General features: G+C 57.0%; 95 protein-coding genes, 1 tRNA gene, 1 pseudogene and 1 riboswitch (1 of these 98 running past the window's edge). Of the genes and pseudogenes, 50 read left to right on the forward strand and 47 right to left on the reverse strand.

All coding sequences use genetic code 11. The features are described from left to right. A partial coding sequence (locus KO1_RS00005; RefSeq protein ID WP_148719758.1) for a hypothetical protein occupies positions 1 to 180 on the forward strand: 180 nt, incomplete at its 5' end. Between the two features lie 359 nt (positions 181 to 539). On the opposite strand, the gene KO1_RS00010 is transcribed toward KO1_RS00005, so the two are convergent. From KO1_RS00010 to KO1_RS00020, 3 genes are all read right to left on the reverse strand, one after another. Then, positions 540 to 616, reverse strand: a tRNA-Pro gene (locus KO1_RS00010). 77 nt (positions 617 to 693) lie between these two features. Next, positions 694 to 2454: an LPS biosynthesis-modulating metalloenzyme YejM gene (yejM, locus tag KO1_RS00015; RefSeq protein ID WP_004114147.1), complete on the reverse strand. Its 1761-nt coding sequence runs from the start codon at positions 2452 to 2454 to the stop codon at positions 694 to 696. Positions 2455 to 2473: 19 nt separating this feature from the next. Further along, complete coding sequence (locus KO1_RS00020) at positions 2474 to 2701, reverse strand: YejL family protein (protein WP_004133900.1); 228 nt, start codon at positions 2699 to 2701, stop codon at positions 2474 to 2476. A 178-nt stretch (positions 2702 to 2879) separates the two neighbouring features. Between KO1_RS00020 and yejK the strand changes: the two genes are divergently transcribed. Continuing rightward, the gene (yejK, locus tag KO1_RS00025; RefSeq protein ID WP_004114145.1) at positions 2880 to 3887 is read left to right on the forward strand and encodes a nucleoid-associated protein YejK; all 1008 of its coding nucleotides are present in this window, start codon (positions 2880 to 2882) and stop codon (positions 3885 to 3887) included. A gap of 49 nt (positions 3888 to 3936) precedes the next feature. On the opposite strand, the gene KO1_RS00030 is transcribed toward yejK, so the two are convergent. Next, positions 3937 to 4695, reverse strand: coding sequence for a DeoR/GlpR family DNA-binding transcription regulator (locus KO1_RS00030; protein ID WP_004103958.1), 759 nt, complete (start codon positions 4693 to 4695; stop codon positions 3937 to 3939). A gap of 80 nt (positions 4696 to 4775) precedes the next feature. Between KO1_RS00030 and KO1_RS00035 the strand changes: the two genes are divergently transcribed. Beyond that, the gene (locus KO1_RS00035) at positions 4776 to 5369 is read left to right on the forward strand and encodes an NUDIX domain-containing protein (protein ID WP_004103956.1); all 594 of its coding nucleotides are present in this window, start codon (positions 4776 to 4778) and stop codon (positions 5367 to 5369) included. A gap of 61 nt (positions 5370 to 5430) precedes the next feature. On the opposite strand, the gene rplY is transcribed toward KO1_RS00035, so the two are convergent. Both rplY and radD read right to left on the reverse strand, forming a co-directional pair. Further along, positions 5431 to 5715 (reverse strand): 50S ribosomal protein L25, encoded by a 285-nt coding sequence (gene rplY, locus KO1_RS00040; RefSeq protein WP_004114143.1) that lies wholly within the window; start codon positions 5713 to 5715, stop codon positions 5431 to 5433. A gap of 137 nt (positions 5716 to 5852) precedes the next feature. Next, complete coding sequence (gene radD, locus KO1_RS00045) at positions 5853 to 7610, reverse strand: DNA repair helicase RadD (protein ID WP_004103954.1); 1758 nt, start codon at positions 7608 to 7610, stop codon at positions 5853 to 5855. Positions 7611 to 7758: 148 nt separating this feature from the next. Here radD and rsuA point away from each other — a divergent pair, with 148 nt between their 5' ends. The 3 genes from rsuA to KO1_RS00060 all read left to right on the forward strand — a co-directional run bounded on the left by rsuA (position 7759) and on the right by KO1_RS00060 (position 10346). Then, positions 7759 to 8478 (forward strand): 16S rRNA pseudouridine(516) synthase RsuA, encoded by a 720-nt coding sequence (rsuA, locus tag KO1_RS00050; RefSeq protein ID WP_004103953.1) that lies wholly within the window; start codon positions 7759 to 7761, stop codon positions 8476 to 8478. Beyond that, on the forward strand, positions 8475 to 9671 hold the full coding sequence (locus tag KO1_RS00055) for a Bcr/CflA family multidrug efflux MFS transporter (protein ID WP_004103952.1): 1197 nt from the start codon (positions 8475 to 8477) through the stop codon (positions 9669 to 9671). Before rsuA ends, KO1_RS00055 begins: the two co-directional genes overlap by 4 nt. Before the next feature lie 330 nt (positions 9672 to 10001). After that, positions 10002 to 10346, forward strand: a complete 345-nt coding sequence (locus KO1_RS00060) for a YejG family protein (protein WP_004103951.1) — start codon at positions 10002 to 10004, stop codon at positions 10344 to 10346. 3 nt (positions 10347 to 10349) lie between these two features. Here the strand turns inward: KO1_RS00060 and yejF are convergent, their stop codons facing one another. The 10 genes from yejF to yeiP form a co-directional block, all read right to left on the reverse strand. Next, on the reverse strand, positions 10350 to 11939 hold the full coding sequence (gene yejF, locus KO1_RS00065; protein WP_032728560.1) for a microcin C ABC transporter ATP-binding protein YejF: 1590 nt from the start codon (positions 11937 to 11939) through the stop codon (positions 10350 to 10352). Between the two features lies 1 nt (position 11940). Continuing rightward, the gene (locus KO1_RS00070) at positions 11941 to 12966 is read right to left on the reverse strand and encodes a microcin C ABC transporter permease (protein ID WP_004103948.1); all 1026 of its coding nucleotides are present in this window, start codon (positions 12964 to 12966) and stop codon (positions 11941 to 11943) included. Then, on the reverse strand, positions 12966 to 14060 hold the full coding sequence (locus tag KO1_RS00075) for a microcin C ABC transporter permease YejB (RefSeq protein ID WP_049592917.1): 1095 nt from the start codon (positions 14058 to 14060) through the stop codon (positions 12966 to 12968). Before KO1_RS00075 ends, KO1_RS00070 begins: the two co-directional genes overlap by 1 nt. Positions 14061 to 14069: 9 nt before the next feature. Further along, the gene (locus tag KO1_RS00080; protein WP_049593495.1) at positions 14070 to 15875 is read right to left on the reverse strand and encodes an extracellular solute-binding protein; all 1806 of its coding nucleotides are present in this window, start codon (positions 15873 to 15875) and stop codon (positions 14070 to 14072) included. Positions 15876 to 15945: 70 nt separating this feature from the next. Continuing rightward, positions 15946 to 17508 carry a cyclic di-3',5'-guanosine monophosphate phosphodiesterase PdeN gene (pdeN, locus tag KO1_RS00085; RefSeq protein WP_004103944.1) on the reverse strand — a complete coding sequence of 521 codons (1563 nt, stop codon included), beginning with the start codon at positions 17506 to 17508 and terminating at the stop codon, positions 15946 to 15948. 183 nt (positions 17509 to 17691) lie between these two features. Next, positions 17692 to 18261: a bifunctional murein DD-endopeptidase/murein LD-carboxypeptidase gene (gene mepS / locus KO1_RS00090; protein WP_004103943.1), complete on the reverse strand. Its 570-nt coding sequence runs from the start codon at positions 18259 to 18261 to the stop codon at positions 17692 to 17694. 426 nt (positions 18262 to 18687) lie between these two features. Next, a complete protein-coding gene (locus tag KO1_RS00095; protein ID WP_024274498.1) occupies positions 18688 to 19401 on the reverse strand; it encodes a phosphatase PAP2 family protein in 714 nt (237 codons plus the stop codon). Between the two features lie 36 nt (positions 19402 to 19437). Next, positions 19438 to 20415, reverse strand: coding sequence for a CobW family GTP-binding protein (locus KO1_RS00100; RefSeq protein WP_023321339.1), 978 nt, complete (start codon positions 20413 to 20415; stop codon positions 19438 to 19440). Positions 20416 to 20534: 119 nt separating this feature from the next. Continuing rightward, positions 20535 to 22001: a mannitol dehydrogenase family protein gene (locus KO1_RS00105; protein ID WP_064406797.1), complete on the reverse strand. Its 1467-nt coding sequence runs from the start codon at positions 21999 to 22001 to the stop codon at positions 20535 to 20537. Positions 22002 to 22316: 315 nt separating this feature from the next. Further along, a complete protein-coding gene (gene yeiP, locus KO1_RS00110; protein WP_004103935.1) occupies positions 22317 to 22889 on the reverse strand; it encodes an elongation factor P-like protein YeiP in 573 nt (190 codons plus the stop codon). Between the two features lie 146 nt (positions 22890 to 23035). Here yeiP and KO1_RS00115 point away from each other — a divergent pair, with 146 nt between their 5' ends. Next, positions 23036 to 23287, forward strand: a complete 252-nt coding sequence (locus KO1_RS00115) for a YkgJ family cysteine cluster protein (protein WP_004103933.1) — start codon at positions 23036 to 23038, stop codon at positions 23285 to 23287. A gap of 25 nt (positions 23288 to 23312) precedes the next feature. Here the strand turns inward: KO1_RS00115 and setB are convergent, their stop codons facing one another. Next, entirely contained in the window at positions 23313 to 24494 is a 1182-nt protein-coding gene (gene setB, locus KO1_RS00120; RefSeq protein WP_032704880.1) for a sugar efflux transporter SetB, read from the reverse strand. 330 nt (positions 24495 to 24824) lie between these two features. Here setB and fruB point away from each other — a divergent pair, with 330 nt between their 5' ends. The 6 genes from fruB (at position 24825) to KO1_RS00150 (ending at position 32135) form a co-directional block, all read left to right on the forward strand. Then, entirely contained in the window at positions 24825 to 25955 is a 1131-nt protein-coding gene (fruB, locus tag KO1_RS00125) for a fused PTS fructose transporter subunit IIA/HPr protein (protein WP_004114118.1), read from the forward strand. Continuing rightward, on the forward strand, positions 25956 to 26894 hold the full coding sequence (fruK, locus tag KO1_RS00130) for a 1-phosphofructokinase (RefSeq protein ID WP_004103928.1): 939 nt from the start codon (positions 25956 to 25958) through the stop codon (positions 26892 to 26894). Between the two features lie 16 nt (positions 26895 to 26910). After that, positions 26911 to 28599 carry a PTS fructose transporter subunit IIBC gene (gene fruA, locus KO1_RS00135; RefSeq protein ID WP_004114117.1) on the forward strand — a complete coding sequence of 563 codons (1689 nt, stop codon included), beginning with the start codon at positions 26911 to 26913 and terminating at the stop codon, positions 28597 to 28599. Positions 28600 to 28924: 325 nt separating this feature from the next. After that, entirely contained in the window at positions 28925 to 29860 is a 936-nt protein-coding gene (locus KO1_RS00140; RefSeq protein WP_047721156.1) for a pseudouridine kinase, read from the forward strand. Then, positions 29853 to 30788 (forward strand): pseudouridine-5'-phosphate glycosidase, encoded by a 936-nt coding sequence (locus KO1_RS00145; protein ID WP_004103922.1) that lies wholly within the window; start codon positions 29853 to 29855, stop codon positions 30786 to 30788. Before KO1_RS00140 ends, KO1_RS00145 begins: the two co-directional genes overlap by 8 nt. A 96-nt stretch (positions 30789 to 30884) precedes the next feature. After that, positions 30885 to 32135 (forward strand): NupC/NupG family nucleoside CNT transporter, encoded by a 1251-nt coding sequence (locus KO1_RS00150; RefSeq protein WP_004103919.1) that lies wholly within the window; start codon positions 30885 to 30887, stop codon positions 32133 to 32135. A 34-nt stretch (positions 32136 to 32169) separates the two neighbouring features. On the opposite strand, the gene KO1_RS00155 is transcribed toward KO1_RS00150, so the two are convergent. The 3 genes from KO1_RS00155 to KO1_RS00165 form a co-directional block, all read right to left on the reverse strand. Beyond that, entirely contained in the window at positions 32170 to 33258 is a 1089-nt protein-coding gene (locus tag KO1_RS00155; RefSeq protein WP_004103916.1) for a sugar kinase, read from the reverse strand. 1 nt (position 33259) lies between these two features. Continuing rightward, the gene (gene nfo / locus KO1_RS00160) at positions 33260 to 34117 is read right to left on the reverse strand and encodes a deoxyribonuclease IV (protein WP_004103914.1); all 858 of its coding nucleotides are present in this window, start codon (positions 34115 to 34117) and stop codon (positions 33260 to 33262) included. Between the two features lie 96 nt (positions 34118 to 34213). Then, positions 34214 to 35263 carry a YeiH family protein gene (locus KO1_RS00165; protein WP_004103912.1) on the reverse strand — a complete coding sequence of 350 codons (1050 nt, stop codon included), beginning with the start codon at positions 35261 to 35263 and terminating at the stop codon, positions 34214 to 34216. A 172-nt stretch (positions 35264 to 35435) separates the two neighbouring features. Here KO1_RS00165 and yieE point away from each other — a divergent pair, with 172 nt between their 5' ends. After that, positions 35436 to 36308, forward strand: coding sequence for a DNA-binding transcriptional regulator YeiE (yieE, locus tag KO1_RS00170; RefSeq protein WP_004103910.1), 873 nt, complete (start codon positions 35436 to 35438; stop codon positions 36306 to 36308). On the opposite strand, the gene KO1_RS00175 is transcribed toward yieE, so the two are convergent. Beyond that, positions 36287 to 36775 (reverse strand): hypothetical protein, encoded by a 489-nt coding sequence (locus KO1_RS00175; protein WP_016809573.1) that lies wholly within the window; start codon positions 36773 to 36775, stop codon positions 36287 to 36289. The two genes, yieE and KO1_RS00175, sit on opposite strands and share 22 nt — an antisense overlap. After that, a complete protein-coding gene (locus KO1_RS00180; protein ID WP_047720863.1) occupies positions 36775 to 37257 on the reverse strand; it encodes a hypothetical protein in 483 nt (160 codons plus the stop codon). Before KO1_RS00180 ends, KO1_RS00175 begins: the two co-directional genes overlap by 1 nt. Positions 37258 to 37462: 205 nt before the next feature. On the opposite strand from KO1_RS00180, the gene KO1_RS00185 reads away from it, so the two are divergent. Further along, the gene (locus KO1_RS00185) at positions 37463 to 38932 is read left to right on the forward strand and encodes an amino acid permease (protein WP_004103903.1); all 1470 of its coding nucleotides are present in this window, start codon (positions 37463 to 37465) and stop codon (positions 38930 to 38932) included. A 304-nt stretch (positions 38933 to 39236) separates the two neighbouring features. Continuing rightward, positions 39237 to 41210, forward strand: a complete 1974-nt coding sequence (gene cirA / locus KO1_RS00190; RefSeq protein WP_004114107.1) for a catecholate siderophore receptor CirA — start codon at positions 39237 to 39239, stop codon at positions 41208 to 41210. A gap of 578 nt (positions 41211 to 41788) precedes the next feature. On the opposite strand, the gene fghA is transcribed toward cirA, so the two are convergent. Beyond that, positions 41789 to 42625 carry an S-formylglutathione hydrolase gene (gene fghA / locus KO1_RS00195; RefSeq protein ID WP_004103897.1) on the reverse strand — a complete coding sequence of 279 codons (837 nt, stop codon included), beginning with the start codon at positions 42623 to 42625 and terminating at the stop codon, positions 41789 to 41791. A 366-nt stretch (positions 42626 to 42991) separates the two neighbouring features. On the opposite strand from fghA, the gene folE reads away from it, so the two are divergent. The 6 genes from folE (at position 42992) to mglC (ending at position 49964) form a co-directional block, all read left to right on the forward strand. Beyond that, positions 42992 to 43660 carry a GTP cyclohydrolase I FolE gene (gene folE, locus KO1_RS00200; RefSeq protein ID WP_004103895.1) on the forward strand — a complete coding sequence of 223 codons (669 nt, stop codon included), beginning with the start codon at positions 42992 to 42994 and terminating at the stop codon, positions 43658 to 43660. Between the two features lie 15 nt (positions 43661 to 43675). Beyond that, a complete protein-coding gene (gene yeiB, locus KO1_RS00205) occupies positions 43676 to 44833 on the forward strand; it encodes a DUF418 domain-containing protein YeiB (RefSeq protein ID WP_004103893.1) in 1158 nt (385 codons plus the stop codon). Positions 44834 to 44988: 155 nt separating this feature from the next. Then, complete coding sequence (galS, locus tag KO1_RS00210; RefSeq protein ID WP_004103891.1) at positions 44989 to 46011, forward strand: HTH-type transcriptional regulator GalS; 1023 nt, start codon at positions 44989 to 44991, stop codon at positions 46009 to 46011. A 289-nt stretch (positions 46012 to 46300) separates the two neighbouring features. Then, positions 46301 to 47299, forward strand: a complete 999-nt coding sequence (gene mglB / locus KO1_RS00215) for a galactose/glucose ABC transporter substrate-binding protein MglB (RefSeq protein ID WP_004103888.1) — start codon at positions 46301 to 46303, stop codon at positions 47297 to 47299. Positions 47300 to 47417: 118 nt separating this feature from the next. After that, on the forward strand, positions 47418 to 48938 hold the full coding sequence (mglA, locus tag KO1_RS00220) for a galactose/methyl galactoside ABC transporter ATP-binding protein MglA (RefSeq protein ID WP_004103886.1): 1521 nt from the start codon (positions 47418 to 47420) through the stop codon (positions 48936 to 48938). Positions 48939 to 48953: 15 nt separating this feature from the next. Further along, positions 48954 to 49964, forward strand: coding sequence for a galactose/methyl galactoside ABC transporter permease MglC (gene mglC / locus KO1_RS00225; RefSeq protein WP_004114089.1), 1011 nt, complete (start codon positions 48954 to 48956; stop codon positions 49962 to 49964). Between the two features lie 189 nt (positions 49965 to 50153). On the opposite strand, the gene sanA is transcribed toward mglC, so the two are convergent. The 5 genes from sanA to KO1_RS00250 all read right to left on the reverse strand — a co-directional run bounded on the left by sanA (position 50154) and on the right by KO1_RS00250 (position 54136). Further along, positions 50154 to 50870 carry an outer membrane permeability protein SanA gene (sanA, locus tag KO1_RS00230; protein WP_004103884.1) on the reverse strand — a complete coding sequence of 239 codons (717 nt, stop codon included), beginning with the start codon at positions 50868 to 50870 and terminating at the stop codon, positions 50154 to 50156. Between the two features lie 124 nt (positions 50871 to 50994). Continuing rightward, complete coding sequence (gene cdd / locus KO1_RS00235) at positions 50995 to 51879, reverse strand: cytidine deaminase (RefSeq protein WP_004103882.1); 885 nt, start codon at positions 51877 to 51879, stop codon at positions 50995 to 50997. A 127-nt stretch (positions 51880 to 52006) separates the two neighbouring features. Then, positions 52007 to 52702, reverse strand: a complete 696-nt coding sequence (locus tag KO1_RS00240) for a CidB/LrgB family autolysis modulator (protein WP_004103877.1) — start codon at positions 52700 to 52702, stop codon at positions 52007 to 52009. Further along, positions 52699 to 53097 (reverse strand): CidA/LrgA family protein, encoded by a 399-nt coding sequence (locus KO1_RS00245; RefSeq protein WP_004103875.1) that lies wholly within the window; start codon positions 53095 to 53097, stop codon positions 52699 to 52701. Before KO1_RS00245 ends, KO1_RS00240 begins: the two co-directional genes overlap by 4 nt. A 121-nt stretch (positions 53098 to 53218) precedes the next feature. Then, positions 53219 to 54136 (reverse strand): LysR substrate-binding domain-containing protein, encoded by a 918-nt coding sequence (locus KO1_RS00250; protein WP_016809260.1) that lies wholly within the window; start codon positions 54134 to 54136, stop codon positions 53219 to 53221. Between the two features lie 126 nt (positions 54137 to 54262). Between KO1_RS00250 and mhbT the strand changes: the two genes are divergently transcribed. The 9 genes and pseudogenes from mhbT (at position 54263) to KO1_RS00295 (ending at position 64778) form a co-directional block, all read left to right on the forward strand. Continuing rightward, positions 54263 to 55621: a 3-hydroxybenzoate transporter MhbT gene (gene mhbT / locus KO1_RS00255; protein ID WP_023329875.1), complete on the forward strand. Its 1359-nt coding sequence runs from the start codon at positions 54263 to 54265 to the stop codon at positions 55619 to 55621. Positions 55622 to 55632: 11 nt separating this feature from the next. Further along, positions 55633 to 56670 carry a gentisate 1,2-dioxygenase gene (gene gtdA, locus KO1_RS00260; protein WP_004103869.1) on the forward strand — a complete coding sequence of 346 codons (1038 nt, stop codon included), beginning with the start codon at positions 55633 to 55635 and terminating at the stop codon, positions 56668 to 56670. Positions 56671 to 56693: 23 nt separating this feature from the next. Continuing rightward, entirely contained in the window at positions 56694 to 57392 is a 699-nt protein-coding gene (locus tag KO1_RS00265) for a fumarylacetoacetate hydrolase family protein (protein ID WP_016809258.1), read from the forward strand. Between the two features lie 8 nt (positions 57393 to 57400). Beyond that, entirely contained in the window at positions 57401 to 58045 is a 645-nt protein-coding gene (gene maiA / locus KO1_RS00270) for a maleylacetoacetate isomerase (protein ID WP_016809257.1), read from the forward strand. An 8-nt stretch (positions 58046 to 58053) separates the two neighbouring features. Beyond that, positions 58054 to 59247: a 3-hydroxybenzoate 6-monooxygenase gene (locus tag KO1_RS00275; RefSeq protein WP_032728552.1), complete on the forward strand. Its 1194-nt coding sequence runs from the start codon at positions 58054 to 58056 to the stop codon at positions 59245 to 59247. 169 nt (positions 59248 to 59416) lie between these two features. Next, entirely contained in the window at positions 59417 to 60355 is a 939-nt protein-coding gene (gene dusC / locus KO1_RS00280; RefSeq protein WP_004114085.1) for a tRNA dihydrouridine(16) synthase DusC, read from the forward strand. A gap of 152 nt (positions 60356 to 60507) precedes the next feature. Further along, a complete protein-coding gene (bglG, locus tag KO1_RS00285) occupies positions 60508 to 61341 on the forward strand; it encodes a transcriptional antiterminator BglG (RefSeq protein ID WP_004103859.1) in 834 nt (277 codons plus the stop codon). A 53-nt stretch (positions 61342 to 61394) separates the two neighbouring features. Further along, positions 61395 to 63366: pseudogene (bglF, locus tag KO1_RS00290) on the forward strand (PTS beta-glucoside transporter subunit IIABC). A 17-nt stretch (positions 63367 to 63383) separates the two neighbouring features. Beyond that, on the forward strand, positions 63384 to 64778 hold the full coding sequence (locus KO1_RS00295) for a glycoside hydrolase family 1 protein (RefSeq protein ID WP_004114081.1): 1395 nt from the start codon (positions 63384 to 63386) through the stop codon (positions 64776 to 64778). A 63-nt stretch (positions 64779 to 64841) separates the two neighbouring features. Here the strand turns inward: KO1_RS00295 and KO1_RS00300 are convergent, their stop codons facing one another. After that, complete coding sequence (locus KO1_RS00300) at positions 64842 to 65576, reverse strand: class I SAM-dependent methyltransferase (RefSeq protein ID WP_016809253.1); 735 nt, start codon at positions 65574 to 65576, stop codon at positions 64842 to 64844. A gap of 119 nt (positions 65577 to 65695) precedes the next feature. Here KO1_RS00300 and mdtQ point away from each other — a divergent pair, with 119 nt between their 5' ends. Continuing rightward, positions 65696 to 67135, forward strand: a complete 1440-nt coding sequence (mdtQ, locus tag KO1_RS00305) for a multidrug resistance outer membrane protein MdtQ (protein WP_004103852.1) — start codon at positions 65696 to 65698, stop codon at positions 67133 to 67135. Positions 67136 to 67239: 104 nt separating this feature from the next. Here mdtQ and KO1_RS00310 read toward each other — a convergent pair whose 3' ends face one another. After that, positions 67240 to 67809, reverse strand: a complete 570-nt coding sequence (locus KO1_RS00310) for a DedA family protein (protein ID WP_004103851.1) — start codon at positions 67807 to 67809, stop codon at positions 67240 to 67242. Between the two features lie 155 nt (positions 67810 to 67964). On the opposite strand from KO1_RS00310, the gene KO1_RS00315 reads away from it, so the two are divergent. Together KO1_RS00315 and pbpG are read left to right on the forward strand one after the other, a co-directional pair. Further along, positions 67965 to 68552 carry a Yip1 family protein gene (locus KO1_RS00315; protein ID WP_004103850.1) on the forward strand — a complete coding sequence of 196 codons (588 nt, stop codon included), beginning with the start codon at positions 67965 to 67967 and terminating at the stop codon, positions 68550 to 68552. Positions 68553 to 68725: 173 nt separating this feature from the next. After that, the gene (gene pbpG / locus KO1_RS00320; RefSeq protein ID WP_004103849.1) at positions 68726 to 69673 is read left to right on the forward strand and encodes a D-alanyl-D-alanine endopeptidase; all 948 of its coding nucleotides are present in this window, start codon (positions 68726 to 68728) and stop codon (positions 69671 to 69673) included. A 156-nt stretch (positions 69674 to 69829) separates the two neighbouring features. On the opposite strand, the gene KO1_RS00325 is transcribed toward pbpG, so the two are convergent. Further along, positions 69830 to 70384: a GNAT family N-acetyltransferase gene (locus tag KO1_RS00325; protein WP_004103848.1), complete on the reverse strand. Its 555-nt coding sequence runs from the start codon at positions 70382 to 70384 to the stop codon at positions 69830 to 69832. A gap of 93 nt (positions 70385 to 70477) precedes the next feature. Then, positions 70478 to 72220, reverse strand: a complete 1743-nt coding sequence (gene dld / locus KO1_RS00330) for a D-lactate dehydrogenase (RefSeq protein ID WP_032728550.1) — start codon at positions 72218 to 72220, stop codon at positions 70478 to 70480. Between the two features lie 194 nt (positions 72221 to 72414). On the opposite strand from dld, the gene bglX reads away from it, so the two are divergent. The 5 genes from bglX (at position 72415) to KO1_RS00355 (ending at position 78622) form a co-directional block, all read left to right on the forward strand. After that, on the forward strand, positions 72415 to 74712 hold the full coding sequence (bglX, locus tag KO1_RS00335; protein ID WP_032728549.1) for a beta-glucosidase BglX: 2298 nt from the start codon (positions 72415 to 72417) through the stop codon (positions 74710 to 74712). A 166-nt stretch (positions 74713 to 74878) separates the two neighbouring features. Beyond that, positions 74879 to 75796 (forward strand): glycine betaine ABC transporter substrate-binding protein OsmF, encoded by a 918-nt coding sequence (osmF, locus tag KO1_RS00340; protein ID WP_004114076.1) that lies wholly within the window; start codon positions 74879 to 74881, stop codon positions 75794 to 75796. A 7-nt stretch (positions 75797 to 75803) separates the two neighbouring features. Beyond that, positions 75804 to 76961, forward strand: a complete 1158-nt coding sequence (locus KO1_RS00345; protein WP_024274486.1) for an ABC transporter permease — start codon at positions 75804 to 75806, stop codon at positions 76959 to 76961. Further along, positions 76954 to 77901: an ABC transporter ATP-binding protein gene (locus KO1_RS00350; RefSeq protein ID WP_023321327.1), complete on the forward strand. Its 948-nt coding sequence runs from the start codon at positions 76954 to 76956 to the stop codon at positions 77899 to 77901. Before KO1_RS00345 ends, KO1_RS00350 begins: the two co-directional genes overlap by 8 nt. Further along, positions 77885 to 78622: an ABC transporter permease gene (locus KO1_RS00355; RefSeq protein ID WP_023321326.1), complete on the forward strand. Its 738-nt coding sequence runs from the start codon at positions 77885 to 77887 to the stop codon at positions 78620 to 78622. The genes KO1_RS00350 and KO1_RS00355 overlap by 17 nt, the downstream gene beginning before the upstream one ends. On the opposite strand, the gene KO1_RS26700 is transcribed toward KO1_RS00355, so the two are convergent. Continuing rightward, complete coding sequence (locus KO1_RS26700) at positions 78597 to 78710, reverse strand: protein YohO (protein WP_004103838.1); 114 nt, start codon at positions 78708 to 78710, stop codon at positions 78597 to 78599. The genes KO1_RS00355 and KO1_RS26700 overlap by 26 nt on opposite strands. Positions 78711 to 78992: 282 nt before the next feature. Continuing rightward, a complete protein-coding gene (locus tag KO1_RS00360; RefSeq protein WP_047720864.1) occupies positions 78993 to 79751 on the reverse strand; it encodes a MerR family transcriptional regulator in 759 nt (252 codons plus the stop codon). A 210-nt stretch (positions 79752 to 79961) separates the two neighbouring features. On the opposite strand from KO1_RS00360, the gene KO1_RS00365 reads away from it, so the two are divergent. The 3 genes from KO1_RS00365 to KO1_RS00375 are packed head-to-tail and all read left to right on the forward strand — an operon-like array spanning position 79962 to position 82884. Next, positions 79962 to 81650: a sensor histidine kinase gene (locus KO1_RS00365; protein ID WP_004103831.1), complete on the forward strand. Its 1689-nt coding sequence runs from the start codon at positions 79962 to 79964 to the stop codon at positions 81648 to 81650. Further along, a complete protein-coding gene (gene btsR / locus KO1_RS00370; protein ID WP_004103829.1) occupies positions 81644 to 82363 on the forward strand; it encodes a two-component system response regulator BtsR in 720 nt (239 codons plus the stop codon). Before KO1_RS00365 ends, btsR begins: the two co-directional genes overlap by 7 nt. A 53-nt stretch (positions 82364 to 82416) precedes the next feature. Next, positions 82417 to 82884: a YehS family protein gene (locus KO1_RS00375; protein ID WP_004103827.1), complete on the forward strand. Its 468-nt coding sequence runs from the start codon at positions 82417 to 82419 to the stop codon at positions 82882 to 82884. A gap of 124 nt (positions 82885 to 83008) precedes the next feature. Here KO1_RS00375 and KO1_RS00380 read toward each other — a convergent pair whose 3' ends face one another. From KO1_RS00380 to metG, 9 genes are all read right to left on the reverse strand, one after another. Beyond that, on the reverse strand, positions 83009 to 83470 hold the full coding sequence (locus KO1_RS00380; protein ID WP_004103825.1) for a YehR family lipoprotein: 462 nt from the start codon (positions 83468 to 83470) through the stop codon (positions 83009 to 83011). Between the two features lie 12 nt (positions 83471 to 83482). Continuing rightward, positions 83483 to 85489, reverse strand: coding sequence for a YehQ family protein (locus tag KO1_RS00385; protein WP_064406798.1), 2007 nt, complete (start codon positions 85487 to 85489; stop codon positions 83483 to 83485). Next, positions 85486 to 86622 carry a vWA domain-containing protein gene (locus KO1_RS00390; RefSeq protein ID WP_016809247.1) on the reverse strand — a complete coding sequence of 379 codons (1137 nt, stop codon included), beginning with the start codon at positions 86620 to 86622 and terminating at the stop codon, positions 85486 to 85488. The genes KO1_RS00385 and KO1_RS00390 overlap by 4 nt, the downstream gene beginning before the upstream one ends. Then, positions 86622 to 88907: a DUF5682 family protein gene (locus tag KO1_RS00395; RefSeq protein WP_064406799.1), complete on the reverse strand. Its 2286-nt coding sequence runs from the start codon at positions 88905 to 88907 to the stop codon at positions 86622 to 86624. The genes KO1_RS00390 and KO1_RS00395 overlap by 1 nt, the downstream gene beginning before the upstream one ends. A 10-nt stretch (positions 88908 to 88917) precedes the next feature. Continuing rightward, positions 88918 to 90006, reverse strand: coding sequence for an ATP-binding protein (locus KO1_RS00400; RefSeq protein WP_047720868.1), 1089 nt, complete (start codon positions 90004 to 90006; stop codon positions 88918 to 88920). Positions 90007 to 90236: 230 nt separating this feature from the next. Next, complete coding sequence (locus KO1_RS00405) at positions 90237 to 93830, reverse strand: DUF4132 domain-containing protein (protein ID WP_064406800.1); 3594 nt, start codon at positions 93828 to 93830, stop codon at positions 90237 to 90239. Positions 93831 to 93844: 14 nt separating this feature from the next. Beyond that, the gene (locus tag KO1_RS00410) at positions 93845 to 97582 is read right to left on the reverse strand and encodes a WGR and DUF4132 domain-containing protein (protein WP_047720870.1); all 3738 of its coding nucleotides are present in this window, start codon (positions 97580 to 97582) and stop codon (positions 93845 to 93847) included. Positions 97583 to 97594: 12 nt separating this feature from the next. Further along, on the reverse strand, positions 97595 to 101332 hold the full coding sequence (locus tag KO1_RS00415; protein WP_047720871.1) for a WGR and DUF4132 domain-containing protein: 3738 nt from the start codon (positions 101330 to 101332) through the stop codon (positions 97595 to 97597). Between the two features lie 136 nt (positions 101333 to 101468). Beyond that, entirely contained in the window at positions 101469 to 103502 is a 2034-nt protein-coding gene (gene metG, locus KO1_RS00420; protein WP_016809243.1) for a methionine--tRNA ligase, read from the reverse strand. Positions 103503 to 103653: 151 nt separating this feature from the next. Here metG and apbC point away from each other — a divergent pair, with 151 nt between their 5' ends. Both apbC and KO1_RS00430 read left to right on the forward strand, forming a co-directional pair. Beyond that, positions 103654 to 104763, forward strand: a complete 1110-nt coding sequence (gene apbC / locus KO1_RS00425; RefSeq protein WP_004103811.1) for an iron-sulfur cluster carrier protein ApbC — start codon at positions 103654 to 103656, stop codon at positions 104761 to 104763. Positions 104764 to 105114: 351 nt separating this feature from the next. After that, positions 105115 to 105444 (forward strand): hypothetical protein, encoded by a 330-nt coding sequence (locus tag KO1_RS00430; RefSeq protein ID WP_004114049.1) that lies wholly within the window; start codon positions 105115 to 105117, stop codon positions 105442 to 105444. 59 nt (positions 105445 to 105503) lie between these two features. Here KO1_RS00430 and KO1_RS00435 read toward each other — a convergent pair whose 3' ends face one another. Then, positions 105504 to 105821, reverse strand: a complete 318-nt coding sequence (locus KO1_RS00435; RefSeq protein ID WP_004103807.1) for an RcnB family protein — start codon at positions 105819 to 105821, stop codon at positions 105504 to 105506. A gap of 169 nt (positions 105822 to 105990) precedes the next feature. On the opposite strand from KO1_RS00435, the gene KO1_RS00440 reads away from it, so the two are divergent. Both KO1_RS00440 and KO1_RS28390 read left to right on the forward strand, forming a co-directional pair. Next, on the forward strand, positions 105991 to 106911 hold the full coding sequence (locus tag KO1_RS00440; protein WP_004103805.1) for a LysR family transcriptional regulator: 921 nt from the start codon (positions 105991 to 105993) through the stop codon (positions 106909 to 106911). An 83-nt stretch (positions 106912 to 106994) separates the two neighbouring features. Next, complete coding sequence (locus tag KO1_RS28390; protein WP_158414353.1) at positions 106995 to 107144, forward strand: hypothetical protein; 150 nt, start codon at positions 106995 to 106997, stop codon at positions 107142 to 107144. A gap of 88 nt (positions 107145 to 107232) precedes the next feature. Here KO1_RS28390 and KO1_RS00445 read toward each other — a convergent pair whose 3' ends face one another. Together KO1_RS00445 and KO1_RS00450 are read right to left on the reverse strand one after the other, a co-directional pair. Continuing rightward, positions 107233 to 108576: an NCS2 family permease gene (locus KO1_RS00445; protein WP_004103803.1), complete on the reverse strand. Its 1344-nt coding sequence runs from the start codon at positions 108574 to 108576 to the stop codon at positions 107233 to 107235. A 2-nt stretch (positions 108577 to 108578) separates the two neighbouring features. Further along, the gene (locus tag KO1_RS00450) at positions 108579 to 110390 is read right to left on the reverse strand and encodes an adenine deaminase (protein ID WP_024274478.1); all 1812 of its coding nucleotides are present in this window, start codon (positions 110388 to 110390) and stop codon (positions 108579 to 108581) included. A gap of 120 nt (positions 110391 to 110510) precedes the next feature. On the opposite strand from KO1_RS00450, the gene KO1_RS00455 reads away from it, so the two are divergent. The 4 genes from KO1_RS00455 (at position 110511) to fbaB (ending at position 114698) form a co-directional block, all read left to right on the forward strand. Further along, positions 110511 to 111437, forward strand: a complete 927-nt coding sequence (locus tag KO1_RS00455) for a LysR family transcriptional regulator (RefSeq protein WP_162556179.1) — start codon at positions 110511 to 110513, stop codon at positions 111435 to 111437. A 358-nt stretch (positions 111438 to 111795) separates the two neighbouring features. Next, a riboswitch (TPP riboswitch) is annotated at positions 111796 to 111892 on the forward strand. A gap of 34 nt (positions 111893 to 111926) precedes the next feature. Next, the gene (gene thiM, locus KO1_RS00460) at positions 111927 to 112700 is read left to right on the forward strand and encodes a hydroxyethylthiazole kinase (RefSeq protein WP_047720873.1); all 774 of its coding nucleotides are present in this window, start codon (positions 111927 to 111929) and stop codon (positions 112698 to 112700) included. After that, complete coding sequence (thiD, locus tag KO1_RS00465; protein ID WP_016809241.1) at positions 112697 to 113497, forward strand: bifunctional hydroxymethylpyrimidine kinase/phosphomethylpyrimidine kinase; 801 nt, start codon at positions 112697 to 112699, stop codon at positions 113495 to 113497. The genes thiM and thiD overlap by 4 nt, the downstream gene beginning before the upstream one ends. Before the next feature lie 148 nt (positions 113498 to 113645). Then, the gene (fbaB, locus tag KO1_RS00470; protein WP_004103793.1) at positions 113646 to 114698 is read left to right on the forward strand and encodes a class I fructose-bisphosphate aldolase; all 1053 of its coding nucleotides are present in this window, start codon (positions 113646 to 113648) and stop codon (positions 114696 to 114698) included. Between the two features lie 186 nt (positions 114699 to 114884). Here fbaB and KO1_RS00475 read toward each other — a convergent pair whose 3' ends face one another. Beyond that, on the reverse strand, positions 114885 to 115343 hold the 3' portion of the coding sequence (locus KO1_RS00475; protein ID WP_064406801.1) for an FGGY-family carbohydrate kinase. The gene runs 1149 nt beyond the window's last position; only the last 459 of its 1608 coding nucleotides appear in the window; its start codon lies beyond the right edge, outside the window; its stop codon occupies positions 114885 to 114887.

The following is a 115343-nucleotide window of genomic DNA, read 5'->3' on the forward strand; positions in this document are numbered from 1 at the left end:
GTCACCGCGCCGGACAGGCGGCAGCTGCAGTGGCTGCTGCGCACGGAGCTGGGCGACGGTCCGCTGGCGCTGCTGAAACTGCGCAACTTCAGGCTGCCGGCGCAGATATTCAGCGCCGGTGTCCCGGCAGCCGGCCGCACGGATGAAGAGGAATACGACGCGGGGAAGGTGAGTGAATAATGAACCCGGCGGCGGCCACGATCGTAGCGCCTGACGCTGGACAGAAATAAAAAAGAAAGAAGAAGTCATCAGCCAGGTCTGCCGATACTGGACAACGTGCAGCGCATTCTCTCAACTGGCGCGTCACTGCATTTACATCCTGACGGGAAACGATCGGCTTGATATGTCGAAAATCTTTCAGCAGATGCCCGGAGCGCGATGCCACGAATGTATGTCCGGTAGCAGGGGGCTTGTTCGCTATCTGAAACGGCGGCAGTATCTGTAAGCCTCTGCGCTGAACGAAACACCCCAATTTCACCCCGCTCGAAAAACAGGCATAAAAAAACCAGCCTTAAAAGGCTGGTTTTACTGGGATTATTTGGTCGGCACGAGAGGATTTGAACCTCCGACCCCCGACACCCCATGACGGTGCGCTACCAGGCTGCGCTACGTGCCGATTTGTGGGGAACAATATTACCCGTTCCCCGGGCGAATGCAAGCCGGGAAATGACTGATTGATTTATAAATAATCAATCAGTTAGCGATAAAGCGTTTTTCATCGGTCAGCACCTGCAGCAGCAAGCTGAGCTGCGGTTTTTGATCTTTAATTTTCTCGCCGTCGCTGTTCCATGTTCTGTAGGTACCGTTGTGATTGAGCACGACGGTAACCTTCGGCGTGGTAATAGCCAGCGTATCGCTATTGGCTGCGGTAACCCAGGCGCGGCGGCGGGCGGCGCTAAACAGGTCTTCACCTTGCGAATACTCATTCGCCGGTGTGGAGACGTGAAGTAAGCGCTGCATCAGCGTCGTCATCACGTCTTTATTATCGGTCAGCGTAGCGATCTCCTGGGCCGGGGTGCCAGGCCAATGGATCACCAACGGAACCTGAAGCTCTTCGCGCGACCAGCCAAACGCGTCATGCTGTGGGTTCAGCGGCATACCGTGGCCCGCCGTCACGATAACTACCGTGTTGTCCAGCTTGCCCGCTTCGCGCAGCGCATTCAGCACGCGACCAATTTGCGTATCGACCGCGCCAGCGGCGCTGGCGTAGCGCCGGACAAAGTTTTGCTGCTGCCCGTTATCCAGAGCGGTGCCGTTGAGCGCAACCCATGAGAACCAGCGGTTTTCGTCCTGGGCGTAGCGGTCCAGCCAGTTTATCCACTGGTTTGCCGTCTGCTCGTCGCTTTGCGCTTTCGCCGCCGGCAGCGAGAAATCGGACAGCAGCGCCTGGCGGTACAGCGGGCTGCTAAAACCGTCAGAAGAGAACAGGCCCAACTGGTAGCCCTGCTGATTCAGCGACGTAATCAGCGCTGCGGGGATACGCGCTGACAGGACGCCGTCCATATAGCTCGGCGAAATACCATAGAACAGGCCAAACATGCCGCTGTCGGCAGTGTTACCGGAGCTCATATGCTGGGTAAAGTTAACGTTTTCTTTCGCGAAGCCGGTCAGCGCTGGCATGTTTTGCTCAAAGCGCGAGTAGTTAAGATTATCGACGGTAATCAGCAGCACGTTATAACCGGTACCGAGATCGCGGTAACGCAGTTCGCTAAGCGGGTACTGCACCGAAACGGCTTCCGGCGCGCCTTGTTCTACCAGACGGCGCTGATAGTCCTGCGCGTCGAGCAGGCCGTGTTTTTCCAGAAAACGGCGCGCCGTCATTGGATAGGAAAGCGGCAGATTGGCCCGCTGCATGGTTATCGGGCGATAGAAATTGGCATCCGCCCAGATATAGACCAGGTGGCTACTGATAAAAGAAATAAAGAAGAACCACGCAACGGGCCGGGCATAGTGGCGGCGGCGCGTCAGGCTGCGCAGTTTCTGCCAGCTCCAGGTCGCAAAGAGCATTTCCAGAAGGAAGATGATCGGGACGCTGATAAACATCAGCTGCCAGTCGCGCGCCATCTCGTTCTGATCGGGGTTAATGACCAGTTCCCAGACAAAGGGATTAAGATGCAGGTGGAAACGGGTGAATACTTCGCTGTCGATCAACAGCAGCGTCATGCCGATGGTCGCGAGAACCACCGAGATAAAGCGCATTAAGCGCTGAGAGACAACGATAAACGTTAGCGGGAAAAGAATCAGCACATAGCTGGTAAAGACCAGGAAGCTGAAGTGACCAACGAGGCTGACGTACGAAAAAAGGCGCCCGGCAAGCGTCGTTGGCCAGTCGGCGACAAACAGATAGCGACTGCCGAGCGCCATAGCCAACAACATGTTGAAAAGGGCGAACCAGTGTCCCCAGCTGACCATCTGGGAGACTTTTTCTCGGTAGGGCTGACGAAGAGTCACCATATACTGTTGTTCGTTATCCTTAGTGCGCTGGATCGTCGTTGATAGATGACTGCAGCGCCTGGGCAAAAGAACGGGCGATGGCCTGACGCTGCGCCGGCGCGACGCTACTGTTAATCAGGTTAGTCACCATATTGCCCAATACCATCAGTGAAAGGTCAACGGGCGCTTTATGTGTTTCCAGAACGCTCGTCAGCTCGCTGAGCAGCTGTTCGACGTGTTCATCGCTATAGCGGGATAATTGCGGCATAAACTCAAAATCTGTTTGTTCGTGAAAGGGCAACATATTACCGTAGCAGAAGCTTTTTTTCCGCATTTTTTCGCCACGACGCAAAAGCGCGCGGCTTCGCTCGCAAAGAGTCACGCGGCGGTTGCGTCGTCGCCCCGGCGGTGGTTGAATACCGCCCGGTCTAAAAGGAGAGTTTAACATGAGTCTGGATATCGACCAGATTGCCCTGCATCAGTTAATCAAACGTGATGAACAAAATCTGGAACTGGTGCTGCGCGAATCGTTGCTGGAGCCGACGGCGACGGTTGTTGAGATGATGGCTGAGCTGCATCGTGTCTACAGCGCAAAAAATAAAGCCTATGGCCTGTTTACTGAAGAGAGCGAGCTGGCGCAGGCGCTGCGCGGGCAGCGTAAAGGCGAAGAAGAGTTCCTGCCGTTCAGCCGCGCCGCTACCGGGCGCCTGCGTGACGAACTGGCAAAATACCCTTTTGCTGAAGGCGGGATCGTGCTGTTTTGCCAGTATCGCTATCTGGCGGTGGAATACCTGATGGTGGCGGTGCTGAATAACTTAAGCAGCATGCGCGTCAACGAAGAGCTGGATATCAGCTCTACCCATTATCTGGATATCAATCACGCTGACATCGTGGCGCGTATTGATTTAACCGAATGGGAAACCAACCCGGAGTCAACGCGCTATTTGACCTTCCTGAAGGGGCGGGTAGGGCGCAAAGTGGCGGATTTCTTCATGGACTTCCTCGGCGCCAGCGAAGGGCTGAATGCGAAAGCGCAAAATCGCGGCCTGCTGCAGGCGCTGGATGATTTCGCCGCCGATGCGCAGCTGGACAAATCTGAACGTCAGAACGTACGTCAGCAGGTATACAGCTACTGCAACGAACAGCTGCAGGCCGGTGAGGAAATCGAACTGGAATCGCTGTCCAAAGAGCTGGCTGGCGTCAGCGAGAAGACCTTCCAGGAATTTACCGCCGAGCAAGGTTACGAGCTGGAAGAGAGCTTCCCGGCGGATCGCAGCACTTTGCGTCAGTTAACCAAGTTTGCCGGCAGCGGCGGCGGGTTAACTATCAACTTTGACGCTATGCTGCTGGGCGAGCGGGTGTTCTGGGATCCGGCTACGGATACCTTAACCATTAAAGGCACGCCGCCGAATCTGCGCGATCAGCTGCAGCGCCGCACTTCTGGCGGAAATTAAAATGCAAAATCCCGACGTGAGTCGGGATTTTTTTAGCGTCAGACCTGCCCTACAGCGCGTAGAGGATTTCCACCCCATTCAGGGTTAGCTGCTGTCGCAGCGCCTCGTCGAGAGTCGTATCCACGATCAGCGTACTGACGCCCCCCAGCTCGCCGATAGCAAAGGCCGAAGCGGAGTTCAGCTTTTCTTGCGACGCCATCACCACCGTTTCGGCTGCCCGTGCCGCAAGCGCGCGCTTGATGCCCGCTTCTTCATAATCACCGGTGGTTAATCCCGCCCGCGGGTGCACGCCGGTAACGCCCATGAAAAACAGATCGGCATTGATGCGGGAAATGCTTTCCAGGGCCGCAGCCCCGACGCTGACCACCGAATGCTTAAACAACCGGCCGCCGATCAAAATCACCTCGATAAGCGGTTTCTCCACCAGCGCGACGGCAATTCCCGGGCTATGGGTGACCACGGTACACGCGAGGTTATCGGGCAGCAGGCGCACCATCTCTCCGGTAGTCGTGCCTCCGTCGATAATCACCACCTGACCGGGCTGAATAAGCTCAACCGCGCGCTGGGCAATAGTTAGCTTTGAGGCCATCTGCACGTTCTTTCTTGTTTCAATAGGCGCGATGGCTTCGGATACCGGCAGCGCCCCGCCGTGCACGCGCTGCAGTTTGCCTTCCGCTGCCAGCTCCCGCAGATCCCGGCGAATAGAGTCTTCTGAGACGCTGAAGCGCTGGCTAAGATCGCCTGACATCACCTGTTTTTCCTCAGCGAGGATCTGCAAAATCTGCTGTTTTCTCTGGCTGGCAAGCATCAAAATACCTTCATGAGTGATCTTGTTTGTGCACGATTATGCATGTTATGTTGCTCGCTGTCACCTAAAAGGGGAAAAACATGCACGCTGACGCACCGCGCGTTCGCCATATCCGCGAAACGCTATTATCGGACAACTGGTACACGCTCAAGAAATATACCTTTGAACTACTGCGCCGTGACGGGCGCTGGCAGGAGCAGAGTCGGGAAGCTTACGATCGCGGCAACGGCGCGGTGATCCTGCTCTACAATCGTGAAAAGCAAACGGTAGTGCTGGTCCGTCAGTTTCGCTTTCCGGTATGGATTAACGGTCATGATGGGTTTTTGATCGAAGCCGCCGCAGGACTGCTGGATGACGCTTCTCCGGAAGAACGCATCGTTGCCGAGGCCGAAGAAGAGACCGGTTTTCGCGTCACCCGGATCGAGCCGGTATTTACCGCTTACATGAGTCCCGGTTCGGTGACGGAGAAGCTTTACTTTTTCATCGCTGAATACTCTGCCGACGATCGGCACAGCGACGGTGGCGGCCTGGCGACGGAGGGAGAAGATATCGAAGTGCTGGAGTGGCCGCTGGAAAAAGCGCTGCAGGCTATTCGCGAAGGAGAAATCGTCGATGCGAAAACGATTATGCTGTTGCAGCATCTCGAGCTGAATGCCTCAACGCTACTCGCCTAATAAACAAAACGCCCCGAACCTTGCGGAGCGGGGCGTTTGCCATACAACTTTCAGCGAGCGATTAAGCGCGAACGAAGTCGATGTGGGTCAGCTTCGGCTTGAACGGGTGACGCTGAACAGCCTGAGCTTTAACTTTCTCTTCTTTGCCATCAACAACGATGGTCAGAACTTCGTTGTAGAACTCTGCATTGGTCTGCATGTTCCACACTTTGTCGTGATCCAGTTCGATTGCTACTGGCGCAGCTTCGCCGCCATAGATGATGGCCGGGAATTTGTTAGCTGCACGCAGGCGGCGGCTCGCACCCTTACCCTGCTCTTTACGTACTTCTGCGTTGATAGTAAACATTGATGTCTCTCTATATATAAATCCTGCTACAGGCGACCCAGCAGCAGGCAGATTATCTGCTTCGCGAATGCAAAAGCGGGCGGCATTATAGCCGCCCTGCGTTTTTGCAGCAACCAAAACCTCAGTCCTGAGGACGATTAGCGCAGTTCGTTGGCCCGGCGGAATCGCCCCTGATAATCAAACACTTTCTCCCGGACCTGCCAGTATTGCCCCTTCATGCGGGCAACGACAAAGTCCGGGTGGCGCAGAAGCGCCTGCTGGGCGAGGATATCGGCAGGCGTTATCCAGCGCAGCGGCACGCCCGGCGTTCGGGTATGCGGTCGGATAAAGAGCTGCTCAAAGGCGGTACGCTGGGCGGGCGTATGCAGGCGGAAGCGCTCACTAACATCCGCGCCATCTTCATCGTAATAGGTGATTTTTAACCAGGCGCCTTTGTCATCCGCACCGTGCTGAAGAACCATACCGCTACAGCGCAGCACCAGCGCATCTTTGAGCTTCAGCGCGGCTTTCAGCATATCATCGGGGTCGACCAGAATGGTATCGCACTCGCGGCAGCGGCGGGCGGCGATATCGTTTTCCGCGTTACACTGCGGGCAGTTTTTAAAGCGAAAACGAAAATCGCACTGTTCACGATGGCCTTCGTCATCCTCAAACCAGCCCTGGCAGCGGCGGCCAAAGTGTTCAATCAGCGTGCCGTCAGCGGTAGTTTTTCCCCAGAAGGTATTGGCGAAACCGCATGCCGGACAAAAAACCTGGACCGGTACGTTGTCGCTTTTTCCTTTCGGCGTTCCCACTTCAGGGGCATACAGGTCGTGCGGATTGCCGGCGTAATCGAGAATCAGGCAGTCAGTTTTACCCGGCGCCAGGCGCAGGCCACGGCCGACGATCTGTTGGTAAAGGCTCACCGACTCGGTCGGGCGCAGGATGGCGATCAGATCGACATGCGGCGCATCAAAGCCGGTCGTCAACACCGCGACGTTAACCAGATAGCGGTACTGCTGCGCTTTAAACGCTTCGATGATGCGATCGCGCTCCGGCCCCGGCGTTTCACCGGTGATAAGAGCCGCCTCGCCCTGCGGAAGCAACCCGGTCACTTCACGGGCGTGTTCAACGGTGGCGGCGAAAATCATCACCCCTTTGCGCGTTTCGGCGAATTCAACGATTTGGCTGACGATATGCGGCGTGACGCGCTGCTGCTTTTTCAGCTCGTGATTCAGATCGGCTTCGCTGAACAGGCCGTTACTTTGCGCCTGTAAACGGCTGAAGTCGTATTGAACCACCGGCATGTCCAGCCGCTCCGGCGGCGTCAGGTAGCCATTCTTAATCATATAGCGCAGCGGCAGTTCATAAATGCAGTCGCGAAACAGCGCTTTTTCATCACCGCGCACCATGCCGTGATAGTGAAACTGATAAATCCAACCTTTACCCAGGCGAAACGGCGTTGCGGTCAGCCCCAGCAGGCGCAGATGCGGATTGACCTGCTGAAGGTGGCTGATAATCTGCTGATACTGGCTGTCATTATCGTCGCCGATGCGGTGACACTCGTCGACGATCAGCAGCGAGAACTCCCCCTGAAACTGGTCAAGGTTACGGGCTACCGACTGCACGCTGCCAAAGACCACTTTACCGTGGCTCTCTTTCCGTTTAAGGCCCGCGGCGAAAATATCCGCTTCCAGACCGAGCGCGCAATACTTGGCGTGGTTCTGCGCCACCAGCTCTTTTACGTGCGCCAGCACCAGCACGCGACCGCGCGCCAGGCGTGCGAGTTCAGCAATGACCAGGCTTTTACCTGCGCCTGTTGGCAGGACAATCGCGGCAGGTTCATGATGGCGGCGAAACCAGGCGAGCGTGGCGTCGACCGCCTCTTTTTGGTAGGGACGTAATGTAAATGTCATGAATTTATGGCGGTTAATTAACTCGCGAATAGTATGCCACGAATCTTTTCCCTTGAGTGGTGTTAATAGCCCGTTATACTACCCCATGAAATTCTTCTTTTTCGGGCGCGTTGCCCGCTCCAGCACTTGTACAGGCTAAAAAAATCTCATGCGACTTGATAAGTTTATCGCTCAGCAACTTGGCGTTAGTCGGGCTATTGCCGGGCGTGAAATCCGCGGCAGCCGCGTTACCGTGGACGGCGAAATTGTAAAAGACTCCTCCTTCAAGCTTCAGCCGGAGCATGACGTCGAGTATGACGGCAATACGCTGGTTCAGCAGAACGGCCCGCGCTACTTTATGCTCAACAAGCCGCAGGGTTACGTTTGTTCTACCGACGATCCGGATCATCCGACGGTACTCTATTTCCTCGATGAGCCGGTGGCGCACAAGCTGCATGCTGCCGGTCGTCTGGATATCGACACCACCGGTCTGGTGCTGATGACCGACGATGGTCAGTGGTCGCACCGCATTACGTCTCCGCGCCACCATTGCGAAAAAACCTATCTGGTGACGCTGGAAAATCCGGTTGATGACTCCACTGCCGGGCAGTTTGCTAAAGGCGTTCAGCTGCATAATGAGAAAGAGCTGACCAGGCCTGCGGTGCTGGAAGTGGTGACACCGACCGAAGTCCGCCTGACCATTAGCGAAGGGCGTTACCATCAGGTTAAGCGGATGTTTGCCGCCGTGGGGAATCATGTGGTTGGCCTGCATCGCGAACGCATTGGCGACATTGCGCTGGATGCTTCGCTGGCGCCGGGTGAATATCGTCCGCTGACGGCAGAAGAAGTCGCCAGCGTCGGTGGCCAACATGCGCGGAGTAAAACGTGACGGCAAAGCAGAATTCTTCATTAGGGATTGTGTTTATTCTTGGCCTGCTGGCCATGTTAATGCCGCTGTCGATTGATATGTATCTTCCGGCGCTGCCGGTGATTGCGGCCCAGTTTAATGTGCCGGACGGCAGCGCGCAGATGACGCTCAGTACCTATATTCTGGGCTTTGCGCTGGGCCAGCTTTTATATGGCCCGATGGCGGATAGTCTTGGCCGTAAACCGGTGATACTAGGCGGGACGCTCATTTTTGCCGCGGCGGCGGTGGCCTGCGCGCTGTCGCAGACTATCGATATGCTGATTACCATGCGCTTTTTCCACGGCCTGGCAGCCGCAGCGGCAAGCGTGGTGATTAACGCCCTGATGCGCGATATCTATCCCAAGGAAGAGTTCTCGCGGATGATGTCGTTCGTCATGCTGGTCACCACCGTTGCGCCGCTGGTGGCGCCGATGGTCGGCGGAGCGGTGCTGGTATGGTTTAGCTGGCATGCGATCTTCTGGATCCTCGCGCTGGCGGCCCTGTTAGCGTCGGCGATGATCGCATTTTTCATTAGCGAAACCCTGCCGCCGGAACGGCGACAGAAATTTCATATTCGCACTACGCTTGGCAACTTCGCCACCCTGTTTCGCCATAAGCGCGTGCTGAGTTATATGCTGGCAAGCGGATTTAGCTTTGCCGGGATGTTCTCGTTTCTGAGCGCTGGCCCGTTTGTCTATATCAATATCAACCACGTTTCACCGCAGCACTTTGGCTACTATTTTGCGCTGAACGTGGTTTTCCTGTTTGTCATGACTATGATCAACAGCCGGTTTGTGCGGCGGGTTGGGGCGCTGAATATGTTCCGCGCGGGGCTGTGGATCCAGTTTGCGATGGCGGTATGGATGGTGGTGTGCGCGCTGTTTGACGTCGGCTTCTGGGCGCTGGTGTTTGGCGTGGCGGCTTTCATCGGCTGCGTTTCGATGGTCTCCTCCAACGCGATGGCGGTTATTCTCGATGAGTTTCCGCATATGGCCGGGACGGCCTCCTCGCTGGCTGGGACGTTCCGCTTTGGGATTGGCGCTATTGTCGGCGCGCTGCTGTCGATGGCGACCTTTACCACGGCCTGGCCAATGCTGATTTCCATCGCCTTCTGCGCCAGCAGCTCTATTCTGTTCTACCTCTATGCCAGTCGGCGGCGAAAAGCCGCACGATAAGCGACTTCCAGGGGGCGATATCGCCCCCTTTTTTGATACATATCAACCGAAACCGGCTTCTCTGTTCAGCAATTTGTTTCTTTTATGTAAAATCAAATCGCTCAATTAGTCGCATTATTGCGATAAAAAAGTTGTTTTAGATCACAGAAACGGGTACATATAGCCCGAAGATGTTCACTCTGCACAATTATAAACTTTTATATTACAAACCACTAACACGGCTATGCCGCTGGTGTAAGCGTTTTCGGTGCAGGAACAGGACTAATTGTCAATAATGTGTTAGTATTGTTGTAAAATTATTGTGAAGTATTTTGCTTCCGGGGAAAACACGTGAATACACTGCAACTCTCTATCGTACACCGTCTGCCGCAGAGCTATCGCTGGCTGGCCGGTTTTGCAGGTTCAAGAGTTGAACCGATTCCGCAAAACGGCGCTCAGAGCGAAAATAGCCTTGTGGCGTTGAAATTACTTAGCCCCGATGGCGATAAGGCCTGGCCGGTTATGCATAAACTCAGCCAGGCGCTGAGCGACATCGAAGTCGACAGTTCCGTTGTTGAATGCGAGGGCGAACCGTGCCTGTTTGTTAATCGTCAGGACGAATTCGCGGCAACCTGCCGGCTGAAAAATTTCGGCGTGGCGATTGCAGAACCGTTCTCCGGCAACAACCCATTCTGACCGTCAGCTTAACGCCAGCAGCTGACGGGTATACTCCTGTTGCGGAGCGGTAAACACGCGTTCGCACTCACCCTGCTCGACGACCTCTCCCTGCCGCAGCACCATTACCTGATGACAAAGCGCACGCACGACGCGCAAATCATGGCTGATGAAAATATAGGCCAGCTGATGCTTTTGCTGTAGCGCCTTCAGCAGCGCCAGAATTTGCGCCTGCACGGTTTTATCCAGCGAAGAGGTGGGCTCATCCAGCACGATTAGCTGCGGTTTGACGACCAGCGCCCTGGCGATAGCGATGCGCTGGCGCTGTCCGCCGGAGAAAGCGGCAGGGTAGCGATGCCGGGATTGCGGATCGAGACCGACCTCCTGCATCGCCTGAATCACCGCCTGCTCTCGCTCGGCCGGCGTGAGCGTTGGCTGATGGACGCGCAATCCTTCTTCAATAATTTGCAGAACGTTAAGCCGTGGGTTTAGCGATGAGTTGGGATCCTGAAAGACTACCTGCATGCGTCGACGCAGCGGCAGCATCTGCCGACGGCTGCGCCCCTGAAGCGTCTCGCCGTCAAAGACGATTGCGCCTTCAGAATGAATCAGGCGCAGCAGCGCCAGCCCTGTAGTACTCTTGCCCGATCCGGATTCGCCGACCAGACCCAGCGTTTCTCCCGCGCGCAATTGAAAGCTGAGGGCGTTAACCACGCGATTATGATCGACCACCCGCCGCAGAAGCCCTTTGCGGATCGGAAAGGCGATACTTAAGTTTTCCGCCCGCAGTAATTCTGGCGCATCCGGCGCGAGGGGCACGGGATCGCCCGACGGCTCGCTGTCCAGCAGGCGGCGGGTGTAAGGGTGTTCGGCAGCGGAGAATAGTGCCCGGCAGCCGTTTTGCTCCACGCAGCGGCCGTTCTGCATCACCGCGACGCGATCGGCAAGCTGACGAACGATGCTCAGGTTATGGGTGATAAACAGCAGCCCCATATTTAACTCTTGCTTGAGTTCGCGCAGCAGCGCGAGGATTTGCGCCTGTACCGACACGTCCAGCGCGGTCGTGGGTTCGTCGGCGATGAGCAGCTCCGGACGAGTCAACAGCGCCATGGCGATCATTACCCGCTGGCGTTCGCCGCCGGAGAGCTGGTGCGGGTAGTCGGCCAGACGCCGCAGCGCATTGCGGATCCCAACGCGATCCAGACAGTCGAGGATCTCTCCGCGCGCCGCTTCTTTACGCATCCCGCGATGCAAAGAGAGCACTTCGTAGAGCTGTTTTTCGAGGGTATGCAGCGGATTGAGTGAAACCATCGGCTCCTGAAAAATCATCGCGATGCGGTTGCCGCGCACGCCGCGCAGCGTATGTTCATCGGCGTGTAGCAGCGACTGGCCGTGAAAGCGGATATCCCCTGCGGGGTAGCTGACCGGCGGCGAGGGCAGCAGCCGCAGTATCGACAGCGCGGAAACGCTCTTACCGGAGCCGGATTCGCCCACCAGCGCCAGGGTTTCACCGACCGCAATGCGGAGCGACAGCTCGCTGACCACGGTGGTGGTTTCCCCCTGCTGGCGAAAGGCGATGGAAAGGTTGTCGATATCTAACAGAGGTTGCGTCATGCTACACCGCCTTGCTTGGGTCAAAAGCGTCGCGAACCGCTTCACCGATAAAAATCAATAACGTCAGCAGGAGCGCTACCGACAGAAAGGCGGCGATGCCCAGCCACGGCGCCTGAAGATTATTTTTACCCTGCAACAGCAGCTCGCCCAGCGAAGGAGAGCCCAGCGGCAGGCCGAAGCCGAGGAAGTCCAGCGAGGTCAGAGTCGTAATCGAACTGCACAGAATAAACGGCAGGAAGGTCAGGGTGGCGACCATAGCGTTAGGCAGCATATGGCGCAGAATAATGGCGCGATCGCTAACGCCGAGCGCCTGCGCGGCGCGGATATAATCATAGTTGCGGGTGCGCAGAAACTCGGCGCGGACGACCCCGACCAGCGTCATCCAGCCGAACAGCACGGTAATGGCCAGCAGCCACCAGAAATTGGCCTGCACGACGCTCGAAAGCAGGATAATCAGAAACAGGGTCGGCATCCCCGACCAGACCTCGATAAAGCGCTGTCCCCAGAGATCAATCTTTCCGCCGTAATATCCCTGAACGGCGCCGGCCATCACCCCCAGCACGCTGGAGAAGAAGGTCAGCAGCAGGCCAAAGAGAATGGAAATGCGCGTGCCGTACAGAATACGCGCCAGCACGTCGCCGCCGTTGGCATCGGTGCCCAGCCAGTTCAGCCTTGACGGCGGCGAAGGGAAGGGGGTTTCGGTGGCGAAATTAATGGTCGTTGCGCCGAAGCGAACCGGCGCCCACAGGGCCCAGCCGTTATCGTCCAGCCGTTTTTGCAGCCACGGGTCCTGATAGTCGGCGGCAGTAGCAAAGCGGCCGCCGAAGGTGCTCTCGCTATAGTTTTTTAATAACGGTACGTAGAGACTGCCGCGGTACTGCACCAGCAGCGGTTTATCGTTAGCAATCAGCTCGGCGCACAGGCTGCAGGCGAAAATGACTAAGAATAACCAAAGCGACCAGTAGCCGCGGCGGTTGTGGCGAAAGCGCGCCCAGCGGGCCTGATTGACGGGACTGAAAAATGACATTAGCGGCCCTCAAAATCGATACGCGGATCGACCAGCGTATAGCTGATGTCGCTGATGATATTCAGCAGCAGGCCAATCAGGGTAAAAATATACAGCGTGCCGAACATGACCGGGTAATCACGAGATACCGTAGCTTCATAGCCCAGCAGCCCCAGTCCGTTCAGCGAGAACATCACTTCAATCAGCAGCGAGCCGGTAAAAAACATGCTGATAAAGGTGGCCGGGAAACCGGCGATCACCAGCAGCATCGCGTTGCGAAATACGTGGCCCCACAGGATCTGCTTTTCGCTAACGCCCTTTGCGCGAGCGGTGACGACGTACTGCTTGCGAATTTCGTCGAGAAAGCTGTTTTTGGTGAGCATGGTGAGGGCGGCAAAACCGCCGATCACCGTGGCCAGCACCGGTAGGGTGATATGCCAGAGATAGTCGAGGATTTTTTGATACCACGGCAGGCTGTCGAAGTTGGCTGACACCAGCCCGCGCAGCGGAAAGAGATCGAAATAGCTGCCGCCGGCAAAGATAACGATCAACAAAATGGCGAACAGAAAGGCCGGGATCGCATAGCCGATAATAATCAGCGTACTGCTCCAGACGTCAAAATGGCTGCCGTTGCTGACCGCTTTGCGGATCCCCAGCGGGATCGACACCAGATAGATGATGAGCGTGCTCCACAAGCCCAGCGAGATAGAGACCGGCAGGCTGTCCCCGATCAGCTGCACGACCGATGAGCTGCGAAACAGGCTGTCGCCAAAATCAAAGCGCAGGTAGTCGCCGATCATTTTAAAATAGCGCTCGTGGAGAGGCTTATCAAAGCCGTAGCGGTGGGTTATCTCGGCGATGACTTCCGGGTCCAGCCCGCGCCCACCTCGATAGTGGCCGTCGCTGATGTTGCTGACGCCGGTACGCGCATGGCTGGCGGCCATCCCGCCGTCTCCGGCTCCGGGCAGACCGCCGCGATCGCCGAACTCTATCGCCGCAATCGCTTGATCGACCGGGCCGCCGGGAGCGATTTGCACAATGAAAAAGTTAATGGTGATAATCGCCCACAGGGTGGGGACGATGAGCAGTAGTCGGCGGAGCAGATATGCACCCATCTTAATTCCTTAACGTCTGTCCGCGGGAAGTCTGGCCGCTTTGTTGGCGTCGTACCACCAGTTTTCGAAACCGGATGAGTAAATCGCGCGAGTCTTCGGGAAGGAGAATTTATCCCAGTAGGCGGTGCGATCCTGCGCCATATACCACATCGGCAGCATGTAATAGTTCCAGGTCAGCACGCGGTCGAGGGCCCGGCCCAGCGGCAGCAGTTTTTCCTTGTTGCCCTGCCAGCGAATGATCTGCGCAATAAGCTGGTCGACGGCCGGGCTTTGAACCCCTGAGGCGTTATAGCTGGAATTAATATATTCCGAATCCCAGGAGATTTGCAGGCCGGTGTCGGGCCAGGGCGACGCGCGCCAGACGTTTGGCATCATGTCGTAATCCCGGCTGCGCTTGCGGTTACTGTACTGGGAGTTATCGACCTGGCGAATGTCCATAACGATGCCGAGCCGCTGAAGATTGTGCTGAAAGGGCAGTACCCAGCGATCGCTGCTGCCGGAGGGGAGCAGCAGCTCAAAGCGTAACGGTTTGCCGCTCTGCGCGTTTACCCGCCGCTGGTTTTTCACTATCCATCCCGCCTGGTTGAGGATGGCATCCGCTTTGAGTAAATTCTCCCGCGCAAAACCATCGCCGCTGGAAACCGGCGGCCGGTAAATCTGCGTGAAGACTTCGGCCGGGATCTCTTTTTTCAGCGGCGTCAGCAGGGCGAGCTCGTCGGCATCAGGATAATCGCGCGCCGCGTATTCGGTATTCTGAAAGAAGCTGTTGGCGCGGCTGTAGGAGTGATAGAACAGCGCCTTATTCATCCATTCAAAATCAAAGGCGAGGGTGATGGCCTCGCGAATCCGGCGGTCGGCAAATATCGGGCGCTGAATATTAAAGGCCAGCCACTGGGTATTTTGCGCCGAGGTATTGGTGTATTCGTCTTTAACGATATAGCCGTGGCTAAAGTTGCGCCCGACGTAGCGGGTCGCCCAGTTTTTGGCGACGTTCTCTTCCCGACGATCGACGGCGCCGGCCTTAAAGGCTTCGAAGGCGACATTGTCATCAAGGTAATAATCGTAGCGTAGCGTATCGAAATTCCAGCGCCCGCGGTTGACCGGTAAATCGGCGGCCCAGTAGTCCTTCACGCGGGAATAGGTGATGTACTGGCCCATGCGCCAGGCGGTAATGCGGTAGGGGCCGCTGGCCAGCGGTGGAGCGGAGAGCGGGTCGCTGAGTTTATGGTTTTTCCAGAATTTTTCCGGCATCACCGGTAGCGTCATCAGGCTAAGCATGTTCTCTTTGCCTGGTTTGGCTAACTCAATGCGAACGGTTAGCGGGGCGATAGCTTTAACGGTAGTGCCTTTATAATAGAGACGAAACTGCGGCACCCCTTCGGTCATAAACTTCTGGAAGGTAAAAGCGACATCGCTGGCGGTGATGGGACTGCCGTCGTGATAGCGGGCGTGCGGATTGAGCGTAATCTCCATCCATGAAAAATCATCGGCATAGCGCGTATGCTCGGCAATCAGCGGGTAGTAACTGCCGGGCTCATCGTCAGAGGTGGTGAACAGCGTATCGTATAGCGCTTCGGTTCGAATACCCGGATTACCGCGCAGGGCGTAGCGGTTGAAATTATCAAAGGTACCGATAGCCGCAAGGGTAATCGCGCCGCCTTTAGGCGCGGCGGGATTCACATAATCGTAGTGGTCAAAACCCGCGGCGTACTTCGGCTGGCCGATAATCGCGAACGTATCGCTCGTCAGAATAGTTTGCGCCCGGCTGTGCAGGCTAAATAAGGTCAGCAGTATCAGGCTGATGCGGGCAAACATAACCAGGGTATCGTCCTCCAATGACAGGCCTGAAGTGGCCTGACCTCTGATAGCAAATAATAAAGGACACTTAGCGGGTTGGGAAATATTTCGCCGGCTGCGCGTGGGCGGCGATCAGCGCTTCCAGCGTCAGCGGGCGACTTAACCAGTAGCCCTGCAAAAAGTTTACGCCATGATCGCGCAGCCATTCCGCCTGTTCCTGCGTTTCCACGCCTTCGGCAACGGTAGCGAGCTTCAGGCGGCGGCTTAGAGTGATGACGGCATCGAGCACCGGCGAGGTCACGGTCTCCGTCCCGATAGCCTGTACGAAGCCGCGATCAATCTTCAGGTAATCAAAGCTAAAGCGCTCCAGATAGATGAGCGCGCTATGGCCGGTACCAAAATCATCAATCGCGATTTCAAAACCCTGCTCGTGCAGCCAGTCGAAGTTCTCTAATGAACGATTTTTATCGATCATCGCGCGCTCGGTGATCTCCAGTACCAGCTTAAAGTGGTCGGCTGGCATGGCGGCGGCGAAGTGCTTAAGGTCCTGCTGAAAGCTCTCTGCGTGCAGATGAAGGGGGGAAATATTGATCCCAAGCTTGATCCCTGCGGGCAGGAGCGTCTGCAAAACAGGCGCATCGTGCGCAATCAGTTTTAAGAGGTGGCGAGTAAGCGGAATGATGATCTGCTGGGTTTCCGCAAGATTAATAAAGACGTCAGGGGGGATCTCTCCGGCCACCGGATGTTTCCAGCGCATCAGTACCTCAACGCCGCTGATCTGCAACGTTTCTGATTTCACCACCGGCTGATAGACCAGGTAAAACTGATCGTTTTTGATCGCCAGCAGCAGCTCCTTTCGCGGGTCTGATTTTATCGTGAGAATGTAATAGCTTAACAGTCCGGCCAGCAGCCCGCACACCACCCCCAGCAGCAGGGCAAACTGCGTATTCTCCGCCAGCCAGCTGTTAGCATAGAGATAGATTTTCAACGGTAAACCCTCAATCTGCGTCTGGCGAATAGGCGGCGAGAGCAGGGTCTGCGGGTCGATAAGCTTGTTGCTGAAGGTCGAGATCGCGGTGTGCTTAATGGACAGCGCCAGGCCGCTGAAATCATTCTGCCGTGAGGAGTAGAGTATATAGGGTGTCAGATTCGCATTGATCGAGACAAAAACGCCGTCTTTACCGCCGTGCGGGCTACGAACCCACATCGCCAGCGCCGCGCTTTTCGGCATCATGGGCGTACCGGGAAGGATCGCCATATCCACCGCTTGAGTGATATCCAGCTGTGGAATGAGCTGGTTAAAAGGTGTGTTCATTGCACCGGTGGCGGAGGAGCAAAACGCAATACCATTTTTAACCAGCAGGAAAGCGCGTACGTTTGGGCTGAATGCCGCATGGGCGGTTAATCCGGAATCGATATTTTCGCAGGGCTGACTCACCAGCGGCTGTAGTCCCGCAATCGTCTGGTCTAAATCGTGAAAATAGCCCGTCAGATAAGCATGAACATTGTTGATGATAACGTCGAAACGCTCCGCGCGGTTGTGATAGATCACCATAAACTGGATGCTACCGGCCAGCAGGGCGACGGCTATGCCAACGCATATGCTGGTTAGCCAGATTTTTCGCCGGGGAGAGAGGTGACGGGTAGGCATAGGCTCCAGGCAGTCCGTGTGGTTGATTCGCGCAATGCGCTAACAGAAACATGCTTTTTCTGTCGTCGCTTCAAGAGATAGCCTATTTTACGAAGTTTATTGGCTGGCGAGCAAAAAAAAACACTGCTTCAGCAGTGTTTTGTTTCTTCCGTTGGCCAAGGGAATAACCAACGGCAGAAGAGATTACGAGCGGCTCAGAACGCGTCGCGCTTCGTTATAGCGCTTTTTCCAGTACGGCTCATCCATGCTGGAAATCGTCACACCGCTGCTGGTGGAAGCATGAACAAACTGGTTGTTGCCGATGTAGATGCCTACATGACGGCCCGTTGAACCCGCACGGAACAGTACTAAATCACCGGTACGCAGCTGTGAACGGCTAATGGATTTTCCGGAATCCTGCTGCTCAGAAGTCGAACGCGGCAGCTCCAGGCCAAACTGTTCACGGAAAGTACGCTGCACAAAGGCGGAACAATCAATGCCTTTGCGAGTGCTGCCGCCGAGGCGGTAACGCACGCCCTTCCAGCTGGCATATTGATCCATCAAACGGGACTTAACGTCCAGGTTGCGGACCATGGTTTCAAATTCATCCTGAGAGGCTTGCAGTGATGATAAATCGCCACTACCCACAGCAAGCGTCTCAGAATGCATATTTCTGGCGGTACTATTTGAACTACACGCGGAAAGCAGAACCGCAACTGCAATCGCGGGGGCGACCCGCAAGATATATCTCAAAATCGGCTGAGATTTGACCATGCTGTGTGTTATCCCTTGTTGTCCTTAACGACAATGTCGTTATAAAAAATGCCAAACGTGTTAGAGCCTAATTACCTGGTCGCAATGAGACAATTCCGTAAGCATAAAATTGTGGCCTGACGCACAAATTTATTCATTATCTGAATTGATGTTGCTGGAGAGGCAAAACGAGATTGAGGTTACCCGATCGAACGGGGGATGGCGAGCGGTTTTGCGCATTTTCTTATAAGTATTTTTGCGACAAAAAGTGAATCATCGGCAAAGGCCAAAATAGCGGCAGGGATGGGTAAAAAATATGCAATTTACTCATTTTTAACAGGATTAATGTGACAGCAAGATGATAGCGGGTGAGAAAGAGTGAGATGATAAAAAAAGGGACCCAGAACGATCCCTTATGAATGATATTAATTAATTGTAAAGATGACTTTAAATTTTCGTTCTTCCGCCGGGGAGGTAACGTTCAAATAAAGTAATCACTTTATCGCTCAGTGGGGTCATCAACACCCAGGGAGCGCCAATGAGCACGGCCGTTAATGATCCGACGGCAATATCGGTAAACCAGTGCGCGCCGATCATCACCCGCGGGAAAGCGAACACCACAAAGATAACCAGCGCAATAGCGAAGGCGCGACGGCCAAAATAGCGCCACATGAAAGAGGCAAAAATCAGCAGCATCATGCCGTGATCGCCCGGGAAGCTGTCTTTAGACGCATCTTTAGTCGGAAAGGAGATGACATCGCTGACTTTAGTGATATCGGTGAACGAGAGCGAAGGGCTGGCTCGCTTCACCGGCATCAGGTGCTGGGCCAGCTGATTGATAATGACGGCAGCCAGCAGCATCACCAGGCCGATGATAATCACCCGGCGGCGTCCGGCGCTCTGTTCTTTAAACCAGAAGCTCAGCATCAGGCTGCCCATCGCCAGCAGCGAACAGGCGTCAAACGCGCGGTTGTTGATAACCGCCAACAGCCAGGTATAAGCGGTGTTGACGCCGACCAGGTGGTTAAAGAAATAGAAAATCGCCGCGTCCAGCGGAGCCCAGAAACCATGGTTAACCGGAAGATACCATGAACAGAAAAGCGCTATACCTGCCGCGTTTAACAGCAGGATGAGGGGAATTCGATTTTTAATCATAACTATCGCGTGTTGTGTAAAACGACGGCAACCATAGCCGCCCTAAGTTAAACGAATCTTCAACAAAGAGGCCTGAAGAGCATTCCAGTCCGTTTCCGTATCGGCTATCAGCTCAATACGGCTATCGGGCGGGGCAACGTTTTGCGTCTCAATATGCAGATCGAGCTGCTGGCGATTGATACGAACCAGCCCTTCGGCAATACGCATGACGCCTTTAACTCGTCCAACCGGCGCCAGGCGCGCCCATTCAAGCAGAGCGACGGTATCGAAGACGGTTTCAGCGTCAAAAATCCAGCCGCAGGCGTGATAGCCCTGAGCGCTATTGAGGCTACGACGCCAGCGCTGGTGCGCGGGAAGGCTAAGCGCGGCAAGGCCTTTTTTCTGCCCGTGGTCGTGCGCATGCCCGACCCCTGCGGGTAGCGGCGCCAGATTGCGGCGCGGCAAATCAAGCAGCGCCGGGTCGATATTACCTTGGCTAGTGCTGACGCAGCGACGCTCACCGGCGTACGCCTCACGCCAGGCGACAAAAGCGCGCTGGCTCTCTTCCGTCGAGCGGTCGGCTTTATTGCTGACAATAACGTCAGCGGCAGCCAGCTGGTCGCGAAAGTTTTCGTTGCTCACGACTTTTTCGTCCAGCAGCTGACGCGGATCCAGTATGCACAGGGTGGCGCGCAGATCGATCCACGGCGCGTAGACCGGGGCGGTCAGCATATCAAGGATCTGTTTAGGATGGCCTAGTCCGGTGGGTTCTATCAGCAGACGGTCAGGTTTGCCCTGGCGCAGCAGGGTGTTGAGCCCAACCTGCATCGGCAGGCCGTTAACGCAGCACATGCAGCCGCCGGGGATCTCTTTCAGCAGCGCGCCGCTTTCCGCCAGCAGCGCGCCGTCAATGCCCACTTCGCCAAACTCGTTGACCAGTACGGCCCATTTTTCATTTGCGGGCTTATTGGCCAGCAGGTGCAGAATGGAAGTGGTCTTACCGCTGCCGAGAAACCCCGTGATCAAGTTGGTTTTGGTCACTTTTTCTCCAGGATAAATGTAATGTTGTAACAGTTGAGGCTATCCTGACGAAAAAAAGGGGAAAAGAGAAGCGTTAACGCGGACAGAAAGGCGCTCCGTCCGCTTAAAGGCAGAAATTGTTAATCATTCAGCGCGGCGGCGACGGCCTGGCGCGCGCCAAAAGCGGCGAGCTGATGCCACGCGGCGGTGACATCAGCGACGAACTGCGGATTCTGCGGCAGGTCGCGGCCGAAGATCTCCTCAAGCGTAAGCAGCGCCGCTACGCGTTGTCGCTCATCGCTGGTGGCAACGAGGTGGTGTATTTTATCGGCCAGCGGATCGCGAATATCAATGACGGCTCCGGCGTCATCCACGCCGCTAACATAGCGCATCCAGCCAGCGACGCCCAGCGCCAGTAGCGGCCAGCGGCTCTCTTGCGCAAGATGGACGCGAATCCCGTCAAGCATACGTTGCGGCAGCTTCTGGCTACCGTCCATGGCGATTTGCCAGGTGCTGTGCTTCAGCGCCGGGTTGCTGAAGCGTTCGATCAGGCTGTCAGCGTATGCCGACAGATCAACGCCCTGAATGGATAGCGTCGGCGCCTGTTCATCAACCATCAGCCGGTATGCGGCGCTGTGAAAAATCGGATCCTGCATGCAGTCGCTAATATGCGCATGGCCCGCCAGGTAGCCAAGCCAGGCGAGGAACGAGTGGCTACCGTTGAGCATCCGCAGCTTCATCTGCTCCCACGGTAAAACGTCGTCGGTCATCTGAACGCCCGCCGTTTCCCAGTCCGGGCGACCGGCCACGAAGTTATCTTCAATAACCCACTGAATAAAGGGTTCGCAGCTGATGGCGCAGGGATCTTCTACGCCCAACGCGGCGCGAATTTCCGCCAGCGACTCCTCGGTGGCGGCTGGTACGATGCGATCAACCATGGTGCCGGGGAAGCTGACGTGCTCAGCAATCCACTGTGCCAGCTGCGGATCGCGTTTTTCAGCCATGCCCAGCACGGCGTTTTTCACTACATGTCCATTATCAGGGATATTGTCGCAGGAGAGCACGGTAAAGGGTGACAGCCCTCGCTGACGGCGGCGCGCCAGCGCTTCAACCAGTATTCCAGGAACCGATTGCGGCAAAGTCGGGTTTTGCAGATCGTGAATAATACGCGGCTGCGTCATATCCAGCAGGCCGCTGGCGGGGTCGATGCAGTAGCCTTTTTCGGTAATGGTCAGAGAGACAATCGCCACCTGCGGTTCACAAAATTTCTCAATAATAGCGGCGAGCGAATCGAGTTTAGCGTTCAGACATTCATGCACGGCGCCGACAACAATTGGCTGGCTGCCCTCAGCACCTTTTTCCAGCACGGTAAACAGGTGGTTTTGCTGGCGAAGCTGGCTCATCAGCCGATCGCCGCTGAACAGGCTAATCTCACAAATCCCCCAGTCTCCGCCGCTGGCGTTAAGCACCCGATCGGTGAGTAGCGCCTGATGCGCGCGATGAAAAGCGCCAAAGCCGAAATGCACAATACGCGAGCGCAGCTGGCTGCGGTCATAATGAGGGAGCTGTACGCCTTCCGGCAGCGTGGCCGTCGCAATGGTAGTCATTCTTAATACACCTGATTAACCGATAATTAACATCTCTAGTGTAAAGTTATATGACAGCAAATTAAATTGGTGAGCCTTGTTTATCCGCTTAGTGTGAGCTTGATCAAGCAATCGAGCACTGTTTAGCGAAGATCCTGCTAACAGGGGCGGGAAATTAGCGATAATTTCGCCGCTATTGGTATGACAACTTTGGGTGGCTTTGTAGGGGATAGCCTGGCGATGATGAAGGGCCAACAGCCGTATGGCGCGCATTAAGAAGCAAAAAGACAGCCATTGACTGTCTTTTGCATTTTGCACTGACTTTAAAGGCTGGATTTAGTCCGCGCGGCCCATGTAGCGGCTCTCTTCGATATGAATACGAATGCGCTCGCCCGCGCTGAGGTATTCCGGCACCTGAACGACCAGGCCGGTGCTGAGGGTAGCCGGTTTGTTGCGGGCGCTGGCGGATGCGCCTTTGATGCCCGGCGCCGTCTCAATAATTTCCAGATCCACGGTCTGCGGCAGTTCCAGCGCCAGCAGTTGGCCGTCCCAGGTCAGAACCTGCATGTCAGGCATGCCGCCTTCCGGCATAAACAGCAGCTCTTCTTCGATTTGCTCTTTGGTGAAGATATACGGGGTGTAATCTTCTTTATCCATAAAGACATATTCATTGCCATCGATATAGGAGAAGTCAACGAAGCGGCGGGTCAGGGTAACGGTATCGACAATGTCGTCGCCTTTGAAGCGCTCTTCCACTTTCAGGCCGGTGCGCACATCGGAGAAACGCATTTTGTACAGCGTCGCTGCGCCGCGGGCGCTCGGTGACTGAATATCAATATTTTTAACAATCAGCAGTTTGCCGTTGTAATTCAGCACCATACCTTTCTTAATTTCATTCGCTCTTGGCATTGCAGTAATCCTGTCACTTAAAGGGTCGAAAATATCGCGTAAAACTACTCGCGCCGGGCCTTTCAGGCAAGCGGAATTCGTGTGTTTTGCTATCTTCGGGTAAAACGTTTAGGCTGGGCCGCAAAAGCCTATCGGAAGAGTCGATTATGGAATGCCGCCCTGAATGCGGAGCTTGCTGTATCGCTCCTTCTATCTCCAGCCCTATCCCGGGTATGCCGCAGGGCAAACCGGCAAATACCCGCTGTATACAGCTTTCGGACAATAACCTGTGCGCGATTTTTGGCTCGCCGTTGAGGCCCAAAGTGTGCGCCAGCCTGAAGCCGGAAGCGGAGATGTGCGCCACAAATCGCGAAGAAGCCATGATCTGGCTTCTTCATCTTGAGCTGAGCACTTCGTGACGTCGGAAGCCCGCACGGACACCCTTTATACGTCTTTAATGCGCCACAGGCAGGCCTGAGTGGCGAGGCCCATCACCAGCGCAATCCAGAATACGGCGTGATAGCTCCAGACTTCCGCAACGACCCCCGCCAGCGAACCGGCAATAATCCAGCCAACGCGGATAGTATTGGTATAAAGGGTCGTGGCCGCACCGGCCTGGCCTGGCATCAGGTCCTGAAAATAGAGCATACCGATCCCGGCCAGAATGCCGATAAAAATAGCATTCAGCACCTGCAGGGCCAGCAGTAGTGCCGGGGTGTGTACGGTTAGCATGCCGACATAGAACAGCACCCCGGCAACCGCAGAGATCTGCATCAGGAAACGCTTACCGAAACGTTTGGCGTAGTAACCCGCAATCAGCATGGTCGGGATTTCCAGCCCGGCGGCGGTGCCCATCATTAATCCCGCCAGTTTTTCAGGTAAATGCAGCTCATTAATAATGAACAGCGGCATGTTAATGATGTACAGGCTGTTAATTCCCCACATCAGCGTACAGATGATAAACAGCAGCAGCGCGTCGCGGCGGTTGGTGCGCGGCGCTTCAAGATGTCCCGTCACCACCTTCGGCTCTTTGCGCATGCTGGGGAGAAAAAACCAGACTATCGCGCCGCAGACCACGAAGGCAATCGCCGCGCTGAGGTACATCACCGTAAAGCCGAAACCCATCGCCAGCGCGTAGGCCAGCGGCGGGCCGATGACCCATGCCAGCGAAACCTGAGCGCGCAGGATCGAGCTGAACATGACCGCCTCGCGGCCCGTTTTGTCCGCATGTTCGCGGGCGAGGGCAAACATCTGCGGGTTCGCGGTGGAACCAAAGCTGCTGAGGAAAACGCCGACGAAGAGCAAAATAAAGTAGTTACGATTCCACGCGAAGAGCACGCAGGCCAGCACGCCCATCAGGCAGCAGAAGACGATCAGCTGCTTGCGGTCGCCTTTGCGATCTGAGCGCCCGGCGAGAAACTGGCTCACCAGAATGCCGATCACCGCGCTGCCGGTAAAAAAGAAGCCGACCATCGCCGGTCGTACGTGAACTTCGTCAGTCAGGAACAGGCTCAGGGTAGGCGTTTGTAGCGCCCCGGCAATGCCCGTCAGGAAGGCGACGATCAGGAAGGCGGAGGAGGTTAAATCGAACCCGCGTCGTGGCAGGGCGGCGCTACTGTTTTGCATGTCGGCTTTCATCGGTTTCAGGAGTCGCGGAGTTTACGCCGTCAGTCAGATAATGAACAGTACCAGGGCACGAATAAATCAAAAAGACGTTTCAAAATTTTGCTTCAGCAAAATGCTGAAGTTCTGGCGGGTTTGTCATCACCTCGTCAGCAAAAGTGTGCTGTATCTCTAACTTCTGTTATCGGGAGAGTAACTTTTCTTGCGCGCTGACTAATAAAGGTACAGACTTCTTGAAACGTTTCAGCGTCATCGGGAGATTCTCCGGCAGTCAGGTGACGCATTTTTTCTCAAAGTAGCTGAAACGATTCAATTCAGCAGGAGAGGAGAACCATGTTCCAGTTATCTGTGCAGGATATTCATCCCGGTCAGCAGGCCGGTAATAAAGAAGAGGCTATTCGTCAGGTTGCCTCCGCGCTGGTTAGCGCGGGCAATGTGGCTGAAGGGTACATCAACGGGATGCTGGCTCGCGAGCAGCAAACCTCCACTTTCCTTGGCAACGGTATTGCGATTCCGCATGGCACCACCGACACGCGCGATCAGGTGCTGAAAACCGGCGTTCAGGTTTATCAGTTTCCTCAGGGCGTGACCTGGGGCGAAGGGCAGACCGCCTACGTCGCTATCGGTATCGCCGCCAGTTCAGATGAACACCTTGGGCTGCTGCGTCAGCTGACCCATGTGCTGAGCGACGACTCGGTTGCTGAACAGCTAAAGTCCGCCACCACCGCTGAAGAGCTGCGCGCCCTGCTGATGGGTGAAAAGCAGAGCGAAGCGCTGAAGCTGGATAACGAAACGCTGACCCTGGACGTGGCCGCCAGCGATCTGCTGACCCTGCAGGCGCTCAACGCCGCGCGGCTGAAAGAAGCGGGCGCCGTCGATGCTTCCTTTGTTAGCCATGTGATTAATGACAACCCGCTGAACCTCGGCCAGGGCATCTGGCTGAACGACAGTCCGGAAGGCAACCTGCGTAGCGCCATTGCGGTGAGCCGCGCGGCCAACGCCTTTATTCGCGATGAGCAGCCGGTTTCCCTGCTGATCACCGTGGCGATGGCCGATGACCAGCCGACGGCGGTCCTTAATCGCCTGAGCAATTTGCTGCTGGACAAAAAAGCTGACCGTTTGCTGAAGTCCGATGGCGCAACGCTGCTGGCGCTGCTGACCAGCGACGATGCGATTGCTGAAGATGTTCTCAGCGCTGAATACGTTATCCGCAACGAGCACGGGCTGCACGCGCGTCCCGGCACGATGCTGGTAAATACCATTAAACAATTTTCCAGCGACATTACGGTCACTAACCTCGATGGTTCGGGCAAGCCGGCAAACGGCCGCAGCCTGATGAAAGTCGTGGCCCTGGGCGTGAAAAAAGGTCACCGCTTGCGCTTCACCGCGCAGGGTGAAGATGCGCAGCAGGCGCTGGATGCGATTGGCGAAGCGATCGCCGCAGGCCTTGGGGAGGGCGCATAAATGAGCAGACGTGTCGCAACGATTACTTTAAACCCGGCCTATGACCTGGTGGGTTTTACCCCGGAAATTGAACGCGGTGAGGTTAACCTTGTTCGCACGACCGGCTTGCACGCCGCAGGGAAGGGGATCAACGTTGCAAAAGTGCTGAAAGATCTCGGTATCGACGTCACCGTGGGCGGTTTTCTCGGTAAAGATAATCAGGATGGCTTTCAGCAACTGTTCAGTGAGCTGGGCATCGCTAACCGTTTTCAGGTCGTTCAGGGCCGTACCCGTATTAACGTCAAGCTGACAGAAAAAGATGGCGAAGTGACCGACTTCAACTTCTCCGGCTTTGAAGTCACGCCGGGTGACTGGGAGCGTTTTGTTAACGACTCCCTGAGCTGGCTGGGCCAGTTCGATATGGTCTGCGTGAGCGGCAGCTTACCTTCCGGCGTAAGTCCGGAAGCGTTCACCGACTGGATGACCCGCTTGCGCAGCCAGTGCCCGTGCATCATTTTTGACAGCAGCCGCGAAGCGCTGGTTGCCGGTCTTAAAGCGGCGCCGTGGCTGGTTAAACCTAACCGTCGTGAGCTGGAAATCTGGGCGGGTCGCAAGTTACCTGAAATGAAGGATGTGATTGAGGCCGCTCATGCGCTGCGCGAGCAGGGGATTGCCCACGTGGTGATCTCCCTTGGCGAAGAAGGCGCCCTGTGGGTTAACGCCTCCGGCGAGTGGATTGCCAAGCCGCCTTCAGTGGAAGTGGTTAGCACCGTTGGCGCGGGCGATTCAATGGTTGGCGGCCTGATTTACGGACTGCTGATGCGTGAGTCCAGCGAGCATACGCTGCGCCTGGCAACGGCCGTCGCCGCGCTGGCGGTGAGTCAGAGCAATGTCGGTATTACCGATCGTACCCAGTTGGCCGCAATGATGGCGCGCGTCGACTTACAACCCTTTAATTAACAGCAGGAGAGGCATAATGAAAACGCTGCTGATTATTGATGCCGGGCTCGGACAGGCCCGCGCCTATATGGCGAAGACCCTGTTAAGCACCGCGGCGCAAAAAGCGCAACTTGAACTGATTGATAACCCAAACGACGCTGAGCTGGCGATTGTGCTGGGCGCGACGCTGCCAGCTGACAGCGCGCTGAACGGCAAAAAGGTTTATCTCGGCGATATTAATCGCGCCGTTGCTCACCCGGAACTATTCCTCGGGGAAGCCAGGAGCCATGCCACGCCATATGCCGCTCCGGCTGCTACAGCTTTACCGGCGGCAACTCATGGTCCGAAACGCATTGTGGCGGTCACTGCCTGCCCGACCGGCGTCGCGCACACCTTTATGGCGGCGGAAGCGATTGAAACCGAAGCCAAAAAACGCGGCTGGTGGGTGAAAGTTGAAACTCGCGGCTCCGTGGGTGCGGGTAATGCCATCACTCCTGAAGAGGTTGAGCAGGCGGATCTGGTGGTTGTCGCGGCTGATATCGAAGTGGATCTGGCGAAATTTGCCGGCAAGCCGATGTATCGCACCACTACCGGTCTGGCGCTGAAGAAAACCGCTCAGGAGCTGGATAAAGCCGTTGTTGAAGCGAAACCATATCAGCCTGCGGGTAAATCCCAGGCCGCGGCAGAAGGCAAAAAAGAGTCCGCGGGCGCCTATCGTCACCTGCTGACTGGCGTATCGTATATGCTGCCGATGGTGGTAGCGGGCGGCCTGTGTATCGCGCTCTCCTTCGCTTTTGGTATCAAAGCCTTTGAAGTAAAAGACACTCTGGCCGCCGCGCTGATGCAAATCGGCGGGGGATCAGCCTTCGCGCTGATGGTACCGGTACTGGCGGGCTTTATTGCCTTCTCCATCGCTGACCGCCCTGGCCTGACGCCAGGTCTTATCGGCGGTATGCTGGCGGTTAGCACCGGATCTGGCTTTATCGGCGGTATTATCGCCGGCTTCCTTGCCGGTTACGTGGCGAAAGCGATCAGTACCAGGCTGAAACTGCCGCAAAGTATGGAAGCGCTGAAACCGATCCTCATCATTCCGCTGGTTTCCAGCCTGATCGTGGGTCTGGCAATGATTTACCTGATTGGTAAACCCGTTGCCGGAATTCTCGAAGGCCTGACCCACTGGCTACAAACTATGGGGACGGCGAACGCGGTTCTGCTCGGTGCAATTCTCGGCGGTATGATGTGTACCGACATGGGCGGCCCGGTGAACAAAGCAGCTTACGCCTTTGGTGTTGGTCTTCTGAGTACCCAAACCTATGCCCCGATGGCGGCCATTATGGCGGCAGGTATGGTTCCACCGCTGGCGCTGGGCCTGGCGACGCTGATTGCGCGTAAAAAGTTTGACAAAGCGCAGCAGGAAGGCGGTAAAGCCGCCCTGGTTCTCGGCCTGTGCTTTATCACCGAAGGAGCAATTCCTTTTGCCGCTCGCGATCCGATGCGCGTCCTGCCTTGCTGTATCGTTGGCGGCGCGGTGACCGGTGCGATGTCCATGTGGGTTGGCGCGAAACTGATGGCGCCGCACGGCGGTCTGTTCGTCCTGCTGATCCCAGGCGCGATTACCCCGGTGCTGGGATATCTGATGGCGATTGTGGTCGGTACGCTGGTCGCAGGCCTTTCCTACGCGGTGCTGAAACGTCCTGAAGTTCAGGTGGAAGAAAAAGTCGCCTGATCGACGGTGTTACACGCAAAAGGGCAGAGTCTTCTCTGCCCTTTTTTTATGCCGTATCCGCCCTCTGCTTAACCCGCCATATGTGCTCTCCTTCGCATTTTTAAGCTGTTTAAAAACCATACTAGCCAAATTTTGTGATTGTCTTCATGTTCATATGAAATCCCTCTGGCGGACCCCTTTACTTTAAAACCAATCCGCTTAACATAAACATATGTTCACATTCAAACATGTGTTTAATGAGAGGGTGCTGAATGGGCGTATGATTATTTACTGATATTCAAACATTCCACTGCCAAAGCGTTTTTGTATGCTGGAGGGTATTTTTATGCCTGAAAATGATTACGTTGTAATTATTGGATCGGCAAATATGGATGTTGCTGGTTATTCCCATGTATCGTTGAACTATGCTGATTCTAACCCCGGAAAAATAAAATACACTCCCGGTGGAGTGGGGCGGAATATTGCGCAGAATATTGCTTTATTGAGTAAACCATCCTGGCTACTGTCGGTTGTCGGAGATGATTTCTATGGCCACTCCCTATTAAAACAAACGGCTCAGTCCGGCGTTCATGTCGATAAATGTCAGATCGTCCACGGCGAGGGGACATCGAGCTATTTATCGCTGCTCGATAATACCGGTGAAATGCTGGTGGCGATTAATGATATGAGTATCACCGAGCATATTACGCCAGCCTTTTTAAGCCAGCACCGGGATTTTATTCGCAGCGCTGCGGTCATCGTCGTTGACTGTAATATCAGCGAATCGGCGCTGGCCTGGTTGATGGGAAATAGCGGCCCGACGCCCATTTTTGTTGACCCGGTCTCTGCCTGGAAGTGCGTGAAAATCAGCCAGCATCTGGGGCGTATCCACACTCTAAAACCGAACCGAATTGAAGCTGAAACGCTGAGCGGAATTGCGCTTTCCGGCACTGATGACGTCACGCGCGTTGCCGACTGGTTTCACCAGCGTGGCCTGCGGCGCCTGGTGCTGAGCATGGGGGGGGACGGGGTTTACTTCAGCGAGAAAGACGGCGAGCGCGGCTGGTCGGCGCCGTTAAAAACCCAGGTAGTCAACGTCACCGGCGCCGGTGACGCCATGATGGCCGGTTTGGCCTGCTGCTGGCTCGACGGCTGTTCATTTTCGCAAGCGGTGAAGTTTGCTCAGGGATGCTCTTCTCTGGCGCTCTCATCGGAATTCACCAATAACCCTGAATTATCTTACGCCAACGTAAAAAAGGTAGTGGAGAACGAACATGTCTGAATTAAATATTTCCTCTGAATTATTACAGGTTTCTGCGGAAGTTCAGCAGGCATTAAAGAATAACCAACCCATAGTCGCGCTGGAGTCGACTATTATTTCTCACGGAATGCCGTTTCCAGAAAATGCGCAGACCGCGCTGGAAGTCGAAGAAACGATTCGCCGTCAGGGAGCGGTGCCGGCAACAATTGCGATTATTCATGGCGTTATGAAAGTTGGCCTGAGCCGCGAAGAAATTGAATTGCTCGGTCGTGAAGGACATAACGTTACCAAAGTCAGTCGCCGTGATTTACCTTTTGTTGTCGCCGCAGGATTAAATGGCGCGACCACCGTGGCTTCTACCATGATTATTGCCGCCATGGCCGGGATAAAAGTCTTCGCGACCGGCGGTATTGGCGGTGTGCACCGCGGAGCAGAGCATACTTTTGATATTTCCGCCGATTTACAGGAGCTGGCCAATACCAATGTTACCGTAGTTTGTGCCGGCGCAAAATCTATTCTCGACCTTGGATTAACCACCGAATATTTAGAAACGTTTGGCGTTCCGCTTATTGGCTATCAAACTTCGGCGCTCCCGGCATTTTTCTGTCGAACCAGTCCGTTTGACGTCAGTATTCGCCTGAATAGCGCTAAAGAAATCGCTAAAGCGATGGCGGTGAAATGGCAGTCGGGCCTGAACGGGGGGATGGTGGTGGCGAACCCGATACCGGAACAGTTTGCGATGCCGGAAGCGAAAATCAACGCCGCCATCGATCAGGCGGTGAAGGAAGCGGAAGAGCAGGGTGTGGTGGGTAAGGAGAGTACGCCGTTCCTGCTGGCCCGCGTAGCGGAGCTAACCGGCGGAGATAGCCTGAAATCCAATATTCAGCTGGTCTTCAATAATGCCGTGCTGGCCTGCGAGATTGCCAAAGAGTATCAGCAGATCGCCTGACGACAGTAGCGGGCTGTTTGCGGTTGCCCGCCCCGATATCAAATATACCGAAAGCCTGGCCTGACGCCGGGTTTTCCTCCAGGTAAGGATATCATTATGGACATCATGAGAAGTCTTTTGGGGATGGTGGTATTGCTGGCCATCGCCTTTGCGCTGTCAGTAAATAAAAAACGCATCAGTATCAGAACCGTAGGGGCCGCGCTGCTGCTGCAGATCGTGATTGGCGGAGTGATGCTCTATTTCCCGCCGGGCAAGTGGCTGGTGGAACAGGCGGCGCTCGGGGTACATAAAGTCATGTCCTACAGCGACGCCGGAAGCGCGTTTATTTTTGGATCGCTTGTCGGTCCGAAAATGGATGTGCTGTTTGACGGCGCGGGTTTTATCTTCGCCTTCCGCGTGCTGCCCGCCATCATTTTTGTCACCGCGCTGATAAGCCTGCTTTACTACCTCGGCGTGATGGGGCTGCTGATCCGGATTCTCGGCGGTATCTTCCAGAAAGCGCTGAATATCAGCAAGATTGAGTCCTTTGTCGCCGTGACCACCATCTTTCTTGGCCAAAATGAGATCCCGGCGATCGTCAAACCCTTTATCGACCGTCTCAACCGCAATGAGCTGTTTACCGCCATTTGTAGCGGGATGGCGTCGATCGCCGGGTCGATGATGATCGGCTATGCCGGCATGGGCGTACCGATCGATTATCTGCTGGCTGCTTCACTGATGGCTATTCCCGGCGGGATTCTATTTGCTCGTATGCTGAGCCCGGCAACCGAAGCCTCCCGGGTCACTTTCGATAATCTCTCCTTCACCGAGACGCCGCCGAAAAGCATTATCGAGGCGGCAGCATCCGGGGCGATGACAGGGCTGAAAATTGCCGCCGGGGTGGCAACGGTGGTGATGGCGTTTGTGGCGATCATCGCGTTGCTGAACGGTATTATCGGCGGCATTGGCGGCTGGTTTGGCTACGGTCACGCCACGCTGGAGGGTATTTTCGGTTTCCTGCTCGCGCCTCTGGCGTGGATTATGGGCGTTGACTGGAGCGATGCGACGCTGGCGGGAAGCCTGATTGGCCAAAAGCTGGCGATAAACGAATTCGTCGCCTACCTCAACTTTTCGCCTTATCTGCAAACCGGCGGTACCCTGGACGTGAAAACCGTTGCGATTATCTCGTTTGCGCTGTGCGGTTTCGCCAACTTTGGCTCAATAGGTGTGGTTGTCGGGGCATTTTCGGCTATTTCACCACAGCGCGCGCCGGAAATTGCTCAGCTTGGGCTGCGCGCTCTGGCGGCGGCCACGCTCTCTAACCTGATGAGCGCCACCATTGCCGGGTTCTTTATCGGTCTGGCATAAAACAGCGCGCGCACCGCGCCTGCGGTGCGCGATGCTATAGGCTGGGAAGTAAATTGAGCGCGTTATCAACGGATAAAGAAGGGTTGTTGATGCTGTCGCTGGCGCGGGTAATGGCGGTGCAGGCCATGGCGAAAGCGACGCTCTCTTTGAAATCGCTGCCGTCAAGATAGCTATAAAGCAGCCCGGCCATCAGCGCATCGTCGGCGCCAAAGCTGTCTATCGTGGTATGGCCCGGTAGCTTCATCTGAAAACGTTCACCGCCGGCTTCGCTACAGAAAACGGAATCGTCTTCCGAGCAAATTACCACGCGCCGCGTTCCCCTTTCGTGCAGCCAGGCTAACGCGCGATCGCGATCGGCCTCGTTTTCAATGGGTTCTCCCCAGAGGATCTGCAGTTCGCGCAGCGTCGGCTTGAGGGTATGGATCTTTCCCAGCCACGGGCGAATGCGGTGCGCTTTAAACTCCGACACGGTATCAACAAATACCGGAATAGCGTTGGCCAGCGTAAATACCCACTCCAGCAACGGCTCCGTTAAATTACAATCGACCAGGATGACGCCGGCATGGGTCAGCAGATCCCGATATTGATTCAGCAGCTGCGGGGTGAGCGACTGTAAGATATGCGTATCGTTAATCGCCAGCACCGTCTCTTCCTGCGGATTGGCGATGGAGAGATAGGTGGCGGTATTGTGACCGTGCAGGCGGATACAGCTTTGCACGTTAACCCCGGCTTGTCGGGTCTGCTCAAGCAACGTTTCGCCGTAAAAGTCGCTGCCGACGGCGGAAATCAGATGCACATCGCGGCCCAGCAGCGCCAGATTATGCGCGATGTTCCGCGCCACTCCGCCGGCGGAGCACTGGATATTGCCCGGGTTGGAGACCGGTTGGGGATAATGAATATCGGCAATGCCGCGGATATCCATATTCACCGCGCCCAGCGAGACGCAATACTCCTGCTCGGTAAGGATGTAGCCTTTGCCCTTGATAGCCCCCTTACGCGTGAGGTCCATAATATGCGCGGCTACGCGGGAGCGGCTAATCTGCAGAATATCGGCAATCTCATGTTGCTGAATCAGCGGATTGCGCCGCAAAATTTTGAGGATCTGCTTTTCCCTGTCGTTCATATCAGACCACGGCCTCTTCCGTCTGCTGCGCCCGCAGCCAGGCGATCTCTTCCGCCCAGATATCAGGATTGATCGTTTCCAGGATCAGCGGGATACCGTCAAAGCGGCTATCCTGCATTATCCAGCGGAAGGCATCGTGGCCGATATTGCCTTCACCCAGGCTGTGGTGGCGGTCAACGCGGCTGCCGAACGTGCTTTTCGCATCGTTCAGATGCATACCGCGCAGATACTGAAAACCGACAATCCGTTCAAAATCAGCGAAGGTTTTTTCACACTCTTCGGCGCTACGCAGGTCGTAGCCGGCGGCGAAGGCGTGGCAGGTATCAATGCACACGCCGACGCGCGATTTATCTTCCACGCCATCGATGATGGCTGCCAGATGTTCAAACTTAAACCCCAGGTTACTGCCCTGGCCGGCGGTGTTTTCAATGACCGCCGTCACGCCTTCGGTTTTGGCCAGCGCGATGTTAATGGACTCGGCAATGCGCGCCAGGCATTCGTCTTCTGGAATTTGCTGCAGATGACTACCCGGATGAAAATTGAGCAGCGTCAGGCCGAGCTGCTGGCAGCGGGAGAGTTCATCAATAAAGGCATCGCGGGATTTTTCCAGCGCGTCCGCAACCGGATGGCCGAGGTTAATCAGATAGCTGTCGTGCGGCAGAATTTGTCCCGGGCCGAAATGATGCTTCTCGCAGGCGGCTTTAAATTCAGCAATGGTGTCGTCGCTCAAAGGCGCGGCGCGCCACTGGCGCTGGTTTTTGGTGAAGAGGGCAAATGCGGTCGCGCCGATTTCGGCTGCGCGAATGGCGGCATTGGCTACGCCGCCGGAGGCGCTGACGTGCGCTCCAATGTATTTCATAAAAAAACTCCAGTTAAGCCGCTGGGGGGAGGGTAATGATAGCGGCTTAGCCGGAGAGTTACATCATCCTTAATACAACCTGAGTATTGAGGAGGCTCAGGCCATCAGACTGTGGATAGCAAGGTTAATCGCGCCGCCGCCGACAATCAGCCAGACAAAGAGCATCAGCGCCATCAGCAGCGGTTTAGCGCCGGCTTTTTTCAGCGCGCTGACGTGGGTGGTCAGGCCGAGGGCAGCCATCGCCATCGCCAGCAGCACGGTATCCAGGGTCACCAGCATATCAACTACCGCTTTCGGCAGCAGGTGGAAGGAGTTAAATACCGCCACCAGAATAAACAGGATCGCAAACCACGGAATGGTGATTTTGCTTTTCTCGCCGCCGTTTGCCGGGGCTAATTGCTTCACGCGAGCGGCAAGGAACAGCAGGAACGGAGCCAGCATCATCACGCGCAGCATTTTTGCAATCACCGCCGCGTTTTCCGCATCCGGACTTACGGCGTGGCCGGCGGCGACAACCTGGGCAACCTCATGCATCGTCGAACCCATATAGATGCCGTAGGCCTCCGGCGTAAACCAGTGCGCCAGGAAAGGATAAACTGCCGGGTACAGGAAGATAGCAATGGTACCGAAAATCACCACCGTGGCCACGGCGACCGTCACTTTGCTGGCTTCCGCTTTGACGACCGGTTCCGTCGCCAGGACCGCTGCCGCGCCGCAAATGCTGCTACCGGCGCCAATCAGCCAACTGGTATGTTTATCGAGGCCGAAAACCTTTTGCCCAAGAAAACAGGCGATAAAAAAGGTGCTGGAAAGCGTCAGCACATCAATCACGATACCGCTGACGCCAACGTCGGCAATCTGAGCGAACGTCAGGCGAAAGCCGTATAGAATGATGCCGAGGCGCAGTAGGTGCTGTTTGGCAAAGAGTACGCCGCCGTCGCAGGGCTGCCAGATTTTCGGGTAAACCGTGTTACCGATGACCATGCCGAACAAAATGGCCAACGTAAGGGCGCTGAAGCCCGCGCCAGCGATTGCCGGAAAACTACCGGCCCACAGCGCTGCGCCGGTGAGCAGGGCGGTCAGCGCCAGTCCAGGTGCAAAGTGCCGCAATGGGCGATGTTTAGTCGGTAAAGTGAGTGCTGTCATAACCTTCTCCTTTGTCTGGGAAAAGCATACGACGCGCTGGTTTAAATATAAAATTGATTATATATTTATAATTAATCGTAATAAGTGGTAAACGAGCGGTTTCGCGGTGTGAGCACGATGTGTATAAGCCTTAGCCGCGAATGCCGGGTCGTCTATAAAGGCAGGAAAAATCATGCATATCACGCTACGGCAGCTGGAAGTTTTTGCTGAAGTTCTGAAAAGCGGGTCGACGACCCAGGCCTCGCAAATGCTGGCGCTGTCGCAGTCGGCGGTCAGCGCCGCGCTGACCGATCTTGAAGGGCAGTTGGGAGTGCAGCTGTTTGACCGCGTCGGGAAAAGGCTGGTGGTCAACGAACACGGCAGGCTGCTCTATCCGCGGGCGCTGGCGCTACTGGAGCGGGCGCTGGAGATAGAGCAGCTGTTTCGCGGCGACAACGGCGCGATTCGCGTCTACGCCAGCAGCACCATCGGCAACTATATCTTGCCGGAGATCATTGCGCGCTATCGACGCGACCTGCCGGATTTACCGCTGGAGCTGAGCGTGGGCAATAGCCAGGACGTGATCAACGCGGTGGCCGATCTGCGGGTGGATATCGGGTTGATTGAAGGTCCCTGCCACGCGGCGGATATTATCGCCGAACCCTGGCTGGAAGATGAACTGGTGGTCTTTGCCGCGCCGGATTCACCGCTGCTGGAAGGGGAGGTGACGCTGCAACGGCTGGCGGAGGCGCCGTGGATTCTACGCGAGCACGGCTCCGGGACCCGGGAAATTGTCGACTATTTATTATTATCGCATCTACCGGCATTTCATCTTGGAATGGAACTGGGTAATTCGGAAGCCATCAAGCACGCGGTGCGCCATGGTCTGGGCATTAGCTGCCTGTCGCGACGCGTGGTTGCGGAGCAGCTTGAAGTGGGATCGCTGGTGGCGCTGAAGATTCCACTGCCGCGCTTAACCCGCACCCTGTGGCGTATTCATCACCGCCAGAAGCATATTTCCAAGGCATTACAGCGTTTCCTGAGCTATTGCGAGATCGCAACCTGATACGCGAGGTTTTGCACCGGCGCCAGCCCGTGTTGAACGCAAATATCCGCTGTTTTCGCGTAATACCATGTTCCCCATGGATAAGGTTCCCAGCAGCGAATATAGCGGTCAGGGCTAAAAAGGGTGAAATGTAAAACCAGAATCAGCGTATTTGCGGTGAGCAGCAATAGCGGCGTCAGGTAAAGGCAAGACCTGACGATGGGGGTTGCAAAAGGTAGCGGCGCAGCCTGGGGGAAAAAGAGTTTTTTATTTCCCTCTATGCTCAATATCAGCAGCGCAGGCCCCAGGCAGACAAAGTTTGCTTTTAAAATATTCTGCGAACAGAAATCCGGCGCCCGTGGCAGCCTGAGTAGCGTGAAATAGTCGCCTGCCAGGTAAAGAGAGCACAAAGCAAGCAGAGGGCAAATCAGCGAAACGCCGACCCAGACCGGCCAGTCATACTGAGGCGGCGGTTGCACTTTGCGCATCAATTGCTCCCTCGCTCATCCGGCGATGGCCTGATAATGGTGTAGCCAAAATGCTGGCACCAGCGGCTATTCCTGACGTACATATACGTGGCCCCATGGCCGCCTTTGCTGATACACACGCCAAACTGTGGGCTTTTATAGTGCTCAATAGTGACGTATTGCAGGACATAAAGGCTGACAGACCACACCGGCCCCATCGCAATAAAGAACAAAAACAGGAGCGTGGCGTAGCGCTCGCCAGGCGTACCGCTGGCGGTGCAGGCGGCAATCAGCGCCATCAGCAGTGCCAGACCGAGGAAGAGGATGCCGGAGAAGAGCGAGTCGGCGCTGTCGACAATATAATCCGGACGGAAGTACCACTCTTCAATAATCTTGATGCTTTGATAGAAGCCAATGATAAAAAGAATGAAGCAAAAGCAAGCTGCGTAGACTCCCTCAGCGAGCGACATGGTGCGGCGTTTGCGCTTGTTCTTGCGTTTCATCGTCGGTTCCTTCCGTGGAATTTCGCGGAAGTTTGCCCGATATCCCTCTGGTTTGTGCATTTATTTGTGCTAATGGCGGATTTGTTCTTTACTAATAATCGGCAGTCGATCATGAAGCTCTCTTATAACTTTGCATTTGTATCGGATGGATCACAGACTCTCTGCTACAATCTCGCCTCGTTTTTTGGATGGATAGCATTTTCACATGGTTTCGGATACTAAAACCACAGAAGCGCCCGGTTTACGTCGTGAACTGAAGGCGCGCCACTTGACCATGATCGCTATTGGCGGTTCCATAGGTACAGGTCTTTTTGTTGCCTCTGGCGCAACGATTTCTCAGGCAGGCCCTGGCGGGGCGCTGCTCTCCTATATTCTCATCGGCCTGATGGTTTATTTCCTGATGACCAGCCTCGGCGAGCTGGCGGCGTTTATGCCGGTCTCCGGCTCTTTTGCTACCTATGGGCAAAATTACGTCGAGGAAGGTTTTGGCTTCGCGCTGGGCTGGAACTACTGGTACAACTGGGCGGTGACCATCGCCGTTGACCTCGTTGCCGCTCAGCTGGTGATGACCTACTGGTTCCCGGACGCGCCCGGCTGGATCTGGAGCGCGCTGTTCCTCGGGATCATGTTCCTGCTGAACTGGATTTCGGTAAAAGGCTTTGGCGAGGCGGAATACTGGTTTTCGCTGATCAAAGTCGCCACCGTCATTATCTTCATTATTGTCGGCGTGATGATGATCTTCGGCATCTTCAAAGGCGCACAGCCTGCGGGCTGGAGCAACTGGGTTGTCGACGATGCGCCGTTCGCGGGCGGCTTTGCGGCGATGATTGGCGTGGCGATGATTGTCGGCTTCTCATTTCAGGGAACCGAGCTTATCGGCATCGCGGCCGGCGAATCGGAAAACCCGGAGAAGAACATCCCGCGCGCGGTGCGTCAGGTGTTCTGGCGTATCCTGCTGTTCTATGTGTTCGCCATCCTGATCATCAGTCTGATTATTCCTTATACCGACCCGAGCCTGCTGCGTAACGACGTGAAAGATATTTCCGTCAGTCCGTTTACGCTGGTATTCCAGCACGCAGGGCTGTTGTCGGCGGCGGCGATTATGAACGCGGTTATTCTGACTGCGGTATTGTCGGCGGGTAACTCCGGGATGTACGCGTCCACCCGCATGCTCTATACCCTGGCCTGCGATGGCAAAGCGCCGCGTATTTTCTCTAAGCTGTCAAAAGGCGGCGTGCCGCGTAATGCGCTGTATGCCACCACGGTGATTGCTGCGCTGTGCTTCCTGAGCTCAATGTTCGGTAACCAGACCGTTTACCTGTGGCTGCTGAACACCTCGGGGATGACTGGCTTTATTGCCTGGCTGGGGATTGCCATCAGCCACTATCGCTTCCGTCGCGGCTACGTTATGCAGGGGAACGATCTGAATAACCTGCCGTACCGTTCAGGCTTCTTCCCGCTGGGGCCGATCTTCGCGTTCGTCCTGTGTCTTATCATTACCCTGGGGCAGAACTACGAAGCGTTCCTCAAAGACACCATCGACTGGGGCGGCGTTGCGGCAACCTATATCGGCATTCCACTGTTCCTGGTCATCTGGTTTGGCTACAAGCTGGCAAAAGGAACGCGCTTTGTGCGCTACAGTGAAATGAAGTTCCCGGATCGCTTCAAAGGCTAAGGTTAGCTTGCTCGGTCAGATAAAACCCTCTCAACGAGAGGGTTTTTTTATGTCTCCAGTTCTTACAAATTGATACAGATCTCCATAATTGTATTGATAATTGTAATCATTATCTTTATCATTTTCGCCAAATTCAGGATGAAGCCAATCCCCGTATCTTGCAGACACTCAAACTGACAAGGGGCGACCAGCCACATCTACTGTAAAAAATTGCGCGCACGCCGCCGTTAGAGCGGTATGCCGACAGTACCTGTGAGCAGCACCTTTTTTGTTTGTTTTGTTGTACACCTCATGGAGATATGGAATGTTCAGGCTAAACCCTTTTGTCCGGGCCGGATTATGTGCGTCCGTCGTATCCTTAGCGTTTCCGGCGCTGGCCGACGTTAATGAAGAGACGCTGGTCGTCACCGCTGCGGCAACTGAACAGAGCGTCAAAGATGCGCCCGCCAGTATTAGCGTTATCACCCAACAGGATCTGCAGCGTAGACCGGTACAAAACCTGAAGGATGTACTGCGGGAAGTGCCGGGCGTGCAGCTCACCAACGAAGGGGATAACCGCAAGGGGGTGAGTATTCGCGGCCTCAGCAGCGGCTATACGCTGATCCTCGTTGATGGCAAACGCGTTAACTCGCGCAACGCCGTTTTCCGCCACAATGATTTTGACCTTAACTGGATCCCGGTTGATGCCATTGAGCGTATCGAAGTCGTGCGCGGGCCGATGTCTTCCCTCTATGGTTCCGACGCCCTCGGCGGCGTAGTGAATATCATCACTAAAAAAGTCGGCCAGCAGTGGACCGGCACCCTCAGCGCGGACACCACCATTCAGGAACACCGCGATCGCGGCGATACGTACAATGGCCAGTTCTTTACCAGCGGCCCGCTGATTGACGGTGTGCTCGGAATGAAGGCCTACGGCAGCCTGGCAAAGCGCGCCAAGGACGATCAGCAGGCTTCCAGCAACGCAGCTGGCGAAACGCCGCGTATTGAAGGCTTCACCAGCCGCGACGGCAATGTCGAATTCGCCTGGACGCCCAATGACAATCAGGACATTACCGCAGGCTACGGTTTTGATCGCCAGGATCGTGATTCCGACTCTCTCGACCGCAACCGCCTTGAACGGCAGAACTACTCCCTGAGCCACAACGGTCGCTGGGATGTCGGCAATAGCGAGCTGAAATTCTACGGCGAGAAAGTGGATAATAAAAATCCCGGACAGGCCGGCACCATCACTTCTGAGAGTAACGCGGTGGATGGCAAATACGTTCTGCCGCTGGGAATGATTAACCAGCTGCTGACCTTCGGCGGCGAATGGCGCCACGATAAGTTGAAGGATCCGGTCAACCTGAGCAGCGGCGGTAAATCCACTTCCGCCAGCCAGTATGCGCTGTTCCTGGAAGATGAATGGCGGATAATCGAACCTCTGGCCTTAACCACCGGCATCCGTATGGACGATCACCAGACCTATGGCGATCACTGGAGCCCGCGTGCTTATCTGGTCTATAACGCTACCGATACCGTGACCGTGAAGGGCGGCTGGGCGACGGCATTTAAAGCGCCATCGCTGCTGCAGCTGAACCCGGACTGGACCACCAACTCCTGCCGCGGTTCGTGCAGCATTATCGGTAACCCGGATCTGAAGCCGGAAACCAGCGAAAGCTTCGAGCTGGGTTTGTACTATCGCGGCGAAGAGGGCTGGCTTGAAGGCGTGGAAGGAAGCGTCACCACCTTCCAGAACAACGTTGACGATATGATCGATATTCTGCGTACCTCCAGCGCCAGCGAAGCGCCGGGCTATCCGAACTTTGTCGGCTGGAAAACGGTGAACGGGAAACGCGTGCCGGTCTTCCGCTACTTCAACGTCAATAAGGCGCGAATCAAAGGGGTAGAAACGGAATTGAAAGTACCGTTTGGCGATGAATGGAAGCTGACGGTGAACTACACCTATAACGATGGTCGCGACCTGAGTAACGGCGGCGATAAACCGCTGCAGACGCTGCCGTTCCATACGGCTAACGGCACACTCGACTGGAAACCGCTGGACGACTGGTCCTTCTACGTCACCGCCAACTATACCGGCGAACAGCGTTCGGTCAGCACGACGGGCAAAACGCCCGGCGGCTACACCATGTTTGATATCGGCGCGGCCTGGAACGTCACCAAAAACGTCAAGCTGCGCTCCGGGGTGCTTAACGTCGGCGATAAGGATCTGAGCCGCGACGACTACAGCTATACAGAAGAAGGTCGCCGCTACTTTATGGCCGTCGATTACCGCTTCTAACCGGGCGATAAAAGAGGGCTGGCAGATTTCCCTGCCAGCCCTCGTTAAAGGCGCTCAGGTGGCTACTTACCGGGGCGAATAATGGCACGAATACTGCCGCAATTATTTCTAATATACCCTAAATAATTCGAGTTGCAGGAAGGCGGCGACGCAGGGAGTCCCCAGGAGCTTACTTAAGTAAGTGACTGGGGTGAGCGAGGAAAGCCAACGCACATGCAACTTGAAGTATGACGGGTATACACACGATGAGCAGACACCAGATCGGGACGTTGGGCGTTACCTTCATGGTTTGTTCTCCTTGCCTTTCGGCGGGTAAGAGACTAACCTGATGTTGTCTAAGCATGCAGATAGCCTCGTGGGTGATTACATTACCTTCGGGGCTTTCTTCTTTCTGCCTCAGCACAACGGTAAAACTCAATCCTGCCCTGAGGCGAAAGCCTCAAGCGCCGCCAAAAATCATACCCCCGACGACGGAAAATACACTATCTCTCTGTATTTATTAGTTTTTATGACTATTGGATGCTGAGGCATTTTGCGTATCAATGCGCCGGGAAGGGGCTTCACGACGCATTGAAGGATCAGGAGAAGAGGTGCCGGGCATGGAAACGCAGGTGGTCCTCAATAAATGAGGCGATAAAGTAGTAGCTGTGATCGTACCCGGGCTGAATACGTAGCGTTAACGGCCAGCTTTTCTGACGCGCGGTTTCCGCCAGCACCGCCGGCTGCAGCTGTTCGGCGAGGAATGCATCGTTATCGCCCTGGTCAATCAGGGTTGGGATCGCATCTGACTCGCTGCTGGCCTGCATTAACGCGCAGCTGTCCCAGGCCTGCCAGTCTGCTTCATTCGCTCCCAGATAGGCGGTAAAGGCTTTTTTGCCCCAGGGAACCTGGGTCGGGTTAACGATAGGCGCAAAGGCGGATACGCTGACGAAGCGGCCCGGATTTTTCAGCGCCATCACCAGCGCACCGTGGCCGCCCATGGAATGCCCGCTGATGGCGCAGCGATCGCTGAGCGTAAACTCGCGGGCAATCAGCTGCGGCAGCTCGTCGCGAAGGTAATCGTACATGCGGAAATGTGCTGACCACGGCGCCTGGGTGGCATTGAGATAAAAGCCCGCGCCTTTGCCCAGATCGTAAGCGCTATCGTCGGCAACGTTATCACCGCGCGGACTGGTGTCCGGCATCACCAGCGCAATGCCGAGCTCGGCGGCGATGCGCTGAGCGCCCGCTTTGGTGGTGAAGTTTTCATCGTTGCAGGTCAGGCCGGAGAGCCAGTAGACAACCGGCGGCGGCGCGTCTGCGGTCTCGGGGGGGAGAAAGATGCTGAAGGTCATTGCGCAGTTCAGCGTGGCGGAGTCGTGCCGCCAGCGTTGCTGCCGACCTTCAAAACAGCGGTGCTCTTCGAGCAGTTCCATGCAGGGCTCCTTAAGTGTCTCAGGCGTAATTTTCCATAATACAGATATTTCATGCGCTGGTGAGTAACTTTCACTTCCTCCTTTTCGGAACGTATTGCATCATTAATGCAACTTTTAACCAACATGCTGACGTTGTCGTCGCGCCGGAATCGCGCTATCGGCGGCGATTGAGTTGGTTGCGGCAAGGTGAGCAGGGCGTTGCGTGACGCATCGTAGTGCGCTGGTCTGGCAGCGTGGAACGAAAGGTGACGCCAATTTCAACAATTATCGATGCGGCTACTGGATTCTGTGCGTCACCTCACGCACAATGAATACAAACTTTGCCCTCAGAAGAGCAAAGAGCGCCACACCTGCAGGAGAATAAAAATGTCATCACTGAGTAAAGAAGCCATACTCGTTCATGAAGCGCTGGTCGCTCGTGGGCTGGAGACGCCGCTGCGTCCGCCAGTGCAAGAAATTGATAATGAAACTCGCAAGCGTCTGATCGCCGGACACATGACCGAGATTATGCAGCTGTTAAACCTTGATCTAAGTGATGACAGCCTGATGGAGACTCCGCATCGCATCGCCAAAATGTACGTCGATGAGATTTTCTCCGGCCTGGACTACGCCCGGTTCCCTAAAATCACCGTCATCGAAAACAAGATGCAGGTTGATGAAATGGTCACCGTGCGTGATATCACCCTGACCAGCACCTGCGAACACCACTTTGTTACGATTGATGGTAAAGCGACGGTGGCCTATATCCCGAAAGATTCGGTGATTGGTCTGTCTAAAATCAACCGTATCGTGCAGTTCTTCTCCCAGCGCCCGCAGGTGCAGGAGCGACTGACGCAGCAGATCCTTACCGCGCTGCAGACCCTGCTGGGAACCAGCAACGTCGCGGTTTCCATCGATGCGGTTCACTACTGCGTAAAAGCGCGCGGTATTCGCGATGCAACCAGCGCCACCACCACCACATCGCTGGGCGGCCTGTTTAAATCCAGCCAGAATACTCGCCAGGAGTTCCTGCGCGCCGTACGTCACCACAACTAAAACGGAGCAGGGTACATGGAGAGAAATGTCACGCTGGACTTCGTCCGTGGCGTCGCCATCCTCGGTATCCTGCTACTGAATATCAGCGCCTTCGGTTTACCGAAGGCCGCCTACCTTAACCCGGCGTGGTCCGGGAGCATCTCCGATAGCGACGCCTGGACCTGGGCGATTCTCGATCTGCTGGCGCAGGTCAAATTCCTGACTCTGTTCGCCCTGTTGTTTGGCGCCGGGCTTCAGCTTTTGCTGCCGCGCGGCAAGCGCTGGATCCAGTCGCGCCTGACGCTACTGGCGCTGCTGGGCTTTATCCACGGTCTCTTTTTCTGGGACGGCGATATTTTGCTGGCCTATGCGCTGGTAGGTCTGGTGGGCTGGCGGATGATACGCGACGCTCACGATGTTAAATCGCTATTTAATACCGGCGTGGTGCTGTATGTCATCGGCGTGGCGGTACTGCTATTGCTGGGATTAATCTCCGGCAATTCGCCTAATCGTTCGTGGGTGCCGGACGCGGCGAATTTACAGTACGAACAGTACTGGAAGCTGAAAGGCGGCTTTGAAGCGGTGAGTAATCGTGCGGATATGCTGTCGGATAACCTGCTGGCGCTGGGCGCGCAATACGGCTGGCAGCTGGCCGGGATGATGCTGATGGGGGCCGCGCTGATGCGCAGCGGCTGGCTGAAAGGGCAGTTCAGTCTTCGCCACTACCGGCGCACCGGCGCGCTGCTCATCGCTGGCGGCATGGCGGTTAATTTACCCTCTATTTTCGCCCAGTGGCATCTCGGTTGGGATCCTCGCTGGTGCGCATTTCTGCTACAGGCGCCGCGCGAGCTGGGCGCGCCGCTGCAGACTATCGGCTACGCGGCGCTGGCCTGGGGCTTCTGGCCGCAGCTGGCGAAATTTCGTCTGGTGGGGGCCATTGCCTGCGTCGGGCGCACGGCGTTGAGCAACTATCTGCTGCAAACCCTGATTTGCACCACTCTGTTTTACCGCTTCGGCCTGTTTATGAAGTACGACCGCCTACAGCTGCTGTCCTTCGTACCGGCCGTGTGGGCGATTAATCTTCTCTTTTCGTGGCTTTGGCTACGTCATTTTCGTCAGGGTCCCGTTGAGTGGCTATGGCGTCAATTAACCCTGCGTGCGTCAGGGACATCATTAAAAGATACATCCAGATAACGATCTGGATCACAATCATTAACAAAATGGATGTAACCGTTTCCATCCCTGTGACTTCACTCACGTAGCGTGCGGCGCGTCGCTGCCAGAATAGCCACCTTGCTGAACACAGGAGGTGAGTGTGACGTACTGCAATTCCCTAAAGGTCGGTGAGCATGATCACCATTCGTGATGTCGCCCGTCAGGCGGGGGTTTCCGTGGCTACGGTTTCGCGCGTGCTGAATAACAGCGCGCTGGTGAGCCCGGATACGCGAGAAGCGGTAATGAAGGCGGTAACGCTGCTGGGCTATCGGCCCAACGCCAACGCGCAGGCGCTGGCGACCCAGGTCAGCGATACCATCGGCGTGGTCGTGATGGACGTGTCGGACGCCTTTTTTGGCGCGCTGGTCAAAGCGGTAGATACCGTCGCCCAGCAGCATCAAAAATATGTGCTTATCGGCAATAGCTATCATGAAGCGGAAAAAGAGCGTAACGCCATTGAAGTACTGATTCGCCAGCGCTGTTCGGCGCTGATCGTTCACTCCAAAGCGTTGAGCGATGCGGAGCTGGGGGATTTTATGGAGCACATGCCGGGAATGGTGCTGATTAACCGCATCGTGCCGGGATACGCCCACCGCTGCGTCGGGCTGGATAACGTCAGCGGCGCGCTGATGGCGACCCGCATGCTGCTCAATCATGGCCACCAGCGCATCGGCTACCTCTCTTCTAATCACGGTATTGAAGATGATGATTTACGTCGGGAAGGGTGGAGCAGGGCGTTACATGAGCAGGGCATTATCGCTCCCGACGGCTGGATAGGCTCAGGTTCGCCGGATATGCAGGGCGGGGAGGCGGCGATGGTAGAGCTGCTGGGGCGTAACCTCGGCCTGACCGCGATCTTTGCCTATAACGACAGCATGGCGGCCGGGGCGCTAACGACGCTTAAAGATAACGGTATTGCCGTGCCGCAGCACCTTTCACTGATTGGTTTTGATGATATTCCCATTTCGCGCTACACCGACCCGCAGTTGACCACGGTGCGCTACCCGATCATGTCGATGGCAAAACTGGCGACAGAGCTGGCGCTGCAGGGGGCTGCCGGGAAGCTGGATCGCGAAGCCAGCCACTGCTTTATGCCGACGCTGGTGCGTCGACATTCGGTAGCGCAGAGGCAAATTGTGGGGCCGATCACTAACTAATTATCTGGCTGATGTAACCGCTTTCAATATGTGAGTGATTTCACAGTTTGTTAACATTAAGCTGACTATGATTGCTGCGTTTACAAGTCTGAACATACTATGTCACGGTGATTAATCACTTTTACAGCAGTAATCGGCGGTTAAACGATTAATTAAGCCGTTTTTCAGGAGCGTTACCCTACACGGAAGACAGAATTAAAGTCGTGAATGTCGCTGTGCGGTAACATCAATGTAACACTCGCCAGCCGTTTTCACTCCAAAGACCCTGCATAATAAAACCGGAGATTCCATGAATAAGAAGGTGTTAACCCTGTCTGCTGTAATGGCTAGCATGTTATTCGGCGCCGCCGCTCACGCCGCAGATACGCGTATCGGCGTGACGATTTATAAATACGACGACAACTTTATGTCGGTAGTGCGTAAGGCAATCGAAAAAGACGGTAAATCAGCGCCGGATGTTCAGCTGCTGATGAATGACTCGCAGAACGACCAGTCCAAACAGAACGATCAGATTGACGTCCTGCTGGCAAAAGGGGTGAAGGCGCTGGCGATTAACCTGGTTGACCCCGCAGCGGCGGGTACGGTAATCGATAAAGCCCGTGGCCAGAATGTGCCGGTGGTATTCTTTAACAAAGAACCTTCCCGCAAGGCGCTGGATAGCTACGATAAAGCATACTACGTCGGGACTGATTCTAAAGAGTCCGGCGTAATTCAGGGCGATCTGATTGCCAAGCACTGGAAAGCGAACCCGAACTGGGACCTGAATAAAGATGGCCAGATTCAGTTTGTCCTGCTGAAAGGCGAGCCGGGCCATCCGGATGCCGAGGCGCGCACCACCTACGTGATTAAAGAGCTGAATGATAAAGGGCTGAAAACCCAGCAGCTGGCGTTAGATACCGCCATGTGGGATACCGCGCAGGCGAAGGATAAGATGGATGCCTGGCTCTCCGGCCCGAACGCGAACAAAATTGAAGTCGTTATCGCCAATAACGACGCGATGGCCATGGGCGCGGTAGAAGCGCTGAAAGCGCACAATAAGAGCAGCATCCCGGTATTCGGCGTCGATGCTCTGCCTGAAGCCTTAGCGCTGGTGAAATCCGGCGCCATGGCGGGAACCGTACTGAACGATGCTAACAACCAGGCGAAAGCGACCTTCGATCTGGCGAAAAATCTCGCCGATGGTAAAGAACCGGCTGCCGGTACTAACTGGAAAATTGATAATAAGATTGTCCGCGTACCGTACGTGGGCGTTGATAAAGATAATCTGAGCGAGTTTATCGGTAAGTAACAGCTTAATAAGCCGCGGGCGTACGCGCTGTACGCCCGATTATTCCTGATACCGAATCCGTCCCGGCCCGTCGTTAATTCGACGGCTGGGGTATGCATGCACGCAGCCAGGTATAACTATGGTCAGCAATAATAGCGAACGGTCAGGCGAATATTTGTTGGAAATGACCAACATCAACAAATCGTTTCCTGGCGTCAAGGCTCTCGATAATGTGAACCTCAAGGTTCGTCCCCACTCTATTCATGCATTAATGGGGGAGAACGGTGCGGGCAAATCAACATTATTAAAATGCCTTTTTGGGATCTATCAAAAAGATTCCGGCAGTATTCTTTTTCAGGGACAAGAGATCGATTTCCATTCGGCAAAAGAGGCCCTGGAAAACGGTATTTCAATGGTTCATCAGGAATTAAACCTGGTATTGCAACGTTCGGTGATGGACAACATGTGGCTGGGGCGTTATCCCACCAAAGGTATGTTTGTCGATCAGGACAAAATGTATGGTGATACCAAAGCGATTTTTGACGAGCTGGATATTGATATCGACCCACGCGCTCGCGTCGGGACGCTATCGGTATCGCAAATGCAGATGATTGAAATTGCGAAGGCATTTTCCTATAACGCCAAAATTGTGATTATGGATGAGCCGACGTCTTCGTTAACCGAAAAAGAGGTCAATCATCTGTTTACCATTATCCGCAAGCTGAAAGAGCGCGGCTGCGGCATTGTCTACATTTCCCACAAAATGGAAGAGATCTTCCAGCTATGCGATGAAATTACCGTTCTGCGCGACGGCCAGTGGATCGCCACCCAGCCGCTGGAAGGGCTGGATATGGATAAGATTATCGCGATGATGGTGGGCCGTTCCCTCACTCAGCGCTTCCCGACCCGGGAAAATAAGCCGGGCGAGATAATTCTTGAGGTGCGTAATTTAACCTCGCTGCGTCAGCCGTCAATCCGCGATGTCTCGTTCGACCTGCACAAAGGCGAAATCCTCGGTATCGCCGGGCTGGTAGGGGCGAAACGTACCGATATCGTCGAGACGTTATTTGGTATTCGCGAGAAGTCCGGCGGGACAATCAAGCTGCACGGTAAGAAGATTAATAACCATAACGCCAATGAAGCCATCAACCATGGTTTTGCGCTGGTGACCGAAGAGCGTCGCTCGACGGGGATTTATGCGTATCTGGATATCGGTTTTAACTCGCTGATCTCCAATATTAAGAAGTACAAAAATAAGGTCGGCTTGCTGGATAATTCACGCATGAAAAGCGATACCCAATGGGTCATCGATTCAATGCGCGTGAAAACACCGGGGCAGCATACGCAAATTGGTTCGTTATCCGGTGGTAACCAGCAAAAAGTGATTATTGGTCGCTGGCTATTAACTCAGCCGGAAATTCTGATGCTCGATGAACCGACGCGCGGCATTGACGTTGGCGCCAAGTTCGAAATTTATCAGCTGATCGCCGAACTGGCCAAAAAAGATAAAGGCATCATTATTATCTCCTCCGAGATGCCGGAGCTGCTGGGTATTACCGACCGTATTCTGGTGATGAGCAATGGTCTTGTTGCCGGAATTGTTGAGACTAAAACTACCACGCAAAACGAAATTCTCCGTCTTGCGTCGTTGCACCTTTAAGATCAGGGGCTTCTCATGAGTGCGTTAAATAAAAAGAGTTTTCTCACCTGGTTGAAAGAGGGTGGGATTTACGTCGTTCTTTTAGTATTGCTGGCCATCATTATTTTCCAGGACCCGACTTTCTTAAGTTTGCTGAATTTAAGTAATATTCTGACCCAGTCCTCGGTGCGTATTATCATCGCGCTCGGGGTTGCCGGGCTTATCGTCACTCAGGGGACCGACCTTTCGGCCGGGCGTCAGGTCGGCCTGGCGGCGGTTATCGCCGCCACGATGCTACAGGCGGTGGACAACGCCAACAAAGTGTTCCCGGACATGGCCACGATGCCGATTCCGCTGGTTATCCTGCTGGTTTGTGCGATCGGCGCGGTGATTGGGCTTATCAACGGTATTATTATTGCCTACCTGAACGTGACGCCATTTATCACCACCCTCGGTACGATGATCATCGTTTACGGTATTAACTCGCTGTATTACGACTTCGTTGGCGCGTCGCCGATTTCCGGCTTTGATAGTCACTTTTCGCAATTTGCCCAGGGGTTCGTAGCGCTGGGCTCGTTCCGTCTGTCGTATATCACTTTCTACGCGCTGATTGCCGTTTTCTTCGTGTGGATCCTGTGGAACAAGACCCGCTTTGGTAAAAACATCTTTGCTATCGGCGGTAACCCGGAAGCAGCGAAGGTCTCCGGGGTGAACGTTGCGCTGAACCTGCTGATGATTTACGCGCTCTCCGGCGTGTTCTACGCGTTCGGCGGGCTGCTGGAGGCGGGGCGCATCGGGTCGGCGACCAACAACCTCGGCTTTATGTATGAACTGGATGCGATTGCCGCGTGCGTGGTCGGCGGAGTCTCGTTCAGCGGCGGCGTCGGCACCGTGTTCGGCGTGGTGACCGGGGTGATTATCTTCACCGTCATTAACTACGGTCTGACCTATATCGGCGTCAACCCGTACTGGCAGTACATTATCAAAGGGGCCATTATTATTTTCGCCGTGGCGCTGGATTCACTGAAGTACGCGCGTAAGAAATAAGATTAGTGAATGAAGGCAGGCGTCAGTTCAGGCGTCTGCCTTTTGCTTTTTCGGAATGATAATTTGCCGCCTTCCTGCAACCTGAATCAGGTAGGGTATATATCCTCAGTATCCCGATATTCACTCGCGTAATCAGAAAAGTATTCCCGCTCGGTAAGACGCCAGTTTTCACGTTCGCTTATGGCGGCTTCACTTCTCTTTTTTCTGCAGATCCATCAGCTGCTGCGGCGTGACCGCCGGGTAGGACTGGGCGCCGTCCGGGACTTCCTGCAGCGCGGGGATCGGGATGAGCGGACCCAGGAATCGCGGTTCGCGTTTAAAAATATAGAGATCGGCCAGCGCGCCGAAACGAGCACCAAACTCGCGCAGGCGCACGCTCCACATATCCTTCGGCGACGGCACCGCGTAGCACTGCGCCTGAATACCCATATGCAGGGCAATAAACAGCGCCCGCTCGCAGTGGAAGCGTTGGGTAATGATAATAAAATCATTCGTGTCGAAGACTTTACGGGTGCGAACAATCGAATCAAGGGTACGGAAACCCGCATAGTCCAGCACGATATCCGCCGGATCGACGCCAGCTTTAATTAAATCGCGGCGCATGGTCATCGGTTCGTTATAGCTCTGCAGCGCGTTATCGCCGCTGAGCAGCAGATAGTTCACCTTACCGCTGTTGTAGGCGTTCAGCGCGCCCTGAATTCGGTAGCGATAATATTGGTTGATGACGCCGGTACGATAGTACTTAGCGGTGCCGAGTACCACGCCGACCTGACGATAGGGCAGGTCCTGTAGCTCATCGTAGATATAAGGAGAGGTCTTCCAGCTCATCCAGCGGTCAAGCCCCAGCACGGTTAACAGCAGCAAGCCGAACAGGACTAACAGGCTGTATAACGCACGCTTTAACATGAACCGGGCTCAATAGTGGACGAGGGAAGCTTCAGGCTACTTTACCCGCCGGGCAAGCGCAAGAAACCGTCGTTTAATTGCGGGGATTTTCAACAATGCGGGCCGTTTGGCCCGCAGAATGTGACTAACCTAACAGGACGCGATCGATGTTATGACAGCCCAGCGCCTTCAGCGTCGCGGCGGTTGCGTCCCACTGGATGAGCGCCGCGTCGGCCTTCTCGGCAAGAACAGCGCGCTGGATATCCGGGTAATCGTAACCATTGAGGCTCAGCAGATTCAGCGCGCCCTGCAGCGGCGGCAGCGTCGGGTTATAGGCGGCGTTTTCTGCATAGCTACCGGTGAAAATAGTCCCGTCTTTCAGCTCCAGCGCGACGCCGGAGGGCGAATGGCTGTACGGCATATGGCAGCGGTTGGCTGCCTGAATCGCCGCCTGGGCCAGCGCATCGCCGCTGAGCGGGAAACCGTGGTTCTGTTCATCCATCAGCAGGGTTTTGATATTCAGATCTTTCGGGCCGAAAGCGTCCGGTAAATAGTGCTGCAGCGAATGGGCTTCGCGGCCCGGAAGATGGATGCGCAGCGCTAGTCCGCTGTTCAGTTCGTTCATAAACTGACGACAGTGGCCGCAGGGGGTGTAGTTCACGGTAATCGCCAGCAGGGATTTTTCGCCGCGCAGCCAGGCATGGCTGATGGCGCTTTGCTCAGCGTGCACGGTCTGCTGCATGGTGGCGCCGAGGAATTCCATATTGCCGCCGAAGTACCAGGTACCGCTGATGCCGCGGGCAATGGCGCCGACGTTAAAGTGGGAGAGGTCGGTACGCGCACAGGCCGCCGCCAGCGGCAGCAGAGCAAAGGCCAGCGCGTCTTCGTCCAGCCCCGTCGCGCTTTGCAGCGCAGCGACCTGATCTGCATTGAGCAGGGCCGGAAAATGCGGGTCGGCCAGCATCGGGGCGATGGCCGCTTGCAGGTCCGCCGCCAGTTGGGGAAGAACAGCTTGAAAACGTGGGTGCATGGCGTTGCCTCATAACAATGTAATGGGAATCTAGTGTACGGGTGCTTATAGCCGACATATGTGATTAACATCTCATTGTTAATGTAATTCTATCTCGTTGCATTTTAAATTGTGACTCAAATCACAACTATCCGGCTATTGCCAGGATCAGCGGAAACAAAAACGGGGCAACCAGCGAGGTAATAATCCCGCAAAGTACCAGCGCCAGCGAACTGAACGCGCCCTCCTGATAGTCGAGTTCAGCGCAACGGGCGGTACCCAGTGCGTGTGAGGCGGTACCCATCGATAAGCCGCGCGAAGCTTTGGTACGAATGCGCATCACATTCAACAGCGTATGGCCGAAGACCGCGCCGAGAATGCCGACAAAAATAACGCATACCGCGCTGATCGCCGGAATGCCGCCAATGCTGCTGCTCACCGCCATCGCAATCGGGGTCGTGACCGATTTCGGCAGAATAGAGGCGGCAATCTGCGGCGTTGCGCCCATCAGTAAGGCAACGGTGGTACCGGTGACCATCGCCACCACGCTGCCGATAAAGCAGATAGTGATGATTGATTTCCAGCGAGCGCGGATTTGGTGTAGCTGCTCATATAAAGGAAAGGCCAGCGCAACCACCGCCGGCTGCAGCAAATCGTTAAGAATTTTGCTGCCCTGAAAATAGCGCTCGTAGGAGATGCCGGTGATCAACAAAAAGGGGATCAGCACCACCATGGCCACCAGTAACGGATTAAGCAGCGGAAACTTGAATCGCGCCGCCAGCATGCGGGCGAGGAAAAAGACGATAAGGGTTAGCGGCAGCGACCACCAGATTTCATGGATCATTTTTCACTTCCTTTTTGACCAACCACTTTGCGCTCGCCGTGAACCAAGTGTGAGCTCCAGCTGACTACTAAAAAAACCACCAGCGTGCTTATCGCGCAGGAAACCACTACCGGGCCAAACTGCGCGCGGAGTAAATCCCAATACTGCATAACGCCCACGCCGATAGGCACAAATAGCAGCGCCATATAGCGAATCAGGATATTGCAGCCGGGGTTAACCCACTGCGGCGGCAGGATCTGCAGCGCCAGGAGAAAGAACAAAATCAGCATGCCAATAATACTGCCGGGAATGGCGATCGGCAGGAGTGAAGAGAGAAAAATGCCCGCATACAAGCAGGCGTAGATCAGCACGAAAGCGCGCACATACTGCCAGACAATAATCAGTGATTTACTCATGGTAATAACCCTTGATGAACCGCATTCATCATACAATTAAAGCCAAAAATGTGCTACCGATCACATCATGAATTCTACGCATACCTGCAATAGAGACGGGGAACAGCAAAACGGACGGCTATCAGTGTGTCGATTGCAGCGACAGACAGTGCAGAAATCGGCTCAACGCCAGCGACGGCGCTTCACTTTTTCGCCAGAAAACCCCAACGCTACCTTTTTGTTCAATGCGCGGCAAATTAAGAATCGCCAGCTGGTGCTGGGCCGCATAGCGCTGCGCCAGGCGCAGTGAGAGTATCGACACCATATCGCTACTCTGTAACAGGTTGCTGGTGACGTTCATCGAGGCGGACTCAATGGTGTTCTCCGGCAGCATGACGCCGTTATCCACCAGCGCGTTGTCGATGCTCAGGCGAATCGGTGTGCCGGTGGGCCAGACAATCCAGCGCCACGGAGAGAGGTCAGCCCAGCTCAACTGCGATTTTTGCGCCAGAGGATGATCGGGGCGGGCGACAAAGCAGACCGGCTCGGTGTAGAGCACCCGGTAGCTCAGCGGCAGCTCCAGCGCCCGCCCGCCGACTCGCCCGACCACGACATCAATCACCCCGGCGAGCAGATCGTTAAGCAGCGGCGTCATGACTTTCTCTTCGATATTAAGATGCAGGGTCGGCATCTCTTTAAGCAGTTCGAGGATCGCCTGCGAAACGCAGTCGGTGGCCACCGGTGAACAGCCGATCATCAGACTCCCCACCTGTCCGCCCTGTTTGAAACGCTCGATTTCGTACTGCGAACGCGACATATCGTTAATCAGCCGCTGGGCGTGTTGAAGCAGCAGCTTTCCGCCTTCTGTCGGGCGCAGGCCTTTGCTGTGACGTTCAAACAGGGGCATACCGACTTCATCTTCAAACTGGCTCAGCCATTTGGAGAGCGCAGGCTGAGTAATATTCATCAATTTAGCCACTTGCGTGAGGTTGCCTTGTTCCCCCAGCGCGACCAGCATCTGTAAATGGTGCAGCTTCAGTTTCTGCGTCCAGCCTGCCATCAGCGATAACCTCCAGGTTATGTCTATGCCCGAAATACCATTGTACATTTCATTGCTTGGGTTACAAACTCGCAACATAAAAGAAATAAATACAACATCTTCCCCTACCTGCACTGAGGCATAACGATGACTCAACGACTCGAACTACAGAAACTGCTTAATGCCGCGCCGGTCGGCGCCCGGCAATGGCGCGTAATTATCTGCTGTTTCCTGGTGGTCATGCTCGACGGTTTCGATACTGCGGCAATTGGTTTTATCGCCCCGGATATTCGTCACCACTGGCAATTAACCGCAGGCGATCTCGCGCCGTTATTTGGCGCAGGATTGCTGGGCTTAACCGCCGGGGCGCTGCTCTGCGGTCCGCTCTCCGACCGCTTTGGCCGCAAACGGGTCATCGAGTTCTGCGTCGCGCTATTCGGCCTGTTTAGCCTGCTTTCCGCGTTTTCCCCTGACCTGGAGACGCTGGTGATCCTGCGCTTCCTGACGGGGCTGGGATTGGGCGGCGCGATGCCTAACACCATTACGATGACTTCGGAATATCTGCCTGCCCGGCGGCGCGGGGCGCTGGTGACCCTGATGTTCTGTGGATTCACCCTCGGCTCGGCGTTCGGCGGCGTGGTCAGCGCGCAGCTGGTGCCGCTGATTGGCTGGCCCGGTATCCTGGTGCTGGGGGGCGTGCTACCGCTGATGCTGGCGGCGGCGCTAATCCCGCTGCTTCCCGAATCTCCGCGCTGGCAGATCCGTCGTCAGCTGCCACAAGCGATGATTGCCAAAACCGTTGGCGCGATAACCGGCGAACGCTATACCGATACCCATTTCTGGCTTGATGAGCCTGCCGCCGGCGCGAAAGGCAGCATCCGCCAGCTATTTGCCGGGCGTCAGCTGCCCATCACCTTGATGTTGTGGGTCGTGTTCTTTATGAGCCTGCTGATTATCTATCTCCTCTCCAGCTGGATGCCGACGCTGCTTAACCATCGTGGAATTGATTTACAGCATGCTTCCTGGGTGACCGCGGCCTTCCAGATTGGCGGGACCTTTGGCGCACTGCTGCTCGGTGTGCTGATGGACCGTTTCAACCCTTTCCGGGTGCTGGCGCTGAGTTACGCCCTGGGGGCGGTCTGTATCGTCATGATTGGCCTGAGCGAGAACGGTCTGTGGCTGATGGCGCTGGCGATTTTCGGCACCGGTATCGGCATCAGCGGCTCGCAGGTGGGGCTGAATGCTCTGACCGCGACGCTGTATCCCACCCAAAGCCGCGCGACCGGCGTGAGCTGGTCAAACGCGATTGGCCGCTGCGGAGCTATTGTTGGTTCGCTCTCCGGCGGCGTGATGATGGCGATGAATTTCTCTTTTGACACCCTGTTTTTTGTTATCGCAGTACCGGCTGTGGTTAGCGCCGTGATGCTTGTCCTGCTGACGCTTGCCGTTCGCAACCCAACATCTGTACCTGCCGCGCTGCCTTCTGCGGGCATCGTGAATAAATAAGGAGAATGCTCATGTCCCAATCTTCCATGGAAATCAACAACGATCGTCAGAACTACTATCAGCATATTTCCGGGCAAAACCTGACGCCGCTTTGGGAATCGCTGCACCATCTGGTCCCGAAAACGCCGAACCCTACCTGTGCGCCGGCTTACTGGAACTATCAGGAGATTCGTCCGCTGCTGCTGAAAAGCGGCGAGCTGATTGGCGCGAAAGAGGCGATACGCCGCGTACTGGTGCTGGAGAACCCGGCGCTGCGCGGACAGTCATCGATTACTTCATCGCTGTATGCCGGTTTACAGCTGATCATGCCCGGCGAAGTGGCGCCGAGCCACCGTCATAACCAGTCGGCGCTGCGCTTTGTGGTTGAAGGTGAAGGGGCATTTACCGCCGTCGATGGCGAACGCACGCAAATGCGGGCCGGTGACTTTATTCTGACGCCGCAGTGGCGCTGGCACGACCACGGCAACCAGGGCAATGAGCCGGTTGTCTGGGTGGATGGCCTCGATCTGCCGCTGGTGAACTATCTGGGCTGCGGTTTCGCGGAAGACTATCCGGAGGATCAGCAGCCGGTGACCCGCAAAGAGGGGGATTATCTGCCGCGCTACGCCGCCAATATGCTGCCGCTGCGCCATCAGGTTGGCAACTCTTCGCCCATCTTTAACTATCGCTACGACCGCAGCCGCGAAGCGCTGCACGATCTGACGCGTATGGGGGATGCCGACGAGTGGGACGGCTATAAGATGCGTTACGTCAACCCGGTCACCGGTGGCTACCCGATGCCATCGATGGGCGCCTTTCTCCAGCTGCTGCCGAAAGGGTTTACCTCGCGAGCGGCAAAAACCACCGATAGCACCATCTATCACGTGGTAGAGGGCAGCGGCCAGGTGACTATCGGCGAGCAGACATTTTCTTTCCAGGCAAAGGATATCTTCGTGGTGCCCACCTGGCACGCCGTCTCTTTTATCTCCGCCGAAGATACCGTGTTATTCAGCTTTTCGGACCGTCCCGTGCAGGAAGCGCTCGGCCTGTTCCGCGAAGCGCGTTATTAAAAAATACGAATAAGGACTCCATCATGACTCAATACGTTTTTGCTCCCCAGGCCCCAATTAGCGTTCCGGTTGTCGGCAGCGATGAGCAGTTTCCGGTACGCCGCGTTTACTGCGTGGGCCGCAACTACGCCGCTCACGCGCGTGAAATGGGCTTTGATCCGGATCGCGAACCACCGTTTTTCTTCTGCAAGCCTGCCGATGCGGTGGTGCCCGTCGCTGCGGGAGAGACGCTGAACCTGCCGTATCCCGCGCAAACCGACAACTATCACTATGAAATTGAGCTGGTGGTGGCGATTGGCAAACGGGGAAGCGATATCCCGCTGGAGCAGGCCCATGAGTATATCTGGGGCTATGCCACCGGTCTGGATATGACCCGCCGCGATCGCCAGATGGAGATGCGCCAGATGGGCCGTCCCTGGGAAATTGGCAAAGCCTTCGATCTCTCCGCGCCGATAGCGCCGCTGCACAAAGCGGATACGGTTGACGTCAACGAGGCGGGAATTTGGCTGCAGGTGAATGGGGAAGATCATCAGCGCAGCGATATTCGCCACCTGATCTGGTCGGTTAATGAAACTATCAGCTATCTTTCCGGCTTCTTTGAGCTGCAGCCCGGTGACCTGATTTTTACCGGGACTCCAGAAGGCGTTGGCGCGGTGGTGAAAGGCGATGTTATCACCGGCAACGTAGATGGACTAACGCCAATCGCCGTGCGCGTGGTGTGAGGTGAATGATGAAGCTGTACAGTTTTTTTAATAGCTCTGCCTCTTACCGCGTGCGCATCGCGCTGGCGCTGAAAGGCATCGACTACCAGAGCGTGGGCGTCAATATCCGCATCGGCCAGCAGAATGCGCTGGAGTACCGGCGGCTGAACCCGGTCGGCCTGGTGCCGACGCTCATTACCGACGAAGGTGAATCTCTCGGCCAGTCGCTGGCGATAGCGGACTGGCTGGATCGGCACTATCCGCAGCCGCTGCTGCTGCCTGAGGAAGACAGCGCGCGCATGCGGGTGCTGGAGATCGTATACGCCATCGCCTGCGATATTCATCCCATTAATAACATGCGCGTTTTACGCTACCTTGGCGACGAGCTTAAGGTGAGCGAAGAGGAGAAAAAACGCTGGTATGCGCACTGGATCCAGCAGGGGTTCAGCGCCGTTGAACAGCTATTGCGCCACGCGAAATCCGGCGATTTTTGCGTGGGCGATGCCCCCACCCTGGCGGACTGCTGTCTGGTGCCGCAGTGGGCCAACGCGCTGAGGATGGGCTGCGATCTCAGCCACTATCCGCGCTGCCAGGCGGTTTATGACGCCTGTACCCGGCTGCCGGCGTTTATCGCCGCCGCGCCGGAAAACCAACAAGATAAGATCCCGGCTTAGGAGGCAACATGGCAAAAGTGATGCGAGCAATCATTGTCGGCGGCGGTATTGGCGGGGCAGCCACGGCGCTTTCGCTGGCGCGCCAGGGTATCAAGGTGATGCTGCTGGAAAAGGCGCATGAAATCGGCGAAATTGGCGCCGGGATCCAGCTTGGCCCAAACGCGTTCTCGGCGCTGGACAGCCTCGGCGTCGGCGAAGTCGCCCGTCAGCGGGCGGTCTTTACCGACCATATCACCATGATGGATGCGATAAACGGCGAAGAGGTCGTGCACATTGAGACAGGACAGGCGTTCCGCGACCATTTTGGCGGGCCGTATGCGGTGATCCACCGGGTGGATATCCACGCCACCGTCTGGGAGGCGGCGCTGACCCATCCGGCCGTCGAGTATCGTACTTCGACGCAGGTAGTGGATATCCGCCAGACCGCCGATGACGTGACGGTGTTTGATGATAAAGGCAATAGCTGGACGGCGGATATTCTGATCGGCTGCGACGGCGGTAAATCGGTGGTGCGCCAAAGCCTGCTGGGCGATTCGCCGCGGGTAACCGGCCACGTGGTCTATCGCGCGGTCGTCGATGCCGCCGATATGCCGGACGATTTACGCATCAATGCGCCGGTACTGTGGGCGGGTCCGCACTGCCACCTGGTGCATTATCCGCTGCGCGGCGGTAAGCAGTACAACCTGGTGGTGACCTTCCATAGTCGGCAGCAGGAAGAGTGGGGCGTGCGCGACGGCAGTAAAGAAGAGGTGCTCTCCTACTTTAAAGGTATCCACCCGCGTCCCCGGCAGATGCTCGATAAACCGACCTCCTGGCGCCGCTGGTCCACCGCCGATCGCGAGCCGGTAGAAAAATGGGGCAACGATCGTATTACGCTGGTCGGCGATGCCGCGCATCCGGTGGCGCAGTATATGGCGCAGGGGGCCTGTATGGCGCTGGAAGATGCGGTGACCCTGGGTAAAGCGCTGGCCCAGTGCGACGGCGACGCCGCCCGCGCTTTCGCGCTGTATGAATCGGTGCGTATTCCGCGTACCGCGCGGATCGTCTGGTCGACGCGTGAAATGGGGCGGGTCTATCACGCTGCCGGGGTTGAGCGCCAGGTGCGCAATCTGCTGTGGAAAGGCAAAACCCAGAGCGAGTTTTATCGCGGCATTGAGTGGCTGTACGGCTGGAAAGAGGGTAACTGCCTGCAACCACGTTAAGCGGCCGTGCATTTCCCGGCCCGCAGACAGAGGCGACCTTGTCGCCCGGCTAAGCGCAGCGCAAGCCGGGAAGCAGCAGCGCCGCCGGTAAAACCGATATTCACCCCTTTCAACCCGCATCCAGAGGCGCTACCATAGCGCCTCTTTTTTTCGGGCAATGATAAACAATATGCGTGTACTACTGGCGCCGATGGAAGGCGTGCTCGATTCGCTGGTGCGCGAGCTGCTGACCGAAGTCAATGATTACGATCTCTGCATCACCGAGTTCTTGCGCGTGGTGGATCAGCTCCTGCCGGTAAAATCGTTCTACAAACTGTGCCCGGAACTGCATAACAACAGCCTGACGCCCTCCGGCACCCGCGTGCGCGTGCAGCTGCTCGGGCAGTATCCGCAGTGGCTGGCGGAAAACGCCGCTCGCGCGGTCGAACTCGGTTCCTGGGGGGTTGACCTGAACTGCGGCTGCCCGTCAAAGCTGGTGAACGGCAGCGGCGGCGGGGCAACGCTGCTCAAAGATCCTGAGCTTATCTATCGCGGCGCGAAAGCGATGCGCGAGGCGGTTCCCGACGAACTACCGGTCACGGTAAAAGTTCGGCTTGGCTGGGACAGCGGCGAACGGCGATTTGAAATAGCCGATGCGGTCCAGCAGGCGGGGGCCAGCGAGCTGGTGGTTCACGGCCGCACCAAAGAGGATGGCTATAAAGCGGAGCGCATTGACTGGCAGGCTATTGGCGAAATCCGTCAGCGCCTGACTATCCCGGTGGTGGCCAACGGTGAAATCTGGGACTGGCAAAGCGCTCAGGATTGCCTGGCCGCGACCGGCTGCGACTCGGTAATGATTGGCCGCGGCGCGCTGAACGTGCCGAACTTAAGCAGGGTGATAAAATATAACGAACCGCGTATGCCCTGGCCCCAGGTCGTCGGGCTGCTGCAAAAATATACCCGTCTGGAAAAGCAGGGCGATACCGGCCTTTATCACGTCGCGCGTATCAAACAGTGGTTGAGCTATTTGCGTAAAGAATACCTCGAAGCTTCTGATCTGTTCAGCGCGGTGCGCACTCTACAGGATTCAACCAGTATTGCGCGCACGATTAACGACTGGCGTAGCTAAACTATCTGACCTGCATCACATTTTTTTGCTTGTCCCATTGAGATTACCCGGCGGACAGTGAAATACTCACTACCGATTGTTACTGCTCCGGCAGGCAAAACCTGATTTCCTGGCATCTGTCAGGGTCAGGTTTTTTTGTTTTTGGGGTTCATATGCAAATCGCCAAAGTACTTAATAATAATGTAGTGGTGGTTGTCGATGAGCAGCAGCGCGAACAGGTGGTCATGGGCCGAGGACTTGCCTTTCAAAAACGCGTTGGTGACTCTCTTGATGAAAGTAAAATTGAAAAAGTCTTCGCGCTGCAGAGCGATGAACTGATTGGTCGTTTAGGCGAATTACTCAGTCAGATACCGTTAGAAGTGATGACCACCTGCGATCGGATTATCGATCTGGCGCGCGGTCGTCTCGGTAAGTTACAGGACAGCTTGTACATTACCCTGACCGATCACTGCCACTTTGCGATCGAGCGGCAGAAGAAGGGCCTCGCCATTCGTAATGTGCTGCTGTGGGAAATAAAACGGCTGTATCCTAAGGAGTTTGAGTTAGGGCAGGAAGCGCGGGCGATTATCGCCAAACGGCTTGGCGTTGAACTGGCCGAAGATGAGGCGGGTTTTATTGCCCTGCATCTGGTGACGGCGCAGCTCAACAGCGAAATGCCGGAGGTGATGCACGTTACCCGGGTCATGCAGGAGATTCTGCAACTGGTGAAATATCAGCTGACCCTTAACTACGACGAAGAGTCGCTGAGCTACCAGCGTTTCGTTACGCATCTTAAGTTTTTCGCCCAGCGTATGCTGACGCGAACGGTGGTCGAAGATGATGATGTGACGCTGCACAGCGCGGTAAAGGATAACTACCCAAAAGCATGGAAGTGTGCGGAAACCGTCGCCCGGCACCTGCAAAAGAGCTACCAGCGGCCGCTGACGACGGAAGAAATTATGTTTCTCGCCATTCATATTGAACGGGTGAGAAAAGAGGGACGCTAAGCGCCGATCGGGCCTGGCGCCAGGCTCCCACTCTACAACTGGATTGTTACTGCATTATGCAGGCAAAACCTGAGCGCAACGCTTACACGGCGTTGTTCTCGGGTTTTTTTATTTTTAATACTCAGTTAACGATGCCTGCGGGCAGCGGAAGTAAGGAAAAACAGCATGGAATATAAAGCACTCGCGCAGGATATTCTTAGCCGGGTAGGCGGCAAAGAGAATATTGTGAGTCTGGTTCACTGCGCAACGCGGCTGCGTTTTAAGCTTAAAGATAGCAAGAAGGCGGATGCCGAAGGACTGAAGGCGAATCCTGGCGTCATCATGGTGGTGGAAAGCGGCGGCCAGTTTCAGGTGGTCATCGGTAACCACGTACATGATGTCTGGCTGGCGGTGCGCAGCGAAGCCGGCCTGACGGACGACAGTGAGCCGGTTGCGGTGAAGGGCGAAAAAGTGTCGATTATCGGCCAGATTATCGACGTGGTTTCCGGTATTTTCACCCCGTTTATCGGCGTCCTGGCGGCCTCGGGGATCCTCAAAGGACTGCTGGCGCTGGCTGTCGTTTGCGGCTGGTTAACGACGCAACAGGCGACCTATAAAATCTGGTTTGCCGCCAGCGATGCGCTGTTCTTCTTTTTCCCGCTATTTCTCGGCTACACCGCCGGCAAGAAATTTGGCGGTAACGCCTTTATTACGATGGTGATCGGCGGCGCGTTAACTCATCCGCTGATGATTCAATCTTTCGAAGCCAGTATGGCGCCTGACGCCGCGGCGGAATATTTCCTTGGCATTCCGGTGACCTTTATCAATTACAGCTCGTCGGTCATCCCGATTATCCTCGCCTCGTGGGTGAGCTGCTGGATTGAGCGGCGGAGCAACGCAATACTGCCCTCGTCGATGAAGAACTTCTTTACCCCGGCGATTTGCCTGGCCGTGGTTGTCCCGCTCACGTTTCTGATTATCGGCCCGGTTGCGACCTGGCTGAGCCAGCAGCTGGCCAATGGCTATCTGCTTATCTATCAGGTTGCGCCCTGGCTTGCCGGGGCGGCGATGGGCGCGTTGTGGCAGGTGTGCGTCATCTTCGGTTTACACTGGGGCCTGATACCGTTGATGATTAACAACCTTGCCGTGCTTGGCCATGATTCGATGATGCCGATGCTGTTGCCGGCGGTAATGGGTCAGGTTGGCGCCGCGCTGGGGATTTTCCTGCGCACTCGCGATGCCCGGCAAAAAGTGCTGGCGGGCTCGGCGGTATCCGCCGGGATCTTCGGCGTGACCGAGCCGGCGATTTATGGGCTGAATTTGCCGCTCCGCCGTCCCTTTATCTTCGGCTGTGTCGCTGGCGCTATCGGCGGCGCGATTGTCGGCTTCAGCGACAGCCACGTTTATTCTTTCGGTTTCGGTAATATTTTCACCCTGGCGCAGATGATCCCGCCGCAGGGCATTGACGCTACGGTGTGGGGCGGCGCGCTGGGAACGATTAGCGCATTAATCATCGCCTGCGTGCTCACGTTAGTCGCCGGGCTGCCGCGCAGCGCCGCCGAACAGGCGGCCGTTGTCGTGGCCCCGGCCTCGGAAAACGATATTCTGGCGCCGATGACCGGCAGCGTGCTGGCGCTCGATCAGGTTCCAGATAGCACCTTCGCCAGCGGTTTACTTGGCCAGGGTGTGGCGATTATCCCTTCAGTAGGCAAAGTTATTGCGCCGTTCTCGGGGGAAGTCGCCTCGATTTTCCAGACGAAACATGCTATCGGCCTGCTGAGCGATAGCGGAATTGAACTGCTTATCCATGTGGGCATCGACACCGTCAAGCTCGATGGCGCGCCGTTCACCGCCCATGTTAAAGAGGGCGACAAAATTAAAGCGGGCGATCTGCTGCTGGAGTTTGACCGTCAGGCGATTCTGAACGCCGGTTACGATCTGGCGACGCCCATTATTATCAGCAACAGCGACGATTACCGTGCTCTCGACATTGTTTCCGCCAGCGCGGTGGATGCCGGTCAGCCGCTGTTGTCCGTAAGCCGTTAATCACAGGAGAGAGATGAATGAAGACATTCCCACAGGCGTTTTTATGGGGCGGCGCGACCGCGGCAAACCAGGTCGAAGGCGCTTATCTGGAAGAGGGGAAAGGATTAACCACTTCTGACGTCCAACCGCGCGGCGTATTTGGCGATGTGGTAGAACGCGTACCTGGCGATAGCGGCATAAAAGACGTCGCCATCGATTTCTATCATCGTTACCCGGAAGATATCAGCCTCTTTGCCGAAATGGGTTTTAACTGCCTGCGCGTATCGATTGCCTGGGCGCGTATTTTCCCTGAGGGCGACGAAACGCAGCCCAACGAAGCCGGACTGGCCTTTTACGACAAGTTGTTTGACGAAATGGCGAAGCACAATATCACTCCGCTGGTGACGCTGTCGCACTATGAGATGCCGTGGGCGCTGGTGAAAAACTACGGCGGCTGGGGCAATCGCAAAGTGATTGGCTTCTTCGAACGCTATGCCCGCACGGTGTTTGAGCGCTACAAGACGAAGGTCAAACTATGGCTGACCTTCAATGAAATCAATATGTCCCTGCACGCGCCGATGACCGGCGTTGGTCTGCCGGCTGACAGCAGCAAAGCGGACGTCTACCAGGCCATTCACCATCAGCTGGTGGCGAGCGCGCTGGCGGTTAAAGCCTGCCATGACATCGTGCCTGAGGGAAAAATCGGCAATATGCTGCTCGGCGGCCTGATGTATCCGCTGAGCTGCAAACCGGACGATATTTTTGAAACGCTGCAGCAGAACCGCAGCTGGCAGTTCTTTGGCGATGTCCAGTGCCGCGGCGCTTATCCGGGCTATATGCTGCGCTATTTCCGCGACAACGGCATTAGCCTTGAGATCACCGATGCCGATCGCGAAGCCCTGAGAGAGACCGTCGATTTTATCTCTTTTAGCTACTATATGACCGGCTGCGTGACCGCCGACGAAGAGCTGAACAAAAAATCGCGCGGCAATATTCTCAGCATGGTGCCAAACCCGCATCTGGCAAGTTCGGAGTGGGGCTGGCAGATTGACCCGCTCGGTCTGCGCACGCTGCTGAACGTGCTGTGGGATCGCTATCAGAAGCCGCTGTTTATCGTGGAAAACGGTCTCGGCGCGAAAGATAAAGTGGAAGCTGACGGCAGCATCAACGACGATTACCGGATCAGCTACCTTAACGACCATCTGGTGCAGGTTCGTGAGGCAATTGAGGACGGCGTTGAGGTGATGGGCTACACCAGCTGGGGACCTATCGATCTGGTGAGTGCTTCGAAAGCGGAGATGTCCAAACGCTATGGCTTTATCTACGTCGATCGCGATGATGAAGGCAACGGCACCCTGGCGCGCAGCCGCAAGAAGAGCTTCTGGTGGTATAAAGAGGTGATTGCCACTAACGGCGGCAGCTTAAAAGAGTAATGCCCTGAGCACGAAAGTAACATCATCCATATGGCCCGGATAACCTCCGGGCCATTTTGCGTATTACGCCGGCTTGCGCGCGCGCAGCAGAAAAATCATCGGCCGCTCTTTTTCTTCATCCAGCGCTGGCTGGGCGGCAATCTGCTCCGCCGTTGGCCCCCATTCATCCAGATGCTCGATGATAAAACCGGCGGCCACCAGCAGGTTTATCCAGGTGGACAGCTTGCGGTGCTGCTTCTTCACCCCGTCGGCAAACCAGTTGCTGATACGTTCGCCCTCCTGCTGGTAGTGGCTCACCGGCCAGCGCTTCTGTCCGTTCTCATCTTCCAGCCAGCTCTGCTGCGGCGGGGCGGTATAGATGGGATGCTCGGCGGAGAACAGCAGCGTACCGCCGGGCGTCAGCGCCTGGTAAACGGTAGCGAACAGCGGCGCCACATCGGGCAGATAGTGTAGCGCCAGCGAGCTATAGACCAGCTCGCAGCTATTTGCGGGCAGGGTCAGGTTCTCCAGGTTTTCACAGCGGTAGCGGATACCTTCGCCGCGGGTCATTTCGCGGGCGCGCTCCAGCATCCGGCTGGAGAGATCCAGTCCCTCGACCTGCGCGGCGCCCCGATCGCGGGCCCAGCGGCAAAACCAGCCGTAGCCGCAGCCAAGATCGACGACGCGTAAACCGGATAACGGCGGAAGCATTTGCTGTATGGTTGGCCACTCAGGCGCGCCTTCCAGCCCCTTAACTGAACGGTCGAGGGTGGCGTATCCGGCAAAAAAAGCGGGATCGTCATAGATGTTCTGACTCATTTTCACTCCATGAGAAGTTTATTTTTAGCCTGCTAATAGTTACGGCACACGCTTTACTAAACGGCTATGATGCAATTAGCTTAATATACCCGACCTTATTTAATCACCTGACCGATTTCATGAACCTGACTTTGAGCAAACGCGCGTTGGCTGGCCTGCCACTGGCCATCGCGCTGGCGGGCTGCGCGCCATCGCACGATATTGGCAATCCGCTCCAGCAGCAAACCCCGGCATCCCACATCGCAATGGAACTGCCCGCCGCCGTGAAAAACGGCTGGCCGCAAAGCAACTGGTGGCAGGATTATCATGACCCTCAGCTCAATAGCCTGATTCAGCGTGCCTTAGCCAATGCGCCGGACATGCAGATTGCCGGGCAGCGCATCAAACTGGCGGAAGCGCAGGCGCGGATGTCGCAATCCACCCTGGGACCGAATCTGGATTTTTCCGCCGATATTGAACGGCAGAAAATGTCTTCCGAGGGGCTGATGGGACCGTTTGCCACCGATACCGACGGCAATACCGGGCCGTGGTACACCAACGGTACCTTCGGGCTGACCGCCGGATGGGACCTGGATCTGTGGGGTAAAAACCGCGCGCTGTTACAAGCGCGAATCGGTGAAGTCAAAGCTCAGGTCGCTGAAGAAGCCCAGACCCGTGAACTGCTGGCCAGCAGCGTCGCCCGTCTTTACTGGCAGTGGCAGACCGAGGCGGCCATTAAAAACGTGCTGACGCAGATGAAGCGCGAACAGAATAACGTCGTTACCGTGGATACTGCGCTGTATCAACGTGGGATCACCAACTCGGCCGAAGGGGCGGAGAACGACATTAACGTCAGTAAAACCGATCAGCAGCTTGCCGACGTTGCCGGCAGTATGAAAGAGATTGAAGCGCGGCTGATGGCGCTGACCAACAATCAGAGCCAGGCGCTGAATCTGCATCCGGCGGATTTGCCTGCCGTCAGCGCGCAAATGCCCAATGAGCTGGGCTATGAGCTGCTGGCGCGACGTCCTGATCTGCAGGTCGCCCACTGGTATATCGAAGCTTCCTTAAGCGAAATTGATGCCGCGAAAGCCGCGTTTTATCCGGATATCAACCTGATGGCCTTCCTGCAACAGGATGCTCTGCATCTCAGCGATCTGTTCCGCCACTCTGCCCAGCAGATGGGCGTCACTGCCGGGCTGACCCTGCCGATCTTTGATAGCGGTCGGCTGAACGCGAATCTGGATATCGCCAGCGCGCAAAATGGCCTGTCGATAGCGAAGTACAACAAAGCGGTGGTCGATGCGGTTAATCAGGTGGCGAAAACCGCCAGCCAGGTTGAGACGCTGATGGCGAAAAATCAGCAGCAGCAGCAGGTTGAAAAGGATGCTCAGCGGATGGTCGCTCTGGCGCAGGCGCGGATGAATGCCGGGATTATTTCCGGTTCGCGCGTCAGCCTGGCGAAGCTGCCCGCTTTGCAGGAGCGCATTACCGCTCTGCGTCTGCGCGGCCAGTGGCTTGATGCCAGCATCCAGCTAACCTCCGCGCTGGGCGGCGGGTATCATCAGGCGGCGAAGTAGTTCGGTTTCCCCGTCTTGCGCTGCGCTTAGCCGGGCTGCAGATCGCATGGTCTGTGGGTCTGTCGCCCGGATAAGGCGTTGATGCCGCCATCCGGGCACTCTCATCACTCTTTCTTCTTTGCCTCGCGGCGCTTTAGCCACCAGTGCGCCGCAACCACCAGCACCACCGCCAGAATCAGCCAGATCCAGTGTTTCAAATGCGCGTCCAGATGGTGCAGCCACGGGCCTATCGCTTCGCCGCCGAGATAGCCGAGCGTGGTAAAAATTAACGCCCAGATAATCGCGCCGAGAATATTCAGCGGCAGAAACACCTTCGGTGGCAGTCGACTGGCGCCAATCAGCAGCGGGCCGATAACCCGGAAGCCGTACATAAAGCGGGTGCCGATGACAAACAGGTAGGGGCGACGCTGGATCATGCGCTGGGCTTTCTGGATCCGCTTCTTCTGCCGGGAAAACCGGCGCAGGATGCGTCCGCCAAAGCGTCTGCCGAGCAAATAAAGCAATTGATCGCCAATCATTCCCCCGAGGGCGACCGAGATAACCACCAGCCAGAACTTCAATAATCCCTGATGTGCCGCCACGCCGCCGAGCAGCGTGATGGTTTCGCCTTCCGCCATGCTGCCAATGACCAGCGCCGCGTAGCCGTACTGGGTAATCAGGTTATTGATATCCATATAAAGATAAACTCCATAAAACGTCAGTCCCTTAATCATACACCCTGATGATAAAAATGCCGGGGAAGCGCATTTTTCTTGCTGTACACAAAATAATCTACAAGGTGAATTATACTTGGATCAGTGCTGTACCACGCCGTGACAAGGGGGACGCTATGAACCATGTCTGGGGGCTCTTCTCGCATCCTAATCAAGAGATGAGCGTTATTAAAAGCGAAAACGAAACCGTTTCGCATCACTACACGCACCATGTGCTGGTTATGGCAGCGGTTCCGGTTATCTGCGCCTTTATCGGCACCACGCAGCTGGGCTGGAACTTCGGCGACGGCACGGTGATAAAACTGTCGTTGATGACCGGCCTGGCGCTGGCGGTGCTGTTTTATGCCGTGATGCTCGCCGGGGTCGCGGTGATGGGGCGGGTTATCTGGTGGATGGCACGAAGCTATCCGCAGCGGCCTTCCCTTAAACGCTGTATGGTTTTCGCCGGCTATGTCGCCACGCCGCTATTCCTGAGCGGGATCGTGGCGCTCTATCCGCTGGTGTGGCTGTGCGCGCTGGTGGGAACCGTCGCGCTGCTCTATACCGGCTATCTGCTTTATCTCGGGATCCCGACTTTCCTTGGCATCAATAAAGAAGAGGGGCTAAGTTTCGCCAGCTCGACCCTGGCGATTGGCGTGCTGGTGCTGGAAGTGCTGCTCGCCATCACCGTGATCCTCTGGGGCTACGGCTATCGACTCTTCTGATTAACTCATTGCCGGCATAAATAGTTTTTTATGTCGGCAATGCAGCATTTGTTCACGATTCTTATTAGCCAGCGCGCGTTCTGACAGGGTATGATGATTTTTGCCAGCGGTGTTATCCCCAGCGCCGCGGCGTACGTTCATAACGTGCAAAAATACTTTTCAGAATGTTCACGATGACCAAATTTCGAGTTTCTTTGCTCAGCCTGACGTTGCTGCTGGCTGTGCCTTTTGCGCCCCAGGCGATGGCTAAATCCCCCGCGGCGGTGTCCGCTTCCCAGCCGGATATTGCGTCCGGCAGCGCGATGATCGTCGACCTTGCCAGCAAAAAGATCATTTATGCCAGCCAGCCGGATCTGGTTCGTCCGATGGCGTCGATCACTAAAGTGATGACCGCGATGGTGGTGCTGGATGCCCATCTGCCGCTTGATGAGATGCTGACCGTTGATATCAGCCAGACGCCTGAAATGAAAGGGATCTATTCACGCGTTCGCCTGAACAGCCAAATCAGCCGCCGCAATATGCTGCTGCTGGCGCTCATGTCGTCGGAAAACCGCGCCGCTGCCAGCCTGGCGCACCATTATCCCGGCGGCTATAACGCCTTTATTCGCGCGATGAACGCCAAAGCGCAGGCGCTGGGAATGACCCGCACCCGTTACGTTGAGCCCACTGGCCTGTCGATTCATAACGTTTCCACCGCGCGCGATCTGACTAAGCTGCTGATCGCCAGCGAGCAGTATCCGCTGATTGGCCAGCTGAGCACCACGAAGGAAGATATGGCGACTTTCGCCCATCCCGCCTACACGCTGCCGTTCCGTAACACCAATCATCTGGTCTATCGTGATAACTGGAATATTCAGCTGACCAAAACCGGTTTTACTAATGCTGCGGGCCACTGCCTGATTATGCGTACGGTGATTAATCAGCGCCCGGTAGCGCTGGTGGTGATGGATGCTTTTGGCAAATATACCCACTTTGCCGATGCCAGCCGTCTGAGAACGTGGATTGAAACCGGGAAGGTGATGCCGGTTCCGGCTTCCGCGCTCAGCTATAAAAAACAGCGCGAAGCGCAGATGGCCGATGCGATGCTGAAAGGCGGCGCGCAGACCGCGCAGAACGATTAACCCCCATTTCCCCGGATTACGGCGTAAACGCCTTATCCGGGCTACAGAACCGCGCTGAACCGTAGCCTGGCTAAGCGCAGTGCGAGCCGGGGGATTTTCCCGGAGGCGGCGCTGGCGCGCCTGTCCGTGCTACCGCTTACCCGCGACCCCGAGGGGTTACTCCGGCAGCGTCCAGTCGCCATCGCCGAGCGGGCGCTGCATAATCAAGGTGTCGCGCCAGTCGCCCATCTTATAACCAACGCTGCGCAGCTGGCCCGCCACGCTAAAACCGAACTTTTTATGAATTGCAATCGACGCGGCGTTACTGTGGCCGTCGCCGATAATGGCCAACATCTGTCGCCACGGTCCCTGTTCGCATTTCTCTATTAACCGGGAGAGCAGCGCGCTGCCGATGCCGCGTCCGCCCATTCCCGCCTCCACGTAAATGGACTCTTCGAGAGTGTAGCGGTAGGCCGGGCGAGGGCGATAAAACGTGGCGTAGCAGTAGCCGACGATGGTTCCGCGCCACAGGGCAACCAGCCACGGCAGCCCGCTATCGCGCACGGTTTTAATACGCTTGCGCATCTCGTCGACGGTCGGCGGGATCTCTTCAAAAGAGGCGCGTCCATTGAGCACGTGCCAGACGTACAGCGCGGCGATGGCGTGGGCGTCATCGGGCAGCGCCTCGCGGATCTCTAAGTCAGCGTCGTGTAATTTATCCACTGCGGACATGTTGGGTTCCTTAAGCGGGTTTGCCGGAGAGGAGATTTCTCCGGCGTGCAGCGTAATACAGAAGCCCCGCGGCTGAACAGCCCCTCGTGGGGATTATTGCGGGTCGGTAGTGCTTGCCGCGTTATCCGGCGTTTCTCCCCAGTATTTTTGCTTGCTGGTTTTGCCGATCCCCGGGTTCATACTGTTGGTTGGATCGTTCTCACGATAGAAACGTTTTAAGCTTTCCGGCGCCTCATAGAGATGGCCGACGTTATGCTCGGCGGGATACTGAGCGCCGCGCTCCTTCAGCAGCACCAGCATTTTCTCCTTCAGTTCGTGGGCATCGACGCCTTTTTTCACGATGTAATCCTGATGGAAAACGTGACACATAAAGTGACCGTAATAGAGCTTATGCACCAGTTGGCTGTCAATATCAGCGGGAAGATGCTCAAACCATTCGGTATCGTTACGGCGCAGGGCGATATCCAGCGCCAGAATATCTTCCACCTCATCGGCGTGAACCGCCTGATAGCGGATCGCCGCACCCGCAGCGGCAAAGCGGTGCAGGAAGGCTTTGCTGCCTTCTTCCGCGGTGCAGACGAAGAAATCCCCTTCGGCATTCTGGAAATACTCTCCAAGCCATGCCTGGGCTTCTTCGATGCCATCGCCCGCCATTTTCAGCAGCAGATGGTGTTCATATTTATCGCGCCAGGTTTTCATTCGCTCCGGCAGGTGCGCCGGGAAGACGTGACCCAGCTTCTGCATAAAGCGGTCGGTGAAGTGCGGCTTAAACAGAGAGACTTTCTCCAGCATCGCGTCGGTGCGGCCCTTCATGGTAAAGAAGAACGGCATTTTATCGGTGCCGAGCTTGTCGATCATCAGGAAGGTATCTTTCCCGTACTGCTCGGCGATGTCGTAAATATCGCGGTGCATGTACTCGCCCGCAACCGGCAGATGGCTGAATTCGGCGAGAATATGGCGGCGAATTTCGGTCAGCACTTCCGGCTGGTTGGTGCCGATGTAGAACACCTGCTGGCGTTTTTCCGCCGGGAAAGTATCGAGGCGCACGGCGAACACCGCCAGCTTGCCGGCGCAACCCGAGGATTCAAACAGACGGTCCGGGTCGGCGTTGTAGCGTGCCGGGGTATCGGCATTCACGTCGCGCACGCGGGTGACGTAATCATGATCGTGAGCGTGGCGGCCATCGTGGCGGACATCTTCATCTTTAACCCGCTCGTCGTCGAGGCGGCTGAGGATCTGCTCCGGCGTGGTGCCGAGGTCGATGCCGAGGTGGTTCACCAGCGTCAGCTTGCCGTTTTCATCAATTTGCGCGTACAGCGACATTTCGGTATACGCCGGGCCGCGCTGTACCAGCGAGCCGCCGGAGTTGTTGCAGATCCCGCCGACCACCGATGCCCCGATGCAGGATGAGCCAATGACGGAGTGCGGTTCGCGACCCAGCGGCTTCAGCGCTTTTTCCAGCGAATAGAGCGTTGTGCCGGGATAAGCCAGTACCTGTTCGCCTTTATCCAGCAGGTGCAGTTTATCCAGGCGCAGGGTGCTGATAATGACGATGTCGCGATCGTAATCATTGCCGTTCGGCGTTGATCCTTCGGTCAGGCCGGTATTTGCCGCCTGCATCAGAATGATTTTATCGGCGTTGACGCAGGCGTTCAGCACGCGCCACAGCTCCAGCAGCGTGCCGGGAAAGACCACCGCCAGCGCTTCTCCCTGGCCGGAGCGGAAGCCTTTGCGATAGCGCTGGGTTTTGGCCGGGTCGGTCAACAGATGGGAGGTGCCAACCAGGCGAGCGAGTTCAGCCAGAAAAGCGTTGTTATGAGTTGTTGCAGATGACATGTTCCACTCCTTGTGGCGGTACAAAATTATCAAAAATAAGAATAGCCCTTTGTATGACAATTTGATGCATCAATGTTTCGAAAAATCAGAGAACAACGCGCGCTTTCTTCAGGCGTCTCGTTTATGTTTATGGCAGACTTCGATTTTTGCTATCTTTTCGCCGATCTGGCCGACTGGAACAATGAGGGATAAAAATGAAATGGCTTTGTACTGTAGGCGTCGCTGTGAGCCTGGCGCTGCAACCCGCGCTGGCGGATGAATTGTTCGGCAATCATCCCTTAACGCCGCAGGCGCGGGATGCGTTTGTGACCGAACTGCTGACGAAAATGACGGTGGACGAAAAAATCGGTCAGCTGCGCTTGATTAGCGTCGGTCCGGATAACCCGAAAGAAGCCATCCGCGAAATGATAAAAGAGGGGCAGGTAGGGGCGATTTTTAACACCGTGACCCGCAATGATATCCGCGCTATGCAGGATCAGGTGATGGCGCTCAGCCGCCTGAAAATTCCGCTGTTTTTCGCTTTTGACGTGCTGCACGGCCAGCGCACGGTATTTCCGATATCTCTTGGCCTGGCTTCCTCTTTCAACCTCGATGCGGTGAATACCGTCGGGCGGATTTCAGCTTATGAGGCGGCCGACGATGGCCTGAACATGACCTGGGCGCCGATGGTCGACGTCTCCCGCGACCCGCGCTGGGGCCGCGCCTCGGAAGGCTTTGGCGAAGACACTTATCTCACCACCATCATGGGGGAAGAGATGGTGAAATCCATGCAGGGCAAAAGCCCGGCGGACCGCTACTCGGTGATGACCAGCGTTAAGCACTTTGCCGCCTACGGCGCGGTCGAAGGCGGCAAAGAGTACAACACCGTCGATATGAGCCCGCAGCGCCTGTTTAACGACTATATGCCGCCGTATAAAGCGGGGCTGGACGCAGGCAGCGGCGCGGTAATGGTCGCGCTCAACTCGCTTAACGGTACTCCGGCAACCTCGGATTCCTGGCTGCTGAAGGACGTGCTGCGCGACCAGTGGGGCTTCAAAGGCATCACCGTGTCCGACCATGGGGCCATAAAGGAGTTGATCAAACACGGCGTGGCCGCGGACCCGGAAGACGCGGTGCGCGTGGCGCTGAAGTCAGGCATCAACATGAGCATGAGCGATGAATACTACAGTAAGTATCTGCCCGGGCTGGTGAAGTCCGGCAAGGTGACGATGGCGGAGCTTGATGACGCGACCCGCCACGTGCTGAACGTCAAATACGATATGGGGCTGTTTAACGATCCCTATAGCCACCTGGGGCCGAAAGATTCCGATCCGCAGGATACCAACGCCGAAAGCCGTCTGCATCGTAAAGAAGCGCGTGAAGTGGCGCGCGAAAGCCTGGTGTTGCTGAAAAACCGTCTCGACACGCTGCCGCTGAAAAAATCGGGCACTATCGCGGTAATCGGCGCGCTGGCCGACAGCAAGCGCGACATGATGGGCAGCTGGTCAGCGGCGGGCGTGGCCGATCAGTCGGTCACCGTGCTGGCCGGAATGCAAAAGGCGCTGGGCGATCAGGGCAAAATCATCTATGCCAAAGGCGCCAACGTCACTGATGATAAAGGTATCGTCGACTTCCTTAATCTGTACGAGAAAGCGGTGCAGGTTGATCCACGCTCGCCGCAGGAGATGATTGATGAAGCGGTGGCGGCGGCGAAGCAGTCCGACGTGGTGGTTGCCGTGGCGGGTGAAGCGCAGGGTATGGCGCATGAAGCCTCCAGCCGCACCGACATCACCCTGCCGCAGAGCCAGCGCGCCCTCATTAGCGCGCTGAAAGCGACCGGTAAACCGCTGGTGCTGGTGCTGATGAACGGCCGTCCGCTGGCGCTGGTGAAAGAGGATCAGCAGGCCGATGCGATACTCGAAACCTGGTTCGCCGGTACCGAAGGCGGCAACGCCATTGCCGACGTGCTGTTCGGCGACTACAACCCGTCGGGCAAACTGCCGATGTCCTTCCCGCGTTCGGTCGGACAGATCCCAACCTACTACAGCCATCTCAATACCGGTCGCCCGTACAATGCAGATAAGCCGAACAAGTACACCTCGCGCTACTTTGACGAGGCCAACGGCCCGCTCTATCCCTTTGGCTACGGCCTGAGCTATACCACCTTTAGCGTTTCCGATGTGAAAATGTCGGCGCCGACCTTGCAGCGCGACGGCAGCGTAACCGCCAGCGTGCAGGTGACCAATACCGGCAAGCGTGAAGGGGCGACGGTGATTCAGCTTTATCTGCAGGACGTCACCGCTTCCCTGAGCCGGCCGGTGAAAATGCTGCGCGGCTTTAAGAAGGTGACCCTCAAGCCGGGTGAGACGCAAACCGTCAGCTTCCCGATTGACATTGAGGCGCTGAAGTTCTGGAACCAGCAGATGAAGTACGACGCCGAGCCGGGCAAATTCAACGTCTTTATCGGCGTCGATTCCGCCCGCGTGAAGCAGGGCGAGTTCGAACTGCTGTAATTGCGCTTTGTCGCCCGGGTAAGGCTGTGGCCGCCGCACGGGAACACGCATTCCTTATCCCAAAGGCCGATTTATCGGCCTTTTCTTTTTCCGCTCCGCCCCAAATGAACTACGCTTTTTGCTTAAGCTCCTGTTAATGGAGCGCAAATTAAAGAGGGACGCGAGAATGATAAAGGCAAGTATGTGGTCCGGCACGCTGGCGCTGGCGGCCCTGATAAGTCTGCCGCTGCAGGCGGCGGAGCCGGTTAAAGTCGGCTCAAAAATCGATACCGAAGGGGCGCTGCTCGGCAATATTATTTTGCAGGTGCTGGAAAGCCACGGAGTGAAAACCGTCAATAAAATCCAGCTCGGCACCACGCCGGTGGTGCGCGGAGCGATAACCGCCGGTGAACTGGATATCTATCCGGAATATACCGGTAACGGCGCCTTCTTCTTTAAAGCGGAGAACGACCCGGCGTGGAAAAACGCGCAGCAGGGCTACGAGAAAGTCAAAAAGCTGGACGCGGAAAAGAATAAGCTCGTGTGGCTTACCCCGGCTCCGGCCAACAATACCTGGACCATCGCCGTTCGTCAGGATCTGGCGGAAAAAAATAACCTCGCCTCGTTAAGCGACCTTGCCGGCTATCTGCAAAAGGGCGGTGACTTTAAGCTGGCCGCTTCGGCGGAATTTATTGAACGGCCGGACGCGCTGCCGGCATTTGAAAAAGCCTACGACTTTACGCTCAAACAGAACCAGCTGCTGTCGCTGGCGGGCGGCGATACGGCGGTCACCATTAAAGCGGCGGCGCAGCAGACCTCCGGCGTAAATGCGGCGATGGCCTACGGCACCGATGGCCCGGTCGCCGCGCTGGGCCTGCAAACCCTGAGCGACCCGAAGGGCGTGCAGCCAATTTACGCCCCGGCCCCGGTCGTGCGTGAAGCGGTGCTGAAAGAATACCCGCAGATAGCCGACTGGCTACAGCCGGTCTTTGCCAGCCTGGATGAAAAGACCCTGCAAAAGCTGAACGCCAGTATTGCGGTAGAGGGCCTGGATGCGAAGAAAGTCGCCGCCGACTATCTGCAACAAAAAGGGCTGCTGAAGTAGAGTTCGCGTGACGATTCGTTGCTGTAACCGCGTTGCGCTGCTGCTGGCATTATTACTGCTGCTGGCGATGGCGCTGCCGTTTATCAATTATGCGCCTAACCGGCTGTTATCCGGCGAGGGCCGTTGGCTATGGCAGGTCTGGCCATGGCTGGCGGGCGTGCAGGCGGGGGCGGCGCTGTTAATCGCGCTGCTGTGCTGGCGGCCGGGGCGCTTCCCGCTGCTGGTCATCTTCCTGCTGGCGGATCTGATGCTGCCTGCGCTGCTTTGGGGGGCCGGCGGGGCGGCGGGGCAGCTGGCGCAGAACGGTTCGTCGCTGGCCCGTACCTCGCCGGGCAGCGGCCTGTGGCTGGCGCTGGCGCTCTGTCTGCTTATCGCCAGCGATGCCGTTCGCCGTCTGACTTCCCGTGCCCTGTGGCGCTGGTTGCTCAATGCGCAAATCTGGCTGCTGCCCGCGCTGCTGCTGGGACTGGGGAGCCTCGATGAACTCTCTCTGCTGAAAGAGTATTTCAATCGCCGGGAAGTGTTTGACGATGCGCTGTCGCAGCATGTGACTCTGCTGCTCGGTACCCTGCTGCCGGGGCTGCTGATTGGGCTGCCCATTGGCGTTTGGCTCTGGCGCTTCCCACGCTGGCAATCGCCGGTTTTTGCGGTTCTCAATGTGATTCAGACCGTTCCCTCCGTGGCGCTGTTCGGCCTGCTTATTGCGCCGCTGGCGGGGCTGGCGCGCCAGTTTCCTTCGCTTGCCCAGCTCGGCGTTTCCGGAACCGGCATTACGCCTGCGCTGATTGCGCTGGTGCTTTATGCGCTGTTGCCGCTGGTACGCGGGGTGACGGTCGGCCTGCAGCAGGTTCCGCGTGAAGCGCTGGAGAGCGCGGTGGCGATGGGGATGAGCGGCGGACAGCGGTTTCGTCAGGTACAGTTGCCGCTGGCATTGCCCGTATTGTTGCGCAGCCTGCGGGTGGTTAGCGTACAAACCGTCGGTATGGCGGTCGTCGCAGCGCTGATTGGCGCAGGCGGCTTTGGCGCGCTGGTTTTCCAGGGCCTACTCAGCAGCGCGCTGGATCTGGTGCTGCTTGGGGTGATCCCGACCATCGCGCTGGCGGTGGTGGTGGATGCGCTATTCGCGCTGTGGGGCGCATTACTCAAAGGAGAGGTCCGTGATTGAGTTCGACGGCGTCAATAAAGCCTTTGCCGGACAGCCTGCGGTGAAAAACCTCAATCTGCATCTGCGCGAGGGGGCATTTTCGGTGCTGATTGGCACCTCAGGTTCGGGGAAATCGACCACGCTGAAGATGATCAATCGCCTGGTGGAGCATGATAGCGGGACGATCCGTTTCGCCGGGCAGGATATCCGCCAGCAGCCGGTGCTCGAACTGCGCCGCAGAATGGGCTACGCCATCCAGTCCATCGGCCTGTTTCCCCACTGGACGGTGGCGCAAAACATTGCCACCGTTCCGCAGCTGCAAAAGTGGTCGCGGCAAAAAACGCAGGCGCGGGTTGATGAATTGATGGCCTTGCTGGGGCTCGAGCCGGTGCTGCGCGAACGTTATCCCCATCAGCTTTCCGGCGGCCAGCAGCAGCGCGTCGGCGTGGCGCGCGCGCTGGCGGCGAATCCGCAGGTGTTGCTCATGGACGAACCTTTTGGCGCGCTCGATCCGGTGACGCGGGAAGCTCTGCAACAGGAGATGATCCGCATTCATCGCCTGCTGGGACGCACGATTGTGCTGGTGACCCACGATATCGATGAGGCGCTGCGGCTGGCGGATCATCTGGTGTTGATGGACGGCGGCGAAGTAGTGCAGCAGGGCGAGCCGCTGCAGATGCTGCTGGAGCCAAAAAATACCTTTGTGCAGACCTTCTTTGGCCGCAGCGAACTGGGCGTGCGCCTGCTGTCGCTGCGCGGCGTGAGTGATTATCTGCGCCGCGATGAGCGCCTGGCGGGAGATGCGTTAAACGTGGCGATGACCCTGCGCGAGGCGCTATCGCAGTTTATTGCTCATCGCTGCGAGGTATTGCCGGTAGTGGATGAGCGGGGAGAGTCCTGCGGGACGTTGCATTTTGCCGACCTGCTGCGCGAGGAGGCCCGGCGTGAAGGTGCTACGTGATCCGCTGCTGTGGCTGATCGCAATGTTTGTCGCGCTGCTGCTGGCGTTGCCCTACAGCGCGCCGCTATTCAGCGCGCTGTTTCCCGAGCTGCCGCGCCCGGTTTATCAGCAGGAGAGTTTTATTTCGCTGACCCTGGCGCACTGTTGGCTGGTGGCACTCTCCAGCCTCGCGGCTACGGTGGTGGGCGTCGGGGCAGGGATTGCGGTCACCCGGCCTTCCGGTCATGAGTTTCGCCCCCTGGTAGAGACGATCGCCGCGATGGGACAGACGTTTCCACCGGTTGCGGTGCTGGCGATTGCGGTTCCGGTGATGGGATTCGGCTGGCAGCCCGCGCTGATCGCGCTGGCGCTGTACGGCATATTGCCGGTTTTGCAGGGTACGCTGGCGGGATTGGGGGCGGTACCGTCCGGCGTATTGTCTATCGCTCAGGGGATGGGAATGACCGGCTGGCAGAGATTGATAAAGGTGGAGCTGCCGCTGGCGGCGCCGGTGATGCTCGCCGGCATTCGTACCTCGACCATCGTGAATATGGGGACGGCGACCATTGCGTCAACCGTCGGCGCGAATACGCTCGGCACGCCGATTGTTATCGGCCTGAGCGGATTTAATACCGCTTATGTCATTCAGGGGGCGCTGCTGGTGGCGCTGGCAGCGATTATCGTCGATCGCGGCTTTGAACGGCTGACCCGGCTAATCAGCCGACACCGCCGCGAACAATAAATGAATAGCCAGCCAGCATCACGCCGCCGATGCCGCTGATGGCCATAAATAAGAACAGAGTAATAACCGCAATTTTCGCTGGCTTCATAATAGGCTCCTGATGTTAACGCAAGGATTATACGGTGAAGCGCAGGTGTTAATGAAACATTAATTGCGGTTTAGCTACGACAGCCCCCCGGCTTGCGCTGCGCTTAGCCGGGCTACCGGGCCACAGATTGCCGATAACCCGTAGCCCGGGTAAGGCGTTTACGCCGCAACCCGGGGAATGTGCCGTGATGTAGTATTGCTGCGGCTTCTTCCCGGCTTGCGCTGCGCTTAGCCGGGCTACCGGGCCACAGATTGCCGGTAACCCGTAGCCCGGACAGGCGCCTCAGGCGCCGCCTCCGGGAGACGTTGCGGTGGCGTGATTCAGCCAGATAATCTGGCCCTGCTGCTCCCATTGACGCATTTGATTCACCTGGGCGCTACAGGGCGTCTCTCCGCACCAGACCATTAGCGTACTGTCGGGGAAAAGCTCCGGTCGGATCTGGTTCAGCGAATGGGCGAGAATATCCACCCGCCAGCCATGTTCGCTGGCTATCCAGCCCTCCAGCCATAGCCGGGTGATATCGTTCACATTCCAGCCCATAATCAGCGCATGGTCGCCGGGATATTTTGCCGTCGAGGACAGGCATCGGGCGATATGATTAATCAGAATGCCGTCCAGGATGCCCCGCATTGCCAGCAACGTTGGCTGCGGGCTGAGCAGGCGCTGGCGTAAGGGGTTAACCAGGTGCTTCACCAGGGTTTGCGCAGAGTCGGTGTGGTTACGCTCCTTCAGCCACATCCGCAGGCGATGATAACTTCCGTTTTGCAGATAGCCGAGCAGCATCTCCTGCCGATCGCACCAGCCGTCGACCCTCTCCTGCTCATTATCCATCAGCAGCGTTTTCACTTTCCCGACCTGCACGCCGGAGTCAATCCAGCGTTTGATTTCGCGAATACGGTCTATCTCATATTCATTAAACAGGCGGTGGCCGCCGTCGGTACGCTGAGGTTTCAGTAATCCGTAGCGCCGCTGCCAGGCGCGTAACGTCACGGGATTGATATCGCAAAGCTGGGCAACTTCGCCAATTGTATAAAGCGCCATTTTCTCCTCCCGCTGTGTTCTCCTCTATTAACTGTAGAAGCTGTTTGCCGAAGCGGGGAGTTTTGTCTGTTTTTTGTACAAAAACGGATCGTCGAGGCGCTAAGAAGTGTGATCCTGAACATGAATTATCATTTTCATGTATTGCTTCAAAGAAAGTTATAAGCAAGCAGTGTATGTTACGCGCTTTCAAATGAAGTGTGGTCTGCGGGTATGTACGAGTTTGATCTGGTGTTGCTGCTGCTTCAGCAGATGTGCGTGTTTTTGGTCATTGCGTGGCTGATGAGCAAAACGCGTCTGTTCATCCCGTTAATGCAGGTCACCGTCCGTTTACCGCATAAGCTCTTGTGCTACGTGACCTTCTCTATTTTCTGCATCCTCGGCACCTACTTTGGCCTGCATATCGAAGATTCGATCGCCAATACGCGAGCCATCGGCGCGGTGATGGGCGGCCTGCTGGGCGGACCGGTGGTCGGCGGCCTGGTGGGACTGACCGGCGGCCTTCATCGCTACTCGCTGGGCGGCATGACCGCGCTGAGCTGTATGGTTTCCACCATCGTTGAAGGACTGCTCGGCGGGCTGGTGCACAGCATTCTGGTTAAACGCGGGCGACCGGATAAAGTCTTCAGCCCGCTCACGGCCGGCGCGATTACCTTTTTTGCTGAAATGGTGCAGATGTTGATCATTTTGCTGATCGCTCGCCCGTTCGAAGATGCCCTGCATCTGGTACAAAGCATCGCTGCCCCCATGATGGTGACTAATACCGTCGGGGCGGCGCTGTTTATGCGTATCCTGTTGGATAAGCGGGCGATGTTTGAAAAATATACCTCGGCTTTCTCGGCCACCGCGCTGAAGGTGGCGGCGTCGACGGAGGGGATCCTGCGCCAGGGGTTTAACGAAGAGAACAGCATGAAGGTCGCGCAGGTACTGATCCAGGAGCTGGATATCGGCGCGGTCGCGATCACCGATCGCGACAAGCTGCTGGCGTTTACCGGGATCGGCGACGATCACCATCTGCCCGGTAAGCCTATTTCTTCGCTCTATACCCAAAAGGCGATCGATACCGGCGAGGTGGTCTATGCCGACGGTAACGAGGTGCCCTACCGCTGCTCGATTCATCCTAACTGTAAGCTGGGCTCCACGCTGGTTATTCCGCTGCGCGGCGAGAATCAGCGGGTGATTGGCACGATAAAACTTTATGAAGCGAAAAACCGCCTGTTCAGCTCCATCAACCGCACGCTGGGGGAGGGGATTGCCCAGCTATTATCCGCGCAGATCCTGGCCGGACAGTATGAGCGGCAAAAGGCGTTGCTAACGCAGTCGGAAATCAAGCTGCTGCACGCCCAGGTGAACCCGCACTTCCTGTTCAACGCGCTGAATACCCTGAAAGCGGTGATTCGCCGCGATAGCGACCAGGCGGGGCAACTGGTGCAGTATCTGTCGACCTTTTTCCGCAAAAACCTGAAACGGCCAGCGGAGATCGTGACCCTGGCGGATGAGATCGAACATGTAAACGCCTATTTGCAGATTGAGAAAGCGCGCTTTCAGGCCAACCTACAGATCCACATGCTGGTGCCGGAAGCGCTGGCCCAGCATCAACTGCCGGCTTTTACCCTACAGCCGATAGTCGAAAACGCCATTAAGCACGGGACTTCGCAGCACCTTGGGGTGGGGGAAATCACCATTCGCGCCAGCCAGTACCAGCGCTGGCTGCAGCTGGATATTGAAGATAACGCCGGGTTATATCAGGACAAACCCAGCGCCAGCGGACTGGGCATGAATCTGGTTGATCGCCGTCTGCGGGCGCGCTTCGGCGCCGATTGCGGGATCACCGTCACCTGCGAGCCGGAATGTTTTACCCGCGTCACGCTGAGACTGCCTCTGGAGGAAAACGCATGTTAAAAGTATTAATTGTCGACGACGAGCCGCTGGCGCGTGAAAACCTGCGTATTTTGCTGGAGACCCAGCCGGATATCGAGATTGTGGGCGAATGCGGAAATGCCGTAGAGGCGATTGGCGCGGTACACAAGCTGCACCCGGACGTGCTATTTCTGGATATCCAGATGCCGCGTATCAGCGGTCTTGAGATGGTTGGCATGCTTGACCCGGAGCATCGGCCCTATATCGTCTTTCTCACCGCATTTGACGAGTACGCGGTGAAAGCCTTTGAAGAGCACGCGTTTGATTATTTGCTGAAGCCAATAGAGTCCGCCAGGCTGGAAAAAACGCTGGCTCGACTGCGCCAGGAGCGCAGCCTGCAGGATATGACCGCCCTCGACGATACCCAGCAGGCGCTAAAGTATATTCCCTGCACCGGCCACAGCCGCATCTGGCTACTGCAGATGGAAGACGTGGCCTTCGTCAGCAGCCGGATGAGCGGGATTTACGTGACCGACCGCGAAGGAAAGGAGGGTTTTACCGAGCTCACCTTACGCACCCTTGAGAGCCGAACGCCGCTGCTGCGCTGCCATCGCCAGTACCTGGTTAACATGTCCCATCTCAAGGAGATCCGCTTTGAGGAAAACGGCCAGGCGGAGCTGCTGATGCGAGCCGGGCAAACGGTGCCGGTGAGCCGCCGTTATCTGAAAAGCCTGAAAGAGGCGATTGGTCTGTAAAACGGCGGAATCGTGATAAACTGTGCGGCAGAATTTTTCATCATGAAGGCAATATGATCAGTAACGATATTCTTCGTAGCCTGCGCTACACCCTGAAAACCAATAACAGCGGCCTGGTACGTATTTTTGCGCTAGCGGATGCGCCGGTCAGCGCCGAACAGTTGGTACCCTGGCTGAAAAAAGAAGACGAAGAGGGGTTTGTGCGCTGCCCGGATGTCGTGCTGTCGAATTTTCTCAACGGCCTGATTTACGACAAACGCGGTAAAGATGCGTCGGCGCCGCCGCTGGCGGTCGAACGCCGGGTGAATAATAATATCGTGCTGAAAAAACTGCGTATAGCCTTTTCCCTGAAGACGGATGACATTCTCGCTATCCTCACCCAGCAGAAATTCCGCGTCTCGATGCCGGAAATCACCGCCATGATGCGCGCCCCGGAGCATAAAAACTTCCGCGAATGCGGCGACCAGTTTCTGCGCTACTTCCTGCGCGGGCTGACCGAGCGCGAACACGCGAAATCCTGATATGCCTCCCCGGCTTGCGGCGTTAACGCCAGAGCCGGGCTCCCCGAATGTACGGCCCTGTAGCTTGACCGGGGTAGCCCGGCTAAGCGTAGCGTAAGCCGGGAGTTCTCCGCGCCAGTCTGGGTTATTTCACTTCTTTAAAACCCTGTGATTTCAACATTTTTTCCGACTCGCTCAGCGAAATAAACTTTTGCGAACAGTCGGTAAAGCTGGCCCCGGGTAATTGACACAGCTCGCTGATTTTAGCCTGATTAAAGTCGATGGAGAGGTGTTCCTGCGCGGCGCTCTCTTTATAGTCGACGCTGTGGGTGACGCCTTTGATTTTGCTGTAGGCCACGCCGATAGGATCGATGATCTTGCGCGCCTGCTCTTCGTTACTCACCCCGAGTGATGTATAGGGAATAGTATTCTCCGCGTCCTGGCGGGTAACGACATCGTCTTTGTAGTGATAGGTATAGGTCAGGTCTACGCCGTTCATCGTGTTGTGAAACGTCTTGACCTCATCTTTGTTGTTATCGCAGCCGACGAGCGCGGCCATCATTAACGTTGCGCCCAGAGCGGCGGTAATCCTGCGGTTAAATTTCATTATCATTCCTTGTTAATCAATCATCATCTCTAATTGTATACAGAGTTGGGCGATAGCGCTGAGCGTATCCTCGGAAGTCGCCGTTTCGCGCTCGGCCAACTGGCGGAGCAGGCGCGCGAGATGATTAAATCCGCCGTTGGTTAAATCGTCGCTCAGCGTCATCGCTTCGCGAAAAAGGCCCTTTTGCTGATAGCGCAGGCCGTTGCGCATAATCTGGATCAGCAGCGCCCGGGTGCGCTGCAACAGCGTCAGGGCCAGCGACCGCGGCGGCAGGATATCGCCGGCAGGCAGCGGCCCAACGGGAAGCGGTTCCGCGTTCAGCGCCCAGCCGCGGGTGCGGGTCATCATTACCAGCGGTTCCAGGCTAAGCTGCCCGCGGCTAAAGGTGACCATCCCGGACACCATCACTACCGGATCGTCCGCCTGGCTGAGCAGCGCCGCCATTCGCTCAACGGCATAGGGCGCGCTGGCGGCGGCGGGAAGGGACAGCTGCAAAACGTTGTCTTGCCCTTCGCCGCTGAGAACCTGCGCATCCAGCGTTTGCCGGGCGGCGTCCCATCCGACGGCAAGACAGGCATCCACCGGCAAAATAAACAGATTATCCACCTGATTAAGCGGACGCACCCACGCCGGAGGGCGCTGGCGCAGATACTCACGCAGCGCCGCAACCCCCGGCTGGCGCAGCGGCGCGCTGAGCAAAAGCCAGGCCTCTTCACTGAGCGGAACGTTGCTGCTCAGGCGGTGGCGCGCGCTCAGCAGCAGTTCGCCGCTGGCATTGCGGCTCGCTGATTGAGTAATTATCTGCCCGCCCGCCAGCGCGCCGGCCTGGAAGCTAAACAGGCGGCGCTGCCACAGCGGGATTTGCGCCCGTTCCGCCAGCGGCCAGCTGCGCGACAGATGCATAATGCTGCCGGTATCCGGGTCGCTAAACCAGATGCGTAAACCGTAGCGGTGATTATCCTGCCAGCTGCGCATTCCCAGGGAGATAAGTCGCAAATGATCGAGCAGCGCTTCACCGGCGATACCCTGGCCCACCACGGTGCGCCACGGCAGGGGCGGCGTCTGGTCGGCATCGGCAAGCTGCGCCATTCTGTCGGCGCTCTCAAGGCGGGCGTTAAGTCCTGCCAACTGGCTGAGAAGCTGTTCAGGATGGTAATGGCTGGCGCGCTGCTGAAGGGCCTCGACGCCTTCACGAAGCTGAGCAAGCGCGCCGACGACCCAGCGCCAGTTTACCGTCTGCGCCGCGCGCTGCGCCCGGGTGAACGCAGCCTCGAAGCCAATAGGCGGCTGGCTGACGCCGCTTTGCCACAGCAGTTGGCTGAGCTGGCGGAGGCTTTGTCGACAGGCCTCGCCGTCAGGGGTATCAAAAGGCCCTCCGCGGGCGGCGGCCTTGCGGCTGCGCGTTTGCCAGACCAGGTGCGTAAAGCCAGGCTGCTGGGCTTCGGCATCGGTAAAAGCCTGAACCGCCAGCGCCACGTGTTCGCACAGCGAGCCGTCGACGCAGTCGCAGCGGGCAAAACGGATGCTGCTGCGGGAATAAAAACGCACATCGCTCATCGGCAGCTTTGCCGAAGGCGTTTCGTTAGGTCGGCAGAATAGCTCCACCGCGACGCCTTTATCCGCCAGCTGCTGCGCCCGCTTCAGAACGGACTCGGGGAGAGCGGCCAGTTCCGCTTGCCACAGTCCCGGATGCCAGCGTTCGCCGCTCTCCGGTTCCCCTTCGGGATGCTCATCACCGGTATTGGCGCGCTGGTAGCTGAGGATCAGCATCACGCGATGACGACACATGCCGCTGGCGCCGCAGGTACAGCTGGATTCTTTGAGCGCCTGGCCTTTTGCCAGCCGGGTGCGGGTGCCGTCGTGAAATACGGCGGTCAGGGTGCCGTCTTCATCCTGCGCAAGCTCGGGGATATTGCCGTTATCCAGCTCTTTCTGGCTGCGTTTTACGAATCCGGCGTTGCTTAGCGCCATGAGCGCCTGCGGGGTGAGTTCCAGTAATTCGGGGCGTAAAGGCATCATGATTGTAAATTCTCCGCCAGCCAGGAGGCCAGCTCGCCGGGCGTCATGGCGGCGATTTGCGCCCCGACGTTAACCAGCGCCTGGGCCATATCGTGGTCATAACAGGGGGATGCCGAACTGTCTAACGCCGCCAGCCCGAGGACTTTAGCGCCGCTTTGCACGCTCAGCTTGACCTGATTAATCAGTAGCGAGTTCGCCCCGCCTTCGAAAAAGTCGCTCACCAGCACGATGACGCTTTTTTGCGGTTGTTCAATCAGCTGTCGCGCATATTCAACGGCCTGGGCGATATTGGTCCCGCCGCCGAGCTGAACTTTCATCAGCAGCTCTACCGGGTCGGCAACGTCGTCCGTGAGATCCACCACGCTGGTATCAAACGCCACGAGGTGCGTACGAATGCCGGGCAGCTGCCATAAGCAGGCCGCCATAACCGCCGAATGGATAACGGAATCCACCATCGAACCGCTCTGATCGACCAGCAAAATCAGCTGCCATTTTTCGCTGTGGCGTTTAATACGGCTGATAAACTTAGGCGATTCAATGTACAGCTTGCTGCGCTGCGGGTCCCAGTGCTTGAGGTTGGCGCGCAGGGTATTCTTGAAGTCGAAGTTGCGCGCCAGCGGGATACGCGAGGGGCGGCGCCGATCGCGCGCGCCGGAAAAAGCCTGGCGCACCTCTGTCGCCAGCCGGGCCATAATTTGCTCTACCACCTGGCGCACCAGCTTGCGGGCGGCGTTCAGCACGTCTGGATTCATCAGATGTTTAGTATGCAGTACCGCTCGCAGCAGGCTTTCGGAAGGCTCGATACGTTCAAGCACTTCCAGATTGGTCACCACCTCATCGATGCCGTAGCGCAGTACCGCATCGCTCTCCAGCCGCTCGATAACCGGCTGCGGAAAAAGCGAGTGGATAGCGTTGATCCATTCCGGCGTCGTCAGGCTGGAATCCTCCAGTCCACCCTGGCGCTCGCCTCGCCGTAGTCGCTCCGGATCGCGGCCGTAGAGCCACTCCAGCGCATGGTCTACCTGACGGGCATGCTCATCGAGGCCGCCGAGGCTGTTTTCGGCGGCCTCGCCCAGAATCAGCCGCCAGCGCTGGAGCTCCTGGGTTGCCAGAATATCGGATAACCTGTTCATTAGCGTACTCCCCAATGGCGTAGCGCGGCCAGCGCCTGCTGTTCCAGCTGCTGATGATAGAGTAACTGCTCCGGCGAGCAGGCAACCGGCGCCTGTAGCGCAGAGGTCGGTAGCATGGACATGTGATAGTGATCGAGCACCTGGCGGGCCAGCTCGCCGCGTTCCCGAGGCGGCAGCCACGCCATCGCCGCCCGCAGATCCGGCAGCGCGAGAATAAACTCATCGTCCGCCAGCCGGGCGAGCAGCGCGCTGAATCCCGCGATAAAAGCGGGCTGACAGGCGAGCTGATGGCGCGCCAGCGCCAGCATACCGTGGACCGCTTCTCCCAGACGCTGCGGAGAGAGCTGCGTCAGCAGGGTCAGCGCTGCTTCAGCGGTTGCCGTGGGATGCTCAAGACGAATCAGCGCGCCGAGCGCCGCGCCGCGGTCGAGCGGTGCGGCATCTGCGGCGTGAATTCGCCGTTCAAGCAGCGCCAGGGCGGCGCTGAGCGAAACTCCCGGTAAAACGCTGCCGCTGTGGAGATCGCGCAGGATGTGGCACAGGGTGCGCCAGCTATGCAGATGGGCGTGAAACTGCTGCTCTTCGGCAACGCCGCTGGATTCGCAAAGCCACAGCGTCCGGTCAAGCGCCGCGCAAAGCGTGATTTCCAGCACCGCGGCGTTTTGCATACCGCTGCTCTCATCTTGCTGCCAGAGGGCGTAAAGCACCTCCAGCGCTGGCCCCATTTCGGCAAACTGGCTCTCTTCGGCAATCAGCTGCGCCAGCTGTTCCAGCATCTGCTGGCTGAAGGTAGAGAGCCCCGCCAGCGCGGCCTGATTCAGGCTGGCGGCCAGGCTTTTGATCCCCCCGCAGGCCAGAATAGCCGCTTCCAGCCGCTGGCGCGCGGCCTCCGCCAGGGAAGCGCCGTAGCGGGAGGCCTCGATCAGGACCGCGTGCTGCTCCAGGGTTGGAAACAGTCGCCAGCGCTCTTCGCCATCGCCGGAAAGCGTCACCGCGCTGCCCGTTTGCTGCTGGAAACCGGGAATGTCGAGGATGGCCAACCGGTGTAAGACCTGACTTTTTGCTAATCCCTCGGGCGTATAGCGATTGATGTTCAGGTTTGCCGGTACGGCGATCCCGACGCGCGCCAGCTCGCGATCGACGTCCTGCGGCAGCGGCGGCAGCGGCGTTCCCTGAGCGAGCTTGCCGAAACCGGCTCCCGCCAGCGCATCCACGATGGTCAGCAGAATCGGATCGGTTTGCGGATGAATCACGCCGCGATAGCTCCACGGTAGCGGGGCATTGAGCGCTTCTTTGATTAACGAGCCCGCCAGCGCGTCAAGCCAGTCGCAGCGCAGCGGCTGGGTATGGCCGCGTATCTGCGCCAGCGCCATTGCGCGCAGGTGGGCGGCAGCGAAATCGGCCGTTGAGGCGGGAAGGCGATGCTGGCGCAGGCGGGCAAGGATAGTTTTCAGCAGCCGTTCCCCGGCCTGACGCAGGCCCAACTGCCAGCACCAATTTTGCCAGACCGGCGCCGGCATCCCGGAAAGATAGCCCGCCAGAACGTCCAGCCGTTTTTCGCTATAGGGGGTGAGGTAGCAGCCGGTGACGGCGTCGGGCGTCGGTGGCGGCGGGGATTCAGGTTCCTGCGCTGGCGCCCGGCAATTCCGCCACAGGGCTGCCAGCGCCGGGGCGTGCCAGCCGCCGCAGACCACCACGACCGGGCCGTCATTTTGCTGCATGGCCCATGCCACCCAGCGGGCCATCCAGGCTTCCCGCTGCCGGCTGTTTTCCCCGCCGCTGCTATCGCCGCGCAGCTGGATAAAGTATGTTTCCAGCGCCTGCTCCAGTCCGGCTCGCTGGGTTTCATCTTCGAACAGATGGTCCCACAGCGCGTCGGTATTCTCCATTCCGCTGGCGGCTAACAGGCGCTGCTGGTCATCGGCGCGGCGAGCGTCAGAGGCATCGCTGTCATCCTCTCTTTGCGCCCAGACCGGTAAATCGATAAAGCGAATATGCGCGCCCGTCGCCCGGGCGCTCAGCAGCGCCTGCCACTCGGGGGAGAATTCGGCAAACGGCGTCCAGGCACCGCGTCCCGCCGCGCCGCCCTCCTGAGACTGGCAGTAGCTGTAGATGGCGATGGGCAATTGATGGGGTAAAAACAGCTCATCCAGGCGCTGATTAAAGTCCACCGGCCCTTCAATCAGAACGTAGCGCGGACGCGTTTGTTCGATGCGTTCTTTTACCAGCCTGGCGCAGGCCGGGCTGTGGTGTCGAACGCCGATAATTAACGGCTGCTCTGGCATGCGTGTTCCCTCACGGCAGGCGGTGGCGGGCCTGATAATAGGCCTGCCAGTGGGCTTCTTTATGCGTACCGACGCGCTGCTCAAAATAGCGGCGCAGGCGGGCGCGGTCGTCCTCGTTATCTTTGACAATTGTACCGGCGATGCAGTCTACCAGGTCGGCGGGCTCTCCGGCGCGAGCGGCCAGAAACCAGGCACGCACGCCGACGGCATGGGCGACGTTAACCGCTTCGGCGGTGGACATAATTGCGTTGAGAGTATCCATTGAGGTTTTCTTTCCGCCCTCGGCGCGCAGATCGCGGAAGGTCTGGACCAGCAGTTCCAGTACGGCATCGGGCACTTTATGCGGAATGCCGCTATGCGCCAGCAGGCGTGCCGACGCGTTAGCCACCAGCTCCAGCTCCTGCTGAAAATCCATGATTGGAAAGACGGTTTCGAAGTCGAAGCGACGTTTAAGCGCCGCGCTCATTTCGTTGACCCCGCGATCGCGGGTATTGGCGGTCGCAATGATATTAAACCCGGCGCGGGCATAGAGCAGGCTATCCTCACCGCTTAGCTCCGGGATCGCCATTACCCGGTCGGAAAGCATCCCCAGCAGGCAGTCCTGAACCTCCAGCGGCGTGCGGGTTATCTCTTCGAAGCGGACGATTTTCCCGTCGCGCATGCCTTGATACAGCGGGGCGGGCACCAGCGCCTGGGTCGAGGGTCCCTGGTTGATCAACAGCGCATAGTTCCAGGCGTACTTGATTTGATCTTCGGTAATCGACGCGCCGCCCTGAATGGTGAGCCCGGCATCGCCGCAGACGGCGGTGGCCAGCAGCTCTGAGAGCAGCGATTTTGCCGTGCCCGGCTCACCGACCAACATCAGGCCGCGTCCGGTCGCCAGCGTGACCAGCATCCGCTCGACGGCGGCGGGGCTGATAACCACTTTACGGCTGATGTCGCGAGCGCTATCGCCGAGGATAAACGCGCGCGCCGCAGGCAGGCTTAACTGCCAGCCGGGCGGGCAGGGGAAAGGGTCATTCTGTTGCAGCCGCGCGAGTTCATCGGCGTAGAGCACGGCGGCTGAGGGGCGCTGAAGATGTTTTTCCTGTTGTATCATCGTTTCTTCCTTAAAGAGACAGCGGTAATCGTTAGACCTTATTTATGCGCAGCAGATTGCGTGAGGTGCTTTATTTCTGAGCTTGATATATCGGATTATATTTAACGCAACATCTTCCTGCGTATCTTGTAGTTAAAAAGGCACATTAGGTTCGTGGGGCTAAAAAGCCAATATTCGACTCATGCGGTGAGTCGAATATTGTTGCTAATTGACTCACCTCGTTTGTCGCACTAGCGGGAAATAATCTCTATTGTGCTTAGCGCTTCGCTGAGATCCTGAGGATCGAGCCGGGAAAACGCAACGGGTTGTTCGCCGTAATAGAGCGTTATCGCGCCAAACTGCTGAGGAGCTTTAGCGTCTATGCTGTAGTGAACAAATCCCGGCGTGATTTCCAGTATCAGCCGATGCTGAGCAACATCGTAACAGAAATAGCTTTCGCTACCTTGCCACCAGCCCCGGCCGCGGATGCCCAGCAGCTGCCCGCAGGTCGTCGACCTTCCCTGCCAGCGCGTTAGCTTGCTGACTGAAGTTTCTTCCGGCAGCAGCAGGAGAGTATGGCGGGTCAGCTGACGGAACGGCGGCAATAGCTGGTAATCGGCAAAGAGTTGTTCAAACGCCGCCCGCGTCAGGTCGTCCATTTCCAGCGGATGAACGATGCCGAATAGTGCATCTTCCGGCAGCGTGATGGGCTCATCCTGGCCGTCGCAGAACTCTCCCTCGGCCGCGATGCGAAAAGCGGCGAGCAGGCGACGAGGCTCATTAGCGGCGTATACTCCCCATACCAGGCGGCGGGTCACATTGTGGGTCAGCGGGTGGTCGACGAACAGCGACTGAAACTCCGCGCGCGTCCAGCGCCGCGCCAGCCGCAGGGCATTTTCCAGATGCGGTAGCAGGCGTTTCGCCACGCGAGCGGCATCTTTTTTCAATCCTTTCAGCCGGAGCAGCGCTTCCGCGGCTTTTGTCTGGTCATCTTCGGCGCGCAGGCGCGGGAGGCTCTTTTGCCGCGCTCCCTGCTGGTCATAAATTACCGGCTGCAGATTTTCATCAAAGCGCACGCTAAAGCTGCGGGTACCGAAATCAAAGGTCAGCGCACCGGGATTATCCAGCCCCAGCGTCGGCGTAAGCCGATCCTGCAGCTGCTCTTCGCTCAAATCGCGCGCTTCGGCAATCTCTTGCAGACAACGTTCCGCGCTGTCGCGCAGCGGGCGGGATTTTGCCCGTTGCGAAATATGGTCCAGCTGCAGCAGCGACATATCGCTGCCGATGCGGGTCAGAAGATGCAGGCCGCTGGCGGCGCGGGCAGATTTCCCTTCCTGCGGCCAGGCGAGAATAAGTTGGGTTAAATCACGCACCGTACTCTCATCGCCAAAGATCCCCAGCGTCTGAAAAGCCCAGTTTTCTTTGCCGGGCGCACCGGCATTCTGCCAGGCTTTGAAGAGATCCCAGGCGAAAGCGGCCAGCGATTGAGGCTGACAGGCGGCTTTGACTAAATCCAGCCCGCAGTAAAAGTGGCCGCCCTGGGCGAAGCGCAGCATATCGCCGAGAATTTCCAGCGCATCGTCGGTCAGCGGCTGGTCGTTGCTGAGAAGCCGCGGCCTGCGCCAGAGCGCGGGCTGCCAGAAATCCGGCGCTTTCGGCGTGCGGGCCGGATAATTATCCAGCGGATCTTGCGTCAGCAACTGCTCCAGCGCTGGCCATAGCCTCGGTTCGTGCCAGCGTTGCGCCACCGTTTGCAGCTGCGCGTGATGGCCTTCCTGATACAGCAGACGCAGGGCGTTAATGGCCGCTTCGCGGCTATCGCCTGCTTTATCGAACGCCAGCGGAATTAACGCGGCGGCGGCGTGTTCCGGCCATTGCAGTAGCCACTGGCGGGCGAGATGGCTCTGCGCCTGAAAGCGCCGCCAGACGCGGGCCACCGGCAGCGCCAGCTCCGTTGCGCCGAGATGCATCAGCAGCGGAAAGATCACTTTTGGCCGATGCCGGAGCGCCAGCAGCAGGCCGGGCAGGGCGTCAGTCCCGAGGATGCTCAACAGGTATTCAGCGCCGACAAATTTGAAATTTTCTTCATTAATGCGCTGCCAGAGGGTTACCGCCTGCTTGCGGGGGAGCTGCATAAGCAGATAAAGATTCCAGCACTCGTTGGGGTGATAGCTTTCTTCGAGATAGTCTCGCCAGGCTTTGAGAAGCGCTTCGTTATCACCGCTGTGCAGCGCTCTGATAGCGGCTTTATCCCAGCCTGTTTTAGTCCTGTATGCGCTGTGCCACGGCGACCCTAAATGCCCTTGCTGTCCATTCAAAGTATATTGATGAAAAAGATAATCCATATCCTGAAAGCCCAGCTCCTCTAATACCACCTCACCTTTGCGGCTAATGCGCTCATGCAGCGGCAGGTCGTTAAAGAAGCAGGCCGGTTTGCCGGCGGCCAGCGCCTCCCGCTCTCCAGGCTGCCAGTACTCCTGCGGCGCAAGCTTCAGCGGCGATAGCGCAAAACGCGGCGCGGCGGCTTTTTTCTTTTTACTGCGCCACGGCGGCGAGAGCAGAATTTCCGGCAGGCCGGGGTTATCGACGGTCACCGTGACGCCTGCGGGCAGCGCCTGTCGGAACGTCGCCAGAAGTTCCCGCGCCTGCGCGCTTAGCCAGGGACTAACCTGTTCGACCAGCGGCGGATGCGTATTCAGCAGCGTCCGGAGCAGCATTCGCCAGCCCTCTGCGCGTTTTTTCTGCTGCTGCGGGAGCTTTTTCGCTTCAATATGCGGATAGCCCGGACGCGCGGGCGGCTCCGGTAGCGCCAGCAGCTCTGCCAGCGCCGCCAGCGTCGAGGCGGGAAATTGTCTGGCATATTTTGCCACGCGCAGCTGGCTGGGCTTGTTTTTATCCGCCACCAGCAGCAGCAGGCGAATAACCTGCGGATGGTTGATTTGCGCCAGCAGGCTACCGCAGTCGTCTTTATGCGCGTAAATCGCCAGCCTGGCGACTGCCGCCAGCCCCTGTTCACGCAAAAGCGCGGCGCAAGCGGCATAGCCGTAGCGGTTTGCAAAATAGCCATCGCTGTCCTGGCGATCGGTAAAAATATCACTCGACCAGGTTTCCTCAAGCTTCGCCAGCACGGCGGGGTCGGTGGCGACGGCTTTAAGCCACTCTTTTGACGACCGCCAGGAGTTGTCAATGCAACGTCCGGCTATTTGATTGGCGATATCCGGCCTTTCCGGCAGCAGCAGGGCGATAAACGGCTGGCGATAAAACGGCGTTTCGACCAGGCCGGCAATGAGCTTTTCGGCGCAGCGTTGCCAGACGACCTCTTCCGCCAGCGACAGATGTTTGCGCAGACGTAGATCGAACTCGCTATAGGTTTCAGAGTGGAGGCCGTAAACGTTCTCTTTCTGCGGATGACTGAACACCCATTTGCGCGGCGGGTATTTACTATGGCCCGCCGCGATATTCTGCCGGGCAATCACCACCTCGGTCGCGTACTCGACGCCGTGCAGCTGGACGATTTCATCCAAAAGCGCCGGGCTATCCTCTTCAGCCAGACGAGTCAGCACCGCCAGCGCGCGGGCGGGCATTGCCGCGCTGGCCTCGCCCACGCAGCGCATCGCCTGCGCAATCGCCTGTTGCCACTCAGCAGTACATTGTTCAGCTTCCCAGGCGAGGGGCTGACTGCGGGAGGCAATATCGTTCGCCAGCCGTTGAAGTCGTTCCACTTTAACCAGCGGCACCGGCTCGCCCGGCCAGCGGCGGTGGCTTAACGGCGTCTTGCCTTTTTTAATGGTCAGCTCCAGCTGCGCGTCATCCGCCAGCCAGGGTGGGGTTAGTGCGTTGTGCATAAACGTTCCTTGTTCTATTCAAATAGCCCTTCAATATCGTTGATCAGTTCGCTGAGGGCGACTTTATCCAGCTCCGAAAATCGGGCCTGCTGCGGAGCGTTGCCGCCCCAGCCGTACTGCCGGGCATTTCCGGCGTACAGCCAGACTTTGCTTAATAGCTGCTCGGTGCTGAGCTCATCCGGCAGCATGCCCACGGCGAAGCCTTCGTCGATTTCCATTACCAGCGCCCGCTGTCCCAGCGGTTTTAGCATCCAGCCGATCCAGCCAGCGTCCTGCGGCTCGCCGCGTAGCCAGCCTTTGTTCGCCAGCCCGATGACCCGGCCGCTCGGGCACTTGCGTCCTGCCCAGCGCGTCAGCTCTGTAGTCGCCAGCTCGGCGGGCGTCAGGGTGTAGCAGTTGCGATCGAGCTGACGGAACGGCGGCAGCAGTTCGTAATCGGCAAATAGCTGACCAAAAGCGGCGGCATCCTGCGGCGTCATTTCCAGCCGATGCGGAAGGCCGATACGAATGTCGCCGTCCGGCAGAGGAAAGAGATCGTCATCGGCATTGCTGTAGCTGTTGTCTTCCGCCACGCGGAAACAGGCCTGCAGGCGGTTGTCCTCACCGTATACGCCCCATACCAGGCGACGGGTGAGATGGCGTACCAGCGGATGGTTGACCAGGAACAGGTGGAAGTTCTCCGGCGTCCAGCGGCGGCGCTGGCACATGGCCGACTCCATCCGCGCGATTTGCTGGGCGGCAATCGTGCGGGCATCTTTTTTCAGGGCCTTGTAGCGATTGACAGCCTCGGCGGCGAGCGCGTTATCGTCGCTTTTATTCGGCTTCGGCAGATCTTTCAGACGGCTGCCGTTTTCATCCCGGACGTAGGGTTTGAGCGCTTCATCAAAGCTCACGATAAAGCGCCGTGGGCCAAAATCGAGGGTGAGCTTACCATCCTCATTCAGACCCAGATCGGGCGCCAGGCGGTCTTCCAGTTCTTCCACGGTCAGCCCGCGGCTTTCAGCGATATCGCCGATTTTCTCTCTGGCGCGTTCCTGCAGGGCTTTGAATTTTAGCTTCTGGGCGATGCCGTTAAGCTGCATCAGGGCGATATCCGTGCCGATGGCGGCGAGAATATCTAATCCGACGGTGGCGCGCTTATGCTGAGATTCGCCGGGCCAGGCGCGGATCAGCGGCGTCAGGGCCCGGGCGGTATCATCGTTGCCGAAAATCCCGAGCGCGGTAAACGCCCAGCTCTCTTTCGATGGCGCTCCGGCGGTTTGCCAGGCGCTGAACAGATCCCAGGCAAAGGCGGCAAGTGATTCGGCAGTACAGAGATCTTTAACCTGCTGCAGGCCGGGATAAATCCCCTCCTCTGACGGGAAGCGCAGCATTTCGCCGAGCGCTTTTATGGGGCCATCCGGCAGAGCCAGGCCATTTTCCCGCAGCAGCGGACGCGTCCACAGCGCAGGCTGGTAAAATGCGGGCAGCGGCGGAATTTTGGTCGGATGGTTATCCAGCGGATCGAGGGCGAGCAGGGCGGTAACGGCCTCCGTTACCGCCGGCTGATTGTAGCGCCGGGCGACCTCTTCAAGCAGCGGCTGATGGCCGTTATCCACCAGCATACGTATCGCCAGGCGCGCGCTGTCCTGCGCTTCGCCCGCTTTGCCGAGGGCGGCGGGCAGCAGGCCGGTAATCGCATGTTCAGGATAGGCCAGCAGCCATTCGCGCGCGCCTTCACGCAGCGATTTAAGTTTGTTAAAAGCGCGGGCGATGATGGGGGCCAGTTCGCTGGCGGCAAACCAGATCGCAACCGACAGGTTTTCCTGCGGATAGCGTGAGAAGGAGTGGATAAAGCCCGGCAAACCGGCGAGACGCAGGTGCGCCATCACAAAGTCTGCGCCGGTGTGGGGCTCCTGGCTGAGCGCGTTCCAGGCCTGTAGCGCCCGTCCGGCGGGCAGGGCGGCGAGCATGTACAGCTTCCACTCTTCCTGGCGATAGGTATGGGCATTCTTAAATTCCGCAATCAGCGCCGGATAATCCTGTCGTTGCCAGGCATCGATAGCGGCATCGGAGACATCTTCATAGCGATTTTGGCTCCGGTTCCAGCTGTGGAAACCTAAGCAGGACAGGAGCTCCTTTTCATCTTTTTCTTTGCCATTATCGAGCTGGCGGGCATACCAGCTACGCTGTTCGAGAAGCTGTTTGCTTGCCTCTTCCGTCAGCATACAGACCGGCTCTAATGGGAGCGGCGGCAGATTCAGCTGTGCAATGGGGGATTTTTTCTTTTTCGCCGCCCAGGGTGGGGTGACCAGCACCGGCGGGAGCATATCGTCGCGGGCGCACTCGGCCTGCTGGCTTAACTGCTGCTGGCAGGCTTCCAGTAGCGTCGCGGCCTGTGCAGAGATCCACGGCACAATTTCTCCGACTAGCCCCGGCTGCCCGCTGAGCAGGGTCATCAGCATAATGCGCCAGCGTTTCTCTTCTTTCTGCGTCAGCAGTTCAGCCAGCGCCGCCAGCGCGGCGTGCGGGAAGCGCGCGCTGGCCTGGGTCATCCGTTCGTGACAACGCTTACCCTGCTCGCTTGCGAGGATTAGCTGGCTCAGCGCCTGCGGATGGTTAATTTGGCTGACCAGCTTACCGCACAGATCGTCATGAACGTAGGGTGCGAAGCGGGCGATGCCGGCAACGCCCTGTTCGCGCATCACCGTCGCGTTCCAGACGCTGCCGTGGTAGTAGTCGTTAAACAGGTTCTCCGCCCGATAAGGCTCCAGCGCTTTGACGAGCTGCGGGTCGCGAACCACCACCTTCAGCCATTCCGCCGTTCTGATAGTTTTATGCGCCAGTACCCGGCGGGCGATTTCGTGGACGATATCCGGGCGATCGGGCAGCAATAGCGCCACCAGCGGCTGCTGCCCGATGGGCATATCCGCCAGCGCGGCGATCAGTTTATTCACGCAGCGCTGCCAGAGCGGTTCATCGGCCTGAGCCAGATGCGCGCGCAGGCGCACGTCGAGCATCCCGGGCCCGCGCGCGCTGGTGGGTTCTGAAAGGAAGGTCACCTGCAGGGTCTGGTAATTGTAATCAAAAGTAATGTGCTGCAGGGCAATAAACGTCTCGACGGCGTATTCCAGTCCGTAGACGTAAACAATTTCGTCCATCAGGTCGGCATTGTCGCTGCTGCGCCAGCCGCGACGCGTGGCGAGGGCGAGCTGCACCGCCAGCGCAGCAGGGGAGAGCGGGCCATCCCTAAGGGCTTCGTTGATGGTTTGCTGCCAGTAGGCGGAACAGTCGGCATAGTCAAAGGTCACGGCTTTCCCGGACTGCTGGTGGATCTCTTTGCCGAGACTCATCAGTTCGCTATCTGCAGGCGCGGCGATCGGTGGACCGGGAAAGCGGCGTGAAGGGAGCACATCTTGCAGCAGCTCATCTGACAAAGCCAGTTCGGCATCGTCCGCCAGCCACGGACGAGCTATGTCTGCAGGCACGGTGGCGCATGCGGGCGGCGGCGCAGCTGGGGTAGATGCCGGTTCCTCCGGCAGGCTGGCTGCCGCAGACGGCGTGGTTTCACCTTGCTCAACGTAGCCTTTGCGGTTTTTTTCATTGATCAGCTTCTGCCCGGCCTTACTGGCCGCTGCCGCGTCGGCAAAGGTTTTAATCTGCTTCTGGCCGCTGGTACCCACCTTCCCCCAGCTCAGATGCAGTTCGTTATCCTGCTGCTCAACCGCCCAGAACTTATGTGATTTTTCATCCTGATAAATAAACGTTTTCATGACTAAGTCCTTTTAATCGAATAGCGATTCGATATCGTTAATCAGTTCGCTGGCGGCGATAGCGTCGAGCGTTGCGAAAGCAAAGGTCGGTTTGCCGTAGTCAATATCGCCTTTGGTAACGATTTTCACTGTCTCGAACGGGATGAGTTCGTCGTAGGTGGTTTCTCCATACAGCAGCGAAAAAGGTTCCACTTCCAGCACCATGTCGCCGCTGGCGGCGGGTTTGAACATGCCGCAGATGCTGCCGCCATCTTCTATTCGCTGCCAGCCTTTGCGCTCCAGTCCGACGATGCGCCCGGCCTGGCACTGGCGTCCGCGCCAGCGCGTTAATTCTGTGGCCCGGTTTTCGCTTTCCGTCAGGCGATAGTGGTTGCGATCGAGCTGGCGGAACGGCGGCAGTAGTTCATAGTCGGCATACAGCTGGCCGAAGGCGGCGGCGTCTTCCGCGGAGATTTCCAGCACGTGCGGAAGGCCGATTTGCCCTTCAGGCAGGCTGAACGGGTTATCTTCTGCATCGCTGTAGCTGTTATCTTCGGCGACGCGGAAGCAGGCCAGCAGGACGTTTTCCTGGCTATAGACTCCCCAGATCAGGCGGCGGGTGAGATGGCGCACCAGCGGATGGTCGACGAGGAACAGGCGGAACTGTTCGGCGGTCCAGCGGCGGCGCAGGCACATGGCGGTTTCCAGACGCTGAATTTGCTGGGATGCGATGGTACGGACATCTTTTTTCAACTGTCTGTAACGACTGACGGCCTCCGCAGCCCGCGGTTCATCGTCGCTTTTGCCGGGCTTCGGCAAATCTTTCAGGCGTCGGCCGCTTTCATCGCACACAAAGGGTTTCAGAGCTTCATCGAAGCTGACTGTAAAGCGGCGGGGGCCGAAGTCGAGAACCAGAGTGCCGTTGTCGTCCAGTCCGAGATCCGGGGCGAGGCGGTCTTCCAGCTCGGCAATGGTCAGTTCACGCTGTTCGGCAATTTGCTTGATTTTGTTCTGTGCATTCTCCTGTAGCGCCGCAAATTTGATTTTTTTCGCAATGCCGTTTAGCAACATCAAAGCGATGTCGCTGCCGATTTCTGCCAGAATGTCCAACCCAAGCGCTGCGCGTTGATGTTGTGATTCTCCAGGCCAGGCACGGATGAGCGGCGTCAGCGCTCGCGCGGTATCGTCATTACCGAAAAAGGCTAATGTTGTGAAGGCCCAGTTCGCTTTTGAAGGGCCTCCGGCTTCAATCCAGGCGTTAAAAAGATCCCAGGCAAAGTTAGCCAGAGATGTTGGAGTGCAGATGCTTTTTACGGTATTCAGTCCGGCGTAAAGTTTCACTTCGCGTGGGAAATTCAACATATCGCCGAGGTAACGCATGGCGTTATCCGGCAACGGCAACCCCGAGCTTTTGAGCTGTGGTCTGCGCCACAGTGCAAATTGATAAAATTCAGGCAAAGGCTGAATTTTCGTCGGGAAATCGTGAAAGTCTCCTGCGTCGAGAAAGGCTCCCAGTGCAGCGATAATCTCCGGTTGTTGATAGCGCTGTGCTATTTGGGTTATCAGAGAACGGTGATTATTTTCGGCCAGTAATCGCAAAGCTTGTTGAGCGTCGTCCCTGTCTTTGCACGCTTTTCCTAGCGCTACGGGCAATAACCCGGCAATGGCATGTTCGGGATACTCAAGTAACCAGCTTCGGGCGTCTTCGCGCAGCGTTTTTTTGCGGCTGAAGTTTTGTGCCATCGGCAGTGCCAAATCGGTTGTGCCGCAATAGGGGGTAAACGGCCACAGCGACTGGCGATCGTGTTTAAGATAACGGACAAATATCGGCAGGGCATCGATGCCAAAAATGGGTAAGATCCCCTCTTCGCCTTTGTGAGGTTCATCAGCCAGAGCATCCAGCAGGGCTAATGCTTGCTCGCGCGGCATCCAGGCCAGCAGATACAGCTTCCATTGCGAATACTGCTTACCCGTATACTGATGGAACTCATTTATCAAGGTGTCATAGTCTGCACATTGCAGGGCTGTGACGGCGCTTTGCGGAATGGGGACTTTTTGCGATGTGCCAGGGGTTAACTGTTGCCACTTTTCAAACCCCAGACGCCACAGAAAGTTTTGTTCCGGGGTGAAAGGCTCCGTCACTTTTTCCCAATGATAGCTTTCAAATGGCGGCAGGTCCGCGTACCTGAATTGGCAGTGGTAATCACTGTAATCGTAGCCAGTTAGCTCTTCCGTTATTGCCGGCGTCAGGCTTAGCGTAGAAGTGACGGGGAGTATTGATAGTTTGAATACTGGTGATGCGCTTTTTTGATTTTGCTTTAGCCACGGCGGGGATACCAGTATTTCTGGTAGGGTCTCCGGGCTGGCATATTCTGCTGATGAGTCGCTATGCGGCCGCGTCGCGGTTAACGTTTCTGCGGCGTGTGCGTCAATCCATGGCAGAACTTGCTCTACCCGAGCTGGTTCAGCGCTGATGAGTACCGTTAGCGCTTTGCGCCAGATCGGATCTTCATAGCTCGTCAGCAGCGACGCATAAGCGGCAATGGCTGCATGAGGATATTTTTGACTGGCCTTACTTAAATATCCCAGGCGCTTATTTTTGTTGCCGGCACCAAGAATTAATATCTTAAGCGCATCCGGATGGTTCGTTTTAGCTAACCACTTAGTGAAATAGTCAGTAGCTTCAAGCTCAGGTAATTGGGTGCTTGCTTCCTTTTCGTCCAAATCGTTGACGAGTTGACTTACCCCGATCATGCCTTGGTTGGCTATCAATGTGGCAACATAGGGGAGAAAGTGAGAGTAAAGTGGAGGCAACGGATATTTTTCTAGCGTAATCAGTGCAGAAGGGGCATTGACAACCATTTTCAACCACGCCATTGCCGGAATCTCTTCTGCGGCGAAACGTAATGCTATCTCATTGGCGATATCCGGACGCTCTGGCAACATCAGTGCGACAAACGGCTGCATAGCGGGAGAAAGCTCAGGAATAGCAGCAATCAGTTTTTTGACACAGCGTAGCCACTCTTCCTCTGGCGCTAATGAAAGATGATGACACAAGCGCGGGAGCCAGTCGGGCAGATATTCTGTTTCGTTAACAGGAAAGTCGCTACGTACGACAATTTTCTTAAGATCATCATCGTACTTGCATGCCACTTGTAGGGTATGACAGGCGATCTCAACCGTGGTTTCAAGCCCGTATTGCGTCACAAAGAGGTCGATTAAATCACCAGAATAATAGCCCATTTGCCCGAGAAGAGCCGCTTCGGAAAGCAGGCTTCCGGTGGATTGATTATGCTTAATCCGTTGGTGTAGTTCAGCGTAGGCCTGTTCCCAGGCCGGTGACGTGAAATGATAGTCGGATGGCCTGAATTCGGCTTTATCATTCCTGGTAATGCGTTGCCAAATCTGATTGCCGTCCGGTGTGGTATTAAACGGTCTGGAACGGTTACGGTGAGGGAAAGCAAACCAGCCGATCTCCTCTGTTAGCGGTATATGGGCATCATCAGCGAGCCAGGGTCGGTTATTAGATTGGCTAGCGACAGCCTGGGGCGGGCTTTTTTCCGCCGCGGTATTTTCTGCGTAGCCTTTTCTTGTCTTCTCACCAATCAGTTTCTGTTTGGCTTTTGCAGCAGTGGCGCTATCGGCAAAGGTTTTAATCTGGCTCTGGCCGCTGGTGCCGACCTTGCCCCAGCTCAGATGCAGCTCGTTATCTTGCTGCTCCACCGCCCAGAATTTATGTGATTTTTCGTCCTGATAAATAAAAGATTTCATTTTCTTCCCTGTGTTTTTATCCAGTTTGGATTTTATGCTAGCAGTTATTACTAAGAACACAGAGGGGGAGGACGACAAGAATGCGATTTTCAGAATTTATAAAAAAAGCGCTGCCGGAGCAGCGCTTTATGCGGTATTACTTGACCTGCTGGCCTGGCTGGGCGCCGCTGTCCGGGCTTAACAGGAAAATATCTTTCCCGCCAGGGCCTGCGGCCATCACCATGCCTTCCGAGATGCCGAAGCGCATTTTACGCGGCGCCAGGTTGGCGACCATAACCGTCAGGCGGCCAATCAGCGCCTGCGGATCCGGGTAGGCGGAGCGGATGCCGGAGAAGACGTTGCGCTTCTCGCCGCCGAGATCCAGCGTCAGGCGCAGTAGCTTGTCGGAACCGTCCACGAACTCGGCGTTTTCAATCAGCGCGATGCGCATATCGACTTTGGCGAAATCGTCAAAGGTGATGGTGTCCTGAATCGGATCGTCCGCCAGCGGTCCGGTGACCGGCGCTGACAGCGCTTTCACTTCTTCTTTCGACGCTTCGACCAGCGCTTCCACCTGCTTCATTTCGATGCGGTTATACAGCGCTTTAAAGGCGTTAACCTTGTGACCGAGCAGCGGCTGCTGAATGGCCTCCCAGCTCAGTTCGCTGTTGAGGAACGCTTCGGCGCGGGCGGCCAGCTGCGGCAGAACCGGCTTGAGCCAGGTCATCAGCACGCGGAACATATTCAGGCCCATGGTGCAGATGGCCTGCAGATCGGCATCGCGGCCTTCCTGTTTGGCAACCACCCACGGCGCCTGCTCGTCAACGTAGCGGTTCGCCACGTCGGCCAGCGCCATGATTTCACGGATGGCTTTACCGAACTCGCGGCTATCCCACGCTTCGCCAATGCTTGCTGCGGCATCGGTGAAGGTTTTGTACAGCGCCGGATCGGCCAGCTCGGCGGACAGCATGCCGTCGAAACGCTTATTGATAAAACCGGCGTTGCGCGAGGCGAGGTTCACCACTTTGTTGACGATATCGGCATTAACGCGCTGCACGAAATCTTCCAGGTTCAGATCGATATCATCGATACGCGAAGAGAGCTTGGCGGTGTAGTAGTAGCGCAGGCTGTCGGCGTCAAAGTGGTTCAGCCAGGTGCTGGCCTTAATAAAGGTTCCGCGCGACTTGGACATCTTCGCGCCGTTGACCGTCACGTAGCCGTGAACGAACAGATTGGTTGGTTTGCGGAAGTTGCTGCCCTCCAGCATGGCCGGCCAGAACAGGCTGTGGAAGTAAACGATGTCTTTACCGATAAAATGATACAGCTCGGCGGTGGAGTCTTTCTTCCAGTACTCATCGAAGCTGGCGGCGTCGCCGCGCTTGTCGCACAGGTTCTTAAAGGAACCCATGTAGCCGATCGGCGCGTCAAGCCAGACGTAGAAATATTTACCCGGCGCGTTCGGGATTTCAAAGCCGAAGTACGGCGCATCGCGGGAAATATCCCACTGCTGCAGGCCGGACTCAAACCACTCCTGCATTTTATTCGCTACCTGCTCCTGCAGCGCGCCGCTGCGGGTCCACGCCTGCAGCATTTCGCTGAACGACGGCAGGTCGAAGAAGAAGTGTTCGGACTCGCGCATCACCGGCGTCGCGCCGGAGACGACCGATTTCGGTTCGATAAGCTCGGTTGGGCTGTAGGTCGCGCCGCATACTTCGCAGTTATCGCCGTACTGATCCGGTGATTTACACTTCGGACAGGTGCCTTTCACAAAACGGTCCGGCAGGAACATGCCTTTTTCCGGATCGTAGAGCTGGGAGATGGTGCGGTTTTTGATAAAACCGTTCTCTTTCAGACGCGTATAGATAAGCTCCGACAGCTCGCGGTTTTCGTCGCTGTGCGTGGAGTGATAGTTGTCGTAGCTGATGTCGAAGCCAGCAAAATCGGTCTGATGCTCCTGACTCATTTCGCCAATCATCTGTTCCGGGGTGATACCGAGCTGCTGCGCTTTCAGCATGATCGGGGTTCCGTGGGCGTCGTCGGCGCAGATGAAGTTGACTTCGTGGCCGCGCATTCGCTGGTAACGGACCCAGACATCAGCCTGGATGTGCTCCAGCATGTGGCCGAGGTGGATTGAGCCGTTTGCGTACGGCAGTGCGCACGTTACCAGTATTTTCTTCGCGACTTGAGTCATAGTGGGCATTACATCTTCTATTGTAAAAAGGGGGTTTGATGTTACCGCAAAGGCAATAATTTGGTAAGCCCAAAGCTTATGGTGGGGGAATTATTCCCTTTAAGGTAAACTTAACGCACAAGATTCAACTCACAATAACAAAGGAGTCGGGATGAGTTCGCAATCCCAGGCCAAATCCCCCGAACGTCTACGCGCGATGGTCGCCGGGACCCTGGCTAATTTCCAGCACCCAACCCTGAAACATAACCTCACTACGCTGAAGGCGCTGCATCACGTCGCCTGGCTGGACGAAACCGTGCATATTGAAATTCAGATGCCGTTCGTCTGGAACAGCGCCTTTGAAGCTCTGAAGGAGCAGTGCAGCGCCGAGCTGCTGCGCATTACCGGTGCCAAAGCTATCGACTGGAAGCTGACGCACAGCATCGCCACGCTTCAGCGGGTAAAAAATCAGCCCGGTATCAACGGCGTGAAAAATATTATCGCTATCAGCTCCGGTAAGGGCGGGGTGGGTAAATCATCGACGGCGGTCAACCTGGCGCTGGCGCTGGCGGCGGAAGGGGCGAAAGTCGGCATTCTGGATGCCGATATTTACGGCCCGTCGATTCCGACCATGCTCGGCGCGGAAGATCAGCGTCCGACCTCGCCAGATGGGACCCATATGGCGCCGATTATGAAGTTCGGTCTTGCCACCAACTCTATCGGTTATCTGGTGACCGACGATAACGCTATGGTGTGGCGCGGGCCGATGGCCAGCAAGGCGCTGATGCAGATGCTGCAGGAAACCCTGTGGCCGGATCTCGATTATCTGGTGCTGGATATGCCGCCGGGTACCGGTGATATTCAGCTGACGCTGGCGCAAAATATCCCGGTTACCGGCGCGGTAGTGGTGACCACGCCGCAGGATATTGCCCTGATCGACGCCAAAAAAGGCATCGTGATGTTTGAAAAAGTCGAGGTACCGGTGCTGGGTATCGTGGAAAACATGAGCATGCATATTTGCAGCAACTGTGGGCACCACGAGCCTATCTTCGGTACCGGCGGCGCGCAAAAGCTGGCGGAGAAATACCACACCCAGCTGCTGGGCCAGCTGCCGCTGCACATCACTCTGCGCGAAGACCTCGACAAAGGGACCCCGACGGTAGTGGCGCGTCCGGAAAGCGAGTTTACCGAGACCTATCGTCAGCTGGCAGACCGCGTCGCGGCGCAGCTGTACTGGCAGGGGGAAGTTATCCCCGGTGAGATCGCCTTCCGCGCGGTATAGTCCACTCACTATCCTGAACCGTGCGGCGCAAAGCGCCGTGCGGTTTTTTTACCTCCGCCGAACGCCGTTTTCTTTCGCTAAAATAATCACTGCGCGAATGATAGTGGTGTTAAATATTACTTATTTTTATTCACATTTGCTGATGTTGAGATTAATCAACAAAACATATTCTTAACATTGTTTTCCCTCCGCGCTTGTGCGAGCTTAATTAGCATAGCAGTGACCTATTTTAATTCGCCGAAAGGAATTTTATTTGGCTTTATTATTTGGCGGAATGTGGTAGTCATCAGTCATACGTCAATAAAAACGATGGAAGGAAAATATCGCCGTACTACATTTCCGGAGTGCATGATGAATAATATTGCTCTAATCGTTAAGTTGCGGGAACTTCTGGTCATCTTTATGCATTCGCGCACGCTGCCGGAGAAAGCCGCTGACGCGCTGCGTTATTGTCAGGAAAATATCCCGCTGGCTGACCTTCCGATTGGCGCTTATGGCGAATATTGTGAAATTTATGAACAAATAGTTTTTTTATCGGATGATAAAAGTCGCACTGCGCCGGATGATTTACTGCGCAGCGGCGGGGATCTGATACTCAGTATTTTAATGCTCTACGAACAGGTCGCTGCCTATATTGCCGTCGAGGAGTTTATGCACAAACAAAACCGCTTTAACGAATAGCGCTTTAGCAACGATAAAAGATATGCCAGCGGCAGAATTTGTCCGCTGGCGTTTCGTTTTTAGCGATGATAGAAAATTTCGCCATCGTAGATTTTGAGGATTTTCCCCTCGGTTTCGGTAATCAGGACGTAGCTCCCGCCCATGTAGGTCCAACGCGTGCCGGCATCCGGCGCCGGCAGATTGCGCTGCTGCCACTGTTTGATATTGTATTCTGGCGTCAGGTACAGCGGCGGAACGGTATCGCCGATGTGGAATTGTTTAAAGTCTGCGGTCACTCCGTCCAGCTCATATTTCTGAATGCCGTCGCCGGTCGCCGCCCACGCTCCGCTGGTGCATGCCAACAGTACGCCCAGAAGCATCATTTTTGTTTTACGCATAGTTTCCTCATTATTATCCTGGACACTCAATCGCAGCCTCGTATGATTCCTGATACCTCAAGGAAATGGCAAGCGTTGGTTTCGTTAAAAGTGTAAGCAAACGGTGAGGCAACGATGTTTTTCGCCTGGTTGCGCCTGTTTTGAGAATAATCCGGGTTCGGGAGTGTCTATGTTAAGGCTGGAAGATCTGGCTCTGTTTGTCCGCGCTGCGGCGCTAAGCAGCTTCAGCGATGCGGCGCGAGAGGCCGGGCTGCAGCCGGCGCAGGTTAGTGCGGCGATCAAGCGTCTGGAAACGACGTTGAATATTCGTCTTTTTGCCCGTTCAACGCGGAGCCTGCGCCTGACGCCGGAAGGCGAGGCCTGGCTGCCCTACGCCACGCAGATGCTCGATACGCTGCACGCCGGGCTGCAAAAAATCCGCACGCCGGATGACGAAGTTCGCGGTACGTTACAAATTGCCGTGCCGTCCGATCTCGGGCGCAACCTGCTTCTGCGCGTTTTTCGCGGCTTTCGCCAGCGTCATCCTGCGCTGCGTCTGCGGATCCTGTTTTCCGATCATCGGACCGACGTGTTTAAAGATCCGGTGGACGTGGCCTTTCGCTACGGCGATAACGACGATGCTTCGTTTATCTCCCTGCCCGTCGCGCCCGATAACCGACGAGTGCTGGTGGCTTCGCCCGGCTGGATAGCTGAAAACGGCGAGCCGCAAACGTTGGAAGAGCTGGCGCGACATAATGCGCTCACCTACGTGCTGCGCGGCAGGGCGTTTGACCGCTGGCCGTTGAGCCGGGAAGGGAAAGTACACCACGTGCAGGTTTCCGGCACTATCGTGAGCGATGATGCGGAGGTGATTCGCCGCCTGGCGATTGCCGGTGAGGGGATTGCGTACAAATCTGAACTCGACGTCGGCGACGATATTCGTGCAGGGCGACTCCAGGTGCTGCTGCCGCACTACCAGGGCGACGTGGTGCCGCTGAATATGATTTGCCCGCACCGCAAACAGCTTTCGCCTGCGGTACGGCTGCTGTATGAGGCGGTGAAAGAGGCGTGCGAAGCGGTTAATTCCAGCGCGCTCTCTGCGGGCCGGTAGCCCGGATAAGGCGCGTCAGCGCCGCCTCCGGGAACGGTGTCAGTTATAACTGTTACCCATGTTTCCGGTCTAAAGTGCTACCCATGTTTCCGGTTCATACCCTGCGCTTAGCCGGGCTACGAGTTCACAGCAATCTGCGGGCCGGTAGCCCGGACAGGCGTGCCAGCGCCGCCTCCGGGAACGGTGTCGGGGTGAAGCATCGGCGTGGCTTTTCCCCGGTGGCGCTGCGCTGACCGGGCTACGAGTTCACAGCAATCTGCGGACAGGTAGCCCGGACAAGGCGCGTCAGCGCCGCCTCCGGGAGAACGATCGGCGCGAAGCTTAATGCTTCACCAGCGTGGCAAAGTAGTAGACCAGCGGAATCGCAAGGATCCACAGGCCGATGGGGATTTCCCGCCATTTGCCGGCGATGGTTTTGATCACGACATAAAACAGCAGCCCGCCGGCAATCCCGGTACCGAAGCTATTGGCAATCAGCGTAATCATCACCATCATCAGCACCGGCAGGCCGTCGGTGAAGTTTGCCAGATCCACTTTGCGCAGGCCGCTGAACATATTCAGGCCGATGAGGATCAGCGCAGGTGCGGTCGCCTCTTTCGGGATCATCAGCGCCACCGGCGTAAACAGCAGCATCAGGAGAAACATTACCGCCGCCGATAGCGCGGTTAACCCGGTTTTACCGCCGGCTTCCGCTGCCGCCGAGGATTCAATCAGCGCGGTCGCCGCCGGAATACCTAGCCAGGGACCTATAGCCGCAGCGATCGAGTCGACCATAAACGGGCGATTGATATGCGGCATATTGCCTTCTTCATCCAGCAGACCCGCTTCGCCGCCCACGGCCAGAGTGGTGCCCATCGTGGAAAAGAACTCTGAGGCGAAAAAGACGAACAGGAACGGCAGAAAGGCGATATTCAGCGCGCCCAGCATATCGATTTGCCCCAGCACCGGCGTCAGCGAATGCGGCATATCGATAAAACTGCCCGGGAGTCTGGTAACGCCCATCGGAATACCGACCAGGGTTGCAAAGAGAATCGCCCACAGAATCGAGCCGGGGATTTTTCTTGCCTGCAGGGCAATGGCCAGAAACAGCCCGCAGAGCGCAACCAGCGCCCCCGGCGAAAGGAAATCCCCGAGCATCAGGGCGTTGGTTTTGGCGTTAGCCAGCACCAGTCCGGCGTTACGGAAGCCCAATACCGCGACGAACAGCCCAATGGACGCCGTCAGACCGAGCTTGATCGACTGCGGCACCGAACGGGTTACCACTTCACGCAGGCCGAATTTGGTCAGCAGGAAAAACAGAATCCCCGACCAGCAGGCGATACCAAGCCCGATCTGCCAGCCAATGCCTTCGCTGCCCGCCAGCGTGACGCCGACCAGCACCGAACCGCCGATGCCCGGCCCGACGATAAACGGCAGGTTGGCATAAAACGCCATCAGCAGCGTGCCGCCGACGAACACCAGAATCGTGCCGGTGGTTGCCGCGCCTTTATCCATCCCGCCCACCGCCAGCAGGCCGGGGATAACCACCAGTAGATAGGCGGCGGCGAGAAAACCGGTGATGCCCGCGAGGCATTCGGTGCGCAGCGTGCTGCCGCGGGAATACAAGGCAAAACGGCGCTCCAGCCAGCTTCCCTGCGCGGATGAGTTAAGGGTATTGTCGGCCATGCTCAGGCTCCCTGATGTTTATTGTTGTGTTCTGTATGTTCCGGGATTTCCCGGCAGTCTATCAGCGGCTCGACTATCTGGCGGGTGCTGCCGTCGGTCAAACCTAAATCTGTTAAATGCGGCCCGGCGTTACAGGCAAGGCAGGTACCCTCGATAGCCTTAAACACGCGATAGGGCGGCTCCCAGTCGGCGACTTCTGCGCTCAGGTCGCGAAGCTGGCGGAACTCTCTGGCCAGCTCCGGGGCGGGTAAGTCAGAAAGCATCCCGGCGATCGGCATCGCCACGTGGGCAAGGATTTTTCCCTGCTGCGACAGCGCCATGCCGCCGCCGGATTCGATCAGGCGGTTCGCCGCCAGCGCCATCTCGTCGGCATCGCGTCCGAGCACGACCAGGTTGTGAGAATCGTGAGAGTAGCTGGTGGCGATGGCGCCGCGCAGTTCGCCCCAGCCTTCCAGCAGCGCAATTTGCGGCGTCGCCTGGTGACGACCGTGGCGGTGCTTAACCCAAATCAGGCTAAATCCTTCCGGGATTTGCACCCGGCCATCGCGGACCTGCACCTCAACTTCTCCCCACTGGGTAAAGCGCGCGCCGCGAATATGCCGCAGACGGGCGACGCCGTGGCGAATGGCGCCAACGCGGAGGATAAAATCGTCAGGGCTGAGCGGCGGCATCTGCAGGGTATCGCGCGGCGGGGTAACGCCCGCCGCCGACGGAATGGGTTGAAGCAGGGCGCCATCGCGGGCAATCAGCTTACCGGCGACGTAAACTTCCTGCGCGTTGAGTCGGGATAAAGAATCGAAAACCACCAGATCGGCGCGGCGTCCGGCAGCAATCAGCCCCAAATCGTTACGCTGCAGACGGATCGCCGCGTTTAAGGTGGCGAAGCGCAGGACGTCGGTAGCCGGCAGTCCGTGCTCAATCAGCAGGTTGAGCAGGGCGATAATGCCGCCTTTTTCCAGCAGCATATCCGGCGGCACATCGTCGGTGCAGACGGTGATTTGCGAGGAAAGATGCGGCAGCGTTTTCAGCGCGTTAACGATATCCGGCAGCAGGTAAGGGTGCGAGCCGCGAATTTCGATAGTCAGCCCGGCGCGCAGTTTTTCCAGCGCATCGGCCGCCGAGGTGAGCTCATGATCGGAGGTGACCCCGGCGGCAAGATAGGCTTGCAGATCCGCGCCGCTCAAACCGCGCGCGTGGCCTTCGATCAGCTTGCCGCTGTTCAACCCGGCCTGAACGATCTCCTGCATCCGCTCGCTGCCGTGCAGCACGCCGTGCATATCCATCACTTCAGCAACGCCGCAGACTTCCGGCCAGGCCAGCATGGTTTCCATCTCCGCGCCGGCGAAATCGGCGCCGGACATCTCCAGTCCCGGCGTCGACGGCACGCTGGAAGGCGCCGCAACCATCACCTGCAGCGGCAGATGGCGGCTGGCAGCGACGGCGTAGCGCACGCCTTCGACGCCCAGTACGTTGGCCAGCTCGTGCGGGTCCCAGAATACTGCCGTGGTGCCCTGAGCCAGCACGATTTCGGCATAGCGTTCAGGCGGCAGGTGAGAGCTTTCAAGGTGAACGTGCGTATCCATCAGCCCCGGCGACAGGAAACATCCCGCCAGCGAGCGGCGTTCGAGGGCATCGGAGCGGCTGCCGCGCGGATGCACGCTGGCGATCGTTTCACCGACGATCCCGACGTCGGCCTCGCGGATTTCTCCGGTGGCCATGTCGACAATCTGCGCGTCGGTTAATAATAAATCGAACGGGGATTCTCCGCGCGCGGCCTGGACGGCGCGGCGGCGGGTTTCAGCACTGCTGGACATAACAACTCCGGCACAAGGATAATGGGGATACTCTAGGGGCAGAGCAAACGTTTGCCCAGATGAATAAATTTATCGCCCGATAACTTCGGGTTATTCTGCATGCTCACCGTTGACGAAAACATGATGACCGAACCCTGGCAGCGGCTGCCCGCGCTCTCTCTCAAGCAGATTCAGTACTTTGTGACCCTGGCCCAGCTGCGTCACTTCACCGACACCGCTAACCGGCTGGCTATCAGCCAGCCGGCGCTAAGCAGCGCGCTGCGGCAAATCGAGACGGTGCTCGGCGGCAAGCTGGTCAACCGTACCGCCTCGGCGGTGACCTTAACCGAGCTGGGGGCGGCGATTTTGCCCCACGCCCGGCGAGTGTTGAGCGTGGCGCAGCTGGCTTTTCAGGATATGCAGCAGATAGTCGAAGCCGGCGGCGACGGAACGGTGCGTATTGGCTTAGTGCCTTCGGTGAGTTCGCTGCTGTTTCCGCTGCTGCCGCAAACGCTGGCCCAGGCGTTTCCGCGCCTGAGGGTGGAGTTTCACGATCAGACCAACGACGCCCTGTTCTGCGAGCTGCAGTCGGGAAAGATAGATTTTGCCGTTGGCGCAATAGACAGTTCGTTACCGCCTGAGCTGCAGGTTTATCCTCTGCGCGAAGATCCGTTTGTGGCGGTGCTGCACGGCGGCGATCCGCTGGCCGGGCAGCCGCATCTGCCGTGGAAGCTGCTCGCGGGGCGCGATATCGCGGTGTTTTCAAAGGGCAATATTCAGCGTCTGGTCGGCGCGCTGGCCGAGAGCCATCGCCTCACGCTGAATACGCGTTATCAGGTTGACTATATTGAGACGCTTTACGGCCTGGTGCGCTCGCGGCTGGCGGTGGCGATTCTGCCTGAGCTTTATACTACCCACCTTCAGGATCCGGCGTTAAAGGTGGCGCAGCTTCAGCAGCCCGCGCTGACGCGAACCGTGGCGCTGATGCGCGGACCGCAGCCTCTGCCGCCGCTGATCGAGGAATGTTTTGCACTATTACTGAGTTCGCTGCGGGAAGTGAATCTATAGCGGGCGTTGCTCTCTCTACGGCTTGTGGTGAAATGCGAGAGAGGTAACGAAATAGTTTTTGTACCCTTTAAAATCAAAGGGTTATGCCTCTTTAAAAAATTAATTTGTTGCAGAAATGTCAGTATATTATTCCGTGCGAATAAAGTTGATATAAAACAATAGGATACATTTAGAGAGTTCCCCGCGCGAGCGGGGATAAACCGGGCGCGCCAGGCCCTGGAAAATCTCAGACAGAGAGTTCCCCGCGCGAGCGGGGGTAGTCCTTCCCCATGCATGTTGGAACAAATCTTGCCGAGCCGGGCCAGCTTGCGTTGTCCGGCGACTTACCGTAACCTGCCCGCTGAGAACGTTTTTATCTCTCAATGACTCGGGGTGCCCTTCCTTGTGAAGGCTGAGAAAAACCCGTACCACCTGATCTGGATAATGCCAGCGTAGGGAAGTCAGAGACCGCAGGGTCGTCGCTTCTTCATCGCCTGGCGGGAGCAAACGATGTCTGACCTGCTGAACCCCGCGCATATTGCCCATCTGCGGCACCTTTTTCACTGCCATTCTCCCCTTGTTCACTGCATGACCAACGACGTGGTGCAGACCTTTACCGCCAACGTCCTGTTAGCGATTGGCGCATCGCCGGCGATGGTTATCGATCCGGGCGAAGCCAGCCAGTTTGCCGCCATTGCCGATGCGCTGCTGATTAATGTCGGCACGCTGACCGTTGAGCGTGCGGAGGCGATGCGCGCGGCGGCGCATAGCGCAACGCAGGCGGGCAAACCCTGGACGCTGGACCCGGTAGCGGTCGGCGCGCTGACCTTACGGACAGAATTTTGTCTGGAGCTGCTGGCGCTGCAGCCTGCCGCCGTTCGCGGTAATGCGTCGGAAATCATGGCGCTGGCCGGAATGAGCGGCGGCGGGCGCGGCGTCGATACGACCGATACCGCCGCCGCAGCGCTGCCCGCAGCCCAGGCGTTAGCCCGCCAGCTGAATACCGTGGTCGCGGTGACCGGGGAGGTTGATTACGTCACCGACGGCCAGCGCATTCGCATGGTCACCGGCGGCGATCCGCTGATGACCCGGGTGGTCGGCACTGGCTGCGCGCTGTCGGCGGTGGTTGCCGCCGCTGCGGCGATGCCCGGCGATCGGCTGGAGAACGTGGCCGCGGCCTGCGGTCTGATGAAGCTCGCGGGGGGGAAAGCGGCGCAGCAGGGCGGCCCCGGCAGCTTTACTCCCGCCTTCCTCGATGCGCTCTATGCGGGAGGCGATCTGTGAAACGAATTAATGCGCTAACCATCGCCGGCACCGACCCGAGCGGCGGTGCGGGGATCCAGGCGGATCTCAAAACCTTCTCGGCGCTGGGGGCATACGGCTGCTCGGTCATCACCGCGCTGGTGGCGCAAAACACCCTTGGCGTCCAGTCGGTTTATCGTATAGAGCCTGATTTTGTCGCCGCGCAGCTCGATTCCGTCTTCAGCGATGTGCGCATCGATACCACCAAAATCGGGATGCTGGCGGAAACTGATATCGTTGAAGCGGTGGCGGAACGGCTGGCGCGTTATCAGATTAAAAATGTGGTGCTGGATACGGTCATGTTGGCGAAAAGCGGCGATCCGCTGCTCTCGGCGTCGGCGGTGGAAACGCTGCGCCAGCGCCTGCTGCCGCAGGTCTCGCTGATCACTCCGAACCTGCCGGAAGCAGCGGCGCTGCTGGATGCACCGCATGCCAGAACGGAACAGGAGATGCTGGAGCAGGGCAGAGCGCTGCTGGGCATGGGCTGTGGAGCGGTATTAATGAAAGGCGGCCATCTCGATGATGCGGAAAGCCCGGACTGGCTGTTTACCCGCGAAGAGGAGCGGCGTTTTACCGCGCCGAGAGTCCAGACTAAAAATACCCACGGTACCGGCTGTACGCTATCGGCGGCGCTGGCGGCCCTGCGTCCGCGTTACGAGGATTGGGGGCGAACCGTGGCGGAAGCCAAAGGCTGGCTGTCGGCGGCGCTGGCGCAGGCGGATTCGCTGGAAGTGGGACACGGCATCGGTCCGGTACACCATTTTCACGCCTGGTGGTAAACGGCAAGACAACGGGTCAGCAGACTATGCTGAAAAAATAGGCTCCCGGCTGGAAAATCTGCTGAGTCGGTACCAGGCTTAACCTGCCCAAAATAATTGGGTTGGGAAAACGCATGCCGGTTTCGACCGGCACTTACGGGAGATAGCTATGACTGATATTACGCAGTTGCTTGGCAAAGATGCCGACACGCTTTTACAGCACCGCTGTATGACAATTCCAGCCGACCAGCTCTATTTACCGGGGGCGGATTACGTCGATCGGGTGATGGTTGATAACAACCGTCCGCCGGCGGTGCTGCGTAATATGCAAACCCTGTATAACACCGGCCGCCTGGCGGGAACCGGCTATCTGTCGATCCTGCCGGTCGACCAGGGCGTAGAGCATTCTGCTGGCGCCTCTTTTGCCGCCAACCCGCTGTACTTTGATCCGAAAAATATCGTCGAACTGGCCATTGAGGCCGGTTGTAACTGCGTGGCCTCCACCTATGGCGTGCTGGCCTCGGTGTCGCGCCGCTATGCGCACCGCATCCCCTTCCTGGTCAAGCTGAACCATAACGAAACGCTGAGCTACCCGACCGAATATGACCAGACGCTGTATGCCAGCGTCGAGCAGGCGTTCAATATGGGGGCCGTGGCGGTCGGGGCGACGATCTATTTCGGTTCCGAACAGTCCCGTCGGCAAATCGAAGAGATCTCCGCCGCTTTTGAGCGCGCGCACGAGCTTGGCCTGGTGACCGTGCTGTGGGCCTATTTGCGTAATTCGGCGTTTAAGAAAGATGGCGTCGACTACCATGTTTCCGCTGACTTAACCGGTCAGGCCAACCACCTGGCGGCGACCATCGGCGCGGATATCGTGAAGCAGAAAATGGCGGAAAACAACGGCGGCTATAAAGCGGTGAACTTCGGCTATACCGATGACCGGGTTTATAGCAAGCTCACCAGCGATAATCCGATCGACCTGGTGCGTTACCAGCTGGCGAACTGCTATATGGGCCGCGCCGGGCTGATTAACTCCGGCGGCGCGGCGGGCGGGGAAACCGATCTGTCCGACGCCGTGCGCACCGCGGTTATCAATAAGCGCGCGGGCGGCATGGGGCTGATTCTGGGCCGTAAAGCGTTTAAAAAATCAATGGCTGACGGCGTGAAGCTGATCAATGCCGTACAGGATGTTTATCTGGACGGCAAAGTCACTATCGCTTAACAGGCTATATAACCCTTAAAGGCAACAGCGTCGTCTGCCTTCCCCGGCCGCGCTGCGCCTGGCCGGGCTACCAGTTCACCGCCGTCTGCGGCCCGGAGGCCCCATCGAGAACAGGTTGCGGATTCACAGCTATCTGCGGGCCGGTAGCCCGGACAGGCGCGTCAAGCGCCGCCTCCGGGTTCCTGCTTACTCGCGAATCAGCCGCGCCGTGTGCTGTAGCATTTTATACGCCTCATAGCGCCGCTGATGATCGGCGCTAAATTGTTCTACGCAGCGGTAGGTTTTATCCACCCGGGTAAACTGCTTCATCGCTTCCGGCAGGGAAGGTGCGATATGACCGGCCACCGCGCCAAGAATCGCCGAACCTAGCAGCACCGGTTCACTGGATTCGGTACTCACCACGTTCACTCCGCAGGCATCTGCCAGCAGCTGGCGCACCAGCGGATGCTGACCGGCCCCGCCGCTGATGACGATATTCTCGCTGCGGATGCCGCACGCCTTCTGGGCGTCAATAATCTGCCGCAGACCGTAGCCGATGCCGCACAATCCGGCGACGTAGAGCGCCATCAGATTGTCCAGATCCCGCTCCATCCCCAGGCCAGCGATAATCGCTTTCGCCTGCGGATCGGCCAGCGGCGCCCGGTT

The organism is Klebsiella oxytoca NBRC 105695 (assembly GCF_001598695.1).
Taxonomy (GTDB): domain Bacteria; phylum Pseudomonadota; class Gammaproteobacteria; order Enterobacterales; family Enterobacteriaceae; genus Klebsiella; species Klebsiella oxytoca.

Excerpts from the sequence above, each read along its gene's own strand:
- KO1_RS00275 (WP_032728552.1), top strand. The coding sequence starts at position 58,054 with ATGGCAAAAGTGATGCGAGCAATCATTGTCGGCGGCGGTATTGGCGGG.
- fruA (WP_004114117.1), top strand. The coding sequence starts at position 26,911 with ATGAAAACGCTGCTGATTATTGATGCCGGGCTCGGACAGGCCCGCGCC.
- KO1_RS00155 (WP_004103916.1), bottom strand. The coding sequence starts at position 33,258 with ATGAACGACAGGGAAAAGCAGATCCTCAAAATTTTGCGGCGCAATCCG.
- sanA (WP_004103884.1), bottom strand. The coding sequence starts at position 50,870 with ATGTTAAAGCGTGCGTTATACAGCCTGTTAGTCCTGTTCGGCTTGCTG.
- fruB (WP_004114118.1), top strand. The coding sequence starts at position 24,825 with ATGTTCCAGTTATCTGTGCAGGATATTCATCCCGGTCAGCAGGCCGGT.
- KO1_RS00175 (WP_016809573.1), bottom strand. The coding sequence starts at position 36,775 with ATGCGCAAAGTGCAACCGCCGCCTCAGTATGACTGGCCGGTCTGGGTC.
- KO1_RS00430 (WP_004114049.1), top strand. The coding sequence starts at position 105,115 with ATGAATAATATTGCTCTAATCGTTAAGTTGCGGGAACTTCTGGTCATC.
- KO1_RS00400 (WP_047720868.1), bottom strand. The coding sequence starts at position 90,006 with ATGATACAACAGGAAAAACATCTTCAGCGCCCCTCAGCCGCCGTGCTC.
- KO1_RS00265 (WP_016809258.1), top strand. The coding sequence starts at position 56,694 with ATGACTCAATACGTTTTTGCTCCCCAGGCCCCAATTAGCGTTCCGGTT.
- dusC (WP_004114085.1), top strand. The coding sequence starts at position 59,417 with ATGCGTGTACTACTGGCGCCGATGGAAGGCGTGCTCGATTCGCTGGTG.
- fbaB (WP_004103793.1), top strand. The coding sequence starts at position 113,646 with ATGACTGATATTACGCAGTTGCTTGGCAAAGATGCCGACACGCTTTTA.
- KO1_RS00105 (WP_064406797.1), bottom strand. The coding sequence starts at position 22,001 with ATGACTACCATTGCGACGGCCACGCTGCCGGAAGGCGTACAGCTCCCT.
- KO1_RS00145 (WP_004103922.1), top strand. The coding sequence starts at position 29,853 with ATGTCTGAATTAAATATTTCCTCTGAATTATTACAGGTTTCTGCGGAA.
- KO1_RS00035 (WP_004103956.1), top strand. The coding sequence starts at position 4,776 with ATGCACGCTGACGCACCGCGCGTTCGCCATATCCGCGAAACGCTATTA.
- mdtQ (WP_004103852.1), top strand. The coding sequence starts at position 65,696 with ATGAACCTGACTTTGAGCAAACGCGCGTTGGCTGGCCTGCCACTGGCC.
- fruK (WP_004103928.1), top strand. The coding sequence starts at position 25,956 with ATGAGCAGACGTGTCGCAACGATTACTTTAAACCCGGCCTATGACCTG.
- KO1_RS00300 (WP_016809253.1), bottom strand. The coding sequence starts at position 65,576 with ATGAGTCAGAACATCTATGACGATCCCGCTTTTTTTGCCGGATACGCC.
- KO1_RS00310 (WP_004103851.1), bottom strand. The coding sequence starts at position 67,809 with ATGGATATCAATAACCTGATTACCCAGTACGGCTACGCGGCGCTGGTC.
- KO1_RS00030 (WP_004103958.1), bottom strand. The coding sequence starts at position 4,695 with ATGCTTGCCAGCCAGAGAAAACAGCAGATTTTGCAGATCCTCGCTGAG.
- KO1_RS00020 (WP_004133900.1), bottom strand. The coding sequence starts at position 2,701 with ATGCCGCAATTATCCCGCTATAGCGATGAACACGTCGAACAGCTGCTC.
- setB (WP_032704880.1), bottom strand. The coding sequence starts at position 24,494 with ATGCAAAACAGTAGCGCCGCCCTGCCACGACGCGGGTTCGATTTAACC.
- mglA (WP_004103886.1), top strand. The coding sequence starts at position 47,418 with ATGGTCAGCAATAATAGCGAACGGTCAGGCGAATATTTGTTGGAAATG.
- KO1_RS00435 (WP_004103807.1), bottom strand. The coding sequence starts at position 105,821 with ATGCGTAAAACAAAAATGATGCTTCTGGGCGTACTGTTGGCATGCACC.
- nfo (WP_004103914.1), bottom strand. The coding sequence starts at position 34,117 with ATGAAATACATTGGAGCGCACGTCAGCGCCTCCGGCGGCGTAGCCAAT.
- KO1_RS00360 (WP_047720864.1), bottom strand. The coding sequence starts at position 79,751 with ATGGCGCTTTATACAATTGGCGAAGTTGCCCAGCTTTGCGATATCAAT.
- cdd (WP_004103882.1), bottom strand. The coding sequence starts at position 51,879 with ATGCACCCACGTTTTCAAGCTGTTCTTCCCCAACTGGCGGCGGACCTG.
- KO1_RS00075 (WP_049592917.1), bottom strand. The coding sequence starts at position 14,060 with ATGGGTGCATATCTGCTCCGCCGACTACTGCTCATCGTCCCCACCCTG.
- KO1_RS00455 (WP_162556179.1), top strand. The coding sequence starts at position 110,511 with ATGATGACCGAACCCTGGCAGCGGCTGCCCGCGCTCTCTCTCAAGCAG.
- mglC (WP_004114089.1), top strand. The coding sequence starts at position 48,954 with ATGAGTGCGTTAAATAAAAAGAGTTTTCTCACCTGGTTGAAAGAGGGT.
- KO1_RS00365 (WP_004103831.1), top strand. The coding sequence starts at position 79,962 with ATGTACGAGTTTGATCTGGTGTTGCTGCTGCTTCAGCAGATGTGCGTG.
- mhbT (WP_023329875.1), top strand. The coding sequence starts at position 54,263 with ATGACTCAACGACTCGAACTACAGAAACTGCTTAATGCCGCGCCGGTC.
- KO1_RS00150 (WP_004103919.1), top strand. The coding sequence starts at position 30,885 with ATGGACATCATGAGAAGTCTTTTGGGGATGGTGGTATTGCTGGCCATC.
- osmF (WP_004114076.1), top strand. The coding sequence starts at position 74,879 with ATGATAAAGGCAAGTATGTGGTCCGGCACGCTGGCGCTGGCGGCCCTG.
- yieE (WP_004103910.1), top strand. The coding sequence starts at position 35,436 with ATGCATATCACGCTACGGCAGCTGGAAGTTTTTGCTGAAGTTCTGAAA.
- KO1_RS00450 (WP_024274478.1), bottom strand. The coding sequence starts at position 110,390 with ATGTCCAGCAGTGCTGAAACCCGCCGCCGCGCCGTCCAGGCCGCGCGC.
- KO1_RS00445 (WP_004103803.1), bottom strand. The coding sequence starts at position 108,576 with ATGGCCGACAATACCCTTAACTCATCCGCGCAGGGAAGCTGGCTGGAG.
- yeiP (WP_004103935.1), bottom strand. The coding sequence starts at position 22,889 with ATGCCAAGAGCGAATGAAATTAAGAAAGGTATGGTGCTGAATTACAAC.
- KO1_RS00325 (WP_004103848.1), bottom strand. The coding sequence starts at position 70,384 with ATGTCCGCAGTGGATAAATTACACGACGCTGACTTAGAGATCCGCGAG.
- KO1_RS00375 (WP_004103827.1), top strand. The coding sequence starts at position 82,417 with ATGATCAGTAACGATATTCTTCGTAGCCTGCGCTACACCCTGAAAACC.
- cirA (WP_004114107.1), top strand. The coding sequence starts at position 39,237 with ATGTTCAGGCTAAACCCTTTTGTCCGGGCCGGATTATGTGCGTCCGTC.
- galS (WP_004103891.1), top strand. The coding sequence starts at position 44,989 with ATGATCACCATTCGTGATGTCGCCCGTCAGGCGGGGGTTTCCGTGGCT.
- gtdA (WP_004103869.1), top strand. The coding sequence starts at position 55,633 with ATGTCCCAATCTTCCATGGAAATCAACAACGATCGTCAGAACTACTAT.
- radD (WP_004103954.1), bottom strand. The coding sequence starts at position 7,610 with ATGACATTTACATTACGTCCCTACCAAAAAGAGGCGGTCGACGCCACG.
- metG (WP_016809243.1), bottom strand. The coding sequence starts at position 103,502 with ATGACTCAAGTCGCGAAGAAAATACTGGTAACGTGCGCACTGCCGTAC.
- rsuA (WP_004103953.1), top strand. The coding sequence starts at position 7,759 with ATGCGACTTGATAAGTTTATCGCTCAGCAACTTGGCGTTAGTCGGGCT.
- btsR (WP_004103829.1), top strand. The coding sequence starts at position 81,644 with ATGTTAAAAGTATTAATTGTCGACGACGAGCCGCTGGCGCGTGAAAAC.
- KO1_RS28390 (WP_158414353.1), top strand. The coding sequence starts at position 106,995 with ATGTTTCCGGTTCATACCCTGCGCTTAGCCGGGCTACGAGTTCACAGC.
- KO1_RS00250 (WP_016809260.1), bottom strand. The coding sequence starts at position 54,136 with ATGGCAGGCTGGACGCAGAAACTGAAGCTGCACCATTTACAGATGCTG.
- pdeN (WP_004103944.1), bottom strand. The coding sequence starts at position 17,508 with ATGCCTACCCGTCACCTCTCTCCCCGGCGAAAAATCTGGCTAACCAGC.
- mglB (WP_004103888.1), top strand. The coding sequence starts at position 46,301 with ATGAATAAGAAGGTGTTAACCCTGTCTGCTGTAATGGCTAGCATGTTA.
- KO1_RS00415 (WP_047720871.1), bottom strand. The coding sequence starts at position 101,332 with ATGAAATCTTTTATTTATCAGGACGAAAAATCACATAAATTCTGGGCG.
- dld (WP_032728550.1), bottom strand. The coding sequence starts at position 72,220 with ATGTCATCTGCAACAACTCATAACAACGCTTTTCTGGCTGAACTCGCT.
- maiA (WP_016809257.1), top strand. The coding sequence starts at position 57,401 with ATGAAGCTGTACAGTTTTTTTAATAGCTCTGCCTCTTACCGCGTGCGC.
- KO1_RS00395 (WP_064406799.1), bottom strand. The coding sequence starts at position 88,907 with ATGCCAGAGCAGCCGTTAATTATCGGCGTTCGACACCACAGCCCGGCC.
- KO1_RS00315 (WP_004103850.1), top strand. The coding sequence starts at position 67,965 with ATGAACCATGTCTGGGGGCTCTTCTCGCATCCTAATCAAGAGATGAGC.
- KO1_RS00245 (WP_004103875.1), bottom strand. The coding sequence starts at position 53,097 with ATGAGTAAATCACTGATTATTGTCTGGCAGTATGTGCGCGCTTTCGTG.
- yeiB (WP_004103893.1), top strand. The coding sequence starts at position 43,676 with ATGGAGAGAAATGTCACGCTGGACTTCGTCCGTGGCGTCGCCATCCTC.
- KO1_RS00240 (WP_004103877.1), bottom strand. The coding sequence starts at position 52,702 with ATGATCCATGAAATCTGGTGGTCGCTGCCGCTAACCCTTATCGTCTTT.
- yejF (WP_032728560.1), bottom strand. The coding sequence starts at position 11,939 with ATGACGCAACCTCTGTTAGATATCGACAACCTTTCCATCGCCTTTCGC.
- yejK (WP_004114145.1), top strand. The coding sequence starts at position 2,880 with ATGAGTCTGGATATCGACCAGATTGCCCTGCATCAGTTAATCAAACGT.
- KO1_RS00180 (WP_047720863.1), bottom strand. The coding sequence starts at position 37,257 with ATGAAACGCAAGAACAAGCGCAAACGCCGCACCATGTCGCTCGCTGAG.
- thiM (WP_047720873.1), top strand. The coding sequence starts at position 111,927 with ATGTCTGACCTGCTGAACCCCGCGCATATTGCCCATCTGCGGCACCTT.
- KO1_RS00140 (WP_047721156.1), top strand. The coding sequence starts at position 28,925 with ATGCCTGAAAATGATTACGTTGTAATTATTGGATCGGCAAATATGGAT.
- KO1_RS00385 (WP_064406798.1), bottom strand. The coding sequence starts at position 85,489 with ATGATGCCTTTACGCCCCGAATTACTGGAACTCACCCCGCAGGCGCTC.
- mepS (WP_004103943.1), bottom strand. The coding sequence starts at position 18,261 with ATGGTCAAATCTCAGCCGATTTTGAGATATATCTTGCGGGTCGCCCCC.
- rplY (WP_004114143.1), bottom strand. The coding sequence starts at position 5,715 with ATGTTTACTATCAACGCAGAAGTACGTAAAGAGCAGGGTAAGGGTGCG.
- KO1_RS00390 (WP_016809247.1), bottom strand. The coding sequence starts at position 86,622 with ATGAACAGGTTATCCGATATTCTGGCAACCCAGGAGCTCCAGCGCTGG.
- KO1_RS00440 (WP_004103805.1), top strand. The coding sequence starts at position 105,991 with ATGTTAAGGCTGGAAGATCTGGCTCTGTTTGTCCGCGCTGCGGCGCTA.
- bglG (WP_004103859.1), top strand. The coding sequence starts at position 60,508 with ATGCAAATCGCCAAAGTACTTAATAATAATGTAGTGGTGGTTGTCGAT.
- KO1_RS00070 (WP_004103948.1), bottom strand. The coding sequence starts at position 12,966 with ATGTCATTTTTCAGTCCCGTCAATCAGGCCCGCTGGGCGCGCTTTCGC.
- KO1_RS00380 (WP_004103825.1), bottom strand. The coding sequence starts at position 83,470 with ATGAAATTTAACCGCAGGATTACCGCCGCTCTGGGCGCAACGTTAATG.
- KO1_RS00185 (WP_004103903.1), top strand. The coding sequence starts at position 37,463 with ATGGTTTCGGATACTAAAACCACAGAAGCGCCCGGTTTACGTCGTGAA.
- pbpG (WP_004103849.1), top strand. The coding sequence starts at position 68,726 with ATGACCAAATTTCGAGTTTCTTTGCTCAGCCTGACGTTGCTGCTGGCT.
- KO1_RS00410 (WP_047720870.1), bottom strand. The coding sequence starts at position 97,582 with ATGAAAACGTTTATTTATCAGGATGAAAAATCACATAAGTTCTGGGCG.
- KO1_RS00405 (WP_064406800.1), bottom strand. The coding sequence starts at position 93,830 with ATGCACAACGCACTAACCCCACCCTGGCTGGCGGATGACGCGCAGCTG.
- KO1_RS00080 (WP_049593495.1), bottom strand. The coding sequence starts at position 15,875 with ATGTTTGCCCGCATCAGCCTGATACTGCTGACCTTATTTAGCCTGCAC.
- KO1_RS26700 (WP_004103838.1), bottom strand. The coding sequence starts at position 78,710 with ATGAAGCCAGCGAAAATTGCGGTTATTACTCTGTTCTTATTTATGGCC.
- bglX (WP_032728549.1), top strand. The coding sequence starts at position 72,415 with ATGAAATGGCTTTGTACTGTAGGCGTCGCTGTGAGCCTGGCGCTGCAA.
- KO1_RS00115 (WP_004103933.1), top strand. The coding sequence starts at position 23,036 with ATGGAATGCCGCCCTGAATGCGGAGCTTGCTGTATCGCTCCTTCTATC.
- fghA (WP_004103897.1), bottom strand. The coding sequence starts at position 42,625 with ATGGAACTGCTCGAAGAGCACCGCTGTTTTGAAGGTCGGCAGCAACGC.
- folE (WP_004103895.1), top strand. The coding sequence starts at position 42,992 with ATGTCATCACTGAGTAAAGAAGCCATACTCGTTCATGAAGCGCTGGTC.
- KO1_RS00295 (WP_004114081.1), top strand. The coding sequence starts at position 63,384 with ATGAAGACATTCCCACAGGCGTTTTTATGGGGCGGCGCGACCGCGGCA.
- apbC (WP_004103811.1), top strand. The coding sequence starts at position 103,654 with ATGAGTTCGCAATCCCAGGCCAAATCCCCCGAACGTCTACGCGCGATG.
- yejM (WP_004114147.1), bottom strand. The coding sequence starts at position 2,454 with ATGGTGACTCTTCGTCAGCCCTACCGAGAAAAAGTCTCCCAGATGGTC.
- KO1_RS00165 (WP_004103912.1), bottom strand. The coding sequence starts at position 35,263 with ATGACAGCACTCACTTTACCGACTAAACATCGCCCATTGCGGCACTTT.